The 88,797-nt window shown below is 71.5% G+C and carries 86 protein-coding genes and 1 pseudogene; 29 read left to right on the plus strand and 58 right to left on the minus strand.

Features of this window, described 5'->3' with window-relative positions:
* Positions 1-172: 172 nt before the first annotated feature.
* Positions 173-685, minus strand: a complete 513-nt coding sequence (locus ACX9I7_RS21705; protein WP_459388255.1) for a hypothetical protein — start codon at positions 683-685, stop codon at positions 173-175.
* A 75-nt stretch (positions 686-760) separates the two neighbouring features.
* On the minus strand, positions 761-1,036 hold the full coding sequence (locus ACX9I7_RS21710) for an SH3 domain-containing protein (RefSeq protein ID WP_459388287.1): 276 nt from the start codon (positions 1,034-1,036) through the stop codon (positions 761-763).
* Positions 1,037-1,152: 116 nt separating this feature from the next.
* On the opposite strand from ACX9I7_RS21710, the gene ACX9I7_RS21715 reads away from it, so the two are divergent.
* Positions 1,153-3,351, plus strand: coding sequence for a protein kinase domain-containing protein (locus ACX9I7_RS21715; RefSeq protein ID WP_459388288.1), 2,199 nt, complete (start codon positions 1,153-1,155; stop codon positions 3,349-3,351).
* 42 nt (positions 3,352-3,393) lie between these two features.
* Here the strand turns inward: ACX9I7_RS21715 and ilvD are convergent, their stop codons facing one another.
* The 4 genes from ilvD to ACX9I7_RS21735 all read right to left on the minus strand — a co-directional run bounded on the left by ilvD (position 3,394) and on the right by ACX9I7_RS21735 (position 7,962).
* The gene (ilvD, locus tag ACX9I7_RS21720) at positions 3,394-5,244 is read right to left on the minus strand and encodes a dihydroxy-acid dehydratase (protein ID WP_189456963.1); all 1,851 of its coding nucleotides are present in this window, start codon (positions 5,242-5,244) and stop codon (positions 3,394-3,396) included.
* Between the two features lie 101 nt (positions 5,245-5,345).
* The gene (locus ACX9I7_RS21725) at positions 5,346-6,035 is read right to left on the minus strand and encodes a TetR/AcrR family transcriptional regulator (RefSeq protein ID WP_387573631.1); all 690 of its coding nucleotides are present in this window, start codon (positions 6,033-6,035) and stop codon (positions 5,346-5,348) included.
* The gene (locus ACX9I7_RS21730; protein WP_387573629.1) at positions 6,032-6,886 is read right to left on the minus strand and encodes a sugar phosphate isomerase/epimerase family protein; all 855 of its coding nucleotides are present in this window, start codon (positions 6,884-6,886) and stop codon (positions 6,032-6,034) included. Before ACX9I7_RS21730 ends, ACX9I7_RS21725 begins: the two co-directional genes overlap by 4 nt.
* Positions 6,887-7,029: 143 nt before the next feature.
* Positions 7,030-7,962 (minus strand): Ppx/GppA family phosphatase, encoded by a 933-nt coding sequence (locus tag ACX9I7_RS21735; protein WP_387573627.1) that lies wholly within the window; start codon positions 7,960-7,962, stop codon positions 7,030-7,032.
* Positions 7,963-8,007: 45 nt separating this feature from the next.
* Between ACX9I7_RS21735 and ACX9I7_RS21740 the strand changes: the two genes are divergently transcribed.
* Positions 8,008-8,892: a hypothetical protein gene (locus ACX9I7_RS21740; RefSeq protein WP_387573625.1), complete on the plus strand. Its 885-nt coding sequence runs from the start codon at positions 8,008-8,010 to the stop codon at positions 8,890-8,892.
* A gap of 18 nt (positions 8,893-8,910) precedes the next feature.
* Here the strand turns inward: ACX9I7_RS21740 and ACX9I7_RS21745 are convergent, their stop codons facing one another.
* The gene (locus ACX9I7_RS21745; RefSeq protein WP_459388256.1) at positions 8,911-10,605 is read right to left on the minus strand and encodes a BACON domain-containing protein; all 1,695 of its coding nucleotides are present in this window, start codon (positions 10,603-10,605) and stop codon (positions 8,911-8,913) included.
* Between the two features lie 231 nt (positions 10,606-10,836).
* Here ACX9I7_RS21745 and radA point away from each other — a divergent pair, with 231 nt between their 5' ends.
* On the plus strand, positions 10,837-12,300 hold the full coding sequence (radA, locus tag ACX9I7_RS21750; protein WP_387573619.1) for a DNA repair protein RadA: 1,464 nt from the start codon (positions 10,837-10,839) through the stop codon (positions 12,298-12,300).
* Between the two features lie 148 nt (positions 12,301-12,448).
* The gene (gene disA, locus ACX9I7_RS21755) at positions 12,449-13,579 is read left to right on the plus strand and encodes a DNA integrity scanning diadenylate cyclase DisA (protein WP_126915373.1); all 1,131 of its coding nucleotides are present in this window, start codon (positions 12,449-12,451) and stop codon (positions 13,577-13,579) included.
* A 119-nt stretch (positions 13,580-13,698) separates the two neighbouring features.
* Here the strand turns inward: disA and ACX9I7_RS21760 are convergent, their stop codons facing one another.
* Both ACX9I7_RS21760 and ACX9I7_RS21765 read right to left on the minus strand, forming a co-directional pair.
* A complete protein-coding gene (locus ACX9I7_RS21760) occupies positions 13,699-14,466 on the minus strand; it encodes a hypothetical protein (protein ID WP_387573617.1) in 768 nt (255 codons plus the stop codon).
* Positions 14,467-14,686: 220 nt separating this feature from the next.
* Positions 14,687-15,229, minus strand: coding sequence for a pyridoxamine 5'-phosphate oxidase (locus ACX9I7_RS21765; RefSeq protein ID WP_459388257.1), 543 nt, complete (start codon positions 15,227-15,229; stop codon positions 14,687-14,689).
* Between the two features lie 152 nt (positions 15,230-15,381).
* Between ACX9I7_RS21765 and ACX9I7_RS21770 the strand changes: the two genes are divergently transcribed.
* The 5 genes from ACX9I7_RS21770 (at position 15,382) to cseC (ending at position 20,007) form a co-directional block, all read left to right on the plus strand.
* On the plus strand, positions 15,382-16,287 hold the full coding sequence (locus ACX9I7_RS21770; protein ID WP_459388258.1) for an HhH-GPD family protein: 906 nt from the start codon (positions 15,382-15,384) through the stop codon (positions 16,285-16,287).
* A 388-nt stretch (positions 16,288-16,675) separates the two neighbouring features.
* The gene (locus tag ACX9I7_RS21775) at positions 16,676-17,227 is read left to right on the plus strand and encodes a SigE family RNA polymerase sigma factor (protein WP_126915368.1); all 552 of its coding nucleotides are present in this window, start codon (positions 16,676-16,678) and stop codon (positions 17,225-17,227) included.
* Positions 17,215-17,868: a hypothetical protein gene (locus tag ACX9I7_RS21780; protein WP_387573612.1), complete on the plus strand. Its 654-nt coding sequence runs from the start codon at positions 17,215-17,217 to the stop codon at positions 17,866-17,868. Before ACX9I7_RS21775 ends, ACX9I7_RS21780 begins: the two co-directional genes overlap by 13 nt.
* A gap of 7 nt (positions 17,869-17,875) precedes the next feature.
* On the plus strand, positions 17,876-18,577 hold the full coding sequence (cseB, locus tag ACX9I7_RS21785) for a two-component system response regulator CseB (protein WP_387573610.1): 702 nt from the start codon (positions 17,876-17,878) through the stop codon (positions 18,575-18,577).
* The gene (cseC, locus tag ACX9I7_RS21790) at positions 18,574-20,007 is read left to right on the plus strand and encodes a two-component system sensor histidine kinase CseC (protein WP_459388289.1); all 1,434 of its coding nucleotides are present in this window, start codon (positions 18,574-18,576) and stop codon (positions 20,005-20,007) included. The genes cseB and cseC overlap by 4 nt, the downstream gene beginning before the upstream one ends.
* A gap of 18 nt (positions 20,008-20,025) precedes the next feature.
* Here the strand turns inward: cseC and ACX9I7_RS21795 are convergent, their stop codons facing one another.
* Complete coding sequence (locus tag ACX9I7_RS21795; protein WP_459388259.1) at positions 20,026-20,769, minus strand: M23 family metallopeptidase; 744 nt, start codon at positions 20,767-20,769, stop codon at positions 20,026-20,028.
* 301 nt (positions 20,770-21,070) lie between these two features.
* Here ACX9I7_RS21795 and ACX9I7_RS21800 point away from each other — a divergent pair, with 301 nt between their 5' ends.
* Both ACX9I7_RS21800 and ACX9I7_RS21805 read left to right on the plus strand, forming a co-directional pair.
* Positions 21,071-21,418: a trypco2 family protein gene (locus tag ACX9I7_RS21800; protein ID WP_387573607.1), complete on the plus strand. Its 348-nt coding sequence runs from the start codon at positions 21,071-21,073 to the stop codon at positions 21,416-21,418.
* Positions 21,415-24,789, plus strand: coding sequence for an NACHT domain-containing protein (locus ACX9I7_RS21805; protein ID WP_459388260.1), 3,375 nt, complete (start codon positions 21,415-21,417; stop codon positions 24,787-24,789). The genes ACX9I7_RS21800 and ACX9I7_RS21805 overlap by 4 nt, the downstream gene beginning before the upstream one ends.
* On the opposite strand, the gene ACX9I7_RS21810 is transcribed toward ACX9I7_RS21805, so the two are convergent.
* Together ACX9I7_RS21810 and ACX9I7_RS21815 are read right to left on the minus strand one after the other, a co-directional pair.
* Positions 24,737-25,381, minus strand: a complete 645-nt coding sequence (locus ACX9I7_RS21810; protein WP_387573602.1) for a LysE family translocator — start codon at positions 25,379-25,381, stop codon at positions 24,737-24,739. The two genes, ACX9I7_RS21805 and ACX9I7_RS21810, sit on opposite strands and share 53 nt — an antisense overlap.
* 122 nt (positions 25,382-25,503) lie before the next feature.
* Positions 25,504-28,029, minus strand: a complete 2,526-nt coding sequence (locus tag ACX9I7_RS21815) for an ATP-dependent Clp protease ATP-binding subunit (protein ID WP_126915361.1) — start codon at positions 28,027-28,029, stop codon at positions 25,504-25,506.
* A gap of 481 nt (positions 28,030-28,510) precedes the next feature.
* Here ACX9I7_RS21815 and ACX9I7_RS21820 point away from each other — a divergent pair, with 481 nt between their 5' ends.
* Positions 28,511-29,278 carry an SCO3374 family protein gene (locus tag ACX9I7_RS21820; protein WP_387573600.1) on the plus strand — a complete coding sequence of 256 codons (768 nt, stop codon included), beginning with the start codon at positions 28,511-28,513 and terminating at the stop codon, positions 29,276-29,278.
* Here the strand turns inward: ACX9I7_RS21820 and ACX9I7_RS21825 are convergent.
* From ACX9I7_RS21825 to ACX9I7_RS21875, 11 genes and pseudogenes are all read right to left on the minus strand, one after another.
* On the minus strand, positions 29,209-29,547 hold the full coding sequence (locus tag ACX9I7_RS21825) for a histone-like nucleoid-structuring protein Lsr2 (protein ID WP_189456990.1): 339 nt from the start codon (positions 29,545-29,547) through the stop codon (positions 29,209-29,211). The two genes, ACX9I7_RS21820 and ACX9I7_RS21825, sit on opposite strands and share 70 nt — an antisense overlap.
* Before the next feature lie 162 nt (positions 29,548-29,709).
* Entirely contained in the window at positions 29,710-30,228 is a 519-nt protein-coding gene (locus ACX9I7_RS21830; RefSeq protein WP_071962335.1) for an amino-acid N-acetyltransferase, read from the minus strand.
* A 9-nt stretch (positions 30,229-30,237) separates the two neighbouring features.
* Positions 30,238-30,633: a BlaI/MecI/CopY family transcriptional regulator gene (locus ACX9I7_RS21835; RefSeq protein WP_189456992.1), complete on the minus strand. Its 396-nt coding sequence runs from the start codon at positions 30,631-30,633 to the stop codon at positions 30,238-30,240.
* 155 nt (positions 30,634-30,788) lie between these two features.
* Complete coding sequence (locus tag ACX9I7_RS21840; RefSeq protein WP_189457079.1) at positions 30,789-30,968, minus strand: hypothetical protein; 180 nt, start codon at positions 30,966-30,968, stop codon at positions 30,789-30,791.
* Between the two features lie 101 nt (positions 30,969-31,069).
* Entirely contained in the window at positions 31,070-31,933 is an 864-nt protein-coding gene (locus tag ACX9I7_RS21845) for a hypothetical protein (RefSeq protein WP_459388261.1), read from the minus strand.
* Positions 31,934-32,008: 75 nt separating this feature from the next.
* On the minus strand, positions 32,009-32,650 hold the full coding sequence (locus ACX9I7_RS21850; RefSeq protein WP_459388262.1) for a hypothetical protein: 642 nt from the start codon (positions 32,648-32,650) through the stop codon (positions 32,009-32,011).
* 110 nt (positions 32,651-32,760) lie between these two features.
* Positions 32,761-33,558, minus strand: coding sequence for a type III pantothenate kinase (locus ACX9I7_RS21855; RefSeq protein ID WP_189456996.1), 798 nt, complete (start codon positions 33,556-33,558; stop codon positions 32,761-32,763).
* Positions 33,558-34,583: a carboxylating nicotinate-nucleotide diphosphorylase gene (gene nadC / locus ACX9I7_RS21860; protein ID WP_387573662.1), complete on the minus strand. Its 1,026-nt coding sequence runs from the start codon at positions 34,581-34,583 to the stop codon at positions 33,558-33,560. Before nadC ends, ACX9I7_RS21855 begins: the two co-directional genes overlap by 1 nt.
* 51 nt (positions 34,584-34,634) lie before the next feature.
* Positions 34,635-36,302, minus strand: a pseudogene (locus ACX9I7_RS21865) (L-aspartate oxidase); the annotation flags it as partial.
* On the minus strand, positions 36,299-37,165 hold the full coding sequence (gene panC, locus ACX9I7_RS21870; protein ID WP_387573594.1) for a pantoate--beta-alanine ligase: 867 nt from the start codon (positions 37,163-37,165) through the stop codon (positions 36,299-36,301). The pseudogene ACX9I7_RS21865 and the gene panC, both read right to left, overlap by 4 nt.
* Complete coding sequence (locus ACX9I7_RS21875) at positions 37,162-38,082, minus strand: Rossmann-like and DUF2520 domain-containing protein (protein WP_189456999.1); 921 nt, start codon at positions 38,080-38,082, stop codon at positions 37,162-37,164. Before ACX9I7_RS21875 ends, panC begins: the two co-directional genes overlap by 4 nt.
* Positions 38,083-38,229: 147 nt before the next feature.
* Between ACX9I7_RS21875 and ACX9I7_RS21880 the strand changes: the two genes are divergently transcribed.
* Positions 38,230-39,435: a threonine aldolase family protein gene (locus tag ACX9I7_RS21880; protein WP_459388263.1), complete on the plus strand. Its 1,206-nt coding sequence runs from the start codon at positions 38,230-38,232 to the stop codon at positions 39,433-39,435.
* On the opposite strand, the gene ACX9I7_RS21885 is transcribed toward ACX9I7_RS21880, so the two are convergent.
* The gene (locus ACX9I7_RS21885) at positions 39,322-39,678 is read right to left on the minus strand and encodes a hypothetical protein (RefSeq protein WP_459388264.1); all 357 of its coding nucleotides are present in this window, start codon (positions 39,676-39,678) and stop codon (positions 39,322-39,324) included. The genes ACX9I7_RS21880 and ACX9I7_RS21885 overlap by 114 nt on opposite strands.
* 100 nt (positions 39,679-39,778) lie before the next feature.
* On the opposite strand from ACX9I7_RS21885, the gene ACX9I7_RS21890 reads away from it, so the two are divergent.
* Complete coding sequence (locus ACX9I7_RS21890; protein ID WP_387573588.1) at positions 39,779-40,897, plus strand: DUF5937 family protein; 1,119 nt, start codon at positions 39,779-39,781, stop codon at positions 40,895-40,897.
* A 96-nt stretch (positions 40,898-40,993) separates the two neighbouring features.
* On the opposite strand, the gene ACX9I7_RS21895 is transcribed toward ACX9I7_RS21890, so the two are convergent.
* Both ACX9I7_RS21895 and ACX9I7_RS21900 read right to left on the minus strand, forming a co-directional pair.
* Positions 40,994-41,671 (minus strand): response regulator, encoded by a 678-nt coding sequence (locus ACX9I7_RS21895; RefSeq protein WP_189457003.1) that lies wholly within the window; start codon positions 41,669-41,671, stop codon positions 40,994-40,996.
* A gap of 53 nt (positions 41,672-41,724) precedes the next feature.
* A complete protein-coding gene (locus ACX9I7_RS21900) occupies positions 41,725-42,921 on the minus strand; it encodes a sensor histidine kinase (protein ID WP_387573586.1) in 1,197 nt (398 codons plus the stop codon).
* Positions 42,922-43,042: 121 nt separating this feature from the next.
* Between ACX9I7_RS21900 and ACX9I7_RS21905 the strand changes: the two genes are divergently transcribed.
* Positions 43,043-44,062, plus strand: coding sequence for an SAM-dependent methyltransferase (locus ACX9I7_RS21905; RefSeq protein ID WP_459388265.1), 1,020 nt, complete (start codon positions 43,043-43,045; stop codon positions 44,060-44,062).
* The gene (locus ACX9I7_RS21910; protein WP_126915349.1) at positions 44,059-45,201 is read left to right on the plus strand and encodes an NADH-quinone oxidoreductase subunit D; all 1,143 of its coding nucleotides are present in this window, start codon (positions 44,059-44,061) and stop codon (positions 45,199-45,201) included. Before ACX9I7_RS21905 ends, ACX9I7_RS21910 begins: the two co-directional genes overlap by 4 nt.
* A gap of 59 nt (positions 45,202-45,260) precedes the next feature.
* On the opposite strand, the gene ACX9I7_RS21915 is transcribed toward ACX9I7_RS21910, so the two are convergent.
* The 4 genes from ACX9I7_RS21915 to ACX9I7_RS21930 all read right to left on the minus strand — a co-directional run bounded on the left by ACX9I7_RS21915 (position 45,261) and on the right by ACX9I7_RS21930 (position 48,793).
* Entirely contained in the window at positions 45,261-46,253 is a 993-nt protein-coding gene (locus tag ACX9I7_RS21915; RefSeq protein WP_459388266.1) for a hypothetical protein, read from the minus strand.
* A gap of 100 nt (positions 46,254-46,353) precedes the next feature.
* Positions 46,354-47,334 (minus strand): ABC transporter substrate-binding protein, encoded by a 981-nt coding sequence (locus ACX9I7_RS21920; RefSeq protein ID WP_459388267.1) that lies wholly within the window; start codon positions 47,332-47,334, stop codon positions 46,354-46,356.
* Between the two features lie 56 nt (positions 47,335-47,390).
* A complete protein-coding gene (locus ACX9I7_RS21925) occupies positions 47,391-48,080 on the minus strand; it encodes an ABC transporter permease (protein ID WP_459388268.1) in 690 nt (229 codons plus the stop codon).
* Positions 48,080-48,793, minus strand: coding sequence for an ABC transporter permease (locus tag ACX9I7_RS21930; RefSeq protein ID WP_358632456.1), 714 nt, complete (start codon positions 48,791-48,793; stop codon positions 48,080-48,082). The genes ACX9I7_RS21925 and ACX9I7_RS21930 overlap by 1 nt, the downstream gene beginning before the upstream one ends.
* Before the next feature lie 131 nt (positions 48,794-48,924).
* Between ACX9I7_RS21930 and ACX9I7_RS21935 the strand changes: the two genes are divergently transcribed.
* Positions 48,925-50,097 carry an ABC transporter ATP-binding protein gene (locus tag ACX9I7_RS21935; protein ID WP_387573577.1) on the plus strand — a complete coding sequence of 391 codons (1,173 nt, stop codon included), beginning with the start codon at positions 48,925-48,927 and terminating at the stop codon, positions 50,095-50,097.
* A gap of 79 nt (positions 50,098-50,176) precedes the next feature.
* Here the strand turns inward: ACX9I7_RS21935 and ACX9I7_RS21940 are convergent, their stop codons facing one another.
* The 6 genes from ACX9I7_RS21940 to ACX9I7_RS21965 all read right to left on the minus strand — a co-directional run bounded on the left by ACX9I7_RS21940 (position 50,177) and on the right by ACX9I7_RS21965 (position 55,205).
* On the minus strand, positions 50,177-50,668 hold the full coding sequence (locus ACX9I7_RS21940; protein WP_387573660.1) for a DUF3180 domain-containing protein: 492 nt from the start codon (positions 50,666-50,668) through the stop codon (positions 50,177-50,179).
* 50 nt (positions 50,669-50,718) lie between these two features.
* Positions 50,719-51,312, minus strand: coding sequence for a 2-amino-4-hydroxy-6-hydroxymethyldihydropteridine diphosphokinase (gene folK / locus ACX9I7_RS21945; RefSeq protein WP_358632450.1), 594 nt, complete (start codon positions 51,310-51,312; stop codon positions 50,719-50,721).
* Positions 51,309-51,668: a dihydroneopterin aldolase gene (folB, locus tag ACX9I7_RS21950; RefSeq protein WP_126915341.1), complete on the minus strand. Its 360-nt coding sequence runs from the start codon at positions 51,666-51,668 to the stop codon at positions 51,309-51,311. Before folB ends, folK begins: the two co-directional genes overlap by 4 nt.
* A gap of 218 nt (positions 51,669-51,886) precedes the next feature.
* The gene (locus ACX9I7_RS21955) at positions 51,887-52,357 is read right to left on the minus strand and encodes a nuclear transport factor 2 family protein (protein WP_189457018.1); all 471 of its coding nucleotides are present in this window, start codon (positions 52,355-52,357) and stop codon (positions 51,887-51,889) included.
* Positions 52,354-53,262 (minus strand): dihydropteroate synthase, encoded by a 909-nt coding sequence (folP, locus tag ACX9I7_RS21960; protein WP_459388269.1) that lies wholly within the window; start codon positions 53,260-53,262, stop codon positions 52,354-52,356. Before folP ends, ACX9I7_RS21955 begins: the two co-directional genes overlap by 4 nt.
* A gap of 95 nt (positions 53,263-53,357) precedes the next feature.
* A complete protein-coding gene (locus ACX9I7_RS21965; protein WP_387573572.1) occupies positions 53,358-55,205 on the minus strand; it encodes a phosphatidylglycerol lysyltransferase domain-containing protein in 1,848 nt (615 codons plus the stop codon).
* A gap of 172 nt (positions 55,206-55,377) precedes the next feature.
* On the opposite strand from ACX9I7_RS21965, the gene ACX9I7_RS21970 reads away from it, so the two are divergent.
* Positions 55,378-56,490, plus strand: a complete 1,113-nt coding sequence (locus ACX9I7_RS21970; RefSeq protein WP_459388270.1) for an alpha/beta hydrolase — start codon at positions 55,378-55,380, stop codon at positions 56,488-56,490.
* A gap of 151 nt (positions 56,491-56,641) precedes the next feature.
* On the opposite strand, the gene folE is transcribed toward ACX9I7_RS21970, so the two are convergent.
* The 6 genes from folE to dacB form a co-directional block, all read right to left on the minus strand.
* Positions 56,642-57,247 (minus strand): GTP cyclohydrolase I FolE, encoded by a 606-nt coding sequence (folE, locus tag ACX9I7_RS21975; RefSeq protein ID WP_189457022.1) that lies wholly within the window; start codon positions 57,245-57,247, stop codon positions 56,642-56,644.
* Between the two features lie 151 nt (positions 57,248-57,398).
* Positions 57,399-59,408, minus strand: coding sequence for an ATP-dependent zinc metalloprotease FtsH (gene ftsH / locus ACX9I7_RS21980; protein WP_126915335.1), 2,010 nt, complete (start codon positions 59,406-59,408; stop codon positions 57,399-57,401).
* Between the two features lie 289 nt (positions 59,409-59,697).
* Positions 59,698-60,237, minus strand: coding sequence for a hypoxanthine phosphoribosyltransferase (hpt, locus tag ACX9I7_RS21985; RefSeq protein ID WP_126918123.1), 540 nt, complete (start codon positions 60,235-60,237; stop codon positions 59,698-59,700).
* Positions 60,238-60,316: 79 nt separating this feature from the next.
* Positions 60,317-61,336: a tRNA lysidine(34) synthetase TilS gene (gene tilS / locus ACX9I7_RS21990; RefSeq protein ID WP_459388271.1), complete on the minus strand. Its 1,020-nt coding sequence runs from the start codon at positions 61,334-61,336 to the stop codon at positions 60,317-60,319.
* Between the two features lie 212 nt (positions 61,337-61,548).
* A complete protein-coding gene (locus ACX9I7_RS21995; RefSeq protein WP_459388272.1) occupies positions 61,549-62,682 on the minus strand; it encodes a zinc-dependent metalloprotease in 1,134 nt (377 codons plus the stop codon).
* Between the two features lie 101 nt (positions 62,683-62,783).
* The gene (gene dacB, locus ACX9I7_RS22000) at positions 62,784-64,139 is read right to left on the minus strand and encodes a D-alanyl-D-alanine carboxypeptidase/D-alanyl-D-alanine endopeptidase (protein WP_459388273.1); all 1,356 of its coding nucleotides are present in this window, start codon (positions 64,137-64,139) and stop codon (positions 62,784-62,786) included.
* A 166-nt stretch (positions 64,140-64,305) separates the two neighbouring features.
* Between dacB and ACX9I7_RS22005 the strand changes: the two genes are divergently transcribed.
* On the plus strand, positions 64,306-64,803 hold the full coding sequence (locus tag ACX9I7_RS22005; protein ID WP_126915332.1) for an inorganic diphosphatase: 498 nt from the start codon (positions 64,306-64,308) through the stop codon (positions 64,801-64,803).
* 193 nt (positions 64,804-64,996) lie between these two features.
* On the opposite strand, the gene ACX9I7_RS22010 is transcribed toward ACX9I7_RS22005, so the two are convergent.
* Positions 64,997-66,667, minus strand: a complete 1,671-nt coding sequence (locus tag ACX9I7_RS22010) for a threonine/serine exporter family protein (RefSeq protein WP_387573563.1) — start codon at positions 66,665-66,667, stop codon at positions 64,997-64,999.
* Between the two features lie 149 nt (positions 66,668-66,816).
* On the minus strand, positions 66,817-68,217 hold the full coding sequence (locus ACX9I7_RS22015; RefSeq protein ID WP_459388274.1) for a DedA family protein: 1,401 nt from the start codon (positions 68,215-68,217) through the stop codon (positions 66,817-66,819).
* Positions 68,218-68,477: 260 nt separating this feature from the next.
* On the opposite strand from ACX9I7_RS22015, the gene ACX9I7_RS22020 reads away from it, so the two are divergent.
* Entirely contained in the window at positions 68,478-68,843 is a 366-nt protein-coding gene (locus ACX9I7_RS22020; protein ID WP_387573559.1) for a YbjQ family protein, read from the plus strand.
* Here ACX9I7_RS22020 and ACX9I7_RS22025 read toward each other — a convergent pair whose 3' ends face one another.
* Positions 68,844-69,599 (minus strand): MerR family transcriptional regulator, encoded by a 756-nt coding sequence (locus tag ACX9I7_RS22025; RefSeq protein WP_387573557.1) that lies wholly within the window; start codon positions 69,597-69,599, stop codon positions 68,844-68,846.
* Between the two features lie 170 nt (positions 69,600-69,769).
* Here ACX9I7_RS22025 and ACX9I7_RS22030 point away from each other — a divergent pair, with 170 nt between their 5' ends.
* Positions 69,770-70,354: a Uma2 family endonuclease gene (locus ACX9I7_RS22030; RefSeq protein WP_459388275.1), complete on the plus strand. Its 585-nt coding sequence runs from the start codon at positions 69,770-69,772 to the stop codon at positions 70,352-70,354.
* An 11-nt stretch (positions 70,355-70,365) separates the two neighbouring features.
* Here the strand turns inward: ACX9I7_RS22030 and ACX9I7_RS22035 are convergent, their stop codons facing one another.
* On the minus strand, positions 70,366-71,361 hold the full coding sequence (locus ACX9I7_RS22035; RefSeq protein ID WP_459388276.1) for a Rieske 2Fe-2S domain-containing protein: 996 nt from the start codon (positions 71,359-71,361) through the stop codon (positions 70,366-70,368).
* A 196-nt stretch (positions 71,362-71,557) separates the two neighbouring features.
* Here ACX9I7_RS22035 and ACX9I7_RS22040 point away from each other — a divergent pair, with 196 nt between their 5' ends.
* The 3 genes from ACX9I7_RS22040 to ACX9I7_RS22050 all read left to right on the plus strand — a co-directional run bounded on the left by ACX9I7_RS22040 (position 71,558) and on the right by ACX9I7_RS22050 (position 73,576).
* Positions 71,558-72,364 carry a helix-turn-helix domain-containing protein gene (locus ACX9I7_RS22040; RefSeq protein WP_459388277.1) on the plus strand — a complete coding sequence of 269 codons (807 nt, stop codon included), beginning with the start codon at positions 71,558-71,560 and terminating at the stop codon, positions 72,362-72,364.
* Positions 72,361-72,561 (plus strand): DUF397 domain-containing protein, encoded by a 201-nt coding sequence (locus ACX9I7_RS22045; RefSeq protein WP_189457040.1) that lies wholly within the window; start codon positions 72,361-72,363, stop codon positions 72,559-72,561. Before ACX9I7_RS22040 ends, ACX9I7_RS22045 begins: the two co-directional genes overlap by 4 nt.
* A 214-nt stretch (positions 72,562-72,775) precedes the next feature.
* Positions 72,776-73,576, plus strand: coding sequence for a hypothetical protein (locus ACX9I7_RS22050; protein ID WP_459388278.1), 801 nt, complete (start codon positions 72,776-72,778; stop codon positions 73,574-73,576).
* On the opposite strand, the gene ACX9I7_RS22055 is transcribed toward ACX9I7_RS22050, so the two are convergent.
* From ACX9I7_RS22055 to ACX9I7_RS22075, 5 genes are all read right to left on the minus strand, one after another.
* Complete coding sequence (locus ACX9I7_RS22055; RefSeq protein WP_459388279.1) at positions 73,554-77,375, minus strand: wHTH domain-containing protein; 3,822 nt, start codon at positions 77,373-77,375, stop codon at positions 73,554-73,556. The genes ACX9I7_RS22050 and ACX9I7_RS22055 overlap by 23 nt on opposite strands.
* Positions 77,376-77,416: 41 nt before the next feature.
* Positions 77,417-77,986, minus strand: a complete 570-nt coding sequence (locus tag ACX9I7_RS22060; RefSeq protein ID WP_387573545.1) for a PadR family transcriptional regulator — start codon at positions 77,984-77,986, stop codon at positions 77,417-77,419.
* A 45-nt stretch (positions 77,987-78,031) separates the two neighbouring features.
* On the minus strand, positions 78,032-78,577 hold the full coding sequence (locus tag ACX9I7_RS22065; RefSeq protein WP_459388280.1) for a DinB family protein: 546 nt from the start codon (positions 78,575-78,577) through the stop codon (positions 78,032-78,034).
* A gap of 73 nt (positions 78,578-78,650) precedes the next feature.
* Positions 78,651-80,171, minus strand: coding sequence for an aldehyde dehydrogenase family protein (locus ACX9I7_RS22070; RefSeq protein ID WP_459388281.1), 1,521 nt, complete (start codon positions 80,169-80,171; stop codon positions 78,651-78,653).
* Positions 80,172-80,359: 188 nt separating this feature from the next.
* Complete coding sequence (locus ACX9I7_RS22075; RefSeq protein ID WP_387573539.1) at positions 80,360-81,223, minus strand: helix-turn-helix domain-containing protein; 864 nt, start codon at positions 81,221-81,223, stop codon at positions 80,360-80,362.
* Between the two features lie 312 nt (positions 81,224-81,535).
* Here ACX9I7_RS22075 and ACX9I7_RS22080 point away from each other — a divergent pair, with 312 nt between their 5' ends.
* On the plus strand, positions 81,536-82,045 hold the full coding sequence (locus tag ACX9I7_RS22080; protein ID WP_459388282.1) for an ATP-binding protein: 510 nt from the start codon (positions 81,536-81,538) through the stop codon (positions 82,043-82,045).
* A 9-nt stretch (positions 82,046-82,054) separates the two neighbouring features.
* On the opposite strand, the gene ACX9I7_RS22085 is transcribed toward ACX9I7_RS22080, so the two are convergent.
* The 4 genes from ACX9I7_RS22085 to rpmG all read right to left on the minus strand — a co-directional run bounded on the left by ACX9I7_RS22085 (position 82,055) and on the right by rpmG (position 84,130).
* Complete coding sequence (locus tag ACX9I7_RS22085) at positions 82,055-82,294, minus strand: DUF397 domain-containing protein (protein ID WP_358632543.1); 240 nt, start codon at positions 82,292-82,294, stop codon at positions 82,055-82,057.
* Positions 82,295-82,550: 256 nt separating this feature from the next.
* Positions 82,551-83,702, minus strand: coding sequence for a GTP-binding protein (locus tag ACX9I7_RS22090; RefSeq protein WP_459388283.1), 1,152 nt, complete (start codon positions 83,700-83,702; stop codon positions 82,551-82,553).
* Positions 83,702-83,959 carry a type B 50S ribosomal protein L31 gene (locus ACX9I7_RS22095; RefSeq protein ID WP_189457059.1) on the minus strand — a complete coding sequence of 86 codons (258 nt, stop codon included), beginning with the start codon at positions 83,957-83,959 and terminating at the stop codon, positions 83,702-83,704. The genes ACX9I7_RS22090 and ACX9I7_RS22095 overlap by 1 nt, the downstream gene beginning before the upstream one ends.
* A 6-nt stretch (positions 83,960-83,965) precedes the next feature.
* Positions 83,966-84,130, minus strand: coding sequence for a 50S ribosomal protein L33 (gene rpmG / locus ACX9I7_RS22100; protein ID WP_189457061.1), 165 nt, complete (start codon positions 84,128-84,130; stop codon positions 83,966-83,968).
* Positions 84,131-84,191: 61 nt separating this feature from the next.
* Between rpmG and rpmB the strand changes: the two genes are divergently transcribed.
* Positions 84,192-84,431: a 50S ribosomal protein L28 gene (gene rpmB / locus ACX9I7_RS22105; protein ID WP_189457063.1), complete on the plus strand. Its 240-nt coding sequence runs from the start codon at positions 84,192-84,194 to the stop codon at positions 84,429-84,431.
* Positions 84,431-84,733 carry a 30S ribosomal protein S14 gene (gene rpsN, locus ACX9I7_RS22110; RefSeq protein WP_387573530.1) on the plus strand — a complete coding sequence of 101 codons (303 nt, stop codon included), beginning with the start codon at positions 84,431-84,433 and terminating at the stop codon, positions 84,731-84,733. The genes rpmB and rpsN overlap by 1 nt, the downstream gene beginning before the upstream one ends.
* 17 nt (positions 84,734-84,750) lie before the next feature.
* Here rpsN and ACX9I7_RS22115 read toward each other — a convergent pair whose 3' ends face one another.
* Complete coding sequence (locus ACX9I7_RS22115; protein ID WP_459388284.1) at positions 84,751-85,083, minus strand: UBP-type zinc finger domain-containing protein; 333 nt, start codon at positions 85,081-85,083, stop codon at positions 84,751-84,753.
* A 302-nt stretch (positions 85,084-85,385) separates the two neighbouring features.
* Between ACX9I7_RS22115 and ACX9I7_RS22120 the strand changes: the two genes are divergently transcribed.
* Together ACX9I7_RS22120 and ACX9I7_RS22125 are read left to right on the plus strand one after the other, a co-directional pair.
* The gene (locus tag ACX9I7_RS22120; protein ID WP_358632369.1) at positions 85,386-86,414 is read left to right on the plus strand and encodes a rod shape-determining protein; all 1,029 of its coding nucleotides are present in this window, start codon (positions 85,386-85,388) and stop codon (positions 86,412-86,414) included.
* Positions 86,415-86,515: 101 nt separating this feature from the next.
* Positions 86,516-86,971, plus strand: coding sequence for a tellurite resistance TerB family protein (locus ACX9I7_RS22125; protein ID WP_459388285.1), 456 nt, complete (start codon positions 86,516-86,518; stop codon positions 86,969-86,971).
* Positions 86,972-87,090: 119 nt separating this feature from the next.
* Here the strand turns inward: ACX9I7_RS22125 and ACX9I7_RS22130 are convergent, their stop codons facing one another.
* Together ACX9I7_RS22130 and ACX9I7_RS22135 are read right to left on the minus strand one after the other, a co-directional pair.
* Positions 87,091-88,176 (minus strand): type III polyketide synthase, encoded by a 1,086-nt coding sequence (locus ACX9I7_RS22130; RefSeq protein ID WP_387573523.1) that lies wholly within the window; start codon positions 88,174-88,176, stop codon positions 87,091-87,093.
* 300 nt (positions 88,177-88,476) lie between these two features.
* A partial coding sequence (locus ACX9I7_RS22135) for an acyl-CoA carboxylase biotin carboxyl carrier protein subunit (protein ID WP_459388286.1) occupies positions 88,477-88,797 on the minus strand: 321 nt, incomplete at its 5' end.

An 88,797-nucleotide genomic window follows, 5' to 3' on the forward strand; every position in this document is an offset into this window, starting at 1 on the left:
GCTTTCGGCCTTTCGGCCTCCGGCGTGATCACTACTTTAGCGGATTTTCCCCGGGGCGCCTAATCGGTGCCCGTTCCGAATTTCGGCAAGCCGAAATTCTTCCCGTTCAGGGAAGCCGTCCAAGTAGTGGAGGTCGTTGCCGTGTGGCAACTCGGAGAACTCTACACGAGGTTCAGGGGTGCTTGCGCCGCCCCTTTGGCGCCCGCGCCGCGGGGTTGCCCGTGCGGGTCGTACGGCGGCGCTCGTGGCGGGCGCGGGCCGCGTCGTACTCGGCGCGGTGGAGCTTCTCGCCCGGGGCCTCCATGAGGCTGCGGAAGAAGTAGGCGAGCAGGGTGCCCAGGAAGCCGATCATCATGATGCTCTGCATCGAGCGTTCGGCCGCCGCGTCCGCCGGGCCCTCCGGGCGGCGGACGAACCGCTCCCATGTACGACGGAAGGCGAGAGCGCTGCAGACGGCGAAGGCCACGACGACCATCGCGTTGATCAGGCCGCCCACCTGGGCGATGGCCAGGCCCTCGTACCCCAGGCGGAGGACGAACGCGCCGGCCGCCGCCGCTGCCAGGGAGCCCACGGCGAGCCCGGCCCGGCGCAGGGCGTAGCCGCCGTCGTGCTCGACCCAGGTCGTACCGAAGAACCGGATTGGTTCGGGCCGGGGTCCGGTCGCCATCTCGTGCTCGCCGCTCATACGTCGATTATCGCCAGGGCCGCGCGTCCGGCGGCGAGGCGGCGGCGAGCCGGTGGCGAAGCGGCTTTGTCGGCCTCAGCCCGAGCAGGCGACGGCCACGTAGCCGCTGCTGCCCGTCTTCACATACGCGTCGGACACGTACTGGCCCGGCGCGATGCAGTCCCAGACGTCCGTCGTGCCGCACGGGCCGGAGACGGTCTCGCCGCGGGTCTGGCAGCGGATGGAGACGCTGGAGCCCTGCGGGAGGACCTTGACCAGTTCGCTGTCGCTGCTGGGGCCCCGGCGGACATTGACCTGATAGCCGGGAGCGATCGAGTAGTACGCCATGGTGTTCTCCCCCGTGAGGTGAATGACATGTGCAGGCTAGCAACGCGCGGCTGCGCCTCCCCGGTACCCCCTGCCCCATCGATTAGGCTCCGCAAGCCGCCGAAAGCGGTCGAATCACACGGGTGACACGGGGGTGGGGCATGCCGCCGCTGCGCAGTACGGGGACCGGGCCGGAAGCGGACGATCCGCAGTACGCGGGCCGGTACCGGCTGGAGGGGCGCCTCGGCTCGGGCGGCATGGGCGTCGTCCATCTGGCGCGCTCGCCCTCCGGGCTGCGCATCGCGGTCAAGGTGGTGCACGCGGAGTACGCGGCGGACCCCGAGTTCAGGGCGCGTTTCCGGCAGGAGGTCGCGGCGGCGCGACGGGTGAGCGGTGCGTTCACCGCGTCCGTCGTGGACGCCGATCCCGATGGTGAACGGCCGTGGATGGCCACCCTCTACGTCCCCGGTCCCACGCTCTCCCAGCAGGTGAAGCGGAACGGGCCGCTGAGCTCCGACGAGGTGCGGCGGCTGGCGGCCGGGCTCGCGGAGGCGCTGCGCGACATCCACCGGGCGGGCGTCGTGCACCGGGACCTCAAGCCCAGCAATGTGCTGCTCGCCGAGGACGGTCCGAAGGTGATCGACTTCGGGATCTCCCGGCCGTACGACAGCGAGCTGCGCACGGAGACCGGCAAGCTGATCGGTACGCCGCCCTTCATGGCCCCGGAGCAGTTCCAGCGGCCGCGTGAGGTGGGGCCGGCGGCGGACGTGTTCGCGTTGGCGTCGTTGCTGGTGCACGCGGCGACGGGGCGGGGGCCGTTCGAGTCGGAGAGTCCGTACATCGTCGCGTACCAGGTCGTCCACGACGAGCCCGATCTGACGGGGGTGCCGGACGATCTCGTACCGCTGATCCGGGCCTGTCTCGCGAAGGAGCCGGCGGACCGGCCGACGCCCGACGCGATCATGGCGATGCTGCCGACGCCGGAGCCCGGGCCGGTGACGGCCTCTCCGGTGACGGCTTCTCCAGTCGCGGGTTCTTCGGTCGCTTCAGTCGCCTCAGTCGCTTCAGTCGCTTCGGTCGCTCCTTCCCATTCCCCTTCCTCCCGGCGGATGTCGCGGTTCCGACGGGGCGCGGCGGCCGCCGTGGCCGCCGTCGCGCTGATAGCGGGCGGCGCCTGGGTGATGGAGGAGGCGGAGGACCTCGGCAAGCAGCCGGCGCACAGCGACCACCCCACTCCCGCGGGTTCGTCCTGGCGCCCGTGGGAGACGTCCGTCCTGGCGGACCCCGCCGGGAACGGTGAGGTGCGGGCCGGGTTCTGTACCTACGCGGACGGCGCCCTGTACTGCGCCGGGCGGGACGTGCACGCGGCCCGTATCGACGCCGCCTCCGGCAAGGTCACCTGGCGGCGGCCGGCAGCGAGCAGCGACCGGCCTGGTGCGAGCGGTGCGGCCGGTGTCAGCGGGGCGCGTGCGCCGCATGTGTCCGGTGGGCTGGTGCACGCGCTGTCGCCGGACAAGCGGGAGCTGTCCGCGCTCGACCCGGCCACGGGTGAGCCGCGCTGGACCCGCGATGTGTCGGCGTACGACGGGCGGGTCTACCACGCGGGCGACACGGTGCTGCTGGTCGCCGGGGACGGGGTGATCACGGCGGTCGACGGGGCGACGAACCGGGAGCGGTGGCGGCACGCGCTGCCAGGTGGGATCAAGCCCGTCTTCTCCTTCTACGGACGTGACGCCATCGGCGTCGCCCTCGCGCCCGACGGGCGGCACACGCAGGTCGTCGGCGTCGACCCGGTGCGGGGTACGACGCTGTGGCGGTGGACGGCGGACGGTGCGCTGACGGCGGTCGGCGCCGGGCCGAACGGCAGCGTTTATCTCAGCGAGGCCAATGCGCGGACGCAGATTTCCGCTGTCGTCCGGTACACCCCCGGGATCGGGCGGGAGCGGCGGATTCCGCTCCGCACGCCGCTGGACGCATCGAGCGTCCTCGCGAAGGGGGACCTGGTCTACGTCCTGTCCTCGGACGGCGGGCTGACCGCGGTCGATACGGCGGACACGCCGCCCGGGCATACCCCGGGGCAGCTGTGGCGGATGGAGACGTCCGTGGCCAACGCGTCGGCGCTGGTCGCTGATGAGGAGGGACGTCGGCTGTACTTCTCCGCCGCCGACGGGCGGCTGCTGGCCGTGGACGCCGGGCGCGGGGCGCTGCTGGGGCAGACGACGCCCCGCCTCGGTCGGGCCGGGCGGGGCTTCCTGGAGCTGCTCCCCGCGCCGGTCGTCGCGGACGGGAAGGTGTTCGGCGCGGCGCCGGACGGAACGGTGTTCGCGGTGGACGCGCGGAATCCGGCGGGGTGGCGGTAGGGCGCGCCGCCCCGCCGAGGGCCCGTTCTCACCCCAGCTTTCTCACCCCAGCTTGCTGACGTCCCGCACCGCGCCCTTGTCCGCGCTCGTCGCCATGGCCGCGTAGGCGCGGAGGGCCGCCGAGACCTTGCGGTCGCGGTTCTTCGGCGCGTACGTGCCGCCGAGGGCCTCGCGGCGGGCGGCCAGTTCGTCCTCCGGGACGAGGAGTTCGATCGAGCGGGACGGGATGTCGATGCGGATGCGGTCGCCGTCGTGGACAAGCGCGATCGTGCCGCCCGAGGCGGCCTCGGGCGAGGCGTGGCCGATCGACAACCCCGATGTGCCGCCGGAGAAGCGGCCGTCCGTCACCAGGGCGCAGGCCTTGCCGAGGCCGCGGCCCTTGAGGAAGGACGTCGGGTAGAGCATCTCCTGCATGCCGGGGCCGCCGCGCGGGCCCTCGTAGCGGATGACGACGACGTCGCCCTCCTTCACCACCTTGGAGAGGATCTTGTCGACGGCCTCCTCCTGCGATTCGCAGACGACGGCCGGGCCCTCGAACGTCCAGATCGACTCGTCGACGCCGGCGGTCTTCACCACGCAGCCGTCGACGGCCAGGTTGCCCTTGAGGACGGCCAGTCCGCCGTCCTTGGAGTACGCGTGCTCGACGGAGCGGATGCAGCCGCCGGCGGCGTCCACGTCGAGGGACTCCCAGCGCTCGGACTGCGAGAAGGCGGTCGCGGAGCGGACGCAGCCGGGGGCGGCGTGCCACAGCTCGACGGCTTCGGCGGACGGGGAGCCGCCGCGCACGTCCCAGGTCTTGAGCCACTCGGCCAGCGTCGGCGAGTGCACGGAGTGGACGTCCTCGTCGAGGAGGCCGGCGCGGTAGAGCTCGCCGAGGATGGCGGGGATGCCGCCCGCGCGGTGGACGTCCTCCATGTAGTACGTGCCGCCGGGGGCGATGTTCGGGGCGACCTTGGCCAGGCAGGGGACGCGGCGCGAGACGGCGTCGATGTCCTTGAGGTCGTAGTCGAGCCCGGCCTCCTGGGCGGCGGCGAGCAGGTGGAGGATCGTGTTGGTGGAGCCGCCCATGGCGATGTCGAGGGCCATGGCGTTGTCGAAGGCGGCGCGGGTGGCGATGTTGCGCGGCAGGACGGATTCGTCGCCCTGGTCGTAGTAGCGCTTGGTGATCTCCACGACCGTGCGGCCGGCGTTCTCGTAGAGCGCCTTGCGGGCGGTGTGGGTGGCGAGGACGGAGCCGTTGCCCGGGAGGGAGAGGCCGATGGCCTCGGTGAGGCAGTTCATCGAGTTGGCGGTGAACATGCCGGAACACGAGCCGCAGGTCGGGCAGGCGTTCTCCTCGATGCGCAGCACGTCCTCGTCGGAGACGTTCTCGTCGACCGAGTCGACGATGGCGTTGATCAGGTCGAGCTTGCGGACCGTGCCGTCGACGAGGGTGGCCTGGCCGGCCTCCATGGGGCCGCCGGAGACGAAGACGACGGGGATGTTCAGGCGCAGCGCGGCCATGAGCATGCCCGGGGTGATCTTGTCGCAGTTGGAGATGCAGATCAGGGCGTCGGCGCGGTGGGCCTCGACCATGTACTCGACGGAGTCGGCGATCAGGTCGCGGGAGGGCAGCGAGTAGAGCATGCCCGCGTGGCCCATGGCGATGCCGTCGTCGACGGCGATGGTGTTGAACTCGCGGGGGATGCCGCCCGCCGCCTTGATCGCGTCGGAGACGATCCGGCCGACCGGCTGGAGGTGGGTGTGGCCCGGGACGAACTCCGTGAAGCTGTTCGCGACCGCGATGATCGGCTTGCCGAAGTCCTCGCGCGCTACGCCCGCGGCCCGCAGAAGGGCTCGGGCGCCCGCCATGTTGCGGCCGTGGGTGACAGTGCGGGACCTCAGCTCGGGCATCCTGCTCACTCCTTGTGTCTCGGACGTCCGAGCCTACGCCGCCGGTCCGCGAGGCGGACAGGGTTTCCGGGATGCGAGATGCGGCGGGGTATCCGGGGGCCTTACGCGGCCGGGTCGCCCGTCAGGTGGCGCTGGACCGCCGGGGCGACCATCGCCACGACCTGTCCAATGTCCCTGGACGCCAGCGGTTCGATCTTGATGACGTGCCGCAGCATGATCACGCCGACCAGGTGCGCCGCCGCCAGCTCGGACCGCAGCTGTGCGTCGGGGGCCGTCAGCTCGGCGGCGATGCGGGTCATCAGCCGGGTGTACACCAGGTTCCGGAAGACCTCGGCGGCGGCCTCGTTGGCCACGGCCGACCGCACGATCGCGAGCAGCGGCTCGCGGGTGACCGGGTCCTCCCACAGCCCCAGGACGAAGCGGGTCAGCCGCTCGCCCGCGCTGTCCAGCGGGCCCTGGACGACGACCGCCTGGGCGTCGAGGGCGGGCGCGAAGGCCGTCTCGACGGCCGCGGCGAAGATCTGTTCCTTCGGGCCGAAGTAGTGGTGGACGAGCGCGGGGTCGACGCCGGCGCTCCTGGCCATGCCGCGGATGGACGCCTTGTCGTAGCCGCGCTCGGCGAACTCGGCGCGGGCGGCGGTGAGGATGCGCTCGCGCGCGCCGGGGCCGTCGCCCGCGTCGGCACGGGCGGGACGGCCGCGACGGCGGGGGGCGGGGGGACGCTCCTCCCGGCCTTGGGCCGGGGGCTGGTCCTCACGGCCTCCAGTCGGCGGTTCCTCGCTCGTCGTCACGGTCTCGGGGCCCCCGTCCTCGGCGCTCCCGCCCTCGGCGCTCCCGTCGGGGAGGCGAGGTGGAGGCGGGTGTAGGCCAGGGCCTCCGCCAGGTCCGCTTCACGCTCGGCGGCGGACATGGCCCGGCGGGTGTTGACCTCGATCACGACGTGCCCGTCGAAACCGCTCGTCGCCAGGCGCTCCAGCACCTCGGCGCAGGGCTGCTTGCCGCGTCCGGGGACGAGGTGCTCGTCCTTCGCGGAGCCGTTGCCGTCGGCGAGGTGGATGTGGGCGAGCCGGTCGCCCATCCGGTCGATCATCTGGAGGGCGTCCGTGCGGGCCGTCGACGTGTGCGACAGGTCGACCGTGAAGTGGCGGTAGTCGTCCTTGGTGACGTCCCAGTCGGGGGCGTAGGCGAGCATCTCGCGGTCGCGGTAGCGCCACGGGTACATGTTCTCGACGGCGAACCGGACGTCGGTCTCGCCCGCCATGCGCCACAGGCCCTGGACGAAGTCGCGCGCGTAGGAGCGCTGCCAGCGGAACGGCGGGTGGACGACGACGGTGCTCGCGCCCAGCTTCTCCGCCGCCGCGCGGGCGCGCTGGAGCTTGACCCACGGGTCGGTCGACCAGACGCGCTGGGTGATCAGCAGACAGGGGGCGTGGACGGCCAGGATGGGCACCTGGTGGTAGTCGGACAGGCGACGCAGCGCGTCGATGTCCTGGCTGACCGGGTCGGTCCACACCATGACCTCGACACCGTCGTAACCCAGCCGGGCGGCGATCTCGAAGGCCGTCGCCGTCGACTCGGGGTAGACCGATGCCGTGGACAGCGCGACCTTCGCATCCGGAATGCGCACCACTGGCTCTGTCACGAGGGACAGCGTATGCCCGCCCCTCCGGCGGCGGGCAGGTGGTTCCGTACGAGGGGTACGTCGCGTACGTCACGGTGGGACCCGGTGGGGCGGCACGGCACCGCCCGGTGGGGCGGCACTGCCCGCCCCACCGGGCGGTCCGCTCAGGGCGTGGGCAGGTGGTCCAGGCGGCGCAGGATGACGCCCTCGCGCAGCGCCCACGGGCAGATCTCGATCTCCTCGACCCCGAACAGCTCCAGCGCCGCCTCCGCGACGAGCGCGCCCGCGAGCAGTTGCGGCGCGCGGCCGTCGGAGACCCCGGGGAGCCTGCCACGCTGGGCGGTGGTCATCGTGGCCAACTTGGGCACCCACTCCTCCAGCGCCTTCCGGCTGAGCGTGCGCTGGGTGTAGAGGCCCTCGGCGGAGCGGGCCGCGCCCGCGATCCGGGCGAGCTGCTTGAAGGTCTTGGAGGTGGCGACGGCGTGGTCGGGCGCGCCGAGGCGGGCGAAGTCGCCGACCTTACGGGCGATCTCGGTGCGCACGTGGCGGCGGAGCGCCCGGACGTCCGAGGGGTCGGGCGGGTCGCCGGGGAGCCAGGCCTTGGTGAGGCGGCCGGCGCCGAGGGGGAGGGAGGCGGCCGCGCCGGGCTCCTCGTCGAGGCCGAAGGCGATCTCCAGGGAGCCGCCGCCGATGTCGAGGACAAGGAGCTTTCCGGACGACCAGCCGAACCAGCGGCGGGTGGCGAGGAAGGTGAGCCGGGCCTCCTCCTCGCCGGTGAGGACGGGCAGGGTGACGCCGGTCTCCTGCTGGACGCGGCTGAGGACGGCGTCGGCGTTGGATGCCTCGCGGACGGCCGAGGTGGCGAAGGGGAGCACTTCCTCGACGCCCTTGTCCTCGGCGGCCTGGAGCGCCTCCTGGATCACGCCGATGAGCCGCTCTATCCCGGCGTCGCTGATCGCGCCGGAGCCGTCCAGCAGCTCGGCGAGGCGCAGCTCGGTCTTGTGGGAGTGGGCGGGCAGCGGGCGGGCGCCGGGGTGCGCGTCGACCACCAGCAGGTGGACCGTATTCGAACCCACGTCGAGGACACCGAGTCTCATGGCCTGAACGCTACTGCGGTGGTCGAGGGCACTTAGTCTTGAGGGGTGGCGAAGACGAAGAAGGCCAAACCGGACAAAGAGCGGGAAAGAGCCTCCAGCAAGCAGGTCGACGGTGCCGGCAGCTCCAAGAAGTCGGACAAGCTCGGGTCCAAAGTGGTGAAGGCCGCCAAGGACGCCCCCGCGCCCGACGAGGTCGGGCTCGACTTCGCCCGTGCCTGGGTCGAGTTCCCCGATCCGGCCGACGACGAACAGGTCTTCCGCTGTGACCTGACCTGGCTGACCTCCCGCTGGACGTGCGTCTTCGGCGACGGCTGCCAGGGCATCCGGGCCGGGCGCGCCGCCGACGGCTGCTGCACGCTGGGCGCGCACTTCTCCGACGAGGAGGACGAGCAGCGGGTCGCCGGGCACGTGGCGCGGCTGACGCCGGAGATCTGGCAGTTCCACGAGGTGGGCGCGGAGTCCGGGTGGACGCAGGTCGACGAGGACGGCGAGCGGCAGACCCGGCGCTGGAAGGGCTCCTGCATCTTCCAGAACCGCCCCGGCTTCGCGGGCGGCGCGGGCTGCTCGCTGCACATCCTGGCGCTGAAGGAAGGCCGCGAGCCGCTGGAGACGAAACCGGACGTCTGCTGGCAGCTGCCGGTGCGGCGTACGTACGACTGGATCGACCGGCCGGACGACACGCAGGTGCTGCAGGTTTCGATCGGTGAGTACGACAGACGGGGCTGGGGTCCGGGCGGGCACGATCTCCACTGGTGGTGCACGTCGGCGCGGTCCGCGCACGTGGGCGCGGATCCGGTGTACGTGTCGTACCGGGCGGAGCTGGTGGAGCTCATGGGTGAGCAGGGGTACGCGCGGCTGGTGGAGCTGTGCGAGCAGCGGATGGGGTCGCTGCTGCCGATGGCTCCGCATCCGGCGGACAGCCGGGAGTAGTAGCCACCCCGGGCCCCGCTACGGGCTCGGGGGCGCCGACGGGTGGGTCGTCGACGGGTACGGGGTCGGTGTCGGGCGGGGAGCGCCGCAGCCTTCGATGGTGACGACCGTGCCGCCCGGAGCGATGGCCACTCGGGCGCTCCAGGGGCCCGCCGGTTCCCGGCTGTGATCGACGAGCACGGTGACCGTCACGGACTGCCCCGGGCACAGCACTCCCCCGGGCTGGCTCAGCCGCAGCCAGGGCGCCCCGGCGGACATCGACCAGCTGACCGGTTCGCCACCGTCGGCGGTGAGCTTGATGAGCGTGGCCGTGCCGCTGGGCTGCGCCTCGACCGTCAGCCTGCCGGGGCCTACGTGACCGACCGGTGCGGCGGGTCCGGCCGGGTCGGCGGGACGGCCCGCCGGAGCGTGCGGCGGCGTGGTGGCGGCCGGGGGCGCGGTGTCGGCGGAGCGTGCGGCCGGGGTGGTGCTGCCGTCCGGGCCGAGGACGGCCACGGAAACGTCCGGGAAGCGGTGGCCGATGGGCCCCGGGGTGCCGTTGACGCGCCGCGTGGGGCCCGCCGGGGCGGTCGCCTCGTACGGATCGGCGTAGGCGCCCTCGTACATGCCCTCGTGGGGGCTGCCGCCCAGGCTGTCGGTCTCGGTGGCGGACACCGGGGCGGCGCCCGAGCCCTCGCCGACCGGGGTGCCCCGGTAGGCGGCCCACAGGGCGAGCAGGGGCGCGGCGACGACCGTGGCCACGACGGTGGTGGTCACGGCCCGGCTGCGCAGCCTGCTGCGGCGGGCGGCCCGGTCCTTGGGGGTGAGGGGGAAGCCGCCGCGGTCGAAGCGCGGGGTCGCGGCGCGCTGGGCGCTCGCGCGCCGGCGCGTGGGGCGTGCGTCCAGGGCGCCGCGCATCGCGGCGCGCGCTGCGGCGCGGGGGGCGCGGAGGACGGGCAGGGCGGCGGCCGGGGAGGCGGCCGTGCCGGGCCAGGGCTCGCCCGCGACGGCCCGCTCGGCGGTACGGCGGCAGTCGGCGCACTCGTCGACGTGACGGACGAGCTCGCGCCGCAGCGCGGCGCCCAGCAGCACTTCCCGGTCGCCCACGAAGCGGGTGACCACCGGACAGCGGCCCGACTCGACGACGGCGAGCGCGGTGCGGGTGCGCTCGACCTCGCAGGCGGCGCTGGAGAGCAGGACGCGTGCCGCGTCGAGGTCCATGCGGAGCACGGCGGCGACCTCGTGGGGGGCGAGCCCGTGGCGCACGGCCAGTTCCAGGGCCTCGCGCTGCTCGGCGGTGGTGCCGGCGGCCTCGGGCCAGGCGAGCAGGGCCAGTTCCGCGCGGGCGCCCGCGTCGGGGGCGGGCGGCGGGTCGTCCGGGCCGCGCTCGGCGAGCCTGCGCAGGCACCCCCAGCGGGCGAGGGCGTACAGCCAGGCGCGGTGCGCCTCCTCGGCGGGGGCGCGGTCGGCCCGGCGCTCGGCGAGCGCCAGGGTCTCGCCGAGGGCGGCGACGGCGGTCTCGTGGTCGCACAGGACGGACAGGCAGTAGGTGAACAGGCCGTCGAGGTGCGGGCTGTTCTCGTCGAGGTCTTCCTCGTCGTAGTCGTATTCGATGTGCTCGGTGGTGCCGGTGGTGCTCTCGACGACCTGGTGCCGGTCCGCTCGCGGCGCACTGCTGGGTGCGCGGTGCGCGCCGGTGGCATGCGTGGGGGGCTCGGGCCTGCTCGTCATCATCCCGGCGACGGTAGGCCGGTGTCGCGCCCTCGTCCGCCCTGCTCACAGAGGTTTAGCCCATACGGGTGACTCTCTCCCTCAAAGGGGGACAGGAGCCCAACATTCCGCCCCGATTGGCCGAGCTCCGGACACGACGGTACGTACTGACGACCGAAACCGACGACCGAACTCACGACCGGACCGGCCGAACTCGCGACCGGACTGTCAGTGCCCACCGCTACGGTGTTCCGCATGGCTGCCCGTACCTCTCGCTCGTCCGCCAAGGACCGGCCCTCCTACCGCTGCACCGAGTGCGGCTGGACCACCGCCAAGTGGCTCGGCCGCTGCCCCGAGTGCCAGGCGTGGGGCACCGTCGAGGAGTTCGGCGGCGCGCCCGCCGTACGGACGACCGCGCCCGGCAGGGTCACCACCGCCGCCGTGCCCATCGCCCAGGTCGACGGCCGGCAGGCCACCGCGCGCGGCACGGGCGTCCCCGAGCTGGACCGGGTGCTCGGCGGCGGCCTGGTGCCCGGCGCCGTGGTGCTGCTCGCGGGCGAGCCCGGCGTCGGCAAGTCGACCCTGCTGCTGGACGTGGCGGCCAAGGCGGCCTCCGACGAGCACCGCACGCTGTATGTGACGGGCGAGGAGTCCGCGAGCCAGGTCCGGCTGCGCGCCGACCGCATCGGCGCCCTCTCCGACCACCTCTACCTCGCCGCCGAGACGGACCTGTCCGCTGTCCTCGGGCACCTCGACTCGGTCAAGCCCTCGCTGCTGATCCTGGACTCCGTCCAGACCGTGGCCTCCCCCGAGATCGACGGGGCGCCCGGCGGCATGGCCCAGGTCCGCGAGGTCGCCGGCGCCCTCATCCGGGCCTCCAAGGAGCGCGGCATGGCCACGCTCCTGGTCGGTCACGTCACCAAGGACGGCGCCATCGCGGGCCCCCGCCTGCTGGAGCACCTGGTCGATGTCGTCCTCCACTTCGAGGGCGACCGGCACGCGCGGCTGCGCCTGGTGCGCGGCGTGAAGAACCGCTACGGCGCCACGGACGAGGTCGGCTGCTTCGAGCTCCACGACGAAGGCATCACCGGTCTCGCCGACCCCAGCGGCCTCTTCCTCACCCGGCGTGCCGAGCCCGTGCCGGGCACTTGTCTGACAGTGACATTGGAGGGCCGTCGTCCGCTGGTGGCCGAGGTGCAGGCGCTGACCGTCGACTCCCAGATCCCCTCCCCGCGCCGGACGACCTCGGGCCTGGAGACCTCGCGCGTCTCGATGATGCTCGCCGTGCTGGAGCAGCGCGGCCGCATCAGCGCCCTCGGCAAGCGCGACATCTACAGCGCCACGGTCGGCGGCGTGAAGCTCTCCGAGCCCGCCGCCGACCTGGCCGTCGCCCTCGCCCTGGCCAGCGCCGCCAGCGACACCCCCCTGCCGAAGAACCTGGTGGCCATCGGCGAGGTGGGGCTGGCGGGCGAGGTCAGACGGGTCACGGGCGTGCAGCGGCGGCTGGCCGAGGCGGCCCGGCTCGGCTTCACCCACGCCCTCGTGCCCGCCGACCCCGGCAAGGTGCCCAGCGGGATGAAGGTGCTGGAGGTCTCGGACATAGGCGAGGCCCTCCGCGTGCTGCCCAAGCGCCCCCGCCGCGAGCCGGCCCGGGGGGCGGGCAAGGAGACGGGCCGGGAGCCCGGCGGGGAGGCGAGCCCGAGGACCACTCCCGAATAGGCTGGGCGCCAGTAGACTTTCCCTGGTCCCGCCCGCACGTACGCTCCGCCGCACACCACAGCGCGCGACGCGCACGGCGTGCACGACGGCGCGTACGCGACAGCAGGGCGGCCCGCGGCACCGTTGACCTTGCGACCTGAGGAGTGCAGTGGCAGCCAACGACCGGGCATCGGGCCCCGGCAAGTCCGGAGGCGCCTCCGGTGGCTCCGGGGTCGACGGGCTGATGCGCACGCTGAGCGCCGTCGCGCCCGGCACGGCCCTGCGTGACGGCCTGGAGCGCGTGCTCCGCGGCAACACCGGCGGGCTCATCGTCCTCGGCATGGACAAGACCGTCGAGTCGATGTGCACCGGCGGATTCGTCCTCGACGTGGAGTTCACGGCCACCCGGCTGCGCGAGCTGTGCAAGCTGGACGGCGCGCTGATCATCGACAAGGACATCAGCAAGATCGTGCGGGCGGGCGTCCAGCTGTACCCCGACGCGTCGATCCCCACCGAGGAGACCGGCACCCGCCACCGCACCGCGCAGCGCGTCTCCATCCAGTCGGGCTTCCCCGTGGTCTCCGTCAGCCAGTCGATGCGGCTGATCGCCCTGTACGTGGGCGGGGAGCGCCGCGTCCTGGAGGAGTCCGGCGCGATCCTCTCCCGCGCCAACCAGGCGCTGGCCACCCTGGAGCGCTACAAGCTCCGCCTGGACGAGGTGGCGGGCACGCTGTCCGCCCTGGAGATCGAGGACCTGGTCACCGTCCGGGACGTCACGGCCGTCTCCCAGCGGCTGGAGATGGTCCGCCGCATCGCCACGGAGATCGCGGAGTACGTGGTCGAGCTCGGCACGGACGGCCGGCTGCTCTCCCTCCAGCTCGACGAGCTGATCGCGGGCGTCGAGCCCGAACGGGAGCTGGTCGTGCGGGACTACGTCCCCGAGCCGACCGCCAAGCGCACCCGCACGGTCCCCGAGGCCCTCTCCGACCTGGACTCCCTCTCCCACGCCGAGCTCCTCGAACTGCCCATCGTCGCCCGTGCCCTGGGCTACAGCGGCTCCCCCGAGACGCTGGACTCCGCCGTCTCGCCGCGCGGCTACCGGCTGCTGGCGAAGGTGCCCCGGCTGCCCGGCGCCATCATCGAGCGGCTCGTGGACCACTTCGGGGGGCTCCAGAAGCTTCTCGCCGCCAGCGTGGACGACCTCCAGACCGTGGACGGCGTGGGCGAGGCCCGGGCGCGGTCCGTGCGCGAGGGGCTCTCGCGGCTGGCGGAGTCGTCGATTCTGGAGCGGTACGTCTAGCTTCGCCGCTCAGCCGGATGCCGTCAGGCCGCTGCGGGTCGCGTGTGGCTGGGCGCGCCCGCGCGGCGGAGCCGCATAGTGTCAGGGCCCCGCGCCCCTTCGGGGCGCGGTCCGTCTGCTCAGGCCTTCTCCAAGGTGAATTCCGTGCGGTCCGTGACGCCCGCCACCTTCACCTCGACCCGGTAGGTCCCCGGTACCGCTGCCGTGGGGCCGGAGGGCGTGGCGCACTGGGGGGCGCTGCGCCTGCGGTCCCACTCGACGGTGCGCTTGGTCTCGCCGGAGCCCGGCACCTCGAAGAGCACCGCGGCCGTGCCCCGGACACAGTCGCCGGAGTTCCACACGTGCTCCTCGCCCTTGTCGTCGGTGATGACGAACATGGCGGCGGTGGCCCCGAAGTTCACCTTGCAGGCGCTGCCACCGGAATTCTTCACGACGAGTTCGAACTTGGGCTTCTCGTCCGGGCGGTAGGAGTCCTTGACGCTGCGCACGCTCAGCCGCACCGCGCCCGGCGTGCAGTCGGGCAGGCTCGACACGGCCGCCACCGGCTTGCTGTCACCGGTCACCGCCAGTCCGGGACCACCGCCGAAACCACCGGCCGCGGCGGCCGCGCCGCCCGCGCCACCGGCCGCTCCCGAACCGCCGCCGCTCCCGGCACGGTCACCTGAGCCGCCGGTACCACCGCCGGTTCCGCCGCCGCCCGAATCGCCACGGCCGCCCGGTCGTTGACCGATGTGCGGCCCCGAAGGCGTCGGGCCGGGTGTGATCGTGGCATCCGCCGTCGGCGTCTGGCCGTTCTTGGCACCCTCGCTCTGATCGCCCTCGGAGCCGCCCCCGCCACCGTCCATGGCGAGGAACCAGATGACGACCAGGGCCAGAAGTCCGAGCACGCCAAGTGCAACTGCCCTCCGCCGCCAGTAGATGGAGGAAGGAAGCGGCCCGATCGGATTGCGCAGAGATCCCACGCGAAAACTCTACGAGAGATCGGCCGGGGGACCAGCCAGTACCCGCCGTAGGAGTGGCTGCTTTTCCCATCATCTGCCCGCAACTGGGACCGTGGTGACGGTCCGACCGGTCACCGGCACGGTCCGCGAGCATGCGTACGGCTCGTCAGAAGGTCTTCCGCCATTCCGTTTTGTGCCCGAACCCCCGGCCGTTGTCGACCAGCCGCAGCCAGTCCGGGCGCAGTTCCCACAGCCCCGTGCGCTCCATCGCCTGCCGCAGCCGGTCGGTCCGCTCCACGTACGGGAAGCGCGCGCTGTACGCGTGCCAGGCGGTCTCGCGGTCAGCGCCCTGAAGGAGGCGGCAGGTGCCACGGCCCTGGACACCGGTGAGCGAGGTCCAGTCCTGTCCGTCGCGCTGTGCGGTGAAGGCGACGCGGCCGTCGCCGGCGAGCAGGGCACGCCCGTGACGGGTGGTGCCGGAGGTGACGAAGAGGAGCGACGGGACGGATTCACCGAACCCGACAGACTCACCGGACTCACCGGAGCCGACGGTGGCCGCTGTGGACACCGCGTAGAGCACCGCGCACGCCTGCGGACCGTCCTCGTCCACGTAGGCCAGGGTCAAGGTCGTGTGCGCGTCCAGAGCGGCCCGGATCTCGGCGGGCGGCGCGAACGACTGGTCTGTCGGGTGGTCTGTCGGCTCGGTCATGGCATCACCCTAGAAAGTGGACGAAGCGGCTCGCACGGGGCCGGTCGGCGGTGGGGGCGCTCACTCGATCGGGGCAGCCGGGGGCTCCGGTGGCCGACGCGGGCCCCAGCCGTTTCGCCGCCCCGCGTGGGCGTGCCAGGATCGGAGACGACATGACTGCGATGCCTGCCACCACACCCCAGACGTCCACCCTGTTGCACGCCCCGGTGATCGACTGGTTCGCCGTGCACGCCCGTGATCTGCCCTGGCGCCGCCCGGAGGCCGGGCCGTGGGGGGTGATGGTCAGCGAGTTCATGCTCCAGCAGACCCCCGTGAGCCGGGTGCTGCCGGTGTACGAGCAGTGGCTGGCCCGCTGGCCGCGCCCGGCCGACCTGGCGGCGGAGCCGCCCGGCGAGGCGGTGCGGGCCTGGGGGCGGCTGGGCTATCCGCGCCGGGCGCTGCGGCTGCACGCCGCCGCGTCCGCGATCACCGAGCGGCACGGCGGCAAGGTGCCGAGCGATCACGCCAAGCTGCTGGCGCTGCCGGGTGTCGGCGAGTACACGGCGGCGGCCGTGGCGTCCTTCGCCTACGGGCAGCGGCATGCCGTCCTCGACACCAACGTCCGCCGGGTCTTCGCGCGCGCGGTGACCGGCGCCCAGTACCCGCCGAACGCCACGACCGCCGCCGAGCGCCGGCTGGCCCGCGCCCTGCTGCCCGAGGAGGAGCCGGTGGCCGCCCGCTGGGCCGCCGCCACGATGGAGCTGGGCGCGCTGGTCTGCACGGCCCGCACGCCGTCGTGCGGCACGTGCCCGATCGCCGCCGAGTGCGCGTGGCTGGCCGCCGGCTCGCCCGCCCACGACGGGCCGCCGCGCCGGGGCCAGACGTACGCGGGCACCGACCGGCAGGTGCGCGGCAAGCTGCTGGCGGTGCTGCGGGAGGCGGTCACGCCGGTGCCGCAGGCCGCGCTGGACGCGGTGTGGCACGAGCCGGTGCAGCGGGCCCGGGCGCTGGACGGGCTCGTGGCCGACGGGCTCGTCGAGCCGCTGGCCGACGGCCGCTACCGGCTGCCGCTGACGTGACGGGCCGGGCCGGTGTCGGCCCCTGACGGTGATCGTCACAGGCCGTTGACGGCCGCCCAGGGCCGATCACCGGTCGGCGGCCCGCGCGGCGCCCGTACGCGGAGCCCGCGGCACGCACGCCCGTAACGGCGCCCGCGGCGATTCGCACAGCCGTCATACAGCGGTCACAAAGCCATCGTCGGGAGCCGCCTCCACCTTGCTTCCGAAACGGACAGAGCCGGTCTTTCTTTGATCTATTCCTCCGGCTGTTACACAACCTATGGATAGCTGTGCCACAGCCGACGGGCTCTCGCACATCGCGTCGCAACAGCTCCTCCGTAGCGTCCTACCCGTGCTGGAGGACCACCAGCGTGGCGCGGGGAACGCGAGTGGAATGGAGGCTGCGGTTATGGCAGGCAGCAGCGGCAAGGTGCTGGACTTCGAGGAGTACGTGCGCAACCGTCAGGACGCCCTCCTGCGCAGCGCCCGGCGTCTCGTCCCGGACCCCATCGACGCGCAGGACCTGCTCCAGACCGCCCTCGTGCGCACCTACGGCCGCTGGGACGGGATAGCGGACAAGTCGCTGGCCGACGCCTATCTCCGCCGCGTCATGATCAACACCCGTACGGAGTGGTGGCGCGCCCGCAAGCTCGACGAGGTGCCCACCGAGCAGCTCCCCGACGCGAGCGTCGAGGACGGCACGGAGCAGCACGCCGACCGCGCGCTGCTGATGGACATCCTCGGGGTCCTCGCACCCAAGCAGCGCAGCGTCGTCGTGCTGCGACACTGGGAGCAGATGAGCACCGAGGAGACCGCGGAGGCGCTCGGCATGTCCACGGGGACGGTCAAGAGCACGCTGCACCGCGCACTGGCCCGGCTGCGTCAGGAGCTGGAGAGCCGGGACCTGGACTTCCACGCCCTCGAGCGCGTCGATCGGGGGCAGGAACGGTGCGCCGCCTGAAGCGCGCCGCCGGCTTCGGGCCGGCGATGATCACCGGTGGAGCGGTCACTGCCATGGCCGCTGCCGCCGGTCTTCTGCTTGCCGGCTGCGGGACGAGCGGTGACGGGGTGCGCAAGGAGGGGCCGGCGCAGAACCAGCCCGCCGCGAAGGCGGTCACGCGTATGCCCGCGACGACCGCCACCCCGGCCCAGAAGGTCGACGCGATCAAGCTGATCAAGGCCGACCCGAAGGTCAGCGATCAGATCAAGAAGAACCTCAAGCCCTGCGTCAAAGACCAGTACCCGGTCGACGTCACCTACGGCCAGCTGACGGACGACGGCGGCACCGACGTCGTGGTGAACGTCCTGACGTGCGGGGACTCCCTCGGCATCGGCTCGTATGTGTACCGTCCCAAGGGGGACACGTACGAGAATGTGTTCACGGTCGAGCAGTCGCCCGTGTACGCGGACATCGACCGCCGGGATCTCACGATCACCAAGCAGGTCTACGGTCCGGGTGACGCGGTCTGCTGCCCCTCGGGGGTCGACGTCCTGACGTACCACTGGTCGGACGGCGCGTTCCACGAGATGGGCCGTACCCACACCGACTACAACAAGGTCGGCAACAACGGCAAGGTGCCGAGCGAAGGATCGGAGGGCTGAGAGCGGCGTGGCCGATACGCATGTGCTTTTCGTCGAGGACGACGACGTCATTCGCGAGGCGACGCAGCTCGCTCTGGAGCGCGACGGCTTCATGGTGACGGCGGTGCCGGACGGACTGCTGGGGCTGGAGAGCTTCCGGGCCAAGCAGCCCGACATCGCGCTGCTCGATGTGATGGTCCCGGGCCTGGACGGGGTCAGCCTGTGCCGCCGGATCCGCGACGAGTCCACCGTCCCCGTGATCATGCTGTCGGCGCGGGCCGACTCCATCGACGTCGTGCTGGGCCTGGAGGCCGGCGCCGACGACTATGTGACCAAGCCCTTCGACGGCGCCGTGCTCGTCGCCCGCATCCGGGCCGTGCTGCGCCGCTTCGGCCACGCCAGCGGGGCGGGCGCCGTGGCCGAGGAGCCCCAGGGCATCGAGGGCGGGGTGCTGCGCTTCGGCGACCTGGAGGTCGACACGGAGGGCATGGAGGTCCGCAAGGCGGGCACGCCCGTCGCCCTGACCCCCACCGAGATGCGGCTGCTGCTGGAGTTCTCCGCCTCGCCCGGCACGGTCCTCTCCCGCGACCGGCTGCTGGAGCGCGTGTGGGACTACGGCTGGGGTGGCGACACCCGGGTCGTGGACGTCCATGTGCAGCGGCTGCGCGGCAAGATCGGCCAGGACCGCATCGAGACGGTCCGTGGCTTCGGCTACAAACTCCGGGGCTGACGGCCCGGTGCGGTTCGTTTCCTCGGCACGATTCCTTTCCGACGGCCCGGTGGGGTTCGTTTCCGGCGACCCGGTGCGGTTCGTTTCTCAGGGCTCGGTCGTCCCAAAGGGCCCGGTCGTGTCAGGGTGAAGTCGTGGTGAAGCTCGCTCTGCGCAGTGGCCTGCGCTGGAAGGTCAGTCTGGCCATCGCCTGCGTCGGCGCGCTCGTCGCCGTCGCGCTCAGCCTGGTCGTCCACAACGCGGCCCGCGTCTCCATGCTCAACAGCAGCCGCGACCAGATGGACGACCGGGTCCAGATCGCGCAGCGCTACTACGAGTCCACCGGCGGCAAGCGGATGCTGCGCGCCCAGGTCAACGACCCTGCGCTGCCCAAGCAACTGCGCGAGGCCGCCGAGCTCGGGCTGCGCGCCACCTACCTCCAGGACAACGGCTCCGGCGCCCCCGAGGTGTGGGCCTCCACCCCGCTGCGCGACGGCAAGATCCTCTCGATCCACACCCGGTTCAAGGACCGCTACGACATCCTCAACGACCTCGACCGGGCCCTGATCATCGGCTCCGTCTCCGTCGTCCTCGGCGGCACGGCGCTGGGCATCCTCGTCGGCGGCCAGCTCTCCCGGCGGCTGCGCAAGGCCGCCACGGCCGCCCGCAAGCTCGCGGACGGCGAGTCGGACATCCGCGTCCGCGACGCCATCGGCGGCCGCGTGCGCGACGAGACCGACGATCTGGCCCGGGCCGTCGACGGCATGGCCGAGGCGCTCCGCGACCGGTTGGAGGCCGAGCGGCGCGTCACCGCCGACATCGCCCACGAGCTGCGCACCCCGGTGACGGGCCTGCTGACCGCCGCCGAGCTGCTGCCGCCGGGCCGGCCCACCGAGCTCGTACGGGACCGGGCGCAGGCCATGCGCACGCTGGTCGAGGACGTCCTGGAGGTCGCCCGGCTGGACGGCTTCGCGGAGCGCGCGGAGATGCAGGACATCGAGCTGGGCGAGTTCGTCCAGCGCCGGGTGCGGGCGGCGGCCCCGGAGGCGGAGGTGACCGTCCTGCGGACGGCGTACGTCTCCACCGACCCGCGCCGCCTGGAGCGCATCCTCGGCAATCTGCTGGCCAACGCCGCCAAGCACGGCAAGGGCCCGGTCGAGGTCACGGTGGAGGGCCGGGTGCTGCGCGTGCGCGACCACGGCCCGGGCTTCCCGGAGGAGCTGCTGAGGGAGGGCCCGAGCCGCTTCCGGACGGGCAGCGAGGACCGGGCGGGCAAGGGCCACGGCCTGGGCCTGACGATCGCGGCCGGTCAGGCCCGGGTGCTGGGCGCCCGGCTGACCTTCCGCAACGCGGACCCGGTGGTGGAGGGCGGCAGCGGGGCGATCGCGGTGCTGTGGCTGCCGGAGTCGTCCCCGACGAGTACGGGGACGTTCCCGGTGATCAGCGTCTGACGCTGTGGCGGGATTCGGTCAGAGCGCGCCGCCGCGGGCGCCCATGAAGGCGACCGGGTCGACGGCGGAGCCGTAGTCCGGGGTCGTGCGGATCTCGAAGTGCAGGTGGGGGCCGCTGGAGTTGCCGGTGGAGCCGGACAGGCCGATGTCCTGGCCGGTCATGACCCGCTCGCCCACGGAGACCTTCACCGAGGACATGTGCGCGTACTGCGAGTACTGGCCGTCCGCGTGCTTGATCACGACGGCGTTGCCGTACGCGGGGCCGTCGCCGCCGCCGTTGGGACCGGCCTTGACGACCGTGCCGGCGTGGACGGCCTTCACGGGCGTACCGGAGTTCACGACCAGGTCCTGGCCGCTGTGCTTGTTGGCCCACATGCTGCCGGCCTTACCGAACGGCTGGCCGATCTGATAGCCGTCGACGGGGTGCACCCAGGCGTTGGCACGGCTGCGCGAGGCCTCGGCCTCCTTGCGGGCGTCCTCGGCCCGCTTCCGGGCCTCCTCCGCGCGCTTGGCGGCCTCCTGCTTCTCCTTCTCGGCCACCTTCTGCTGCGTCTCGGCCTGCGCGTGCAGGGCGTCGCCCAGCGGCGCGGCGGCCGCGAAGCCGGGGAGGACGCCGGCCGAGGCGGCGACGTCGGCCGCGAGCGCGACCCCGGAACCGAGCGCGACCGACGCCCCGAGCCCGGCTGCCACGAGAGCGGCTGCACGGACGCGGGAAACGGACTTGCTCGGGTCACGGAAAGCGGTGCGCTTCGGCTTCGGCATACGGGAAAACCTCCGGAAAAAGAACAGGTCCCGGTCCGTCGGACCGGGATCGCCATTCCTTGGTAACCCGCGCCCGGGGGCGCTGACAAAGGGGGCTGCTACTAGGGCGGGCCGTAATTCGTAAATGATCTTGGGCGGGGCGCGCGGGCCCAGCCGGAGAGGGTTGCCACTATCCGGCTTAGTGGCGGCGAAAAGGCCTGTGGGTCTTGTCACCGCACAGGGACCAACGACCCTATGGATTCCGGGACCAAAGTCCCGGCGAGGGCGATACGCTCCGGGAAACGTGCCAGGGGGGATCACAATGAGCGACTTCGACGAGATCATCGAGCTGTCGGACGCGGTCCGGGCCATACGCGACGGACTGACCAGCGCGGCGGCGGCCGCGGCCGAGTCCGGGGAGGACCTGACGTTCGACGTGGGCGAGATCGCCATGGAGTTCACGGTCGAGCTGCGACGGGACGTGAAGGGCCGGGGCGGGGTAAAGGCCTGGGTCGTCGACGCGGGCACGGACGCGTCCCGGGGCTCCACGCGGACCCACAAGGTCGCCTTCAAGCTGACCCCGAAGGACCGGCGCACGGGCGAGGGCTGGAAGGTCGGCAACGACCGCCCGGCGGGGCTGTCGGGATTCGGGCTCGCGGACGAGCAGTGACGCTCCAGGTCCGGCCCGTGGAGGACCGCCTGGTGGCGGTGTTGGGGGCGCGGCAGGGCAGCGGGGTGCTGCTGACGTCACGGCTGGTGCTGACGGCGGCGCACGTGCTGGGGGACGAGCCGTCCGCGATGGTCGCGGTCCCCGGTGAGCGCGAGGTGGCGCGCTGCACGCGCGTCTGGACCGGTGCTCCCGGGGACTGCGACGCGGCCCTGCTGGTGGCCGAGCGGGACCTCGTGCCCGACGGCATCCTGCCGCCCCTGCGCTACGGCACCCTCAGCCGCGCCGGGGCCGTGCACGACTGCCAGGTGTTCGGCTTCCCGCAGGTCCAGCGGTTCGCGGAGGACCAGCTGGAGGCCGTGCAGGTCTTATGCACCCTGATGCCCACATCGGGCTGGCTGCGCGAGCGCTACGTACTGCACAGCAGGCACCACCCGCCGCGTCCCCTCCGCGACGGCTCGCCATGGGCGGGCCTGTCGGGAGGGCCCGTCTTCTCGGGCCCCGTCCTCCTGGGCATGGTCATCGAGGACCGCCCGGGCTGGCAGCACTCCGCCATCGACGCCATCCCCATCGAGAAGATCCTCCTGAGCCCGGGCTTCTCCTCCTCCGCCCTGGTGCACGGCCTGAGGCCCGCGCTGGAAGCACTCTCCCCGGAGAACCCGGCGGACTTCCCCTACGAGGACCTGTACGCCAAGGCGATCAAGGCCCGCTACAGCCGCATGGAGGTCTTCGGCCTCGACGACCTGGGCAGCAACGAGAACAGCTGGGACCTGGACACGGCGTATCTGAGCCTGGAGGCGCTGGCTCCGCGTCGGCCCGACCGTCCTGACAGCGCAAACCTCCGTCCTGAGCCGCAGCGGATCGAGGAACTGCTGGGCTCACGTCCGCGCGCGGTGCTTCGCGGCGAGGCCGGGGCCGGGAAGACGACGCTCGTGTGGTGGCTGGCCTCGCACGCCGCGTGCCGGACGCTGCCGGAGGAGCTGGCCGCCCTGAACGGCCTCATCCCCTTCGTGCTCCCCATGCGCAGCCTCACCGCCCAGGGCATCACCACGCCCACCCCCGCCCTGCTGCCCACCATCGCCCGGCTCCAGGTGGACGAGGCCCCGAGCGGGTGGGCCGGCCGCGTCCTGGAGGCGGGGCGCGCCCTGCTGCTCGTCGACGGGCTGGACGAACTCCCGCAGCCCGAACGCGGCCCCGCCCGCAAATGGCTCGCCGACCTGCTGCGGATGTACCCGGACACCCGGTGCCTGGTGACCGTGCGACCGCTCGCGGTCGAGCACTCCTGGCTGGCCTCCGAAGGCTTCGAAGAGCTGCAGCTCCTGCCCATGAGCGACGGCGACATCCAGTCCTTCGTGGCCGCCTGGCACCAGGCCGCCCGCCTGGAGTGCGACGGCTACGCCGACACGGCGCGGGCGGACCAGGAACGCGGCCGCCTCACCGCCCTCGAACGTGATCTCGCGCAGGAGTTCCAACGCAACACCGGTTTGCGCGATCTGGCCCGGACGCCGCTGCTGTGCGCGGTGATCTGCGCCCTCCACCGGCGCCGCCAGGGCCTCCTGCCCCGCACCCGCTGGCACCTCTACGAGGCCGCGCTCGCCATGCTGCTCGGCAACCGCGACGCCCACCGCCGCGTCGGCAGCCCGGAGGGCATCGACGTGACGATCGAGGACAGCCGGCAGCTCCTCCAGCGCATCGCGGTCTGGCTGGTGCGCAACGGCCGCGCCGAGCTGTCGAGAGAGCAGGCGGTGCACCAGCTCGAACACGCGATGAAGGGCCTGCGCAGGGTCCGTGAGCAGGGCTCGGCGGAGCGGGTTCTCACGCATCTCCTCAACCGGAGCGGGTTGCTGCAGGAACGCACTGCGGATTCCCTGCAGTTCATCCATCGCACCTTCCAGGACTACCTGGCGGCGAAGGAGTTCCAGGACAGCGATTCGCTGGACGAACTGCTGGGGCATGCGGAGGAGGAGCAATGGCAGGACGTCATACGGCTCGTCATCGGCCATTGCGGGCGTGGTGAGATCCAGCGGGTCATCGCGGGGTTGATCGCGGCCGGTGACTCGGCGGACGGGCGGAAGGCTCGGTGGTCGCTGCGCACGCTGGCGGCGGAGTGTGCGATCGGGGCGGCGTATTTGGACGACGCGCAGCATGACGCGGTCTGGGAGGGGGTCAGGGGGCTCGGGCCGCCGGCCACGGATCAGGAGGTGGAACTCCTTTCCTCCCTCGGGCCGGATGTTCTCCCGGTGCTACCAGGCCCCGAAAGGCTGGCTGCCGAACCGGCGCAGTACGTCGTAAGCGTGCTCAGCTCGCTAGGGGACGCGGCCCTGCCGCTCCTCAAGCGCTACGGGCAGCACGAATCGGAGATGGTGCGGCGCCGGGTGACGGACGCGTGGGGGCACGTCGATACTCGGGCTTTCGCGGAACAGGTCCTCGCGAACATGCGGCTGGACGACATCCGGCTCGTTGTCTCCTCGGCGGAGGCACTCGCCCAGATTCCGCTCCTCGGCCCCGTCGGCTCCCTGACGGTTCGGGGCAGCCACATGGCGGACAGCATCAGCCGGTCCCTGACCGGCCGTTCTTTGAGGTCCTTGAGCCTCGCCAATAACCCTGTCCTCGCCGATATCGATTTCATCCACGAGCATCCGGAGATCCAGATTCTGAGGATTTCCGACTGCCGCGGGCTGAGAGACATAGCAGCCCTGACGGGATCGAGACTTCAGCGCCTGGCGCTGGACGCGAGATTCCTTCCGATCGCCGCACTGAATACCATCGCCACACTACCGGCGCTCAGCACCCTGGAACTATTCGACCTACCACCCGAGAACGGGGGAATGCTTCCCCCATTACCCCCGGAAATCTCTGCCCTCAATGTTTCCCACCAAGGGACCCCGGCACGACTGGCCGGTATTGCGGCTCAGAAAAACCTCAGCGCCCTGTACGTCGGATCGCTTCTCGCTTCCCCGGCAGAGCTCGGCGAGCTGACGGGACTGAGCCGTCTGCGGGAACTCGAGCTCCACATCAAAACGTGCGGCGACCTCGCAGGGGTGGCGCCGCTCCTCCGGGTGCGTTCGCTGGGCCTCACGCTCACCGAAGACCTCAAGGTGGACGCCTCACTGTTCCGGGTCTTTCCCGGACTCGGACAACTGCAGCTCCGGTCGACCGTCCCAGGCCGCATCGAACTGGAACTGGACCTTTCCGGCCGGCCCGCATCGCAGGGACCCCTGGAGGTGTGGACCACCGAATTCCAAGAGGTGACAGTGACCGACGCGGAGCTCCTGAGCGGCCGTCTCACGGACAGAAGCGGCTACGGCGCCCCACTCGCCCCTACTCCCCCACCGCCAGCTTCACCCCGAAGCCCACGATCGCCGTCCCCGTGACCCGGTCCATGGCCCGCCGGGCCGTCGGCTTCCGCAGCCAGTCCCGCAGCGCCCGGGCGAAGCCCACCAGCACCGCCGCCCACAGCACGCCCAGCGCCACGTGCACCGAGGCCAGTGCCAGCCCCATCAGGAAATGCGGCGCCGTCGCCGGGATGAACTGCGGCAGGACCGCGACGTAGAAGACGCCCATCTTCGGGTTGAGCAGGTTGGTGACGAGCCCCTGCCGCCAGCCGGCGGTGAAGCCGCCCGGGGCGGCGGGCTCGGTGGGCTCGGGCCCGTCGTCCGCCGACCCCGCCGTGGCACGGCCCCGCGCCTCCCACAGCATGCGCGCGCCCATCCACAGCAGGTACGCCGCCCCCGCCCAGCGCAGGGTCTCGTAGGCGAGGCGGGAGGCCGCCAGGAGGGCGGTCACGCCGGCCGAGGTGAGGGCGCCCCAGCACAGGGTGCCGGTCTGGATGCCCAGGACGACGCCCCACGCGCGGCGCTGCTCGCCGCGTGCGGCGGTGCGGAGGATGAGGGCGGTGTCGAGGCCCGGGGTGATGGTGAGGAGCCCTACGACCAGGGCGAATGACCACAGTGCGGTGATGACCATGGAATGCCAGCGTAATCAGCCGGTGATCCCCGGGCCATGCCTTGGCGCTCGCGATATCCGAAAACGGGTCGGCCCCGGGCCGTCGTTCGACGGTCCGGGGCCGATCGGCGCGCTACGCGCGCTTACGCGTCCTTCGAAAGGTTCGGGCCCGCGCCACCGGCGGCGGACTCGACCGGCGGGGTGTCGGGCAGGGCCGACTTCTCCTCGCCGCGGAAGGTGAACTTCTTCTCCTCACCCTCGCCCTCGGTGCCGACGACCACGATGTGGCCGGGGCGGAGCTCGCCGAAGAGGATCTTCTCGGAGAGGATGTCCTCGATCTCGCGCTGGATGGTCCGGCGCAGCGGGCGGGCGCCCAGGATCGGGTCGTAGCCCTTCTTGGCCAGGAGCAGCTTGGCGTCACCGCTGAGCTCGATGCCCATGTCGCGGTCCTTGAGCCGCTCGTCCACCTTGGCGATCATCAGGTCGACGATCTGGATGATGTCTTCCTGGGACAGCTGGTGGAAGACCACCGTGTCGTCGACACGGTTGAGGAACTCGGGCCGGAAGTGCTGCTTGAGCTCCTCGTTGACCTTGGCCTTCATCCGCTCGTAGCCGGTCTTGACGTCGCCCTGGGCGGCGAAGCCCAGGTTGAAGCCCTTGGAGATGTCCCGGGTGCCGAGGTTGGTCGTCATGATGATGACGGTGTTCTTGAAGTCGACCACGCGGCCCTGGGAGTCGGTCAGGCGACCGTCCTCCAGGATCTGCAGGAGCGAGTTGAAGATGTCCGGGTGGGCCTTCTCGACCTCGTCGAACAGGACCACCGAGAACGGCTTGCGGCGGACCTTCTCCGTCAGCTGGCCGCCCTCTTCGTAGCCCACGTATCCGGGCGGGGAGCCGAAGAGACGCGAGACGGTGTGCTTCTCGCTGAACTCCGACATGTCGAGGGAGATGAGCGCGTCCTCGTCGCCGAAGAGGAATTCGGCGAGCGTCTTGGACAGCTCCGTCTTACCGACACCCGAGGGGCCGGCGAAGATGAACGATCCGCCGGGGCGCTTCGGGTCCTTGAGGCCCGCGCGGGTGCGCCGGATGGCCTGGGAGAGCGCCTTGATGGCGTCCTTCTGGCCGATGACGCGCTTGTGGAGCTCGTCCTCCATGCGCAGCAGGCGGGAGGACTCCTCCTCCGTCAGCTTGAAGACCGGGATGCCGGTGGCGGTGGCGAGGACCTCGGCGATGAGCTCGCCGTCGACCTCGGCGACGACGTCCATGTCGCCGGCCTTCCACTCCTTCTCCCGCTTGGCCTTGGCGGCCAGCAGCTGCTTCTCCTTGTCGCGGAGGGAAGCGGCCTTCTCGAAGTCCTGCGAGTCGATCGCGGACTCCTTCTCGCGGCGCACGTCGGCGATCTTCTCGTCGAACTCGCGGAGGTCCGGCGGCGCGGTCATCCGGCGGATGCGCATTCGGGAGCCGGCCTCGTCGATCAGGTCGATGGCCTTGTCCGGCAGGAAGCGGTCCGAGATGTAGCGGTCGGCCAGCGTGGCGGCCTGGACCAGCGCCTCGTCGGTGATGGAGACGCGGTGGTGGGCCTCGTAGCGGTCGCGCAGACCCTTGAGGATCTCGATGGTGTGCGGCAGCGACGGCTCGGCGACCTGGATGGGCTGGAAGCGGCGCTCGAGGGCGGCGTCCTTCTCCAGGTGCTTACGGTACTCGTCGAGCGTGGTGGCACCGATGGTCTGCAGCTCGCCACGGGCCAGCATCGGCTTGAGGATGCTGGCGGCGTCGATCGCGCCCTCGGCGGCGCCCGCACCGACCAGGGTGTGGAGCTCGTCGATGAACAGGATGATGTCGCCGCGGGTGCGGATCTCCTTGAGGACCTTCTTCAGGCGCTCCTCGAAGTCACCGCGGTAGCGGGAGCCGGCGACCAGGGCGCCGAGGTCGAGGGTGTAGAGGTGCTTGTCCTTGAGGGTCTCGGGCACCTCGCCCTTGACGATGGCCTGGGCCAGGCCCTCGACGACGGCGGTCTTGCCGACGCCGGGCTCGCCGATGAGGACCGGGTTGTTCTTGGTGCGGCGGGACAGCACCTGCATGACCCGCTCGATCTCCTTCTCGCGCCCGATGACCGGGTCGAGCTTGGACTCGCGAGCGGCCTGCGTGAGATTGCGGCCGAACTGGTCCAGGACGAGCGAGGTCGAGGGGGTGCCCTCGGCCGGGCCGCCGGCGGTGGCGGCCTCCTTGCCCTGGTAGCCGGAGAGCAGCTGGATGACCTGCTGCCGGACCCGGTTCAGGTCGGCGCCCAGCTTGACCAGGACCTGGGCGGCGACGCCCTCGCCCTCACGGATCAGGCCGAGCAGGATGTGCTCCGTGCCGATGTAGTTGTGGCCGAGCTGGAGGGCCTCGCGGAGCGACAGCTCCAGGACCTTCTTGGCACGGGGGGTGAAGGGGATGTGGCCGGACGGAGCCTGCTGGCCCTGCCCGATGATCTCCTCCACCTGCTGGCGGACCGCCTCGAGCGAAATCCCGAGGCTCTCCAGGGCCTTAGCGGCGACACCCTCACCCTCGTGGATCAGGCCCAGGAGGATGTGCTCGGTGCCGATGTAGTTGTGGTTGAGCATCCGGGCTTCTTCCTGAGCCAGGACGACAACCCGCCGCGCGCGGTCGGTGAACCTCTCGAACATCGTTAATCGCTCCTCAGAGCGGTCAGGCAGTTAGGGGTCGGTCCCCTCCCTGTCCTTCCGCATGCTAGTCCCGCTGGGCGGGACAGCTCATTCCAACTGCCGACACCCGTCCTTGGCCTCCTGCCCCGAACAGCCGACATCTGCTCCAACCTGATGGTGGGAGACGATGTTCCCGCAGGCCAGGCATATACGCCCACCATCAGTACGCCCACGGCGAACGCCCACCTGGGCCGACACGCCCGCCCCCGGCCCGGCCACCACCGCTGGTGGCCCGCTCCGGGGCCCGCTGTACCGCCTCTTCCCTCGGGGAATGTCTTACCCGCAAGCACTGACAGTCCATGCGGCGCACCCCCCGTGCATCCGCTACGGGCGAACACCCCCGCACCACCGAGTGCGCGTATGCGCTCCGCTTGTGTTATACGCGGAGTGTTCGAACGGCAACAGTGCGTAACCTCTGGGGTCTTCCACAGTTGCACCGTTCATGACGGTAGTCCTCCCGCGCCCGTGCCGCCCCTCGGACGATCCGGGCACGCGGCGCCGCTGGCGCCAGTGGTACGAGTGCGTGCTCGGCTGGCCGACGGGGCCGACCACGGGCGGGCGGCCCGTGGAGCTGCTCACCGGGTTCCGGTTCGACGCCCTGGGGATGCCCGCGGTGGCCGGTCGCGCGGTGCTCGGGCGGGTCCGCCCGACCGGTCCGGTCGCGCTGGACCGGCGGAGCCGGACGATGTGGTTCCTGACCGCCGTGGGCACCGCCGACGAGCTGCCGGGGCTGCTCGGCTGGCTGGAGTGGGGCGGGGTGGCCCTGGAGCTGACCGCGCTGGGCACGGGCGGCCGGATCGTCGCTCCGGCCCCGGTGGGCGCCGGAGTCCGCCCGGATCCCGGCGGGCCCGGGGAACGCGGCCGGCGCGGCCGCTCCGGCCGGGCCGGTCGGTGCGGCCCGTACGGCCCCCAGGAGGGCGCGGAGGCCGTCTGGGTGCGACCTCCCGAGCCGGGGTGCGAGGTGGAGCCGACGCTGCCTGTTGTCGGCGTGGACGGCAGCGGTGGCGCCCCCGATCTCGTGCGGCTCGTGGGCGCGGCGGCCACGGAGTGCCATCGGGCCCGACTGCTGCGCGCCGAGGGGGCGCGCAGGAATCAGCCGCCGGGGGATCGCCCGGGAGGACCGGCGGGCGAGCCGGACGATCAGGCGTTGGCCTTCTCGTACGCCTCGCGGATCTCGGCCGGGACACGGCCGCGGTCGTTGACGTTGTAGCCGTTCTCCTTGGCCCAGGCGCGGATCTTCGCGGTGTCCGGGCTGCCGGCGGCGGTGGCGACGCGACCCTTGCCGCGGGCCGCGGCGGCACGACCGCCGGTACGACGGGCGGCCTTCACGTAGTCCGCGAGCGCCTCACGCAGCTTGTCCGCGTTGCCGGTCGTGAGGTCGATCTCGTAGGACTTGCCGTCGAGGGCGAACGTCACGGTCTCGTCGGCCTCGCCGCCGTCGAGGTCGTCGACAAGAAGGACCTGAACCTTCTGCGCCACGGGGGATTCCTTTCATCAGCGGAAAAGGATTACGGAGGAATAGCAAACCGCCTTTCCCGGAAAAACACAAACCCTCCGGGAAGGTTCAGCTGGCGTTCCCCATGGGAACGATGGCTTCCGGGCGTCCGCGATAGGGGCGCGATTCGGACATAGGGACCGCGATCACAGATGCAGAAGCATCCGGCTGTTGCCAAGGGTGTTCGGCTTCACTCGTTCGAGACCCAGGAACTCGGCAACACCCTCGTCATAGGAACGCAGCAGCTCGCTGTAGACATCACCGTCCACCGGCGTCTCCCCGATCTCGACGAAGCCGTGCTTCGCGAAGAAGTCGACTTCGAAGGTGAGGCAGAAAATACGCCGCACCCCGAGCCAGCGCGCGGTCTGGAGCAGCTTGTCCAGTACCTGGTGGCCGACTCCGCCGCCCCGCACATCCGGGTCGACCGCCAGAGTGCGCACCTCCGCGAGGTCTTCCCACATCACGTGGAGAGCACCGCATCCGATGACGGTACCGTCCTCGTCCCGCTCGGCGACCCAGAACTCCTGGATGTCCTCGTAAAGCGTCACGGTCGCTTTGTCGAGCAGGATGCGGTCCCGTACGTAGGCGTTGATGAGCCGGCGGACGGCGGGCACATCGCTGGTGCGGGCCCTGCGGACGGTGACGACTTTAGTTAGAGCGGACATGACCGGACGCTATCGCCCCGGCGGTCCCGGGGTCTCGTCGGGCCCGTCGAGTTGCACGACCCGGATCGCGTCGCGGAGCGCTTCCCGTTGTTCGGCCGACATCATGCCGAAGAAGGCGACGAGAGCAGCGGCGGGGTTGTCGCTGAGGGACCAGGCTTCGTTCATCAGTGCGGCCGAGTAGGCGGCCCGGTTGGAGACCGCCTCATATCGATAGGCGCGGCCTTCGGCTTCCCTGCGGAGCCAGCCCTTCTGATACAGGTTGTCCATTACGGTCATCACGGTCGTGTACGCGATGGACCGTTCCTGCTGAAGGTCTTCCAGGACTTCTCTGACGGTGACCGGCCGGTTCCACTCCCACACGCGCGTCATCACGGCGTCTTCCAGTTCACCCAGGCGTCGAACCACACGCGAATAATAGTGGGAGATGTCGCGAATGCCGGTTTATCGGCGCGGGTCAGCGCGGCAATCCGCACGGCGAAAAGGGCGTACGTCCCAGGGAATGGCCCCGGATCGTACGCCCCTACCGTGCGGCGCGTTTCCCTGCGGCGTGTGCGGCGGCCTCAGGCGCCGGCGGCCTTCGAGGGCTGCTGGGCGGCCTCCACCCGGGCCAGTGCGGCGTCGACGATGGCGTCTTCCTTCGCCTTGTTCGCACCGCCCTGACTCTTGACGATCGTCACGACCAGTGCGGTGAAGGCGATCGCCATCACCAGGGGCGGGACCAGCGCGGCGACATAGTCCATGGCCGTCGGCTCCTTCTGGATCGGGGTTTCGCGCCGACTGCGCGACTCGTCCAGATTACGCATCCGCCTTTTCCCCCGGGAATGCCGGGGGCACCGGGGCGTCAGGCCGGGCGGGCCGCCGGGAGGCCGGACGCGGCGCCCGGCGGCGGGGCGGGTTTGCGGCGGGGCGGGAATACCTCGCCGGGGGTCGGAATGGGCCGGTCCGGCCGCGGGGGCGCCTTCGGCTGGGGCGTGGCGGGCGGCGGCGCGGTGGGGGCGGGCTTGCCCGGGGCCGGGGGCTTGACCCCGGGTTTGGGGTCCGCCGCCTCGGCGGCGTGCGGGGTGCGGCCGCCCGGGAGCGCGAGCAGGCGCGTACGTGTGGGGAGGGCGCGCGAGGGGTGGGTGTGCACCGGTTCGGGCCCCGGCTGGGGGCGGGCGCCGGGGACGCCCGGGGTGGCGGGGGTGGCCCGGGGCGCGAGCCGGGCCGTCACGGGCCCGGTCGTCACGGGTCGGGCCGTCGCGGGCCCGGTGGTCGCGGGTCGGGCCGTCGCGGATCGGGGCCCTACCGTCTGCTCGGCGAGGTGCTCGCAGCGTCGCAGCAGGGCGCGGCGGTGACCGGCCTCGGTGGCGCCCGTCGGGAGCGCGCACAGCGAGTGGAGGGCGGCGAGGTCCTCGGGGCCGGGCGGATAGCCGTCCGCGAGGGCGTCCTTGAGCAGCCGCGCGTAGCCGGGCGCGGCGCCGGGCAGCGCGGCGCGGTAGCGGGCGAGCTCGGCCAGCAGGAAGGCGCGGAGCCGGTCGGCCTCGTGGTCGGCCTCGGCCATGGCTTCGGCGAGCCGGAGGCAGTCCCGGACCTCGGCGTCCCGTGCGGGGCCGGGCCGGTGGGGAACGATGTCGGGGCGGAGTGCGATGTCGAGGGCACGGCGCAGCACGCGCAGCTCGTCCGCGCTGAACGCCATGCCGCCGCGGGATCCATAAGGCGTGGGCATGGGCCGACTTTAAGTGCTAAGTGGACAAAATTCGCTTAGCTGGTTATTTCGGGCGTGGCATAAACGGTGAACGGCTCAGTGCTCGCGGCGGCGGGCGGCGCCCAGGGCTATGGCGCCGGCGGACAGCGCGGTCCCGGAGGTGGTGGCGAGCAGCAGGGTCGCGGAGGCGTCGCCGTCGTCCGTGGCCGGGTGGCGGGGCGTGTCGACGGACCGGCCGCCGGGCGCGCGGCCGGTGACGTCGACGACGATCGGCGCGCTGTCGTTGGCCGGATCCGGGTCGGGGGCGCTGCCGGGGCCGAGGATCCGGACCCAGCCCTCCGCGCCCTCGACCTTCTTGTCGATGCGGATCCGGAAGCGCAGCGTCTCGCGGTCGCCGGCGGCGAAGTCGCCGCCGATGGCGCAGAGGTAGGTCCGGGCGGCCGTGTCGTGCGGGGCGCAGCGGTGGCCGGCGTCGCCGCCGGGGGCGATGGTGGTGCCTTCGGGCGCCGTGACCGCGTAGGCCCGGCGGTCGGCGGCGGCCGGGCCGGGGCCGCCGTTGCGCACGCCGACCTCGACGTCGACCGTCTGGCCCACGCGGCCCGCGACCGGGTGGGCGATGGCCTGGTAGTCGGCGGGCGGGGGCGGCGGGGCGGCGGCCGCGGTGCCGCCCGTCAAGGCGGCGAGGGCGAGGGCGGCCGCGGCCGCCGCCGTTCGACGCGCTGTTCGCTTCGGCTTCACGCGTGTCCGCCCGCCCTTGGATCCGGTCCGTCCGTCCTGCGTGCTGTCAGACCGTCGGGGGCGGGGGTTTGGTTGCACACCCCGCCCCGATGGCGCGCGACAGCCGGGCGTCAGCCCCGCATCATGTTGCGCTCGTAGACCAGGCGCAGGCCGATGAGGGTCAGCCACGGCTCGTGCTCGTCGATGACCGACGCCTCGCCCAGGACCAAGGGGGCCAGGCCGCCCGTGGCGATGACGGTGACGTCGTCGGGGTCGTCGGCCAGCTCACGGGCCATGCGGCCGACGACGCCGTCGACCTGGCCCGCGAAGCCGTAGAGGATGCCGGACTGCATGGCCTCGACGGTGTTCTTGCCGATGACGCTGCGCGGGCGGGCGATCTCGATCTTGCGGAGCTGGGCGCCGCGGACGCCCAGGGCCTCCGTGGAGATCTCGATGCCGGGGGCGATCACGCCACCGACGTACTCGCCGCGCGCGCTCACCGCGTCGAACGTCGTCGCCGTGCCGAAGTCGACGACGACGCACGGGCCGCCGTAGAGCTCGACGGCGGCGACCGCGTTGATGATGCGGTCCGCGCCGACCTCCTTCGGCTGGTCCATGAGGATCGGTACGCCGGTCTTCACGCCCGGCTCGACGAGGATGGCGGGGACGTCGCCGTAGTAGCGGCGGGTCACCTCGCGCATCTCGTGGAGCACGGAGGGGACGGTCGAGCAGATGCAGATGCCGTCGATGCCGTCGCCCAGCTCGTCGCCGAGCAGCGGATGGCGGCCCATCAGGCCCTGGAGCAGGACCGCCAGTTCGTCCGCGGTGCGGCGCGGATCGGTGGAGATGCGCCAGTGCTCGACGATGTCCTCGCCGTCGAACAGGCCGAGGACGGTCTGGGTGTTGCCGACATCGATGGTGAGCAGCATCAGGAGGCCTCCTCGTGGAGGTCCAGGCCGATGTCCAGGATCGGGGAGGAGTGGGTCAGCGAGCCGACGGCCAGGTAGTCGACGCCGGTCTCGGCGTAGGCGCGGGCGTTGTCCAGGGTCAGCCGGCCCGAGGACTCCAGCTTGGAGCGGCCCGCGACGAGCGCGACGGCCTCGCGGGTCTGCTCGACGGTGAAGTTGTCCAGCATGATCAGGTCCGCGCCCTCGGCGAGGACCGGCGGGATCTGGTCGAGCCGGTCCACCTCGACCTCGATGTCCACGTCCGGGAACTCCTGGCGCACGGCCCGGAACGCCTCGGCGACGCCGCCGGCGGCGATCACGTGGTTGTCCTTCACCAGCGCGGCGTCGGACAGCGACATGCGGTGGTTGACGCCGCCGCCGCAGCGGACCGCGTACTTCTCCAGCGCGCGCAGCCCCACGGTGGTCTTGCGGGTGTCGCGGACGGCGGCGCCGGTGCCCTCCAGGGCGTCGGCCCAGGCGCGGGTGGCGGTGGCGATGCCGGAGAGGTGGCAGAGGATGTTGAGCATGCTGCGCTCGGCGGTGAGCAGGTCCGTGGTGCGGGTGCGGATGGTCAGCAGCTTCTGGCCCGCCTCCACCCGGTCGCCGTCCTCGACGTGCCGCTCGACCTCGAACTCGTCGGTGCAGGCCACGGAGAGGATGGCCTCGGCGACGCGCAGACCGGCGACCGTGCCGGCCTCGCGGGCGGTGAAGTCACCGGAGGCGACGGCGTCCTCGGGGACGGTCGCGAAGGTGGTGATGTCCTTGCCGCCGTCGAGGTCCTCCTCGATGGCGAGGTGGGCGAGGTCCTCGACCTGGAGCGGGTCCAGCCCGGCCGCGACCAGCAGCCGGACGAGCTCGGGGTCGAGCCCGCACTCGAAGGCGTCCGCTTCGTAGTCCCCGCCGGAGCAGCCGCAGGCGTCGCCGCAGCCGCCGGTCGCCTCGGGCTCGGCGGCTTCCCGGCCGGAACGGCCGATCTGGTGCAGGGGGGCGTCTTCGGGGGTGCTCACGCTGTTCTCCTTGGGGGCGGAGGCAGATACGGGCTGCGATACGGGCTCTACGGGCGGGAACGCGGCCGACCCGGTGGTGGCGACCGCGAGGGTGCGGTCGGGGCGCAGCGTCACCAGGAGGTGACGGCGGGAGTGGGCGTCGTCGCGGTCGGGGAAGTCCTCGCGCCAGTGGCAGCCGCGGGTCTCCTCGCGGCGGAGGGCGGCGGCGACGAGGACCTGGGCGACGAGGAGGAGGTTGGTCGTCTCCCAGGCGTCGGTGCCGGGGACGGGCTGTTTGTCGGTGGCTTCCTCGCGGATGCGGGTCAGCTGCGCCGCGGCTTCTTCCAGGCTTCGGCGTGAGCGGAGGACTCCGGCGCCCATCGTCATGGCGCGCTGGATTTCGGGGCGCGTTTCGGGGGCGATCAGGAGCGTTTCCGGCTCTCCCGCCGTCGTGGGGGTTTCTCCCACCCGCCCACCCGTTGCCCCGAAAGCATTGGGGGTGGTGATGTCCTCCGCTATGCGTTCCGCGAAGACCAGGCCCTCCAGGAGGGAGTTGGACGCCAGGCGGTTCGCGCCGTGGACCCCCGTGCAGGCGACCTCGCCGCACGCGTACAGGCCCGGCACGGTCGTCCGGCCGCGCAGGTCCGTGCGTACGCCGCCCGAGGCGTAGTGCGCGGCGGGCGAGACGGGGACGAGGTCGGTCACCGGGTCGATGCCGTGCGCCCGGCAGGCCGCCAGGATCGTGGGGAAGCGGCGCTCCCACTTCTCCCGGCCGAAGTGGCGGGCGTCCAGGTACATGTGCTCGGCGCCCGTCTCGCGCATGCGCCGCATGATGCCCTTGGCGACGATGTCGCGCGGGGCGAGCTCGGCCAGCTCGTGCGCGCCGAGCATGAAGCGGTCGCCGTCGGCGTCCACCAGGTGGGCGCCCTCGCCGCGGACGGCCTCCGAGACCAGGGGCTGCTGGCCCTCGGCGTCGGGGCCGAGCCACAGCACGGTCGGGTGGAACTGGACGAACTCCAGGTCGGAGACCTCGGCGCCGGCGCGCAGGGCGAGGGCGACGCCGTCGCCGGTGGAGACGGCGGGGTTGGTGGTGGCGGAGAAGACCTGGCCCATGCCGCCGGTGGCCAGGACGACGGACCGGGCGCGGACGGCGCCGACGCCGTCGTGCTGCCCCTCGCCCATGACGTGGAGGGAGACGCCCGCCGCGCGGCCCTCGGCGTCCTTGAGGAGGTCGAGGACGAGGGCGTGCTCGATGGTCTTGATGCCCGCCGCGCGCACGGCGTCGACGAGGGCGCGGGAGATCTCGGCGCCGGTGGCGTCGCCTCCGGCGTGGGCGATGCGGTCGCGGTGGTGGCCGCCCTCGCGGGTCAGCAGGATCTCGCCGCTGCCCGCGTCGGTGTCGAAGCGGGCGCCGGTGGCGATGAGGCGGCGCACGGCGTCGGGGCCCTCGGTGACCAGGACCCGGACGGCCTCCTCCGAGCAGAGGCCCGCGCCGGCGACGAGGGTGTCGTCGAGGTGCTGCTCCGGGGTGTCGCCGTCGCCGAGGGCGGCCGCTATGCCGCCCTGGGCCCAGCGGGTGGAGCCGTCGTCGAGGCACGCCTTGGTGACGACGGCGACGCTCGCGCCGGCCGCCGCGCAGCGCAGCGCCACGGTCAGGCCCGCCACGCCGGAGCCGACGACCACGACGTCGGCGTCGACGGACCAGCCGGGGCGGGGGGCGTGGAGTCGTATGCCGGTCATCGCGCCGCTCCGACGGTGAGGGGGATGTTGTCGATCAGACGGGTGGTGCCCACCTTGGCGGCGACGGCGAGGATGGCCTCGCCGGTGTAGTCGTCGGGGACCTCGGTGAAGTCGGAGGGGTCGACGAGCGCCAGGTAGTCGAGGCGGAGCGGGGGCTCCAGCCGGGCCGCGCCGTCCAGGACGGCCAGGGCGGAGCGCCGGACGGGGGCCGGGCCCCCGGCGGCCTCGGCACCGGCGGTGAGGAGGGCGCGGGAGAGCTCCAGCGCCGTGGCCCGGTCGGCTTCGGACAGGTACCGGTTGCGGCTGGAGAGGGCGAGGTTGTCGCCCTCGCGGACCGTGGGCACGCCCACGATCTCCACGGGGAAGTTGAGGTCGCGCGCCATGCGGCGGATCAGGGCGAGCTGCTGGGCGTCCTTCTGCCCGAACAGCGCGACGTCCGGCAGGGTCAGGTGGAGGAGCTTGCCGACGACGGTGAGGACGCCGTCGAAGTGGCCGGGGCGGCTGGCGCCTTCGAGGCGCTCGCCCATGGGGCCGGCGGTGATCCGCACCTGGGGCTCGCCGCCGGGGTAGACCTCGTCGACGGAGGGGGCGAAGACGGCGTCGGCGCCGGCCTGCCCGGCGATCGCGACGTCGGCGTCGAGGGTCCGCGGGTAGCGGTCGAGGTCCTCGCCGGCGCCGAACTGGAGCGGGTTGACGAAGACGGTGACGACGACCTGGCCCGTCGGGCCCACCAGCCGGCGCGCCTCGCGGACGAGGGTGGCGTGGCCCTCGTGGAGGGCGCCCATGGTCATGACGACCGCGCGGCGGCCGTCGCGCGGGAGGGTGTGCAGCTCCTTCGCGGTACGGATGAGCTGGGGGGTCACTGGTTGCCTCCGTCCGCGAGGACACCGAGGAGGTCCTCCGCAAGTTCCGGCTTGAGCAGGCCGTGCGCGAGGGCGCGGTCCGCGGTGGTGCGGGCCATCGCCAGGTATCCGGCGACGGCTCCGGGAGCGTGGGCGCGCAGCTCGGCGACGTGGGCCGCGACCGTGCCGGCGTCGCCTCGGGCGACCGGGCCGGTGAGGGCGGCGTCGCCGCTGCGCAGGGCGTTGTCCAGGGCGGCGCCCAGGAGCGGGCCGAGCATCCGGGCAGGGTGCTCGACCCCGGCGGTGCGCAGCAGGTCCATGCTCTGGGCGACGAGGGTGACGAGGTGGTTGGCGCCGATGGCGAGGGCCGCGTGGTAGAGCGGGCGGGCGCTCTCCTCGATCCACTCGGGCTCGCCGCCCATCTCGATGACCAGCGCCTCGGCGGCCAGCCGCAGCTCCTGGGGGGCGGTGACGCCGAAGGAGCAGCCGGCCAGGCGCTGGACGTCCACGGGGGTGCCGGTGAACGTCATCGCGGGGTGGAGGGCCAGCGGCAGGGCGCCGACGCGGGTGGCCGGGTCGAGGACGGCGGTGCCGTGCCGGCCGGAGGTGTGGACGAGGAGCTGGCCGGGGCGGACGGCGCCGGTCTCGGCGAGCCCGGCGACCAGGCCCGGCAGGGCGTCGTCGGGCACGGTCAGCAGGACCAGCTCGGCGTGGGCGAGCACATCGGCGGGCGCCATGACGGGCACGTCCGGCAGCATGGCGGCCGCGCGCCGCAGCGAGGCGTCGGAGACGCCCGAGACGGCGACGGGGCGGTGCCCGGCGAGCTGGAGGGACGCGGCCAGGGCGGGGCCGACACGGCCGGCGCCGACCACGCCGACGGTGAGCCTGGCGGGGCGGTCCTGGGGGCTCGTGTGCTCGGAGGAGAGGTGTGCGTTCACGCGGCGGGATGCCTTCCGTTCCAGTCCGCGGGGGTACCGGACGATTCCTTTGTCATGCTACGCGAGGCGCGTCGGGCGGTCCCGGGCCGTCCCCAGCCCTGTGGATAACTCGTTGCTCCTGTCGTACCCGCCCACGATGATCCCCTCATGGCAGACGAACAGAGAACCGGGCACCCGGTGGACCCGCCGATGGACAGGGCCCGCAGGATGGCCGCGCTGCGCGGCGCCGAGCGGGTCCTGTCGGGCCACTCGCTCGCCCTGACGATCGGCGACAGGCTGGCCCGGCTGGCCGCCGAGGCCCCGGAGGCGTACGACCTCGGCGAGGGCGTCGACGTCTACGGCGACGGGGTCGTGGAGGAGCTGGAGCGCCGGGTCGCCGGGCTGCTGGGCATGGAGGCCGCCGCCTTCTTCCCCACCGGGACGATGGCCCAGCAGGTGGCCCTGCGCTGCTGGGCGGGGCGCACGGGCAGCCCGGTGGTGGCCGCGCACCCGCTGTCGCACCTGGAGGTCCACGAGCGGAACGCGTACGCGACGGTCTCCGGCCTGCGCACCGTCCATCCCACGAGCGATCCCCGGCCGCCGACGGCCGAGGAGATCCGGGAGCTGGACGAGCCGTTCGGCACGCTGACGCTGGAGCTGCCCCTGCGGGACGCGGGTTTCGTGCTCCCCACGTGGGAGGAGCTGACGGAGGCGGTGGCGGCCGCCCGCGACCGTGACGCGGTGGTGCACTTCGACGGGGCGCGGCTGTGGGAGTGCGCCTCGCACTTCGGGGTGGAGCTGCCGGAGATCGCCGCGCTCGCGGACTCGGTGTACGTCTCGCTCTACAAGTCCCTCGACGGCATATCGGGGGCCGTGCTGGCGGGCCCGTCCTCGTTCGTGGAGGAGGCGAAGACCTGGCGCCACCGGTACGGGGGCACGCTCTTCCAGCAGTGGCCCGTGGCGCTCGCCGGGCTCGCGGGGCTGGATCGCGAGCTGCCCCGGCTGCCGGCGTACGTGGCGCACGCCAAGGTGGTCGCGGAGGCCCTGAAGGACGCCTTCCGCGCGGCCGGGGTGCCGTGGTTCCGGGTGCATCCGGACGTGCCGCACACCCATCAGTTCCAGGTGTGGCTGCCGTATCCGCCGGAGGCGCTGACAGCGGCGGGGGTGCGGCTCGCGGAGGAGACCGGCACGTGGGTGTTCAACCGCTGGGACGCGGCCCCGGTGCCCGGGCTGGCCGTCACCGAGGTCACCGTCGCCGCGTCAGCGCTCGCATGGACTCCCGCAGCCGTTCGCGACGCGGTCGGAGCGCTCCTGGAGCGGCTGGACGGGCTGGACGGGCTGGACGGGGGCGGGGGCGGCGCTCCGGTCGGCTGACGGGCGGGCGACGGCCGCCGTTCGTACGGGGCGGGCCGGGCGGAGGGCCGTCGTCCACTGGGTCCAACGGGTCCACCGCGCCCGTCGGGCGGCGACGCGCTCGTCGACGACGGCCAGGAAGGCCCACCACGTGCGGAGTTCCCGGACGGCCTGACGGTCGCCGGTGCCCGGCGCGGGCGGCGGGGTCTCGCCGTGGCGGGCGGTGCGGTACAGGTCGAGCAGGTATTGCTGGTTCGCGCTCATGCCCTCCACCGTGCGGCCCGGCCCGCCCGTTCGGCGCGTGAATTGACGAGGACCGTCAATCGGCGGCCCGACCTGCGAAAAAGGAAGGCACGATGGCGCCATGAGCGTGACGATCGACATCGCGGGCCTGCCGGCCGAGCGGCTGGTCTTCCGGCCCTCCCCGCTGGCCGAGCTGTGCACCGCCCTCCACGCCCTGGCCGAGCCCGGGCACCACCCCGGGCTCCACGGCTGGACCACCGCGACGAACGCGGGGCTCAAGCCGGACCTCGCCGACCGGCTGTGCGAGGCGGACTTCCTGTGGAGCTCGACCTTCTCCGACATCTCCCATGCCTTCGCCGCCCTCCCCGAGACGAACGGCCAGCCCGGCGCCACCCTCGCCGAGGACCTGGACATGATGGACCGGCTGGACGACGAGCTGTTCGTCGACGCCGCCCTGGAGATCTCCTGCTCCAGCAAATACAGCCTGCGCGGCCCGTCGCCGCTGGTGAACGCGGAGATCCGGGAGCAGGCCCTGGAGCGCGCCACCGCGCGCGGCCCCCGCCAGCTGGAGTTCGCCAAGCGGCTGCTCCAGGACCCCCCGGCGGTCCGGGCCTGGCTGCGGCGGCTGTTCGAGGACTGCGCGGACGCGTTCTTCAACGACGTCTGGCAGCGGGTGCGCGTCCAGCTCGCGAGCGACGCCCGCCACAAGACGGAGGTCCTGCGGCGCAAGGGCCTCGCCGAGGCCCTCGCCGAGGTCTCGCCCGCCGTGACGCTCTCCCCCGACGGCTCCCGGATCGTCGTCGACAAGCTCACCAGCGGCCATACGACCGCCGTCGACCCGGCCGTCGGCGCGGGCGTCACGTTCGTCCCGTCGTCCCTCGGCTGGCCCCATCTGTGGGTGCTGCACGCCCCCGGCTGGCGGCCGACGATCCACTACCCGGTGGCCGCCCCCGAGCTGCCCGGGCCGCAGTCCCTCGACCTGCTCACCCTCCGGCTGGAGGCGCTGGCGCACCCGATGCGGATCAGGATGTGCCGCTATCTGGCGCGGGCCGCGTTCACCACCGGCGAGCTGGCGGCCGCGCACGAAGTGAGCGCGCCGGAGGTGTCCCGGCACATCGCGGTGCTGAAGAAGGCGGGGCTGATCACTACGCGGCGGCGCGGGCGGTATGTGCTTCATCAGCTGGATCTGACGGTGGTGGCCAGGCTGGGGAGCGATTTTCTTGAGGGGGTGCTTCGCTGAGCCGGCCGGTCACCTGCGGGCCGTCCGTGGCTGGTCGCGCCCACGCGGCGGCAGCCGCATATCGACACAGCCCCGCGCCCCCTACGGGGCGCACCCTCAGTGCGCGGGTCCTCCACCCGCCCGGACCAGGCCCGTCTCGTACGCCATCACCACGACCTGCACCCGGTCCCGCAGGCCCAGCTTGGTGAGGATGCGGCCCACGTGCGTCTTCACCGTCGCCTCCGACAGCACCAGCCGCGCCGCGATCTCGCCGTTGGACAGGCCCTGCGCCACCAGCAGCATCACCTCGCGCTCCCGGTCCGTGAGCCGGCTGATCTCCGCGCTGGTGGGCTCGGGGCCCGCGCTGGGCAGCATCGGGGTGAAGCGGTCCAGCAGCCGGCGGGTGGTGCTGGGCGCGACCACCGCGTCACCGCTGTGCACCGCCCGGATCGCGCCCAGCAGCTCGGCGGGCGGCACGTCCTTGAGCATGAAGCCGCTCGCGCCGGCCTTCAGCGCGGAGAAGGCGTACTCGTCGAGGTCGAAGGTGGTGAGGATCAGCACCTTCGGCGGGTTCTCCCCCAGGCAGATCCGGCGGGTGGCCTCCACGCCGTCCATGTGCGGCATGCGGACGTCCATCAGGATGACGTCCACCTCGGTGCCCTCCAGCGCCTTCAGGGCCTCCACGCCGTCCCCGGCCTCGGCGACGACCTCCATGTCCGGCTGGGCCGCCAGCACCATGCGGAAACCGGTACGGAGCAGTACCTGGTCATCGACGAGAAGGACTCGGATCGACATGCGGGGTCCCTTTCAGAGGCGTACTACGAATCAAACCTGATGGCCCGAGGATTTCAGCGGCCGGACCTGGCCGGGAGCAGCACACTGATCCGGAAACCGCCGCCGGGTCGCGGCCCCGCGTCCAGCGTGCCGCCCACCATGCCGACGCGCTCGCGCATACCGATCAGACCGTGTCCCATGCCGTCGGCGCCACCGTCCTCGTACAGCTCGTGCTGCGCGCCCCGGCCGTCGTCCTCGACCAGCAGGCCCAGGCCGTCGTCGAAGTACGTCAGCCGGACGCTCGCGCCGACGTCCGGGCCGCCGTGCTTGCGGGTGTTGGTCAGCGCTTCCTGGACGATCCGGTAGGCCGTCAGCTCCACGCCGCTCGGCAGCGGCCTCGGCGCGCCCTCGACCGTGAACTCCACCGGCAGCCCCGCGCCCCGCACCTGTTCGACGAGCTCGCCGATCTGCTCCACGTCCGGCTGCGGCACATACGTCTCACCGCTCTCCCCGCCCTCCTCCGTGCGCAGCACGCCCAGCAGGCGGCGCATCTCGGTGAGGGCCTTGCGGCCGGTGCTGGAGATCGTCTCCAGGGCCTGCTTGGCCTGCTCCGGCGAGGCGTCCAGGACGTAGGCGGCGCCGTCGGCCTGCACCACCATCACCGACACGTTGTGGGCGACGACGTCGTGGAGCTCGCGGGCGATGCGCGCCCGCTCGGCCGTCACCGCCATCTTCGCCTGCTGCTCGCGCTCCTTCTCCAGGCGCGTGGCGCGCTCCTCCAGCTGCGCCCAATAGGCGCGGCGGGTGCGCATCGAGTCGCCGAGGACCCAGGCGAGGATGAACGGGACGCTGACGAACGCCGCGCCCAGCACGGCGTTGCCCACCTCGCTGTGCGGCGTGGGCCAGCGGACGGCGGAGATCGGCGCCGCCAGCAGGCCGCCCACCAGCGCGAACCGCGACGCCCAGCGGGTATTGCCGGAGGCCACCGTGTAGATGATGACCAGCATCGCGAAATCCGCGATGTCCGGCGAGACGCCGAAGACGACCTGGCCCACCCCGGTCGCGGCCGTCAGCAGCAGCATCTTCTCCGGCCAGCGGCGGCGCAGCGCGATCACCGCGCAGAGCGCGAAGGCCGCGAGGACCTTGAGCGCCGTCGGCCCCTGCCCGCTCCCCTCGGCGATGGACAGCGCGCTGAGGCCCAGCAGCAGGAGGGCCCAGAAGGTGTCCACACCGGTGGGGTGTCTGCGAAGGAAGTCGTAGAGGCGCTGCACGTCACCCAGCGTAGGCACGCCGGGTCGCCGCACGGGTCAGCCCGGCGATCGATCCGGTCGGTTTCCGTCTACTCCCCAAGGTGGAGGGCGGGTGTCCGGTGGGCCCGCTTAACGTGTGCGTATGGGAAGCGGAACGAACGTGGCGAGCGGTGCGAGGACCTGGCGGGAGGCGACCGAGGCGGCCCTCTACGGCCCCGACGGCTTCTACCGCCGCCCCGAGGGCCCCGCGGGTCACTTCCGTACGTCCGTCCACGCCTCCCCCCTGTACGCGGGGGCCGTCGTGGAGCTGCTGTGCCGCGTCGACGAGGCCCTGGGCCGCCCGGCGGAGCTGGCGTTCGTCGACGTCGGGGCGGGGCGCGGCGAGCTGGTGGCCGGGGTGCTCGCCCGGTGCCCCGACGGGCTCGCCGGCCGGCTGCGCCCGTACGCCGTGGAGCTCGCCGCCCGCCCGGAGGATCTCGACCCCCGGGTGGACTGGCGGGACACCCCGCCCGAAGGCGTCCGCGGGCTGCTCTTCGCCAACGAGTGGCTCGACAACATCCCGGTGGACGTCGCCGAGACGGACGGCGAGGGCACGCCCCACCAGGTGCTCGTCCGCGACGACGGCGAGGAGCTGCTCGGCGACCCGGTCTCCGGCGAGGACGCCGACTGGCTGAAGCGCTGGTGGCCCCTGGAGGGCGCGCCGCCCGGCTCCCGCGCCGAGATCGGCCGCCCGCGCGACGCCGCCTGGCGGCGGGCGGTCGGCACCCTGCGGTCCGGGCTGGCGGTGGCGGTCGACTACGCGCACGGGCGCGCCACCCGCCCGCCCTACGGCACCCTGACCGGCTTCCGCGAGGGGCGCGAGGTGCGGCCCGTGCCGGACGGCTCGTGCGACATCACCGCGCACGTGGCGCTGGACGCGGCCGCCCTGCCGGGCGGCTCGGTCGTCAGCCAGCGCGCGGCGCTGCGCGCCCTCGGGGTGGACGGCGCCCGTCCACCGCTCTCGCTCGCCTCGACGGACCCGGCCGCCTATGTACGGGCCCTCGGCGCGGCCGGCGAGGCGGCGGAGCTGACCGCCCCGGCGGGCCTGGGCGGCTTCGGCTGGCTGCTCCAGCCGGTGGGGCTCCGGCCGGAGGCGCTGGGGTTTGAGAAACTAACCCCATGACGGAGACGACAGTCGGGATCGGCGGCGCGGCGGAGAGCACCGACATGGTGCTCAACATCGGGCCCCAGCACCCGTCCACCCACGGTGTGCTGCGACTGCGCCTCGTCCTGGACGGCGAGCGGGTCCAGAGCGCCGAGCCGGTGATCGGCTATATGCACCGGGGCGCGGAGAAGCTGTTCGAGGCCCGCGACTACCGCCAGATCGTCATGCTCGCCAACCGGCACGACTGGCTGTCGGCGTTCTCCAACGAGCTGGGCGTCGTCGGGGCCGTCGAGCGGATGCTCGGCATGGAGGTCCCCGAGCGCGCGGTGTGGACGCGCACGCTGCTGGCCGAGCTGAACCGGGTGCTCAACCACCTGATGTTCCTCGGCTCGTATCCGCTGGAGCTCGGCGGCATCACCCCGGTCTTCCACGCGTTCCGCGAGCGCGAGGAGCTCCAGACGGTCATGGAGGAGGTCTCCGGCGGCCGGATGCACTACATGTTCAACCGCGTCGGCGGCCTGAAGGAGGACCTGCCCGCGGGCTGGCTCGGCCGGGCCCGGCACGCGGTCGCCGAGGTGCGCTCGCGGATGGACGTGTACGACCGGCTGGTGCTCGGCAACGAGATCTTCCGCGGCCGGACGCGCGGCGTCGGCGTCCTCACGCCGGAGGCCGTCCACGCGTACGGGGTGAGCGGGCCGATCGCCCGCGCGTCGGGCGTCGACTTCGACCTGCGGCGCGACGAGCCGTACCTCGCGTACGGCGAGCTGGGGGACGTCCTGAAGGTCGTCACCCGCGAGGAGGGCGACTGCCTGGCGCGCTTCGAGTGCCTGCTGGAGCAGACGCACAACTCGCTGGACCTGGCCGACGCCTGCCTGGACCGGCTGGACGGGCTGCCGCCCGGCCCGATCAACCAGCGGCTGCCCAAGGTCCTCAAGGCCCCGGAGGGCGCGACTTACGTCTGGACCGAGAACCCGCTGGGCCTCAACGGCTACTACCTGGTCTCCAAGGGCGACAAGACCCCCTGGCGGCTGAAGCTGCGGTCGGCCTCGTTCAACAACATCCAGGCCCTGACCGAGCTGCTTCCGGGGACGCTGGTCGCGGACATGGTGGCGATCCTGGGCTCGCTGTTCTTCGTCGTGGGCGACATCGACAAGTAGCCGGAACGGGAGAGGGCCCGGGGCAAGCCCCGGGCCCTCTTTCTTTTTGCGAGATCGCGTTACGAGATCGCGCCGCGCAGCTCAACGACGTCTATCTGCTCGGTGTCATCGTGCGCGGTGAGGTCTATGACCTTGCCGTCCGCGTCGGCGAGGGCCTCCTCGCCGACGACGTCCGCGAGGTCCTGCTCCTCGACGCCCTTCTTCTTGGCTCCGCCGTTGCTGTTGCCGTTGCCGAAGAAGTCGAAGCCGCCCGACTTGCGGCGCGCCGCCGGGACGACCGTGCCGGTGGGGCGGGCCGCCGCCTTGGCGGGGGCGGGCGCGGCCTTGGCGGGCGGGGCCGCCTTAGCCGGTGCGGGCGGAGCCGCCTTGGCGGGTGCCTTCGTGGGCTGGGGAGCCTCGGCCGGTGCGGGCTGGGCCGCCTTGGCCGGTACAGGCTGAGGAGCCTTTTCGGGTGCGGGCCGGGGAGCGGGTTGTGCCCACCCGTCCCGCCCAGCGGGACGATTGCCCACAACCGGGGCGGCCTCTCCCAGCTTCTTCAGCGCGTCCGCCGCCTTGCGGTACGCCTCCGCGTTCAGGGGGGCCGGCTTGTCGGTCGGCTTGCCGGTCTTCTCCAGCAGGCGGCGGCCCTCCAGGGCGCTGGCCCGGCCGGTTTCGGCCGAGGCGTAGCGGCGCAGGAGGTCGGCGTGCTCGGTGCGGAGGCGGGCGAGTTCGGCGCGCTTGGCGCGGAGCTTGGTCTCCAGGCCGGCGCGTGCCAGGCGGGTCTCCTCGAGGTCCGTCTCCAGCTCGGCCACGCGTTCCTCGGTCTTCCACTCCTCCCGCGTACGGGCGGCAGTGAGCTGGGCGACGCGTCTGCCCGCGGCGCGGTCCCAGCGGCGCATCATCACCGAGCCGACCACCGTGGCCGCGGCGGCGGCCACGGCGAGGCCGCGGATGACAGCGGTTTCACCCACCGCCAGCGCACCCACGGCGCAGGCGACAGATGTCGCGGCGACCGTCAGCGGGGGAAGAAGCCGGTGGAGGGGGGCGGAATGGCGATGGCGTCCTCGTGGCATGGCCTGAAACTTACCGTGCGTCGCCGCGAACGTGTGAGCCCACCGCCAAACTCTTCCCTTGATCTTACTTCTCTCCTACCCCGTCACTTCGTCTACGCCGTCACTTCGTCAGAAGCTTCTTGTCCTTGAGGTACTGAGCCGCCACATCGGCGGGCTTGAGCCGCTCGGCGTCGACCTTCTTGTTGAGTTCGGTGAGATCGGCGGTGGTCAGCACCTTGTTCAGCTTGCCGAGCGCATCCGCGATCTTCTGCGAACCCGCCTTCTTGGCATTCACGACGGGCAGGACGTTGTCCGCGTTCTGAAGCTTCTTGTCGTCTTCGAGAAGGACGAGTCCGAACTGCGCGAGCGTGGCGTCCGTGGTGGTGGTCAGCAGCAGTTGGTCCTTGCCGTCCTTGACCGCCTGCTTGGCCTGGGTGCTGCCGACCTCCAGCGGGTCGAGACCCGCGACGTCTATGCCGTAGGTCTTCTGGAGGCCCGGCTGGCAGAAGGGGCGCTGGGAGCATTCGTCGCCCGCCGCGAGCCGTACCTTCTCCTTCGAGTTTCCAAGATCGGAAAGCGTCTTGAGCTGGTGTTTCTTCGCGAACTCGTCGGTAACCGCGAAGGCGTTCTGGTCGACCGCCGACCCGGCGTCCAGCACCTTCAGCCCGCGCGGCTCGGCGAGTTTACGGAGGGCCTTCACCGTGGCTTCCGAGTCGCCCGAGGCGACCTGCGCGGCGTCCTTCCCGTTCTGCTTCTTGTTCAGGAATTCGGTGAGCGTCGCGGCATACTCCGGGACCACATCGATCTGCCCCTTCTCCAGCGCCGGCTCATACAGCTCCCGGGCGTCGACGGTCTGGATGGACGTGGAATATCCGGCGTCCTTGAGCAGCCCCGCGTATATCTCCGCGAGCACCTTCGACTCGGTGAAGGACGCCGAGCCGACGACCAGCGATCCCTTCTCCGATCCGGTGGAGCTCCCGGCCTCCTTGGACTTCTCCAGGCTGTCGCCGCCGCACGCGGCGAGACCCGCCGTGAGGGCCGCGACGCCGGCCACCGCCAGCAGGGCGCGAGTGGTCCGCGCTCGACGCGGTGTCCTGGTCATACGAGACTCCATCCAGTCAGGCTTGAGCGTTCGTCATGCAGGGTTCATGCAGGGGTTCATGCGGGGGTGCGCACCGCGCGGGCCCGGACCCGCAGCGGGTCGAGCCGTCGCTGGAGCAGGACGAAGGCGCCCTCCACCAGCAGGGCGAGCACCGCGACCAGCAAGGCCCCGGCCACCACCTGCGCGGTGTCCGTGAGCCGGAAACCGGCCGTGATGACCCGGCCGAGGCCGCCGCCCCCGGGGAGCGCGGCGAGCGTGGTCGTGGCCACGACCTGGACGGCGGCGGACCGCACGCCGGTCACGATCAGCGGAAAGGCCAGCGGCAGCTCGACCCGGGCCATCACCTGACCGCCCGTCATGCCCATCCCCCGGGCGGCCTCGACCATGTCCCGGTCCACCCCGCGCATCCCCACATAGGCGTTGGTCAGCACCGGGGGTATCGCGAAGAGGACCAGGGCGATGATGGTGGGCCAGGAGCCGTGGGTACCGAGCGGGCTCAGCAGCAACAGCACCAGCACCGCGAACGTCGGCACCGCGCGGCCCGCGTTGGAGAGGTTGACCGCGAGGGCGCCCCCCTTGCCCAGGTGGCCGAGGAGCACGGCGACGGGCAGCGCGATGGCACACGCGATCAGCAGGCACACGGTGGTCAGGAAGAGGTGCTCCCCCAGCCGGTGCCAGACGCCGTCCGTGCCGGACCAGTGCGCGGCGGTCGTCAGCCAGTCCCACGTCCGTCCGATGACGTCCATCAGACCACCACCGCCTCTTCGGTCGCGCGGCGGTTCACCGCACGGCGGCCGGTCCGCGCCCAGGGCGTCAACAGCCGCTGGACGAACAACAGCAGGAGGTCGGCGGCGACGGCCAGCGCCACGCACAGCACCGACGCGGTGAGCACCTGCGCCTTGAAATAGCTGCGCATCCCCTCATAGACCAGATTGCCCAGGCCGCCGTAGCCGATGATCGCGCCCACCGTCGTGAGCGAGACGGTCGAGACCGTGGCGATCCGCAGACCGGCCATCAGCGCGGGAACCGCCAGAGGCAGTTCGACCCCGAAGAGCAGCCGTATCGGCCCGTACCCCATGCCGCGCGCGGCTTCGCGGGCCTCCTCCGGCACGGCGGCGAGGCCGGCCAGGATGTTCCGCACGAGGATCGTCAGCGAATAGAGCACCAGGCCCGTCACCACGACGGCCGCCGACAGGCCGAACACCGGCACCAGCAGCGAGAACATGGCCAGCGAGGGCACGGTGTACAGAATCGTGGTCATGCCGAGCACAGGGCCCTCGAACGTCCGCCAGCGGCGGGCGAGCAGCGCCAGCGGGAAGGCGACGAGCAAGCCGATCGCGACGGACACCAAGGTGATGCCGACGTGCTGGAGCGTGGCGTCCGTCAGCTCCTGGCCGCGCGTGCGCACGTACTCGCCGCAGAACCAGTCGTTGGCGATCAGGCAGTTCTGACCCGCCATCCGTGCCTCACCTCCCCCTCGGCTTTCACGGTCGGTCACTGGCGACCCTAACCCGGAGCACTGACATTCGCCTCCGACCGGGGTCCAACGGCAACAATGTTCGAAGGACAGTACGGCGACAATGGGGAACCATGATCCGCTTCGAGCACGTCACCAAGCGCTACGCCGATGGCACGGCCGCCGTGGACGACCTCTCCTTCGAGGTCGCGGAGGGCGAGCTGGTCACGCTCGTCGGGCCGTCGGGCTGCGGCAAGACCACCACGATGAAGATGGTGAACCGGCTGATCGAGCCCACGAGCGGACGCATCCGGGTGGCCGGCGAGGACATCGCCGGCGTGGACCCCGTCGAGCTGCGGCGCCGCATCGGCTATGTGATCCAGCAGGTCGGCCTCTTCCCCCACAAGACGGTCCTGGAGAACACCGCGACCGTCCCCCATCTGCTCGGCTGGCAGCGCAAGCGGGCCCGCGAGCGGGCGGCCGAGCTCCTCGACCTCGTCGGGCTCGACCCGTCCGTCTACGGCGACCGCTACCCCGACCAGCTCTCCGGCGGCCAGCGCCAGCGCGTCGGGGTCGCCCGGGCGCTCGCCGCCGACCCGCCCGTCCTCCTGATGGACGAACCCTTCGGCGCCGTCGACCCGGTCGTGCGGGAACGGCTGCAGAGCGAGTTCCTGCGGCTGCAGTCACAGGTGCGCAAGACGGTGCTGTTCGTGACACACGACATCGAGGAGGCGGTCCGGCTCGGCGACCGCATCGCGGTCTACGGCCACGGGAAAATCGAACAGCTTGACGCCCCGGCGGTGGTGCTGGGCGCGCCCGCCACGCCGTACGTCGCCGACTTCGTCGGCGCGGACCGGGGGCTGAAGCGGCTGTCGGTGACGCCGATCGAGGCGGGGGACCTGGAGCAGCCGCCGGTGGTCCACCTCGACGACCGGCTGTCCGACGCGCGGGCGCGGCTCGCCGTGGACGACGCGCGCTGGGCCGTCGTCCTGGACGACGCGGACCGGCTGCACGGCTGGGTCTCCGCCGACGCGATCGCCTCCGGCGCGGGGACGGCACGGGTGCGGGAGCGGGCGCGGCGGATGGACGCGTGGTTGCCGCTGGGGGCTTCGCTGAAGCAGGCGTTCAGCACGATGTTGCAGCATGACGCGGGGTGGATCGCGGTGCTCGATGGTGATTCCGCGGACCACTTTCTGGGGGTCCTCACGCCCGCGCGGCTGCATGCCGCCTTGCGGCGGAGCATCGAGGCGGACGCGCGGGGGGCCTCTCGGAGCGAGGCCGTCGTCGAGACGGTGCCGGGGGCGTAGGAGCGTTCTTCGGGTGCGGGCCGGTGGGCGGGTTTGTGCCCACCCGTTCCGCCCTGCGGAACGCCTGCCCACAAACCGGTCAGGCCCTCGACGTCCCCGGGCCGCCCTCGTCGTCCTCGTCCTCCGGGAGTTTGCAGACGCGTTCCATGAAGAAGGCGGCCGCTATCACGCAGGCGCCTGCCAGGACGGACGCGCCCGCGTAGATCGCCTGGTCGCGGTGGGCGGGGACGTCGAGGCCGGCCATGAGGAGGAAGGCGCCCACTCCGCCGTACATGCCCGCGACCAGGGCCGCGACCAGGGCGCTGGCCTGGCCGAAGACGACCGCTCGCGCGGCCACCAGGGGGTCGACGCCCTTCGCGCCCGGCCGGCGCTCGCGCTGGGCGCGCAGCCGGGCGCGCAGGGACAGGGCCGTGGCGAAGAGGACCACCGCGATGACGGCCAGCACGATGGGCGCCGCCACCGGCACGCTGGGCAGCGTGCCGAAGGAGTCCCACAGGCGGGCGGCGGCCCATGACAGGACCCCGGCCACGGCGAAGAGGCCGGCCAGCACCCCGATCCGAAGTTGCTTCACCGAGCTGTCGCCCCTCTTCGTCATCCGGAAAAACTACGTAGGCCCAACGGCTACTCGGGCAGCCGCAGTTCCAGGTCGGCGCGCGGCTCCACGCCCTCACGGCCGATACCGGCCAGCAGCTCGCTCACCGAACCGTGGCCCGGGACCACGGCCTCGGGATCCACGTCGTACCACGGGGCGAGCACGAAGGCACGCTCGTGGGCGCGGGGATGCGGCAGTGTCAGCACCGGGTCGTCGGAGACGACGTCCTGGTACGTGACGATGTCGACGTCGAGCGTCCGGGGGCCCCAGCGCTCGTCCCGCACGCGCTCGAAGGCCTCCTCGATCGCGTGACCGCGCTCCAGCAGGGAGTCCGGCGGGAGCGTGGTCTTCACCAGAACCACCGCGTTGAAGTACGACGGCTGGGTGCCCGGCTCTACGCCCCAGGGCTCCGTCTCGTAGACAGGGGAGACGGCTTTGACGCGCAGGCCGGGGGTGTCCTCCAGGGCGTCGATCGCGCCCTGGAGGGTCTCCAGGCGGTTGCCCAGATTGCTGCCGATGGAGATCACGGCGCGCTTGGGGTTGCTCAGGGTCACATCGGCCGCGTCCACTCGCTCCACCACGGAGGCGGGAACCGGCTGCACGGTCGGGTCGCTGCTGCTCATACTCGGCTCCGGGTGATAGTGATCGTCACATCGTCGAAGGGAACGGTGATGGGAGCGTCCGGCTTGTGGACGACGACCTCCACCTCCCGGACCGCCTCGTGCTTGAGGCACTGCTGGGCGATCCGCTCGGCGAGGGTCTCGATGAGGTCGACGGGCTCGCCCTGGACGACATCCACGACCTCCTCGGCCACGATGCCGTAGTGCACGGTCTTCGCGAGGTCGTCGTCGGCCGCGGCGGGCCGGGTGTCCAGGCTCAGCACCAGGTCCACGATGAAGGTCTGGCCTTCTTCGCGTTCCTTGGGGAACACCCCGTGGTGGCCGCGAGCCTTCAAGCCGCGCAGCGCGACACGATCCACACGAATCAGCTCCTGCTGGTTGTCGGTAAGGACCCGCCTTCGACCGGGTTGCCCACCTTCGAATCTACCTGCGGGCACCGACAGCGCCCGACCTCGGGTGCCGGGCGGTTCGCGCCGCGCTTACCCGAGAGTCACGTGCTCAACCCCTACCCGGGCGTCGAGCAGCTCGAACGAGTGGCCACTTTTCCTCACACTGACGTGTGGCGCCGTGACGACCGTCACGTACCCGGCTCGGACGAGTCGTCCTCCTCCTCGTCCTCGCGCCCCGCGAGCACGGGTGAGCCGTGGTGGGACCACACCTTCCAGCCGTCGCCCACGCGCCGGAAGACATTGGTGGCCACGACGAGCTGGCCGACCAGCGGGCCGAGCTCGCCCTCGGTCTCCGAGGGGGCGCCGCTGAGGATGTTCTCCGTGCAGGTGACCAGGGCCGTGTCGCCGACGACCGCGATCTCCACATCGGTGAGGAAGAACTGGATGTAGTCCGTGCTCGCCATGATCAGGGCGTAGGAGCGCAGCACCTCGCTCCGGCCGCGCAGCACGGGCCAGCCGGGGTGGACGCAGGAGACCTCGGTACCGGGGTCGTCCAGCCAGAGCCGGTCCATGGCGGCCGTGTCGCCGCGCTCCATCGCCTCGTAGAGGGCGGTGTTCGCCAGCTCGACCCGCTCGGCGTCCGTGCGGGCGGCGCTCACTCGGCCCCCTCGGCGGCGTGCCGGCCGGCGGCGGGCGCGGCGGCCGCCCGTTCCACCGCCCGGATCACCCGGACGGCGTCGGCGCTGGCCCGTACCTCGTGGACCCGGACCGCCCAGGCGCCCTCGCGCGCGGCGAGCGCCGAGACGGCGGCCGTGGCGGCGTCCCGCTCGCGGGCCGGCGGCGGATCGGCCTCGGGCCCGGCGAGCACCCGGCCCAGGAAGCGCTTGCGGGAGGCGGCCACCAGCATCGGCAGCTCCAGCTCCCGGTGGAACCGGTCGAGCCCGGCCACCAGGGCGAGGTCGTGCTCGGCGTGCTTGGCGAAGCCCAGGCCGGGGTCCACGACGATCCGGTCCGGCTGGATGCCGCCGTCGACCACCGCGTCCAGCCGCTGCCGCAGCTCCTCGACGACGTCGCCGACCACATCGGGGCCGTAGACCGCGCGGTTGTTCATGTCGGCGCTGAAGCCGCGCCAGTGCATCACCACGAACGGCACCCCGGCGGCGGCGACCACCGGCACCATCGCGGGGTCGGCGAGGCCGCCGCTGACGTCGTTGACGAGTACCGCGCCCGCCTCCACGGCGGCCTCGGCGACGGTGGCCCGCATGGTGTCCACCGAGACGACCACGCCCTCGCCCGCCAGCTCGCGGACGACCGGGACCACCCGGCGGAGCTCCTCCTCCTGGTCGATCCGCACCGCGCCCGGCCGGGTGGACTCGCCGCCCACGTCGACCAGGTCGGCGCCGGCGGCGGTGAGCTCCAGCCCCCGCTTGACCGCCAGCGCGGTGTCGAACCAGTGACCGCCGTCGGAGAACGAGTCGGGAGTGACGTTCACCACACCCATCACCGCACAGCGGTCCCACTCGGGCAGTCCGACCGGCCCGATACGGCCGCGCAACGTACTCATGGAACCAGCCTAGGGCGTGCGACGAGGCCGGTGAACGACGCGACCCCTCCCCGGCGGGTGGCCGGGGAGGGGTCGCGGGGCGGTATCGGCGCACGTCACGCGGCGCGCGTGACCTCGCTCTGCTCGGGAGCCTCCTGCTCCAGGACCTCCTCCGGCGGGGCCGGTCGGCGGCGCAGCAGTCGCGGCAGCTCCAGGAAGCCCTCGGCCTGCATCATCGCGAAGCCGATGCGGGGCAGGTCGCGGCTGTTGGGGAAGACGATGAAGCGGGGCTCCCAGCGGGGCCGGAACTTCTCGTTGAACTTGTACAGCGACTCGATCTGGAACCAGCGCGAGAGGAAGATCAGCACCGCGCGCTGGATACGGACCACCGGGCCCGCGCCCAGCTTGCCGCCGCGCTCCAGGGCGGAGCGGAAGAACGCGAAGTTCAGCGACAGGCGCTTGATCTTGAGCTCGGGCGCGGCCTGGAGGAAGGCCACGATCAGCAGCTCGTTCATGCCCGGGTCGGCGCTGCGGTCGCGGCGCATCAGCTCCAGCGAGCTGCCGTCCTTGCCCCAGGGCACGTAGTGCTGCATGGCGCGGAGGTCGCCGAAGGGGAGGTCCTCGCCCTCCTCCGGGTCCTTGTGGGCGGTCGCGATGATCGCGTCCAGGTCCTTGGGGTCGCCGATGCGGCCCAGGGCCATGGAGAAGCCGCGCTCGTCCTCGGTGTCGCGCCAGGCGTTGGCGGCCTTCTGGACGGCCTCCAGCTCCTCGGGGGTCAGGTCACCGACGCGGCGCACCTTGGTGGAGTAGCCGTTGCGCTCGATGCGCTTGACCATCTGGCGGACGTTCCGCATGGAACGGCCGGTCAGGCTGAAGTCGGCCACGTCGACGATGGCCTCGTCGCCCATCTCCAGGGCGTCCAGACCCGTCTCACGGGTCCACACCTCACCACCGGTCTCGCTGCAGCCGGCGACGGCCGGGGTCCAGGAGTGGCGCTTGGCCAGCTCCATGAACTTCTCGATGGCGCCCGGCCAGGCCTCGACGTCACCGATCGGGTCACCACTGGCGAGCATCACGCCGGAGACGACGCGGTACGAGACGGCGGCCTTGCCCGACGGGGAGAAGACGACGCTCTTGTCGCGGCGCAGGGCGAAGTGGCCGAGCGAGTCGCGCTCACCGTGCTTGGCCAGCAGCTCGCGCAGCTTGTCCTCGTCCTCCTCGGTGAGGAGGGGGGCCGGGTAGGCCGGGCGGAAGGCCAGGAAGGCGGTGGTGAGGACGGTCAGCAGACCGAGGGCGCCCAGCGAGTAGCCGACGGTGTAGTCGACGTGGTCGGTGTAGCGGATCGAGCCCTCGAAGCCGACGAGGCCCCAGAGGACGTGCTCGATCTGCTCCAGCACCGGCGGGTCGCCGATCATCTTGTTGGCGTGGGAGCCGACGATCACCCAGCCGAGGCCGAAGCTGACGCCGCCCATGATGATCAGGTTGGCCAGCGCCTTCCAGCGGCTGCGGGAGTCCGGCAGCGCGGCGAAGGACTTCTTGTGCCGGAGGAGGTAGACGAAGAGCAGCAGGGAGAGGGCGCCACCGATGTAGGAGTGGCGGTAGAGCAGCTGCGCGGCGGCACCGATGGGCAGCAGGATCACGGCGGCCAGCCATGCCTGCTGCTTGGCGCGCTTCAGGCCGTGGGCGATCATCAGCAGCAGAATGCCGACGATGATCGAGCCGGCGGCCGCCAGCTGGGTCACGGAGCCGGGCAGCACCTCGGAGAGGGCGTGCACCCTGCTCCACCGGAACCGGGGGATGACCCCGGCCGCGATGTCAGCGAGGCCGATCAGGGCCCCGATCGTGCCCACGACGGCAGGCACGTTCTCGGGCTTGGGCCCCTTGATAAGACGCGCAAGCCCCGCGAGCCTCTTCGACCCCGAAGGAACCTCGTCGGACTTTTTGCCATCTACCCTGACAGACATCTCTTCCCGTCGTCCTGTCGAGTGGGCCTGCGCCACTTGGCGGCAGCACCCGGACAATGTGCGCCCTGTAGGACGACGGTTTCGGGGTTGAGGTTCCGTGGGGGGCCGAGCCCGGAAAGAAGTAACCATTCCGCGACCCCGCGCGCCGGGGGCGCTCGGCAGAAAGCACCTCATGGGTCTCACCAGCATGGCAGTACTGATCATTGCCATCGTGGCTGCGGTCGTGCTGTTCGCATTGACCATTTGGCTCTGGCCCCGCCTGGGCAAGAAGGGCATCGGCTCCGTTCTGGCCCGCGTCGGCATGATGATCGCCACGCAGCTGTCGCTGTTCGCGGCGATCGGCCTCTGGGCCAACCAGTCCTTCGGTTTCTACGGCTCCTGGGCCGACCTCTTCGGTCAGGTCAAGAACGAGGGCGTGGTGGTCGACCACAGCGCCGGGGCCAAGCGGGTGCAGGTGGTCAGCGCCCAGCAGGTCAAGGTGCCGCGCGGCAATGTGCCCCGCGTCGGCGGCAAGATCGAGAAGATCAACATCGTGGGCCCCGAGTCCAAGATCAGCAGCCCGGCGTATGTCTACCTGCCGCCGGAGTACTTCCAGCCGCAGTACGCCAACAAGACCTTTCCCGCCTCCGTCGCGCTGACCGGCTACCCGGGCACCGCCGAGGCGCTGATCCAGGGTCTGGACTACCCGGTGCGGGCGCACAAGCTGGCCAAGGACAAGAAGATGCAGCCCACCATCCTGGTGATGATGCGTCCCACCGTCGCCCCGCCGCGTGACACCGAATGCATGGACATACCCGGCGGCCCGCAGACCGAGACGTTCTTCGCCAAGGATCTGCGCAAGGCCATCTCGGAGCACTACCGCGTCGGCGACAAGGCGAAGAACTGGGGCATGATCGGCGACTCCACCGGCGGCTACTGCGCGCTGAAGATCGCGATGCGCCACCCCGACGCGTACAGCGCGGCCGCCTCGCTCTCCGGCTACTACAAGGCCCCGCAGGACCCGACGACCGGTTCCCTCTTCGGCGGCAGCAAGCAGCTGGAGCAGGAGAACGACCTGCTGTGGCGTCTGAAGAACAAGAGCCTGCCGCCCGTCTCGCTGCTGGTGACCACCAGCAAGAAGGGTGAGCACAACTACAAGGACACGATGAAGTTCATCGACATGGCGGCGAAGTCCCCGACGCGTGTCTCGTCGATCGTGCTCGACAGCGGTGGTCACAACTTCAACACGTGGCGGCGTGAGCTGAACCCGACGCTCAAGTGGATGGGCAGCCGGCTTTCCGCCTAGCGGCTTTTCCGGGTGGGGGGCCTTGTGCCGTCCGCCGGCCGCGGGTCGTTCTTGGCTGAGCGCGCAGTTCCCCGCGCCCCTTACGGGGCGCACCCACCCGGGAAAGACTTCGGGGCCCGTCTCGTGACGGGCCCCTTTCGTATGTCCCGCGTCAGCGGGACATGATCAGGCTCATCGCCTCGGCGCGCGTCGCTGGGTCGCGGAGCTGGCCGCGGACCGCCGAGGTCAGGGTCTTGGCGCCGGGCTTGCGGATGCCCCGCATGGACATGCACATGTGCTCGCACTCGATGACCACGACGACGCCGCGCGGCTCCAGGATGTCCATCAGGGAGTCCGCGATCTGCGTGGTCAGGCGCTCCTGCACCTGCGGGCGGCGGGCGTAGACGTCCACCAGCCGGGCCAGCTTCGACAGGCCCGTGATCTTGCCGGTCGTCGAGGGGATGTAGCCGACGTGCGCCACACCGTGGAACGGCACGAGGTGGTGCTCGCAGGTGCTGTACACCTCGATGTCCCGGACCAGCACCATCTCGTCGTGCCCGAGGTCGAACGTGGTGGTCAGCACGTCCTCCGGCTCCTGCCAGAGGCCGGCGAATATCTCCTTGTACGCGCGTGCCACTCGTGCCGGCGTCTCGCGGAGACCCTCCCGGTCGGGGTCCTCACCGACCGCGATCAGCAGCTCGCGGACGGCGTTCTCGGCCCGCTTCTCGTCGAACTCGCCGATCGGGCCCTCGGCCTCCAGCGTCACCGGGTCGGTCATGGGCTTGCCTCGTTCTCTCGTACGTCGTCGCGCCGTGTGCGGCCCCTGCGGAGCTCTTCGGACCGCGCGCAAAAGCGCGATGCCGCGCCCCCAAGGCTAAAACCTGGGTGACGCGGCATCCATTCCGGGCCCTTCGCGGGGCCCGGGGGGCTCAGCTCTCCGGCGTGGCCGGGCTGTCCTTGGTGAGCTCCACCGTGTCGACGGGGGCGGCCCCGTTGCTGGGGGCGAGCTCCTTCGGGGAGAGCACCGGCGGGCGGGTGGAGGGCGTACGGCGCGAGGAGCCGGTCCACGCCGGGCGGGCCGGGCGCTTCACGACGTGGCGGAAGATCTCGGCGATCTCCTCCTTGTTCAGCGTCTCCTTCTCCAGGAGGGCCAGAACCAGGTTGTCGAGGACGTCACGGTTCTCGACGAGGATCTCCCACGCCTCGTTGTGCGCGGTCTCGATGAGCTTCTTGACCTCTTCGTCGACCAGCGCGGCGACCTCTTCGGAGTAGTCCCGCTGGTGCGCCATCTCGCGGCCCAGGAAGGGCTCGGAGTTGTCGGAGCCGAACTTGATCGCGCCGAGGCGCTCGGTCATGCCGTACTGGGTGACCATCGCGCGGGCCGTGGCGGTGGCCTTCTCGATGTCGTTGGCCGCGCCCGTGGTCGGGTCGTGGAAGACGAGCTCCTCGGCCGCGCGGCCGCCCAGCATGTAGGCCAGCTGGTCGAGCATCTCGTTGCGCGTGGTGGAGTACTTGTCCTCGTCGGGCAGGACCATGGTGTAGCCGAGCGCGCGGCCCCGGGACAGGATCGTGATCTTGTGAACCGGGTCGGAGTTCGGGGAAGCCGCCGCGACCAGGGCGTGTCCGCCCTCGTGGTACGCGGTGATCTTCTTCTCCTTGTCGCTCATGATCCGGGTCCGCTTCTGCGGGCCGGCCACGACGCGGTCGATCGCCTCGTCCAGCGCGTGGTTGTCGATCAGCTTGCGGTCGCTGCGGGCCGTCAGCAGGGCGGCCTCGTTCAGGACGTTCGACAGATCGGCACCGGTGAAGCCGGGGGTGCGGCGGGCGACGGCGGCCAGGTCGACGTCGGGCGCGACCGGCTTGCCCTTCTGGTGGACCTTGAGGATCTCCAGACGGCCCTGCATGTCCGGACGGTCGACGGCGATCTGCCGGTCGAAACGGCCCGGGCGCAGCAGCGCCGGGTCGAGGATGTCCGGGCGGTTGGTGGCGGCGATCAGGATGACGCCGCCCTTGACGTCGAAGCCGTCCATCTCGACGAGCAGCTGGTTGAGCGTCTGCTCGCGCTCGTCGTGACCGCCGCCGAGACCGGCGCCGCGGTGGCGGCCCACCGCGTCGATCTCGTCGACGAAGACGATGGCCGGGGCGTTGGCCTTGGCCTGCTCGAAGAGGTCGCGGACGCGGGAGGCGCCCACACCGACGAACATCTCGACGAAGTCGGAGCCGGAGATCGAGTAGAACGGGACGCCGGCCTCGCCGGCGACGGCGCGCGCGAGGAGCGTCTTGCCCGTTCCGGGCGGGCCGTAGAGCAGCACACCCTTGGGGATCTTGGCACCGACGGCCTGGAACTTCGCGGGCTCCTGGAGGAACTCCTTGATCTCCTGGAGCTCCTCGACGGCCTCGTCGGAACCGGCCACGTCGGCGAAGGTGGTCTTGGGGGTGTCCTTGGTGATCAGCTTGGCCTTGGACTTCCCGAAGTTCATCACCCGGGAGCCGCCGCCCTGCATCTGATTCATCAGGAACAGGAAGACCACGACGATCAGGACGAAGGGCAGCAGCGAGAGCAGCACCCCGACGAAGGGGTTCTGCTTCGACGTCGAGACGTTGTAGCCCTCGGGCAGCGTCTTCGGGTCGTCGTCATCGGCCTTGGCCTGGAGGTCCTTGGAGATCTCCACGCCCTGGTCGCCGATGTAGTTGGCCTGGACCTTGCTGGAGCCCTTGATCTTCTGGCCGTTGATCAGCTCGATCTTGATCTTGTTCTCGTCGCCGGTCGTCAGCTCGGCCGATTTCACCAGGTTCTTGTCGATCGCGTGCACGACCTGGCTGGTGTCCACCGACTTGTAGCCGCCGGACGAGCCGACGACCTGCATCAACACGACCACGGCGAGGACGGCCAGCACGATCCACATGACCGGCCCACGGAAGTAGCGCTTCACGTCCATCCATACGGGGCGCTCGGCGCCCCGTCCCTCCTGCCACAGTGAGGCACGGTCACCCCGGATTGAGGTGCCTGTGCGTGCGGTGTCCTGCTCGACCTTGAAAGCTTGGCTCGAAGGCCTGAAAAAGGCTGACCTTCGGACGGTACCCCAGCATTGTCACCCGACGCCGCCGCGGACGGTCAACAAACCCGCCCTCGCATGCTCCAACGGCGGGAAACCGGGAAGGGTTCCCGGCCACCGGGTTCACCCACCGGGTTCACCACCGGGGTACCGGCTCCACGACGGAGCGTGCTCAGCCGCCGTAGACGTGCGGCGCGAGCGTGCCCACGAAGGGCAGGTTGCGGTACTTCTCGGCGTAGTCGAGACCGTAACCGACGACGAACTCGTTGGGGATGTCGAAGCCGACCCACTTCACGTCGATGGCCACCTTCGCCGCCTCCGGCTTGCGCAGCAGCGTCACGACATTGAGCGACTCCGGCTCGCGCGAGCCCAGGTTCGACAGCAGCCAGGACAGCGTCAGGCCGGAGTCGATGATGTCCTCGACGATCAGGACGTGCTTGCCCTTGATGTCGGTGTCCAGGTCCTTGAGGATGCGGACCACACCGGAGGACTGGGTGCCCGCGCCGTAGGAGGACACGGCCATCCAGTCCATGGTGAGGGGGGTGGACAGGGCGCGCGCCAGGTCCGCCATCACCATCACGGCGCCCTTGAGGACACCGACGATGAGCAGGTCCTTGCCCGCGTATTCCGCGTCGATCTTCGCGGCCAGCTCGGCCAGCTTCGCGTCGATCTCTTCCTTGGTGATGAGCACCGACTTCAGATCGGTGCCCATGTCCTTCTCGTCCACCCGCGCCACTCTCGCTCGTTCACGACCTTGTCGGGCCCGCGAGACGCGCTCCGCCCCGCTCGCATCAGCCCTGCCGGAGGACCAGTCTGCCACCCTGCCTGCGAACCGCGACGCGCCCGGGGAGATTGATGGCCCCCTGGCCGCGCCAGCCGGTGATCAGGCGGTCCACTTCCTCCAGGTGCCGGGCGAAGAGCGAACCGGCCGGGGAGCCCGCCGCGATGGCCGCCCGGCGCAGCACCCGGCGACGCACGGCGGGGGGCAGGGCGTAGAGCTTGGCGACCTCGAGATCGCCGGAGTCGTCGCGCACGGACGGCTCCACGGCGGCCGCCCAGGAGTCGAGGGCGTCGGCGTCGTCACGGGAGAGCTGGGCCGTCCGGGCGAGAGCCTCGACCACGCCCTTGCCCAGCGCCTTCTCCAGGACCGGCAGCGCCTCGTGGCGCACCCGGGAGCGGGTGTAGGCCGGATCGGCGTTGTGCGGGTCGTCCCAGACGGGCAGGGACTGGACCATGCAGGCCTTCCGGGCCGTCTGCCGGTCCAGCCCGAGGAAGGGCCGGCGGTAGCGGCCGCCGACGCCGGAGGCGGTGGCCATGCCGGACAGCGAGCGGATGCCCGAGCCCCGGGCGAGCCCGAGCAGCACCGTCTCGGCCTGGTCGTCACGGGTGTGGCCGAGCAGGATCGCGACGGCGCCGTGGCGGTCGGCGACGGCGTCCAGCGCGGCGTAGCGGGCCTCACGGGCGGCGGCCTCGGGGCCGCCCTCCCGGCCGACGTCGACGCGGACGGCCTCGACGGGGTCGAGGTCGAGGGCGGTGAGACGGCTCACGACCTCGGCGGCGCGGAGGTCGGAGCCCTGCTGGAGGCCGTGGTCGACGGTCACGCCACCGGCCCGGACCCCGAGGCGGGGGGCCTCGAAGGCGAGGGCGGAGGCGAGCGCCATGGAGTCGGCGCCACCCGAGCAGGCCACCAGCACGAGCGGGGGCTCGCCGGCGCCCTGGGGCGAGGAGGTGGTGGGGGCCAGGGTGAGGACGTCGTGGAGAACGCGGCGGACCGCCAGGCGTATCGCCGCGACCGCGGGGTGTGGACCCATGTCCGTGTGTCCAATCGTTCCATGGGAGGGGGTGCCGGAGCCGGCGCCGGGGGGCTTGCCGACTCCGAGTATCCGTCACGCTGTGTGCGTCGATGGTGACAGAGACGAGCCTTTACCCGAGCATCGCACGCCCACCCTTGGCACACGGTCCCTCGGAAGGGTGATTACGGGAGCGTTCATCCGGTAGCAGGGCGTGACGGGGGTGGACGGAATCACCCGTCGGCCCGTCCGTGCACCCGTGCGACCCAGTCCGCCGGTTTGGCGATCTCGGCCTTGGTCGGCAGCGTGTTCGGGGACGTCCAGACCCGGTTGAAGCCGTCCATACCGACCTCGTCGACCACCGCGCGTACGAACCGCTCGCCATCACGGTACTGCCGCAGCTTGGCGTCCAGGCCCAGCAGCTTGCGCAGCGCCGCGTCCAGACGCCCGGCACCGGTGGCCCGCCGCTTCTGGAACTTCTCCCGGATCTCGGCCACCGTCGGTACGACCTGCGGCCCCACGCCGTCCATCACATAGTCCGCGTGGCCCTCCAGCAACGACATCACGGCCGTCAGCCGCGCCAGGATCTCCCGCTGGGCCGGCGTCTGGACCAGCTCCACGATGCTCCGGCCGCCGCGCTCCTCCCCGTCCGCGGGCCGGCCGCCCGCCAGCGACTGGGCCGCCTCCCGGATCCGCTCCAGCAGCGTCGCCGGATCGACCTCCGTCTCCCCCAGGAACCCCTGGATCTCCCCCTCGATGTGGTCCCGCAGCCACGGCACCGCCGTGAACTGCGTCCGGTGCGTCTCCTCGTGGAGGCACACCCAGAGCCTGAAGTCGTGCGGGGCCACGTCGAGCTCGCGCTCGACCTGGACGATGTTCGGCGCCACGAGCAGCAGCCGGCCGCCACCGGCCGGGGACCCCGGCAGGTCGCGCGTCACCGGCGCGAACGTCTCGTACTGGCCCAGCACCCGGGACGCCAGGAACGACAGCAGCATCCCCAGCTCCACGCCGGTCACCTTGCCGCCGACCGCGCCCAGCACCGCCCCCGCCGGGGCGTTCGCGCGCTTGTCCTGCATCTTCCCCAGCAGCGGGCCGATCAGGGCCCGGAAACCGGCGACGTTCGCCTTGACCCACCCCGCGCGATCCACGACGAGGACGGGCGGCTGCGCGCCGCCGCTCCCCTCCGGGTGCGTCATCCGGGTGAACGCCCGGACGTGTTCCTCCGACGCGATCGCGTGCCGGCGCAGCTCCGCGACCACGTCGCGCGCCTCGTCCCGGCTGACCTCCGGCCCCGGCCGTACGAGCCGACTCGCGGTCGCCACCGCGAGCTTCCAGTCGACCATCTCCGTACCACCGACGCTCGTCATGCCTTCACCGTACGTGGTGGGAGTAGGCGGGGAGGAGGGCTTTAAACCGGGGCCGGCTTTAAACCGGGGCTCCGCCCCGGATCCCGGTCGTTCGCGGTCCGCTACGTCCCGGCCAGCGCGGACGCGCAGCGGTCCAACGCCCGCTGGGCCGCGTCCGCGTCCGTCGTCCCCGAGGCCAGGAACGCGAAGGCCAGCAGCCGCCCGCCCGGCGTGACGACCGTCCCGGCCAGCGTGTTCACGCCCGTCAGCGTGCCCGTCTTGGCCCGTACGGCCGCGCGGCCCGCCGCGTCGCGCGGGTAGCGGTCGCGCAGGGTGCCGCTGAAGCCCGCCACGGGCAGCCCCGTGAGGACCGGCCGCAGGGCCGGACGGCCGGGCTCCGCCGCCCGGGCCAGCAGCAGGGCGAGGAACTCCGCCGACGCGCGGTCCGCGCGGTCCAGGCCGCTGCCGTCGACGACGCGGACGGCCGGCATCGGCAGGCCCAGCGCCGCGAGCCGCTCCGTGACGGCCTGCGCCGCGCCCTCGAAACTCGCCGGCTTGCCCGAGGCGAGCGCCGTCTGCCGCGCCAGCGCCTCCGCGATGTCGTTGTCGCTGTTGGTGAGCATCCGCTCCACCAGCGCGGACACCGGCGCGGACGCCACCGACGCCAGCCGTGCCGCCGCCTTGCCCTCGGCGCGCCCCTCCCCCGGCTCGCCGTCGACGTCCACGCCCTTCTCGCGCAGCAGCGCCGCGAACTTCCGGGCCGCGTCCGCCGCCGGTTCGGCCGTACGGTCGGCGGGCCCGTGGTCGGAGTCGTCGAGGCGCCCCTCGTTGACCATCAGGGGGCTGACGGGGGCGATGTTGTCGTTGAGCCCGATCGTGTGGAGCACGGGCCCGGAGTAGCGCGAGACGTCGTACGCCACCTTCACCCGCCCGGTGGTGCCGCGCGCCTTGAGGGCGCGGGCCGTGGCCTCGGCCAGGTCGCCGAGGCCGGCCGCGGTGAGCGTGGGGTCGCCGCCGCCCACCAGGACGACGCCGTCGCCGCCCGATGCCATCACGGTCGTCTCGATGCGGTGCTCCGGCCCCACCGCCGACAGGGCGGCGGCCGCCGTGGCCAGCTTGATCGTGGACGCCGGGGTGTACGCGTCCGACTGCGCCACCCCGTACAGCCGCTCCCCGGTCGTGGCGTCCACGACGGCGGCCGCGTGGTCGGCACCCAGCGCGGAGTCCTTCAGGAGGGGGTCCAGGACGGGGGCCAGTTCCTCCGCCGGGCCGCCGGCGGGGCGCTTCCCGGCGTCCTTCAGGCCCGCGAGCACCGGCGGCGCCGCGCCCGGCGCGCGTTCGCCGTCGGCGTGACGGACGCCGCCGGACCGTGCCGGGGCAGCGGCGAGGTCCCGTTCGGCCTTACGCTGACCCCCGTCCCAGGGCCCGGCGGCTGTCACAGCGCCGGTCGCCAGCGCCAGGCCGGCCACGGCGGACACGGCGGCGAACCGTACGGTTCGCCGTTGTTCGCGAGAGGCGTCCCGCCACCACCCGACCTGCCGGCGTCCGGCCTGCGGCACCACGGACCAGCCCCTTTCGCCACCACACTCCTGCGTGGGGGACACTTAATCACCAGACGTATGTGTTGATCAGAAGGAGCCACCCGTGGAGTTCGACGTCACCATCGAGATCCCGAAGGGTTCGCGGAACAAGTACGAGGTGGACCACGAGACCGGTCGCATCCGTCTGGACCGCCGACTCTTCACCTCGACCAGCTACCCGGCCGACTACGGCTTCGTCGAGAACACCCTCGGCGAGGACGGCGACCCGCTGGACGCGCTGGTCCTTCTCGACGAGCCGACCTTCCCCGGCTGCCTCATCAAGTGCCGCGCCATCGGCATGTTCCGCATGACGGACGAGGCCGGCGGCGACGACAAGCTGCTCTGCGTCCCCGCGAACGACCCGCGCGTCGAGCACCTCCGTGACATCCACCACGTCTCGGAGTTCGACCGCCTGGAGATCCAGCACTTCTTCGAGGTCTACAAGGACCTGGAGCCGGGCAAGTCCGTCGAGGGCGCGGACTGGGTCGGCCGCGCGGAGGCCGAGGCGGAGATCGAGGCGTCCTACAAGCGCCTTGAGGCGTCGGGTGGGGCCCACCACTGACGCACTGACGTGCACCTGGTGAATGCCGGGTCGGCCTGAGGCCGGTCCCGGCACCGTCGGACACCGCCGTGGTGGCAGAACGCCGCCGCGGCGGTTTTGGCGTACCCAGGGGTGCCGAAGCGAGGTCATGCGGCTGCGGGCCGTCCGTGGCCGGTCGCGCAGTTCCCCGCGCCCCTTCGGGGCGCGGCACCGCTCAGAAGCCGCGCGTGCGCTTCGCCGCGCGGCGGGCCGCGCCCTCGCCCGGGACCTTCAGGAACATCCGGGACATCTCGCTCCCCAGATTCACCCCGATCGCGATGGCCAGCGCCAGCGCCGCCGCCTTCGTGATCGCCGAGATCCCCGTGTTCAGCTCGTTCTTCGCGAAGTTCAGCAGCGCGAAGTACGTGGCGCTACCCGGCAGCAGCGGGCCGATCGCCGCCGTCACGTACGGCAGCGCGGACGTGTGGCGGTAGCGCGACAGCAGCTGGCCGAAGAGGCCGACGAGGCCGGCCGCGATCGCCGTGGCGGGCACCGGGTCCAGCCCCGCCGTGTCCGCGAGCGCCCCGTAGACGACCCACGCGACCCCGCCGTTCAGCGTCACCAGCAGCACGGTGTGACGTTCCTGCTGAAGCAGCAGCGCGAACGCGAACACCAGCAGCATCGCCGCCACGATCTGGATGACCGGCCGCTCCCGGTGGACCAGCGCCGCCTCCGGGTTGAGCGTCTTCCCGCCGACGTGCACACCCCCGTACAGCACGACCAGCACACCGCAGACGATGCCCGCGATGAGGTAGCCGACCTCCAGCAGCCGCGCCGCCGCCGTGATGTAGAAGCCCGTGAGCCCGTCCTGGACGCCCGCGACCAGCGCCCGTCCCGGGATCAGCGCGAACAGCCCACCTGTGATCACCGCCGACGCCTGGACGGGCGTACCCGTGGCGCTCAGCGCCACGCCCATCGCCGCGGGCGGCATCGCCGCCGCCACGAACTGGTAGAACTCCGGCAGCCCCCGCCCCGACGCCAGCCACGCCAGCCGGTCGCCGAGCATCGCCCCGGCCGCCGCCGCCAGGAACACCACGAGCCCACCGCCCACGAGCAGGCTCGCCGCGCCCGCCAGCAGCCCGGAGGCGAGGGTGAGCGCCCAGCTCGGGTACGGGTGACGGTTGCGGCGTATCTCGGCGAGGCGCCCGTACGCCTCCTCCAGGGTCAGCCCCTGGGTGGTGATGTCGTGGACGAGCCGGAAGACCGCCGCCAGCCGGTTGTAGTCCGTGCCGCGCCGGCGCACCGTCCGGTTGGCGGTGACCGGGTCGTCGATGAGCGAGGGCTGGTAGCTGACGGTCAGCAGCGTGAACGTGACGGTCGGCTCGCAGCGCGCCAGCCCGTACGCGTGCGCGACGCCGAACATCGCCGCCTCCACGTCCTCGGCGCCCTCGCCGCCCGCGAGCAGCAGCTCACCGATGCGCAGCGTCAGGTCCAGCACACGCGGCACCGGCGGCCCGGGCTCCTCCGCGTGCTTCTCCGGCCGCTCCGGCACCGGCCGCTCCAGGACCGGCATCCGCAGCATCGTGCGCATCCGGTCCTGCCAGGGCGCCTCCTTGGTCAGGCTGACCTTGGGTATCCCGTACGGCGGGGTGTAGGCGGCGTACGATGCGGCAGCGCCCTCGGCGCCCTTCGTCCCGCCCTTGCCGGCGCCCTTGACGACGCCCTTGGGGAGGGCGAATTCCGACGTGGGGTGGTCGTCCTCGGGCGGCGGGGGCGGCAGGGGCACGCCCAGGGGCGGGGTGAAGGCGCTGTGTGCTTCGTCGGACTGCGGTTTGCGGTCCTCGGTGCCCCGGTCGGGGTCACCGTCCTGGCTCGCCGTACCGCTTCCCCGCTGGCGTTCCACCACCACGTACTCCTCGGTGCGTCCCTCCGGTTACGGCCAGGATGCACGCAGGGCGAGGGGCCCGCGCACCGGGGGCGGGAAAAACGGAGCGACGGGCTCCCTGACGGTTCCCTAATGTGCCGTTAACGGCGGGAAGGTGCCGCGTTTCCGCGTCAGCGCTGGGGGTGGTGGGGGTGCTGGGGGTGCTGGGGGCGCTCCTGGCCGTCGTCGTAGCCGCCGTTGTCGTAGGCGCCGCCGTCGTAGCCGCCGGCGTTGCCGCCATTGTTGTAGCCGTAGGCATTGTTGCCGTAGCCGCCCTGGCCGTAGGCGTTGTTGCCGTAGCCGCCCTGGGGGTGGGGGTACTGCTGGGGCTGGGGCTGGGGCTGAGGCTGGGCCTGGGGGTGGGGGTGGGGGTACTGCTGAGGCTGGGACTGACCCTGGCCCTGGGGGTAGGGCTGAGGCTGGGCCTGGGACTGGGGGTACGCCTGGGTCTGCTGGGGGTACGGCTGGGGCTGCGAGTACGTCTGGGGCTGGGGCTGGCCGTAGCCGCCGGAACCGTAACCACCGCCGTAGCCGCCCTGGCCGCCCTGGCCGCCCTGCTGGCCGCCATAGCCGCCGCCCTGCCCGGCATATCCGCCCTGGCCGGCGTACCCGCCCTGGCCCCCGTAACCGCCGGCCGCGGCGTAGCCGCCCTGCCCGCCGTAGCCGCCCTGGTTGCCATAGCCGCCACCCTGACCGCCCTGACCGCCCTGGTTCCCGTACCCGCCGTCGGGGCCGCCCTGAGCCTGGCCGCCGTGACCGTTACCGTGCCCCTGACCGTTACCCTGCCCGTGCCTGGGGCCGTCCTCGCCCAGGCCGAACCCGCCCCAGTCGAACCCGTCGTCCGACGGCGTGGCCGGAGCGGGCGGAACGGACGCGGCCTCCTCCGCCGCGGCAGCGGCCGCCTTCTTCGACTTGGACCGCGCCCGCAGGAACTCGATGGCGATCGGCACGACCGAGACCAGCACGATCGCGACCAGCATCAGCTCGATGTTCTTGTGGACGAACTCGATCTTGCCGAGCGCCGCGCCCAGGAGCGTCACCCCGCCGCCCCACAGGGCGCCGCCGATGACGTTGAAGATGAGGAACGAGCGGTAGTTCATCCGGCTCACGCCGGCGATGATCGGCGTGAACGTCCGGATCACGGGCACGAAGCGCGCCAGGATCAGCGACTTCGGCCCGTGCTTCTCGAAGAATTCATGGGCCTTCTCGATGTTCTCCTGCTTGAAGAGCTTCGAGTCCGGCCGCCTGAAGAGCGCGGGGCCGACCTTGCGGCCGAAGAGATAGCCGGCCTGGTCGCCGAGGATCGCCGCGACGATCACCAGGGCGCACACCGCCCACAGCGGATACTTCAGCGCGTTCGTCGTGACCAGCAGACCGGTCGTGAACAGCAGCGAGTCGCCCGGCAGGAAGAAGCCGATGAGCAGGCCCGACTCGGCGAAGACGATGGCCAGGACGCCCCACAGGCCGAATTGGCCGATCAGGTAGTCCGAGTCCAGCCACTGGGGGCCGAGCGCGAGAGTGGTGGGAGTCACGGTTGACGGTCTCCTGGGTGGAGGGCGCAGGCTCGTTGCGAGGCCCGGGCACAGGCGGGGGAGGCGGTGTGCCGCCCGAGGTTACCAACGCGCCCGCGACGACCCCGGTTCCAGACGGCCCCCGGCACCCCTCCCGGGGCGCGCACGCCCGCTCACGTGCCGTTATGTTCCGTGTACACCCGAACGGCGCAACCCCGCCGCCCCCGCGTGCGTCCCGAACGGCGAACGGCAAAACTGCACACACATACGGAGGTGGATGCATGGGCATCGACGAGTACGGCGGCGGCCAGCAGTCCCAGGACGTCCTGGTGGTCACCACCAACGACGTGCCCGGCTTCCGGGTCGACCGCGTCATCGGCGAGGTCTTCGGCCTCACCGTGCGCTCCCGGCACATCGGCAGCCAGATCGGCGCGGGCCTGAAGTCCCTCGTCGGCGGCGAGCTCAAGGGCCTGACCAAGACCCTGGTCGAGACCCGCAACCAGGCCATGGAGCGACTGATCGAACAGGCCCGCGCCCGCGGCGCCAACGCGGTGCTCATGTTCCGCTTCGATGTGACGGAGGCCGCCGACGTCGGCACCGAGGTCTGCGCCTACGGCACGGCCGTGGTGATCTCCCCGCACGCGTGATCAGCTGCGGCGGATCGCGTTCGCGAGGATCGCGTCCCGCAGGAAGGCGGCCATGCCGGGCCTGATCGACTCGTACGTCGCGGCGAACCGCTCGTCCGCGACGTACATCTCGGCGAGCCCGGCGTGGATCTCGTACGAGCAGTCGTAGAAGGACTCGCCGATCTGCCTCCGGTGCTCCTCCGCGAGAGCCATCGCCTCCTCCGACTCCGGCGCCGCGCCGCTCTCCATGAGCGCGGCGATCCGCGCGTTCAGCCCGTCGGCGGCGGCCTTGATCCGCAGCCAGTCCTCCTTCGTGTACGCGGCGGCCCGGCGCTGCGACTCCTTGTACGGGTCCGTGCCGCCCCAGCGGCGTTCGGCCTCGGCCGCGTGGGCGTCGGGGTCGAAGTCGCCGAAGACCTCGAACTTCTCCTCGGGGGTGAGCTTGATGCCCATCTTTCGCGCCTCCATGGCGTGCTCCACGGCGGCGGCCATGCGCTGGAGCCGGTCGATCCGGCCGGTCAGCAGCTCGTGCTGCCGCCGCAGGTGCTCGGCCGGATCGGCGTCCGGATCGTCCAGCAGCGCCGCCACCTCGTCGAGCGGAAACCCGAGCTCCCGGTAGAACAGGATCTGCTGCAGCCGATCGAGATCGTCATCCTCGTACTGCCGGTGCCCCGCGTGACTGCGGCCGGACGGGAGGAGACCGATCTCGTCGTAGTGGTGCAGCGTCCGAACGGTCACGCCGGCGAGGGCGGCGACCTGTCCTACGGAGTAGCTCATGGCTCCCCGCTCCTTTCGTTCCTTGCACGCTCCACGGTGGGGGCTCACGCGGCGTGAGGTGCAAGTCGCGGGGCACCGCGAGTCGGAGAAACGGTCCGTCGTCACCCGGGTGGGTGGCACTACGTTCGGGTGTGGGACACCCGTCTGCCATCTCGTCCACCATCCGGTTCATGAGAGCCACACCGGAGAACTGGATGTACCCGCCCGCGGAGGGCTGGACGTACGACCAGGTGAAGGACCTGGCCTTGCCACGCGACTGGGAACTGCTGGGCGGAAAGATCGCGGTACGAGGGAGAACAAGCTGGTGGCACGACCAGGTCCGGGACGGGATCTACTACTCGCTGAGGAACGCAAAGCGCGAACCGTTCACCGTCAACATCGAGCGGTCGACCATGATCGACGAGAGCCACGCACCAACGCCTGATGTCGTGGTCTTCGACAAGCGTGGTCTCGATCTCCGGACCCTGGATTGCACTCCCGCCGGAAAGGCAGTGCTGGCAGTCGAGGTCGTCTCTCCCGGCTCGCGCGCAGAAGACCACTACTACAAGCATGCCCTGTACGGCTACGCGAAGATCGACCACTACTGGCGCGTTGAGCGCGGCGAGGACGATCTACCCGTCGTGCACGAGTTCTGGCAGCACCAAGAGGTGAACTGGTATATCCCCAGGCCCGAGCGCCCCACACACACCGGCACTCTCAAGACCGAAGTCCCCTTCCCCATCGAGATCGATCTCCGCAGCCTGATCGAGGTCTGACCAGCCCCGCGTCACTTCTCCGCCGTCGCGTAGAACTGGCGGGCCCAGTGGCGGAGTTCTCCGATCGGACCATCGCCGCGTTGCAGGCGGGGGTGGGGGAGATAGCGCTTGTTGTGCCAGATGGTGATGTCCTTGCGGACGTCGTGGGTGAGCCAGGTGAGGCCGAAGCGGGCCAGGAGGTGGGAGGCGACGGCGAGGGGTGGGTCGCGGAAGCGGTCCGGGACAGCCCAGGGGACCGTGATCGCGCACCCGACGAAGACGCGGAACTGCGTCCGCCACGGCCCCGTCGGCGTGGGGTTCACCCACATCCGCATCGACACCCCGAGCGCCGGGATCTCCGCCTCGGCCAGCACCAGCCCCAGCCCGAACTGCCGTACCGCGTAGTCCACCGGCACTATGCCGACCAGCGGAAGGCTGCGCCGCGCACGCACCTTCGCCGTACGGACCGGGCCGTCCGTCCTCGCGGTGACGAGCTCCTTCGTGTCCACGAAGCCGTGGATCGGGCCCTTGTGGCCGTAGTCGGAGATGTTTTCCGCCACTTCCTGCGGGTGGGTGTCCGCCTGCAGGGTGCGTTGCACCGGCGTGCTGAAGCCCGGTTTCGGCAGCTCCGGTAGCTGCCAGTCGGGCGGCGCCCCCGTCTCGTCGTACCAGACGCAGATCATGCCGTTGACCTCGCACACCGGCAGCAACGTCAGGGAGAGCTCCGGTGGATGCGGGCCGTACGGCGAGCGCCGGCAGGTGCCGTCCAGGCCGTAGGCGAAGCGGTGAAAGGGACAGACGAGGTATTCACCGTCCACCGTGCCGCCATGGCCCAAGTGGGCTCCGAGATGCGGGCAGTGCGGACGGATCGCCCGTACCCGCCCGCCACGGGTGCGGTAGAGGACGACGTCCTCGCCCGCCAGCCGCCGGGTGGCGACCGTGCCGGCCTTCAGCTCACGGGTCGAGCTCAGACAGAACCAGCCCCGTGGATAGGGCAGCGGGGCGGGCGCGTTCGGGTTCCCCTCCACATCACCATGCTGCCGCCCGTCAAGGTGGCTCAAACAGGACTTTTGTGTATTTCAGTGGGATGTCGAGGCGTACGGCCGTTATCGGGGCCCTGGAGGGACATGGTGCGTAAGTTTTCTGATCGCGAGGCCGAAACCACGCTGGCTTGGGATCGTCGTATGCGGTAGCGACGGGAGTAAGTACGAGAGGACTCATCCGATGACGTACACGCGCCCACGGCCCATGGCGTGGCAGTACTGCGGCGAGCAGATCAAGCTCTGGCGGAACCTCGCCGGAGTCAGCCGCGAGACGCTGGCCAAGGAGGCCGGATACGGCTGCGAAACGATCGCTTCGGTGGAGCAGGGGCGGCGACGGCCGGCGGTGCATCTGCTGCGCATCGCCGATCAGCTCTGTGGGGCGAAGGGGTTGCTGCGGGCGGCGGAGAAGTATCTGGAGCCCGAGCAGTTTCCGGAGCGCAGCCACGACTACATGCGGTACGAGGCGGAGGCGATCGCCATCAGCTCGTATCAGCCGATGCGGATCCCCGGGCTGCTCCAGACGGAGGAATACGCACAGGAACTGATCAGCAGTTGGTGGCCGCCGCTCGACGACCAGACCGTTGAGGTACGTGTCGCGAACCGGATGAAGCGCCAGGTTCTGCTGGACAAGCAAACGCACGTTTTCAACTACGTGATCGGAGAACCCGCCCTCCGGTACCCGATCGCGAGCAGGGAACAGCACCAGCGGCAGCTGCGCCATCTGCTGACGATGAGCAAGCGTCGCAATGTGACGATCCAGGCTCTCCGTTTCGACGGCATCCCCGTCGGCATGGACGGATCATTGATCCTGCTCGAGACACCGGATCACAAGCATTTCGCTTACGAGGAAGGGCAACTGACCTCCTCCTTGACCGCCGAGCCGGACAAGGTCAGTCAGGCGACGCAGACGCTCGCACGCATCACTCAGCTGGCCATGAGCCCGGGCGAATCGGCAGCCTTCATCGAGGAATTGGCAGACACGCAATGAAGTGGTTCAAGTCGAGCTTCAGTGCCGGTGACGGCAGCGAATGCGTGGAGGTCGCCACCTCCCCGCACGCCGTCCACGTCCGGGACTCGAAGCTCGGGTCCGACGACAGCCCCCGAATATCCGTCCCCAGGGCCTCCTGGGGAACGTTCCTGCAGCACCCGAGCTTCGGGACTCGGGATTCGAGCGCCTTCTCTTAGGAATGGGAGGTGGGTTCAACCCGCCCTCCCTCCCCGCCCCTTGCACACCTGGGTGACTTTCCGCAAGCGAGTCGCGACGCTGCGCGCTCGCCCTGTAGCGTGCGCAGCAACAAGCGACCCCCGCCGGTGCTCCAACACCGAACGGGGGTCTGACCATCAAGATCGCCAAGCATTAGGAATCGATCCCATGGCTGACGCCAACATTAGTCCCCCCATGGCCTCCCCCGGCTACGGAAAACGCTCCGCCCCCGGCCAGGCCCCACGCGACCCCCACACGTTCGCCCACCTCCCCGCCCGCGAGGCGTACATCGCCTCCCACATCGACCGGCTCCCCGACGGCGCCGCGATGGACGCGAAGACGCTGGCCAAGGAGCTGCCCTACGGGCAGCAGGCCGTCCGCACCGCCCTCAACAACCTCTCCGAGGCGGGCCACCTGCGCCGCGTCCGCGAGCCTGCCGGTGACGGCACCACACAGTGGGTCTTCCGCACGTACTTCTCTCGAACGGCGCGCAGCGACGCGTGGTGGGAGCGCTGGCTGAACGAGGGCGACGAGCCGCAGCCCGACGCGACACCGCAGCGCTCCGCCGCCTACGACGCCCTCGCCACCCTCGGCCTCGCCGACCCCCGACTCGCCCTCTCGGCGAGAGAGTGCGCCGACCTCGAACCCCTCGCTGCGGAATGGCTGGCACGCGGCATCCCACCCGCCCAGCTCATCGCCACCCTCACCGCCGGGCTCCCGGCCTCCGTCCACTCCCCCGCCGCTTTCACCCGAAGGCGGCTCAGGGAGAAGCTGCCGCCGGAACCACCCCTGCCGTCAGCGCCTTCGGGCCGCCGCATCATGGAGTGCACCTCCTGCCGCACACCCGGCCGCCCGGAAGCCCTCTCCGGCGGGCTCTGTCGCGTCTGTCGGGGCGTGGACGTGCCGGATGCCGGGGTGAGCGCGCAGCACGGGGTGGTCGTACGGGCCCACGTTGCCCGGATCAGGGCGGGGATCAAGCGCGGGGGACGAGCCTGAGCGCCGCTCGGATGGTGTCGGCCGCCGGGTCGACCCGCAGGCCCAACTCCTGAAGCCAGGTGGTGATCTGGTTCAGGGGGTGGCCGAGTCGGAGCGAGGCCTGCAGGAGATCCCGGAGGTCGAAGCCCCGCAACGTACCCGAGATCCGCAGATCCATGTCGTGCTCGCCCTTTCTGATCAACGCGCGCGCTTCGGCGAAGCTCAGGCCCTCCGGCAGATCGTCCCGTGAGAGCCGGACCCCGTATCCACGGAGGTGCCAGGCCACTTCCTCCGGCGCTGTCCGCAGCGCCTCGGCGGCGTTCACGACATGGGCGAAGGGGACGGGATTCTCCGTGTCGATCTCCCACCACAGGTTTTCGTGTGCCAGCAGTTCCTCGTCCAGCCGAGTCGGCGCGGACGGGAGAGTGAGCGGGACACCGATGCCGTAATCACGCAGCCGGTCGATGTTCTCCTGCGGCGAGCGGCCGCCTTCGCGCAGAACGTGCCAATAGAGGACCCCCTTTCCGGGCCGCAGATAGCCGTTGTCGTCACGCAGCAGCTGGATGTCATCGGCGTTGGCGTCGGCAGGGAACTCCGAGGGAGTACGGAAGCCGAGATAGGCGAGCTCGGCCAGCAGTTGGCCCGGCGGGATCCCCAGTTTGACGGCGCTCTCGAGCACCTGGCCCGCAGGAATCGGCTTCGCGTGGGTGCGCCACGGGTATTTCCCGTTGGCTTCCTGGCTCAGCAGTGTCACGACCCTGGCATCCGACCGGTCCGGCAGGCAGGCGGCGTCGTATCGCAGACCGTACGCGTCGAGCCTCGCGCACACCACGGGCACGGGAATGCCCAGCGTCAGACTGGCCTTGGCGATGTGCCCGGGAGGGACGGTCTCATCGGGTTCCAGCCACCCCGTACTGTGACCGGCCGGAGCCAGGTCCAGGCCGATCAGGGAATCGTGATCGGCGGCCGCGGCGAGCGTCACCACCGCTTCCCGGACCGGAACGCCGGCGTCTCTCCAGCGGGCGGCCGCTTCTTCGACGCCCACGCCCATGAAACGGGCGGCGCTCCGCAGTTCGTCCACCGCCACGGGCCGGTCGAGGGGCCGGACCCCCAGCTGGGCGGCGCGCTGGGCGGCGGACTGCCAGGTGATACCGAGCTCGTCCGCCGTGGCCAAGCAGTCTCGGAGGTGCCTGCTCCACCCCATGCGAAGGTTCCAGTGCCGGTACTGGACCGACGTGCCCTTCCGGGAGAGCAGCAAGATGTCGGAGGGCAGGGCGGGGCGCACCCGAACGTCACGAAGCTCCGGACACGCTTCCTCCAGGAGCGTCAGGGCAGCGCTGGGCCCGTGCGCGGCGATCCGCCAGAGCAGGACGTGGTCCGGTGGGATGCCGATGGCTCTCGTCCATGGCAGACCCGGCGCGTTCTTGCGCCGGTCGCCGTCCCCGAAAACGCCCCCGGGCAGGAACTCCATGTCGGACGGGAGGCACCCGGCCGTGGCCATGTCGACATCGCAGCCACGGAAGGTCAGCAGCCGCCCCGCCTCGCCGACCGCCTTGGTGATCATGTCGGCCAGCCGGTGGCTGGACTCCGCGATATGGCAGATCCACGCATAGCTCGGCAGCGCCTCGTCGCTCGCGAGCAGGCTCTTCAGCGCCCGCCCCAGCAGGTCCGCCAGTTGCCCCGAGACATCGTCCAGCACCCTGGACCGGTCGACGGAGAGCCGCCCCGGTGCGTGTGCTCCGCAGAGGTTGACCACCGCCCCGCGCAACCCCGAGTGGCCGTCCGCCGAGAGCACACCGCGCCGGATCTCGGGCTGGACGACCAGCCCGTCCACCAGCAGTCCGCCCCCGTTCTCGCACCAGAAGACCTGGGCACCGTCCGGGGCCTCCGGCCACTCGACCAGCGCACCGTGGGCGTTCAGCCCGAAGCGTTCCCGGTCCGGGGCCTCGCGTGGCGTGAGCCGGCCGGGCTGCCACGTTCTGCTGCGCTCGCCGTGGCGGGCTTCGGTAGGGAACTCGGCAATTCCCAGCAGTCGTTCGAGGGTCGTCAGGCACGACGAGTCGGTCCCGTCCCGCAGGAAGAGCCGGACCTGCGTCCCCGCTTCCTTCCCCCGTTCCTCCAGCCGCTCGATGCGGAACAAGTGGCCCGGGCCATAGATCGACACCCGGAGCAGCGGCCCCAGCCGCCCCCGCGCGTCCATCCGGCACGTCGTCACCCGGATCTCATCAGCGAGCATGAAATAGCTCAGCACGCCGATGCCGAAACGGCTGTTGGGGAACAGCTCCACCGGTGGAACGGCCTCCGCCCAGCCCGCCCGTTCCAGCTTGAAGTCGAGCTGGTCGACGAAGCGCGAGCCCGCCTGGGAGAAGACCCCGCGAAGCTCCGACTCCCCCATGCCGACGCCGTTGTCGCGGCACTCGACGTACTCGCGGCCGTCGTCGTCCGTCCCCTGCTCGAAGTCGATCCGGCCGTCGTACGTGTACGTGGCGTCCCGCGTCCGGTCCAGGTATTCCGTGCGGGCGCGGCGGTAGCGGCAGGCGTCCAGGGCGTTCTGGTAGAGCTCGCGGACGGCGAGGTCACGGTCGCGGTAGAGCTGGACGCCCATGAGGAGGTCGCGGACGCGGCGTTCGTCGAGGCGGAAGCTGGCCCAGCCGGTGAAGACGTCCTCCGCCGGGGTCACGCCGTCCGCCGACAGGCGGGCCGGGAGGGCGGGCACGGGCTGGGTGACGCGTTCGCGGGCGGTGCGGCGGACGGCGGCCAGGAGGGTGTCCGTGCGGTCCGTGTAGGCGCGGAGGCCCTCGATGACGGCCTCGTGGTGGCATTCGGCGTGGAGGACCGGGAGGTCGTGGGAGCCGCCCCAGCGGGATCTTTCCAGCGTGCGGCGCAACTGGACGAGGTCCACGGGGTGGGGAATGCCCAGGTGCTCCACGACGATCTGCGGCAGGGCGGTGATCTCGCGGCTCGCGCCGTGGGCGAGGGCGAGGAGGAGGGCGAGCCGCTGGTCGCGGATGCGCTGGGGGCCGCCGCCTCGTACTCCGGCGGCGTCGTCGGCGGGGAGTTCGTCGAGGTATTCGCGGTTGCAGACGTCGGGGCCGCGGCGGAGGCCGTGGAGGAGGCGGCAGACCCTGCGTGGGTCCAGGGTCTCCCCCAGCGCGTCGGCCGGGGCGCCGACCGCCTCCCATAGCGTCCGGACCGTCGCCCCGTCCGAGAACTCTTCCCGCAGCGCCAGCCATCGGTGGAACAGCCACCAGCCGATGGATTCCGCTGCCTCGGGGTGCTGGAGGGCGCGCTTGACGAGCAGGTCGTGCCCCTCGGCGAACACCTCGAACGACGCGCGCTCGGGGCCCGGCCCGGGATGCCTGTCCAGGCGCTTCGGGTCGACCCGTGCCCGTAAGGAAGCCGCCAGGCGCAGGGTCTGCACTCGGTACACGAACGGCATCAGGACCAGCAGGGCCGCCTCCGCCGGGTAGAGGTCGAGCCGGCACTCGGGCCCCGGCTCTCCCAGCAGCCACTCCACGCTCTCCGCGAAGCGCGGCACGACGGCGTCGTCCCGCCAGGGGTCGTCGGCGAGCTCGCCCTCCGCCTCGTCCCGGAGGCGGGCCAGGGCCGCGACGGTCTCGGCGACGCGCTCACGGAAGAAGGACGCGTCGCGGTCGGCCGGTACGTGGCGCCACGCCGTCGAACGGACGGCCAGGTCCACCCAGTCGTCGGCGGAGGGGGGCGAGGGCGAGAGTGCGCCCGCGACGTTGATGTCCCGTCCCATGATGAAGACTTCGGCCTTCGAGTGACTGACGTAGTTGTTCGTACCGTCCCGTTGCACGCGCTCCGCCCTCCCCACAACAGTGGGGAACCAGCGTAGAGTCAGGAGGGCCCGCCCTCCCCCGCCATCACGTACGCGCCCGCCTCCAGGCGGGCGATCAGGCCGCGGGCCCAGGTCTCGCGGGCCTCGGCGAGGGTGCGCCAGAGGGTGCCGATCTCGGCGATGTGGCCCCAGTCCTCGCCCTCGGCCGGGGTCCAGCGGCGGTCGATGTCGGCGCGCCATTCCTCCAGCGCGGCCACGCGCTGCCGGAGGAGGGCGATGGCCTCGGCGCGCGGCAGGTCGACGAGGAAGCCGACGCCCGCCGTGAGGACGTCGGTCTTCTGGTCGTGGGCGACGAGGGACGCGCGGAGCAGGGCGAAGTACTCCGCCTCGCCCGCCTCCGTCAGCTCGTACTCCGTGCGCGGGGGGCCGCCCGCCTCGCTGGGGGCGGTGTCGTGGGCGACCAGGAGGCCCTGCTTGGCCATGGCCTTGAGCGCGTGGTAGATCGAGCCCGGCTGGGCGCTCGACCATTCCTGGGCGCCCCACATCTCCAGGTCGCCGCGGACCTGGTAGCCGTGGGCGCGGCCGTGCTGTCGGACGGCGCCCAGGACCAGCAGCCGGATGGCCGACATCTTCGCTCCGGTCTCCTCTTCGATCGGCCCCCGCCGCGAGCCAGCCTAGGCGTCCTCGCCATCCTCCTGGGCCACCAGCTCGAAGGCGGTCTTCCCGTCGATCGTCTCGCGGATGATGTCGGCGTGGCCCGCGTGGCGTGCGATCTCCTCGATGAGGTGGAGCAGGAGCCAGCGCATGGACAGGCTGGACTCCTTCGGGAACCACGGGGCCGGCGGCAGCTCGAAGGTGCTCTCCAGATCCACCGAGCGGATGAATCGCTCGGTCGCCGCCGCGACCTCGTCCCAGCGGGCGAGGAGGGCCTCGACGGTCTCCTCCTCGGTCGGGCGCCAGCCCTGCTGCCAGCGCTCCGTCGTCTCCTCGAAGGACTTGGGCACGTTGCCCTTCGCCCACTCGATCCAGCCGGTCTCGGCCTGGATCACGTGCTTGAGGAGCGCGTGCAGCGACATCTCGCTGGCGCTCGGCACGGACGCCGCCTGCTCGGCCGTCAGGCCCAGGAGTGCGCGGCGGACGCCGCCGCGCTGGCCCGCCAGGAAGGCCAGCAGCGTGCCGCGCTCGTCGGTGACGTCCTTCTCGACGACATGGATGGGCATGGGATCCCCCTGTGTTTCTCGTCGGTTTCTTGCGACACAGGCACAGTAGGGCTGATGTAGGTCAGGGGCCGTCCTAGAAGGGGAACTCGCTCCGGCCGTGCTGGATCGAGATCCACTTCGTCGTCGTGAAGACCTCCACCATCGAGTCGCCGTTCAGCCGGCCCACGCCCGAGTGCTTCTCGCCGCCGAACGGCACGATCGCCTCGTCGTGCACGGTCGAGTCGTTGACGTGGATCATCCCGGTGTCGATCCGCCGGGCCACCCGGACGCCTCGTTCCACATCACCCGTGTGCACGGCGCCACTCAGCCCGTAGGGGGTCGCGTTGGCGAGCCGGACCGCCTCCTCCTCGCCGTCGAAGGGGATGATCAGGGCGACGGGGCCGAAGATCTCCTGGGCCAGGATCGGGGAGTCCGCCGGCAGCCCCGTGAGGACGGAGGGGCCGACGAGGGTGCCGTCCGCCCGGCCGTGGACGAGGGCGGTGGCGCCGTCCGCGACGGTCTGGTCCACCAGGCTGGCGATGGCCTCCGCCTGGCCGGAGTTGATGAGGGGGCCGATGTGCGTAGCCGGGTCGCCGGGGTCGCCGACCTTCAGGGTCCGTACCTTGGCCACGAACTTCTCGGTGAACTCACGCTCGACGGCCCGGTCCACCAGCACACGGTTGGCGGCCATGCAGACCTGCCCCTGATGGATAAAACGACTGAAAACAGCGGCGTCCACGGCGTAGTCGACGTCCGCGTCGTCGAGGACGATCAGGGCGCTGTTGCCGCCGAGTTCGAGGACGGTCCGCTTGAAGTGCGCGGCGGCGACGGTGGCGACGTGGCGGCCGACCTTGTCGGAGCCGGTGAAGGAGATCACCTTGGGCACGGGGTGCTCGATGAGCGCGTCGCCGATCTCCGCTATGTCGGTGACGACGACGTTGAGGACGCCCCCGGGGAGGCCGGCGTCCTCGAAGAGCTTGGCGACCAGGCCGCCGCCGCAGATCGGCGTGTTCTGGTGGGGCTTGAGCACGACGGCGTTGCCGAGGGCCAGGGCCGGGGCGACGGACTTGATCGAGAGGAGGAAGGGGAAGTTGAAGGGACTGATCACCCCGACGACCCCGACCGGGACGCGGTAGAGGCGGTTCTCGCGGGTGTCGTCCGGCGCGGGCAGGATGCGGCCCTCGGCGCGCAGCGCGAGCTGGATGGCCTCCCGTAAGAACTCTCTGGCCAGGTGGAGCTCGAAGGCGGCCTTGACGGCCGTGCCGCCGCACTCGGCGGTGATGGCGGCGGTCAGTTCGGCCTCGTTGTCGTCGATGACGCGCAGGGCGCGTTCGAAGACCAGGCGGCGGCGGTAGGGATTGACGGCGGCCCAGGCGGGCTGGGCCCGCTCGGCGGCGCGGTACGCCTGGTCGATCTCGTCGACGCCGGCGACCGTGATCGAGGCGAGCTTCTCGCCGTCGTAGGGGTTGAAGTCGACGATGTCCCAGGAGCCGGTGCCGGCCCGCCACTCGCCGTCGATGTACTGGGCGCCCAGGGTGTCGAAACAGGAACCGTAGCCACTGGACGATCCATGCGAACCGTGCGTGCCGTGCGATCCGTGCGTGCCGTCGGACATGCGCCATCCCGTCTGCGAAATGCGGGGCGCCCGGGGCGCCCGTCATGAGGTGCGTCGAGTGCGTCGCGTTGGCGCACCGCTCTTCCATGCCGCTCCATGTCGCGTCGATGGCGCGCCACTGCCGCACCAGGGCGTCGCGCCAGTGTCGCGTCCATGACGTGTCGCTGAGACGTCATCGTACTGATGTGTCACAGGAGTTGAAGACGCCGCGCAATCAGATCGCGGGTCTTCTCCGGGGAGAGGCTGTCCTCGTGGAGCCGGTCCATGACCCGGGCGTACTGGGCCACTTCCTCGGCCTTGTCGAGGTAGAGCGCGCTGGTCAGCTGCTCCAGGTAGACGACGTCGGAGAGGTCCGACTCGGGGAAGCGCAGCATCGTGAAGGCGCCGCTCTCGGCGGCGTGTCCGCCGTGGGCGAAGGGCATCACCTGGAGCGTCACATTGGGCTGCTCGGAGATGTCGGCGAGGTGCTGGAGCTGGTTGCGCATGACCGTTTCACCACCGTACGGACGGTGGAGGGCCGCCTCGTCGAGGACGGCGTGGAAGCGGGGCGCGCGCTCGGAGAACAGCAGCTTCTGACGCTCCATGCGCAGCGAGACCCGGCGCTCGATCTCCGCCTCGTCGGCGTTGGGCTGGCCGCGCACCACCACGGCGTGGGCGTAGCCCTCGGTCTGGAGCAGGCCGTGGACGAACTGCACCTCGTAGATCGAGATGTCGGAGGCGGCACCCTCCAGCCCCACGTACGTCTGGAACCACCCCGGGAGCACATCGCCGTAACTGTGCCACCATCCGGCGACATTGGCCTCGCGGGCGAGGCCCAGCAGGGCCTCGCGCTCGGAACCGTCCGTGACCCCGTAGAGGGTGAGCAGATCCTCCACATCCCGTGCCTTGAAGCTCACCCGGCCCAACTCCATACGGCTGATCTTCGACTCGGACGCTCGGATCGAGTAGCCGGCCGCCTCGCGCGTGATGCCGCGCGACTCGCGCAGCCTCCTGAGCTGCGAGCCCAGGAGTATGCGTCGCACCACGGATCCGCTCGACTCGCTCGTGGCCATCTCTGGGACCCTTCCTCTTCCGGTCCTGTTCCGGTGTGTCGTTTCCGCGCCTCTCTGAGGGCGACCCCCGCTACCCCCGGCGCCGAAGTCTGCCATCTTCGGGCTTCGTTGAGTGCATGCACGGTTACGCAGACCAGCCACGGGCAGGAGCTCTACCGCAGGGGGCGTAGGGAGAATTGCACGCCAACCATCCTGTGCGCCCCCAAATCCACCGCGTGCACGTGCATCTGCCCTTGCATCCGCCGGGCGCATTGGCAACCATGGAGCTCGCACACGTGCACGTCACGTACTCGACTGCCAGGAGTGCCTCGAATGGGTACCGAAGGATCGACTGTGCTCTCCCCCTTATGGAGAGGGCTGCCCACGATCGATCCATCCGCAGCCTCCACTTCGGCCTCCTGTTCGCTCCCACCCCACTTCGAAGCGGTCGGAAGCGCTCGGAAATTCACCCGGAACACGCTCGATCGATGGGATCTGATCGGGCTTTTCGATGAGGTGGCGCTCGTCGTCAGCGAGCTGGTGACCAACTCGATGCGGTACGCCATGCCGGCGGCCTCGTCGGGGGAGTACGGGGTCGTCGGGGAGTACGAGACGCCCGTACGTCTGCATCTGATGCGCTGGACGTCGCGGCTCGTGTGCGCGGTACGCGATCCGAGCGAGTCGGGTCCGGTCGTGGGCGAGGCCGGCGCCGGGGACGAGTGCGGGCGCGGGCTGTACCTGGTCGAGTCGTTCAGCGACGCCTGGGGCTGGCACCCGCTGGCGGGCGCGCTGCACGGCAAAGTCGTCTGGGCTCTGTTCCGGCTACCGCGCGACCGCGACTAGATCACGGGGTTAGTCGCGCAGCAGGTAGTCGAATTCGCCGTCCTTGATGCCCAGCACCATGGCTTCGATCTCGGCGGGTGTGTACACGAGCGCCGGACCGTCCGGGTGGCGGGAGTTGCGCACGGCGACCCCGCCACCCGGCAGCTTGGCGAACTCCACGCAGGAGCCCTGGGAGTTGGAGTGCCGGCTCTTTCGCCATTCGACATCTTCGATGTCCGAGGCGGCCATGCCGTTGTACGCCTGGGGCACTGGACTCTCCCGGATCATTTGCAGGGGGCACCCTCATCCGCAGAACATGGATTCGAGGATGGCAACTGCTCCGGATCATAGCCGCGTTCATGTGCCTCTGCATGAGCCGATGCACGTGCACTCAGGGTGTTCCCGCCACTACTTCACGACTTCTTCGCGGAAGACGAACGTCCGTCCGGGCCCGCTCCGGAATAGGGGAATTCAAGATTCTGCGGACGACTGGGCGCCGGCTCATGAAACCGGGTCATGAACCGGCTCATGAAACCGGGTCGAGGAGCTCGTCGAACGCCCGGGGCAGCCGGCGCCACGCGGCCGGGCCGCCCGCGTACTCGGCGTCCGTGAGCAGGCACGACTCCAGCAGTGAGCACAGCTCTTCACCGTTGAGGCCGGGCGAGGTGAACGTGAGGTACTGGGAGCGGTCGCCATGCTCCGGATGCCAGTCCAGGGCCGCGGCCACACGGCGCTCGGCGGGCACCATCTCCCAGGCGGCGTCCGGCAGCGCGGCCAGCCAGGGACCGGCGTTCTCGACGCACAGGGCGCCGCCCGCCGCGTCCCACGACAACAGCGTGTCGGGCCGGTCCGCCAGCCAGAACCTGCCCCGGCTGCGGGCCGCCGCGCAGGTCAGGTCCTCCAGGGCGGCGTAGAGCCGGCCCGGGTGGAACGGCCGGTCGCGGCGCCAGGCGAGCGTGGCCACGCCGTGCGCGTCGGCGGCCTGCGGCAGCAGCGCGCACGCCGGGTGGAGGCGCGCGGCGGCCGCCTCCACGTCGAACCCGGCGACGGCCGCGGCGGCCAGCTCCACGGATTCGGCCGGAATACGGCGTGCGGCGGGGGCGAGTTGGCACAGCAGGGCGTGGTCGCTCTCGTCCGCCTCCTCGGTGCCGTGCGCCAGGGCCAGTACGGAGACGTACTCCAACTGCCGGGCGAAGGTGTCGCCCACGGTGCGCCGGTCGGTCGGGGCAGCGGCGATCCCGGCCTCGGCGAGGTCGTCGCCGCCCGCGAGCGTCGGCAGCACGAGGGCCGGGTCGACGGCCGTGAACACGCCGGAGAGCCGGGTGTCCGGGCCGCCGTGCGCGGCCACGACCTCCGCCATGGCCTTGGGCTCGACGGAGTCCCACAGCTCGACGACGGCCAGGCGGTGGACGCCGAGCCCGGCGAGGCGTTCCAGCTCGGGGATCAGGTCCTCGCGCAGGGCGCAGCAGGCGCAGTCGTTGACGAGCGGCGTCTCGCCGGCGTCGAGCGTGCCGGAGCGGTCGCGCACGGTCCGGCGGACGGTGCCCGTGGCCGCCGCCGTCGACAGGTCGTGGTGGAGCGCGACGGAGCCGGGGACGGTGCGCAGGAGGCTGTCGACCACGGTGCGACGGGCGTCGGCGTGGATGCCGGCCACGAGGACGACGGGCAACTCACGCATCAGCTCGCGCCTTTGCGATTGCCGTAGCGGCGTTCGAAGCGTTCCACGCGGCCCGCGGTGTCCAGGACGCGCGCGGTGCCCGTGTAGAAGGGGTGGCTCGCGGAGGAGATCTCGACGTCGACGACGGGGTAGGTGTTGCCGTCCTCCCACTCGATCGTCTTGTCGCTGGTGGCCGTCGAGCGGGTGAGGAAGGCGAAGTCGGCGGCGCGGTCGCGGAAGACGACGGGGCCGTAGGGCGGGTGGATTCCGGGCTTCATGGCGGGTCAGCGCTCCTCTCGGAAGGTCACGTGGCGGCGGGCGACGGGGTCGTACTTGCGGAGTTCGAGGCGCTCGGGGTTGTTACGGCGGTTCTTGCGGGTCACGTAGGTGTGGCCGGTGCCGGCGGTGGAGCGGAGCTTGATGACGGGGCGTAGGTCGTTGCGGGGCATGGGGCTACTATACAGAAATGGTTTCCATTTTCATTAGCCGAGATGGGGAGGGCCCTCTGTCATGTCCGCCGCTCACTGCCAGCTGACCGGGCGAAAGCCCGGCTTCGGCAACTCCGTCTCCCACTCCCACCGCCGCACGTCGCGCCGCTTCGACCCCAACGTGCAACGCAAGCGCTACTGGCTCGCGAGCGAGGGCCGCCATGTGCGGCTCACGCTCAGCGCGAAGGGGATCAAGACCGTCGACGCGATCGGCGTCGAGGCGGCCGTGGCCCGCATCCGGGCCCGGGGAGGGAAGGTCTGATGGCGAAGAAGAGCAAGATCGTGAAGAACGAGGCCCGGAAGGTCGTCGTCGCGCGGTACGCGGCGCGGCGGGCGCTCCTGAAGGCCGTCATCCGGGATCCGCGGACGACGGCGGACGCGCGGCAGGACGCGCAGCGCGAGCTGCAGCGCCAGCCGCGTGACGCGAGCGCGACACGGGTGCGGAACCGGGACGCGGTGGACGGGCGGCCCCGGGGGTACCTGCGGGCGTTCGGGGTGTCGCGGGTTTCGCTGCGGGGGTTGGCGCACGCGGGGTATCTGCCGGGGGTGCGGAAGGGGAGCTAAACGCTCCGCTGGAAGTCCTACGGCGGCGGCGGTAGCAGCAGCACCTCGTCCGCGTAGCACCACGCCCACGTCTCGCCCGGTTCGAAGGACCGGGCGACGTCGTGGCCGGCGTTCTCACGCGCGTGAGTGGTCGCGTGGTGGTGGGGAGAGCTGTCACAGCAGCCGACGTGGCCGCAGGTGAGGCATTCGCGGAGGTGCACCCACGTCGCGCCGATGCGCAGGCAGTCCTCGCAGCCTTCCGTCGTGCTCGGGGTCACCTCGTGCGCGGTCTGCGCCAGATGGGTGCAGGACCGGTCCGTCGGACGGCCTTCGAGGTCCGCGGCGACCCGCCAGGAGAGCGGCTCGGTCATACCTTCGAGCGTAGGCCCCTCCGCGCCGGGGCGAAAGCCGAGGTCACGGGGATTGTCAGTGGGGGCTGGCAGACTCCTTCCCGTGAGCCGGGGTGCGGACACGGGCTACGGGGGTGCCCGTATCCGCCCCCGCTCGCCTCCGCTCGGCCCCGCTCGGCCCCTGCTCTCACCGCCGCTCGCACCACCCGCTCTTTCGGGCGCGCCCATGCGCCCGTGCAGCCCATTTCGGCGGGCAGCGCGGCGCGCCGCCTTGCACGATGGCCGCACGTCCCATCCATCGCGCACCCCAGGGCAGGACCGTGATGACCCTCAGCCTCGAGCAGCTCTCCCGTTGCACCGTCGCCGTCGACCTCGGCGCGTCCCGCACCCGCGTCTACCTCAAGGACAGCGGGCTGATCGTGGACGAGCCGAGCCTCGCCGCCGTCAATTCCCGGACGGGGTCGCTGATCGCGGTGGGCTCGCTCGCCGGGGGGATGGCCGGGCGGACGCCGGAGCACATCAAGGTCGTGCGGCCCATCTCCGGTGGCACGGTGGTCGACATCGACATGGCCCAGCGGATGCTGCGCTTCCTCGTCAACGACAAGATCCGCCGGGCCTGGCGGCGCAAGCCGATGCTGCGGGCCGCCGTCTGCCTGCCGCACGACGCCGAGCCGATCGCCCAGCGGGCGGCCGTGGAGGTGCTGAGCGCCCTGGGCTCCCGTCGCGTCGAGCTCGTCGACACGCTCATCGCCGCCGCCGTCGGCTGCGGGCTGCCCGTCGAGCGGCCGGAGGCGACGATGATCGTGGTGTGCGGCGCCGCCTCCACCCAGGTCGCCGTGCTCTCGCTCGGCGCCATCGTCGCCGCCGAGAAGGTGGCGATCGGCGGGGACGCCATCGACTACGCCGTCATCCAGCACCTGCGCAGCGTCCACGAGCTGATGCTGCCCTCCCAGGGGCTCCACCCGTTGCACCTCGCGCTCTACGACCCGGCGCGGATGGGCTGCGAGGCGGAGGTGCGCGGGCGCGACGTGGCCACGGGGCTGTCGCGCACGGTGCTCGTGAACACCGCGCACGTCCGCGAGGCCATCCACAGCCCGCTCACGGCCGTTCTCGACGCGATCGGCCGGGTGCTGCGCGAGTGCCCGCCCGATCTGGTCGCCGACCTCGCCGACCGCGGCATCATGCTCGCGGGTGGCAGCGCGCGTCTCCCTGGACTGGACACGATGATCGAGCAGGCCACGGGCATGATGGTGCAGATCGCCGACAATCCCGATGTGTGTTCCGTCATCGGGCTGGGCGCGATGATCGAGGGAAAGATCAAGCCACTTCACCTCGACGCGGCTCGCAGTTGATCGCGTAAGCCGGTTGACCCCGTAGGCCCACTTGGGAACTTCTTTACCCGTCTCAACAGTTCTGCCAGTGCATCCCCGTATTCACAAGGAGATTTACGCACATGGCGCTCTGGGACCGGTTCAAGGATTCGGCCACGACAATGCAGGGCCAGCTGCTGGCGAAGAAGAACGAGCTCAAGAGCGGCGCATTCCGTGACGCGAGCATGGCAATGTGCGCTCTGGTGGCGGCCGCTGACGGTTCGATCGACGCTTCCGAGCGACAGCGCGTCGCCTCGCTGATCGCCACCAACGACGTTCTGCGGAACTTCCCCGTCGACGATCTCCAGGCCCGTTTCAACGACTACTGCCAGAAGCTGTCGACCGATTTCGAGTTCGGCAAGGTCAGCGTTCTCCAGACCATCGGCAAGGTCCATAAGAAGCCGACCGAGGCGCGTGCGGTCGTTCAGATCGGCATCGTCATCGGCGGGGCGGACGGGGACTTCGACAAGACGGAGCGGGCTGTTGTTCGCGAGGTCTGCTTCGCGCTCGGGATCAATCCCGCGGAGTTCGATCTCTGACGGGTCCGGGAGCGGGGGCGGGCCCGGGGGCTCCGCCCCCGGGCCCCCGGGCCTCAAGCGCCGGACGGGCTGGATTCGGCCTTCGGTCCGGGTGAGCCGGGCCGACCGGAACGCGGCGGCTACGCCGAAAGCGGCACCGCCACCGGGACGCGCTCGCGGTCCGACGTCCACGTGCCCAGGGCGATCTCGGCCGTGATGCCCGGGCCGAAGCCCGCGATGATGCCCCGGGCCGAATCGTCCGCCCCGCCGTCCTGGAAGAGACGCTCCAGCGCGTCGAAGATGACGGCGCTCGCGATGTTGCCGCGCTCGGTGAGCGTCTCGCGGCTATAGCGAAACGTTTCTGGAGCCAGGCCGAGATAGTGGCTGAGGTCGTCCAGGATGCGGGGGCCGCCGGCGTGGACGATGTAGAAGTCGAGCTCGGAGACGTCCCACTGGTACGGCTCGGCCATGTCGCGCATGGCCGGGGCCAGCATGGCCATCGTGCCCGGGACCCGCTTGTCCAGGATGAAGTGGAAACCCGTCTCCCGCACCCCGTAGGAGATCCACTCCTCCGTGTCCGGCACCAGGTGCGAGCCGTTCCGCTCGATCCGTACGCCCGTGCCGCCCTCGCCGCGCACCACCGCGCAGGCGATGGCGTCGCCGAAGAGGCCGTTGGAGAGCAGATTGCCGACGCCGAGGTCCGTGGGCTGGTAGAGCAGCGAGCAGAACTCGCAGGCCACGATCAGGACGTTCGCCTTGGGGTAGGCCCGGCAGAAGTCGTGTGCGCGGTTGATCGCGGCGCCGCCGGCCGCACAGCCGAGCTGGGCGATGGGGAGCTGCCGGGTCTCGTTGCGGAAGTCCATGGTGTTGATGAGCCACGCGGTCATCGACGGCATCATGAAGCCCGTACAGGACACATACACGATCAGGTCGATGTCACCCGCCGTCAGCTCCGCGTGATCGAGCGCCTGCCGTACGACGGCCGGGACACGGGCCTTGGCCTCGCGCTCGTAGCGAGCGTTCCGCACGGTGAAGCCGGGGTGTTTGAGGGTGTCCTCGATCGGCTGTACGAGGTGCCTGGTCTGCACGCCCGTGTTGCCGATCAGCCGGAGCGCCAGCTCCAGCTGGGGGTGATCCGCGTGCAGGGTGCGCGCGAGATCAAGGGTCTGCTCCCTCGTGATCACGTGCTCGGGGACAGCGATGGCCGGTCTGCACAATGTCGCCATGTCGGCCTCCCAGTCGCGGCGCTCTCTCGATGCCCAGGGCCGCCGAAATGGCGCGCCACCCTATTTCCAGTGCATGCCGCATCGGGAAGCGCGCCACACATATGCTCTGAAAGTTCACCCGAAGAGCGGACTTATCTCCATAAACGGCACTTACGTTCATCGAACATACAGGGAGTCCACAGGACCCGCACGGGCTACTGACAGGACATGCCGCGCCGGGCGGTCCGTGGCACTCCCCCCGGTACCGCCCGGCGCGTGCGACGCGTCCGACGCGCTCGTCGGTCGCTCGTCGGTCGTTCGTCAGTCCTTGATCTCGCAGATGACCGCGCCCGACGACAGCGACGCGCCCACCTCCGCCGCCAGGTCCTTCACCGTGCCGGAGCGGTGGGCGTTGATCGGCTGCTCCATCTTCATCGCCTCCAGGACCACGACCAGGTCACCCTCGTTGACCTGCTGGCCGTCCTCGACCGCGACCTTGACGATCGTGCCCTGCATCGGCGAGGTCAGCGAGTCGCCCGACGCCGCCGCGCCCGCCTTCTTCGCCGCACGGCGCTTGGGTCGCGCACCGCCACCCGCGGCCGGGGTGCGGCCGATGCCCGCGCCGAGCGAGGACGGCAGCGT

It is taken from the genome of Streptomyces sp. L500 (assembly GCF_054551825.1).

Coding starts and splice junctions, on each gene's coding strand:
- ACX9I7_RS21705 (WP_459388255.1), bottom strand. CDS start 685: ATGAGCGGCGAGCACGAGATGGCGACCGGACCCCGGCCCGAACCAATC.
- ACX9I7_RS21715 (WP_459388288.1), top strand. CDS start 1,153: ATGCCGCCGCTGCGCAGTACGGGGACCGGGCCGGAAGCGGACGATCCG.
- ilvD (WP_189456963.1), bottom strand. CDS start 5,244: ATGCCCGAGCTGAGGTCCCGCACTGTCACCCACGGCCGCAACATGGCG.
- ACX9I7_RS21735 (WP_387573627.1), bottom strand. CDS start 7,962: ATGAGACTCGGTGTCCTCGACGTGGGTTCGAATACGGTCCACCTGCTG.
- ACX9I7_RS21745 (WP_459388256.1), bottom strand. CDS start 10,605: ATGATGACGAGCAGGCCCGAGCCCCCCACGCATGCCACCGGCGCGCAC.
- radA (WP_387573619.1), top strand. CDS start 10,837: ATGGCTGCCCGTACCTCTCGCTCGTCCGCCAAGGACCGGCCCTCCTAC.
- ACX9I7_RS21765 (WP_459388257.1), bottom strand. CDS start 15,229: ATGACCGAGCCGACAGACCACCCGACAGACCAGTCGTTCGCGCCGCCC.
- ACX9I7_RS21770 (WP_459388258.1), top strand. CDS start 15,382: ATGACTGCGATGCCTGCCACCACACCCCAGACGTCCACCCTGTTGCAC.
- ACX9I7_RS21775 (WP_126915368.1), top strand. CDS start 16,676: ATGGCAGGCAGCAGCGGCAAGGTGCTGGACTTCGAGGAGTACGTGCGC.
- ACX9I7_RS21795 (WP_459388259.1), bottom strand. CDS start 20,769: ATGCCGAAGCCGAAGCGCACCGCTTTCCGTGACCCGAGCAAGTCCGTT.
- ACX9I7_RS21800 (WP_387573607.1), top strand. CDS start 21,071: ATGAGCGACTTCGACGAGATCATCGAGCTGTCGGACGCGGTCCGGGCC.
- ACX9I7_RS21810 (WP_387573602.1), bottom strand. CDS start 25,381: ATGGTCATCACCGCACTGTGGTCATTCGCCCTGGTCGTAGGGCTCCTC.
- ACX9I7_RS21815 (WP_126915361.1), bottom strand. CDS start 28,029: ATGTTCGAGAGGTTCACCGACCGCGCGCGGCGGGTTGTCGTCCTGGCT.
- ACX9I7_RS21820 (WP_387573600.1), top strand. CDS start 28,511: ATGACGGTAGTCCTCCCGCGCCCGTGCCGCCCCTCGGACGATCCGGGC.
- ACX9I7_RS21830 (WP_071962335.1), bottom strand. CDS start 30,228: ATGTCCGCTCTAACTAAAGTCGTCACCGTCCGCAGGGCCCGCACCAGC.
- ACX9I7_RS21840 (WP_189457079.1), bottom strand. CDS start 30,968: ATGGACTATGTCGCCGCGCTGGTCCCGCCCCTGGTGATGGCGATCGCC.
- ACX9I7_RS21845 (WP_459388261.1), bottom strand. CDS start 31,933: ATGCCCACGCCTTATGGATCCCGCGGCGGCATGGCGTTCAGCGCGGAC.
- ACX9I7_RS21855 (WP_189456996.1), bottom strand. CDS start 33,558: ATGCTGCTCACCATCGATGTCGGCAACACCCAGACCGTCCTCGGCCTG.
- ACX9I7_RS21880 (WP_459388263.1), top strand. CDS start 38,230: ATGGCAGACGAACAGAGAACCGGGCACCCGGTGGACCCGCCGATGGAC.
- ACX9I7_RS21885 (WP_459388264.1), bottom strand. CDS start 39,678: ATGAGCGCGAACCAGCAATACCTGCTCGACCTGTACCGCACCGCCCGC.
- ACX9I7_RS21890 (WP_387573588.1), top strand. CDS start 39,779: ATGAGCGTGACGATCGACATCGCGGGCCTGCCGGCCGAGCGGCTGGTC.
- ACX9I7_RS21895 (WP_189457003.1), bottom strand. CDS start 41,671: ATGTCGATCCGAGTCCTTCTCGTCGATGACCAGGTACTGCTCCGTACC.
- ACX9I7_RS21905 (WP_459388265.1), top strand. CDS start 43,043: ATGGGAAGCGGAACGAACGTGGCGAGCGGTGCGAGGACCTGGCGGGAG.
- ACX9I7_RS21910 (WP_126915349.1), top strand. CDS start 44,059: ATGACGGAGACGACAGTCGGGATCGGCGGCGCGGCGGAGAGCACCGAC.
- ACX9I7_RS21915 (WP_459388266.1), bottom strand. CDS start 46,253: ATGCCACGAGGACGCCATCGCCATTCCGCCCCCCTCCACCGGCTTCTT.
- ACX9I7_RS21920 (WP_459388267.1), bottom strand. CDS start 47,334: ATGACCAGGACACCGCGTCGAGCGCGGACCACTCGCGCCCTGCTGGCG.
- ACX9I7_RS21925 (WP_459388268.1), bottom strand. CDS start 48,080: ATGGACGTCATCGGACGGACGTGGGACTGGCTGACGACCGCCGCGCAC.
- ACX9I7_RS21930 (WP_358632456.1), bottom strand. CDS start 48,793: ATGGCGGGTCAGAACTGCCTGATCGCCAACGACTGGTTCTGCGGCGAG.
- ACX9I7_RS21935 (WP_387573577.1), top strand. CDS start 48,925: ATGATCCGCTTCGAGCACGTCACCAAGCGCTACGCCGATGGCACGGCC.
- folK (WP_358632450.1), bottom strand. CDS start 51,312: ATGAGCAGCAGCGACCCGACCGTGCAGCCGGTTCCCGCCTCCGTGGTG.
- folP (WP_459388269.1), bottom strand. CDS start 53,262: ATGAGTACGTTGCGCGGCCGTATCGGGCCGGTCGGACTGCCCGAGTGG.
- ACX9I7_RS21965 (WP_387573572.1), bottom strand. CDS start 55,205: ATGTCTGTCAGGGTAGATGGCAAAAAGTCCGACGAGGTTCCTTCGGGG.
- ACX9I7_RS21970 (WP_459388270.1), top strand. CDS start 55,378: ATGGGTCTCACCAGCATGGCAGTACTGATCATTGCCATCGTGGCTGCG.
- folE (WP_189457022.1), bottom strand. CDS start 57,247: ATGACCGACCCGGTGACGCTGGAGGCCGAGGGCCCGATCGGCGAGTTC.
- ftsH (WP_126915335.1), bottom strand. CDS start 59,408: ATGGACGTGAAGCGCTACTTCCGTGGGCCGGTCATGTGGATCGTGCTG.
- hpt (WP_126918123.1), bottom strand. CDS start 60,237: ATGGGCACCGATCTGAAGTCGGTGCTCATCACCAAGGAAGAGATCGAC.
- tilS (WP_459388271.1), bottom strand. CDS start 61,336: ATGGGTCCACACCCCGCGGTCGCGGCGATACGCCTGGCGGTCCGCCGC.
- ACX9I7_RS21995 (WP_459388272.1), bottom strand. CDS start 62,682: ATGACGAGCGTCGGTGGTACGGAGATGGTCGACTGGAAGCTCGCGGTG.
- ACX9I7_RS22020 (WP_387573559.1), top strand. CDS start 68,478: ATGGGCATCGACGAGTACGGCGGCGGCCAGCAGTCCCAGGACGTCCTG.
- ACX9I7_RS22025 (WP_387573557.1), bottom strand. CDS start 69,599: ATGAGCTACTCCGTAGGACAGGTCGCCGCCCTCGCCGGCGTGACCGTT.
- ACX9I7_RS22030 (WP_459388275.1), top strand. CDS start 69,770: ATGAGAGCCACACCGGAGAACTGGATGTACCCGCCCGCGGAGGGCTGG.
- ACX9I7_RS22040 (WP_459388277.1), top strand. CDS start 71,558: ATGACGTACACGCGCCCACGGCCCATGGCGTGGCAGTACTGCGGCGAG.
- ACX9I7_RS22045 (WP_189457040.1), top strand. CDS start 72,361: ATGAAGTGGTTCAAGTCGAGCTTCAGTGCCGGTGACGGCAGCGAATGC.
- ACX9I7_RS22050 (WP_459388278.1), top strand. CDS start 72,776: ATGGCCTCCCCCGGCTACGGAAAACGCTCCGCCCCCGGCCAGGCCCCA.
- ACX9I7_RS22060 (WP_387573545.1), bottom strand. CDS start 77,986: ATGTCGGCCATCCGGCTGCTGGTCCTGGGCGCCGTCCGACAGCACGGC.
- ACX9I7_RS22065 (WP_459388280.1), bottom strand. CDS start 78,577: ATGCCCATCCATGTCGTCGAGAAGGACGTCACCGACGAGCGCGGCACG.
- ACX9I7_RS22070 (WP_459388281.1), bottom strand. CDS start 80,171: ATGTCCGACGGCACGCACGGATCGCACGGCACGCACGGTTCGCATGGA.
- ACX9I7_RS22075 (WP_387573539.1), bottom strand. CDS start 81,223: ATGGCCACGAGCGAGTCGAGCGGATCCGTGGTGCGACGCATACTCCTG.
- ACX9I7_RS22080 (WP_459388282.1), top strand. CDS start 81,536: ATGGGTACCGAAGGATCGACTGTGCTCTCCCCCTTATGGAGAGGGCTG.
- ACX9I7_RS22090 (WP_459388283.1), bottom strand. CDS start 83,702: ATGCGTGAGTTGCCCGTCGTCCTCGTGGCCGGCATCCACGCCGACGCC.
- ACX9I7_RS22095 (WP_189457059.1), bottom strand. CDS start 83,959: ATGAAGCCCGGAATCCACCCGCCCTACGGCCCCGTCGTCTTCCGCGAC.
- rpmG (WP_189457061.1), bottom strand. CDS start 84,130: ATGCCCCGCAACGACCTACGCCCCGTCATCAAGCTCCGCTCCACCGCC.
- rpmB (WP_189457063.1), top strand. CDS start 84,192: ATGTCCGCCGCTCACTGCCAGCTGACCGGGCGAAAGCCCGGCTTCGGC.
- rpsN (WP_387573530.1), top strand. CDS start 84,431: ATGGCGAAGAAGAGCAAGATCGTGAAGAACGAGGCCCGGAAGGTCGTC.
- ACX9I7_RS22115 (WP_459388284.1), bottom strand. CDS start 85,083: ATGACCGAGCCGCTCTCCTGGCGGGTCGCCGCGGACCTCGAAGGCCGT.
- ACX9I7_RS22120 (WP_358632369.1), top strand. CDS start 85,386: ATGACCCTCAGCCTCGAGCAGCTCTCCCGTTGCACCGTCGCCGTCGAC.
- ACX9I7_RS22125 (WP_459388285.1), top strand. CDS start 86,516: ATGGCGCTCTGGGACCGGTTCAAGGATTCGGCCACGACAATGCAGGGC.
- ACX9I7_RS22130 (WP_387573523.1), bottom strand. CDS start 88,176: ATGGCGACATTGTGCAGACCGGCCATCGCTGTCCCCGAGCACGTGATC.